The 85,582-nt window shown below is 27.7% G+C and carries 86 protein-coding genes and 7 tRNA genes; 30 read left to right on the forward strand and 63 right to left on the reverse strand.

Annotated features, from left to right (window positions below; translation table 11 throughout):
* Positions 1–91: 91 nt before the first annotated feature.
* On the reverse strand, positions 92–1,309 hold the full coding sequence (locus AVBRAN9331_RS03750; protein WP_214117412.1) for a GGDEF domain-containing protein: 1,218 nt from the start codon (positions 1,307–1,309) through the stop codon (positions 92–94).
* Entirely contained in the window at positions 1,302–2,327 is a 1,026-nt protein-coding gene (locus tag AVBRAN9331_RS03755) for a GGDEF domain-containing protein (protein WP_214120258.1), read from the reverse strand. Before AVBRAN9331_RS03755 ends, AVBRAN9331_RS03750 begins: the two co-directional genes overlap by 8 nt.
* 58 nt (positions 2,328–2,385) lie before the next feature.
* Here AVBRAN9331_RS03755 and AVBRAN9331_RS03760 point away from each other — a divergent pair, with 58 nt between their 5' ends.
* Positions 2,386–3,972, forward strand: coding sequence for an ABC-F family ATP-binding cassette domain-containing protein (locus AVBRAN9331_RS03760; protein WP_214117414.1), 1,587 nt, complete (start codon positions 2,386–2,388; stop codon positions 3,970–3,972).
* The gene (locus tag AVBRAN9331_RS03765; protein ID WP_214117415.1) at positions 3,969–4,295 is read left to right on the forward strand and encodes a hypothetical protein; all 327 of its coding nucleotides are present in this window, start codon (positions 3,969–3,971) and stop codon (positions 4,293–4,295) included. The genes AVBRAN9331_RS03760 and AVBRAN9331_RS03765 overlap by 4 nt, the downstream gene beginning before the upstream one ends.
* 325 nt (positions 4,296–4,620) lie before the next feature.
* Here the strand turns inward: AVBRAN9331_RS03765 and AVBRAN9331_RS03770 are convergent.
* From AVBRAN9331_RS03770 to AVBRAN9331_RS03780, 3 genes are all read right to left on the reverse strand, one after another.
* Positions 4,621–4,696: transfer RNA gene (locus tag AVBRAN9331_RS03770), tRNA-Arg, on the reverse strand.
* 31 nt (positions 4,697–4,727) lie between these two features.
* Positions 4,728–4,804: transfer RNA gene (locus AVBRAN9331_RS03775), tRNA-His, on the reverse strand.
* A 22-nt stretch (positions 4,805–4,826) separates the two neighbouring features.
* Positions 4,827–4,904, reverse strand: a tRNA-Pro gene (locus tag AVBRAN9331_RS03780).
* Positions 4,905–5,003: 99 nt separating this feature from the next.
* Here AVBRAN9331_RS03780 and AVBRAN9331_RS03785 point away from each other — a divergent pair.
* A tRNA-Val gene (locus AVBRAN9331_RS03785) sits at positions 5,004–5,078 on the forward strand.
* A 173-nt stretch (positions 5,079–5,251) separates the two neighbouring features.
* On the opposite strand, the gene AVBRAN9331_RS03790 is transcribed toward AVBRAN9331_RS03785, so the two are convergent.
* Positions 5,252–6,562 (reverse strand): Na+/H+ antiporter NhaC family protein, encoded by a 1,311-nt coding sequence (locus tag AVBRAN9331_RS03790; protein ID WP_214117416.1) that lies wholly within the window; start codon positions 6,560–6,562, stop codon positions 5,252–5,254.
* A 287-nt stretch (positions 6,563–6,849) separates the two neighbouring features.
* Between AVBRAN9331_RS03790 and AVBRAN9331_RS03795 the strand changes: the two genes are divergently transcribed.
* The 8 genes from AVBRAN9331_RS03795 (at position 6,850) to AVBRAN9331_RS03830 (ending at position 12,200) form a co-directional block, all read left to right on the forward strand.
* Positions 6,850–7,566 (forward strand): hypothetical protein, encoded by a 717-nt coding sequence (locus AVBRAN9331_RS03795; RefSeq protein ID WP_214120257.1) that lies wholly within the window; start codon positions 6,850–6,852, stop codon positions 7,564–7,566.
* Positions 7,567–7,596: 30 nt separating this feature from the next.
* Positions 7,597–8,409 (forward strand): prolipoprotein diacylglyceryl transferase, encoded by an 813-nt coding sequence (gene lgt / locus AVBRAN9331_RS03800; RefSeq protein WP_336612428.1) that lies wholly within the window; start codon positions 7,597–7,599, stop codon positions 8,407–8,409.
* 73 nt (positions 8,410–8,482) lie between these two features.
* Complete coding sequence (locus tag AVBRAN9331_RS03805) at positions 8,483–8,893, forward strand: PepSY-like domain-containing protein (RefSeq protein WP_214150449.1); 411 nt, start codon at positions 8,483–8,485, stop codon at positions 8,891–8,893.
* A gap of 45 nt (positions 8,894–8,938) precedes the next feature.
* Positions 8,939–10,354, forward strand: coding sequence for a PepSY-associated TM helix domain-containing protein (locus tag AVBRAN9331_RS03810; protein ID WP_336612429.1), 1,416 nt, complete (start codon positions 8,939–8,941; stop codon positions 10,352–10,354).
* Complete coding sequence (locus AVBRAN9331_RS03815; protein ID WP_214117421.1) at positions 10,335–10,559, forward strand: hypothetical protein; 225 nt, start codon at positions 10,335–10,337, stop codon at positions 10,557–10,559. Before AVBRAN9331_RS03810 ends, AVBRAN9331_RS03815 begins: the two co-directional genes overlap by 20 nt.
* A gap of 64 nt (positions 10,560–10,623) precedes the next feature.
* A complete protein-coding gene (locus tag AVBRAN9331_RS03820) occupies positions 10,624–10,839 on the forward strand; it encodes a type II toxin-antitoxin system Phd/YefM family antitoxin (protein ID WP_214117422.1) in 216 nt (71 codons plus the stop codon).
* Positions 10,826–11,554 carry an alpha/beta fold hydrolase gene (locus tag AVBRAN9331_RS03825; RefSeq protein WP_336609866.1) on the forward strand — a complete coding sequence of 243 codons (729 nt, stop codon included), beginning with the start codon at positions 10,826–10,828 and terminating at the stop codon, positions 11,552–11,554. The genes AVBRAN9331_RS03820 and AVBRAN9331_RS03825 overlap by 14 nt, the downstream gene beginning before the upstream one ends.
* Positions 11,532–12,200, forward strand: coding sequence for a hypothetical protein (locus AVBRAN9331_RS03830; RefSeq protein WP_336612430.1), 669 nt, complete (start codon positions 11,532–11,534; stop codon positions 12,198–12,200). Before AVBRAN9331_RS03825 ends, AVBRAN9331_RS03830 begins: the two co-directional genes overlap by 23 nt.
* A 31-nt stretch (positions 12,201–12,231) precedes the next feature.
* Here the strand turns inward: AVBRAN9331_RS03830 and AVBRAN9331_RS03835 are convergent, their stop codons facing one another.
* The 3 genes from AVBRAN9331_RS03835 to AVBRAN9331_RS03845 form a co-directional block, all read right to left on the reverse strand.
* A complete protein-coding gene (locus AVBRAN9331_RS03835) occupies positions 12,232–13,692 on the reverse strand; it encodes a hydrogenase small subunit (protein ID WP_214150488.1) in 1,461 nt (486 codons plus the stop codon).
* A 263-nt stretch (positions 13,693–13,955) separates the two neighbouring features.
* Positions 13,956–15,338 carry a sodium-dependent transporter gene (locus AVBRAN9331_RS03840; RefSeq protein WP_336612431.1) on the reverse strand — a complete coding sequence of 461 codons (1,383 nt, stop codon included), beginning with the start codon at positions 15,336–15,338 and terminating at the stop codon, positions 13,956–13,958.
* Positions 15,339–15,340: 2 nt separating this feature from the next.
* Entirely contained in the window at positions 15,341–16,696 is a 1,356-nt protein-coding gene (locus AVBRAN9331_RS03845; protein ID WP_336612432.1) for a sodium-dependent transporter, read from the reverse strand.
* A gap of 104 nt (positions 16,697–16,800) precedes the next feature.
* On the opposite strand from AVBRAN9331_RS03845, the gene truA reads away from it, so the two are divergent.
* Positions 16,801–17,532, forward strand: a complete 732-nt coding sequence (gene truA, locus AVBRAN9331_RS03850) for a tRNA pseudouridine(38-40) synthase TruA (RefSeq protein ID WP_336612433.1) — start codon at positions 16,801–16,803, stop codon at positions 17,530–17,532.
* Here the strand turns inward: truA and AVBRAN9331_RS03855 are convergent.
* Complete coding sequence (locus AVBRAN9331_RS03855) at positions 17,529–18,131, reverse strand: hypothetical protein (protein ID WP_214150484.1); 603 nt, start codon at positions 18,129–18,131, stop codon at positions 17,529–17,531. The two genes, truA and AVBRAN9331_RS03855, sit on opposite strands and share 4 nt — an antisense overlap.
* 196 nt (positions 18,132–18,327) lie before the next feature.
* On the opposite strand from AVBRAN9331_RS03855, the gene tpx reads away from it, so the two are divergent.
* Entirely contained in the window at positions 18,328–18,804 is a 477-nt protein-coding gene (tpx, locus tag AVBRAN9331_RS03860; protein ID WP_214117430.1) for a thiol peroxidase, read from the forward strand.
* Positions 18,805–18,935: 131 nt separating this feature from the next.
* On the opposite strand, the gene AVBRAN9331_RS03865 is transcribed toward tpx, so the two are convergent.
* The 3 genes from AVBRAN9331_RS03865 to AVBRAN9331_RS03875 all read right to left on the reverse strand — a co-directional run bounded on the left by AVBRAN9331_RS03865 (position 18,936) and on the right by AVBRAN9331_RS03875 (position 21,695).
* On the reverse strand, positions 18,936–19,739 hold the full coding sequence (locus tag AVBRAN9331_RS03865; protein WP_214150483.1) for a Fic family protein: 804 nt from the start codon (positions 19,737–19,739) through the stop codon (positions 18,936–18,938).
* 329 nt (positions 19,740–20,068) lie between these two features.
* On the reverse strand, positions 20,069–20,791 hold the full coding sequence (locus tag AVBRAN9331_RS03870) for a hypothetical protein (RefSeq protein WP_214117432.1): 723 nt from the start codon (positions 20,789–20,791) through the stop codon (positions 20,069–20,071).
* Between the two features lie 226 nt (positions 20,792–21,017).
* Positions 21,018–21,695, reverse strand: coding sequence for a hypothetical protein (locus AVBRAN9331_RS03875; RefSeq protein WP_239803333.1), 678 nt, complete (start codon positions 21,693–21,695; stop codon positions 21,018–21,020).
* 180 nt (positions 21,696–21,875) lie between these two features.
* On the opposite strand from AVBRAN9331_RS03875, the gene AVBRAN9331_RS03880 reads away from it, so the two are divergent.
* Positions 21,876–22,379, forward strand: a complete 504-nt coding sequence (locus tag AVBRAN9331_RS03880; protein ID WP_336612434.1) for a hypothetical protein — start codon at positions 21,876–21,878, stop codon at positions 22,377–22,379.
* Positions 22,380–22,431: 52 nt separating this feature from the next.
* Here the strand turns inward: AVBRAN9331_RS03880 and AVBRAN9331_RS03885 are convergent, their stop codons facing one another.
* From AVBRAN9331_RS03885 to AVBRAN9331_RS03895, 3 genes are read right to left on the reverse strand one after another with little or no spacing between them, the layout of a single operon-like run.
* The gene (locus tag AVBRAN9331_RS03885) at positions 22,432–22,827 is read right to left on the reverse strand and encodes a hypothetical protein (protein ID WP_336612435.1); all 396 of its coding nucleotides are present in this window, start codon (positions 22,825–22,827) and stop codon (positions 22,432–22,434) included.
* Positions 22,828–22,864: 37 nt separating this feature from the next.
* Positions 22,865–23,755 carry a hypothetical protein gene (locus AVBRAN9331_RS03890; protein ID WP_336612436.1) on the reverse strand — a complete coding sequence of 297 codons (891 nt, stop codon included), beginning with the start codon at positions 23,753–23,755 and terminating at the stop codon, positions 22,865–22,867.
* Between the two features lie 27 nt (positions 23,756–23,782).
* Complete coding sequence (locus AVBRAN9331_RS03895) at positions 23,783–24,670, reverse strand: hypothetical protein (RefSeq protein WP_214117439.1); 888 nt, start codon at positions 24,668–24,670, stop codon at positions 23,783–23,785.
* Between the two features lie 97 nt (positions 24,671–24,767).
* Between AVBRAN9331_RS03895 and AVBRAN9331_RS03900 the strand changes: the two genes are divergently transcribed.
* Positions 24,768–24,914: a hypothetical protein gene (locus AVBRAN9331_RS03900; protein WP_214149657.1), complete on the forward strand. Its 147-nt coding sequence runs from the start codon at positions 24,768–24,770 to the stop codon at positions 24,912–24,914.
* 95 nt (positions 24,915–25,009) lie between these two features.
* Here AVBRAN9331_RS03900 and AVBRAN9331_RS03905 read toward each other — a convergent pair whose 3' ends face one another.
* Genes AVBRAN9331_RS03905 through AVBRAN9331_RS03955 form a run of 11 tightly spaced genes read right to left on the reverse strand, consistent with a single transcriptional unit; the run spans position 25,010 to position 36,764 of the window.
* Positions 25,010–25,585, reverse strand: coding sequence for an NUDIX domain-containing protein (locus AVBRAN9331_RS03905; RefSeq protein WP_442862291.1), 576 nt, complete (start codon positions 25,583–25,585; stop codon positions 25,010–25,012).
* On the reverse strand, positions 25,582–26,241 hold the full coding sequence (locus tag AVBRAN9331_RS03910; RefSeq protein ID WP_214120481.1) for a hypothetical protein: 660 nt from the start codon (positions 26,239–26,241) through the stop codon (positions 25,582–25,584). The genes AVBRAN9331_RS03905 and AVBRAN9331_RS03910 overlap by 4 nt, the downstream gene beginning before the upstream one ends.
* Positions 26,234–26,974 carry a DUF815 domain-containing protein gene (locus AVBRAN9331_RS03915; RefSeq protein WP_214117442.1) on the reverse strand — a complete coding sequence of 247 codons (741 nt, stop codon included), beginning with the start codon at positions 26,972–26,974 and terminating at the stop codon, positions 26,234–26,236. The genes AVBRAN9331_RS03910 and AVBRAN9331_RS03915 overlap by 8 nt, the downstream gene beginning before the upstream one ends.
* Entirely contained in the window at positions 26,958–28,955 is a 1,998-nt protein-coding gene (gene glyS / locus AVBRAN9331_RS03920; protein ID WP_214117443.1) for a glycine--tRNA ligase subunit beta, read from the reverse strand. The genes AVBRAN9331_RS03915 and glyS overlap by 17 nt, the downstream gene beginning before the upstream one ends.
* The gene (gene ilvA, locus AVBRAN9331_RS03925) at positions 28,952–30,151 is read right to left on the reverse strand and encodes a threonine ammonia-lyase (protein ID WP_214117444.1); all 1,200 of its coding nucleotides are present in this window, start codon (positions 30,149–30,151) and stop codon (positions 28,952–28,954) included. Before ilvA ends, glyS begins: the two co-directional genes overlap by 4 nt.
* The gene (locus AVBRAN9331_RS03930) at positions 30,138–31,157 is read right to left on the reverse strand and encodes a tRNA (uridine(54)-C5)-methyltransferase TrmA (RefSeq protein WP_336607159.1); all 1,020 of its coding nucleotides are present in this window, start codon (positions 31,155–31,157) and stop codon (positions 30,138–30,140) included. Before AVBRAN9331_RS03930 ends, ilvA begins: the two co-directional genes overlap by 14 nt.
* Positions 31,150–32,907, reverse strand: coding sequence for a Na+/H+ antiporter NhaC family protein (locus AVBRAN9331_RS03935; RefSeq protein ID WP_336612437.1), 1,758 nt, complete (start codon positions 32,905–32,907; stop codon positions 31,150–31,152). Before AVBRAN9331_RS03935 ends, AVBRAN9331_RS03930 begins: the two co-directional genes overlap by 8 nt.
* Positions 32,908–32,928: 21 nt before the next feature.
* Positions 32,929–34,215, reverse strand: a complete 1,287-nt coding sequence (locus AVBRAN9331_RS03940) for an MFS transporter (protein WP_336612438.1) — start codon at positions 34,213–34,215, stop codon at positions 32,929–32,931.
* Positions 34,212–35,360 carry a GGDEF domain-containing protein gene (locus AVBRAN9331_RS03945; RefSeq protein WP_214117448.1) on the reverse strand — a complete coding sequence of 383 codons (1,149 nt, stop codon included), beginning with the start codon at positions 35,358–35,360 and terminating at the stop codon, positions 34,212–34,214. Before AVBRAN9331_RS03945 ends, AVBRAN9331_RS03940 begins: the two co-directional genes overlap by 4 nt.
* A 10-nt stretch (positions 35,361–35,370) precedes the next feature.
* A complete protein-coding gene (locus AVBRAN9331_RS03950) occupies positions 35,371–36,537 on the reverse strand; it encodes a hypothetical protein (protein WP_214117449.1) in 1,167 nt (388 codons plus the stop codon).
* Positions 36,537–36,764, reverse strand: coding sequence for a hypothetical protein (locus tag AVBRAN9331_RS03955; protein ID WP_214117450.1), 228 nt, complete (start codon positions 36,762–36,764; stop codon positions 36,537–36,539). The genes AVBRAN9331_RS03950 and AVBRAN9331_RS03955 overlap by 1 nt, the downstream gene beginning before the upstream one ends.
* A gap of 87 nt (positions 36,765–36,851) precedes the next feature.
* Between AVBRAN9331_RS03955 and moaC the strand changes: the two genes are divergently transcribed.
* The 3 genes from moaC to AVBRAN9331_RS03970 are packed head-to-tail and all read left to right on the forward strand — an operon-like array spanning position 36,852 to position 38,559.
* Positions 36,852–37,325: a cyclic pyranopterin monophosphate synthase MoaC gene (moaC, locus tag AVBRAN9331_RS03960; RefSeq protein ID WP_214117451.1), complete on the forward strand. Its 474-nt coding sequence runs from the start codon at positions 36,852–36,854 to the stop codon at positions 37,323–37,325.
* Positions 37,303–37,557, forward strand: a complete 255-nt coding sequence (locus AVBRAN9331_RS03965) for an HP0495 family protein (RefSeq protein ID WP_214117452.1) — start codon at positions 37,303–37,305, stop codon at positions 37,555–37,557. Before moaC ends, AVBRAN9331_RS03965 begins: the two co-directional genes overlap by 23 nt.
* Positions 37,558–37,566: 9 nt before the next feature.
* A complete protein-coding gene (locus AVBRAN9331_RS03970) occupies positions 37,567–38,559 on the forward strand; it encodes a hypothetical protein (protein WP_336608506.1) in 993 nt (330 codons plus the stop codon).
* A gap of 37 nt (positions 38,560–38,596) precedes the next feature.
* On the opposite strand, the gene AVBRAN9331_RS03975 is transcribed toward AVBRAN9331_RS03970, so the two are convergent.
* Genes AVBRAN9331_RS03975 through AVBRAN9331_RS03990 form a run of 4 tightly spaced genes read right to left on the reverse strand, consistent with a single transcriptional unit; the run spans position 38,597 to position 42,456 of the window.
* Positions 38,597–39,328 carry a thioredoxin fold domain-containing protein gene (locus AVBRAN9331_RS03975; RefSeq protein ID WP_336612439.1) on the reverse strand — a complete coding sequence of 244 codons (732 nt, stop codon included), beginning with the start codon at positions 39,326–39,328 and terminating at the stop codon, positions 38,597–38,599.
* A 26-nt stretch (positions 39,329–39,354) separates the two neighbouring features.
* Entirely contained in the window at positions 39,355–41,076 is a 1,722-nt protein-coding gene (gene selB, locus AVBRAN9331_RS03980; RefSeq protein WP_336612440.1) for a selenocysteine-specific translation elongation factor, read from the reverse strand.
* On the reverse strand, positions 41,070–42,176 hold the full coding sequence (locus AVBRAN9331_RS03985) for an AAA family ATPase (RefSeq protein WP_336612441.1): 1,107 nt from the start codon (positions 42,174–42,176) through the stop codon (positions 41,070–41,072). The genes selB and AVBRAN9331_RS03985 overlap by 7 nt, the downstream gene beginning before the upstream one ends.
* Positions 42,177–42,204: 28 nt before the next feature.
* The gene (locus AVBRAN9331_RS03990; RefSeq protein WP_336607162.1) at positions 42,205–42,456 is read right to left on the reverse strand and encodes a hypothetical protein; all 252 of its coding nucleotides are present in this window, start codon (positions 42,454–42,456) and stop codon (positions 42,205–42,207) included.
* 153 nt (positions 42,457–42,609) lie between these two features.
* Between AVBRAN9331_RS03990 and AVBRAN9331_RS03995 the strand changes: the two genes are divergently transcribed.
* On the forward strand, positions 42,610–43,590 hold the full coding sequence (locus AVBRAN9331_RS03995; protein WP_214149664.1) for a PLP-dependent cysteine synthase family protein: 981 nt from the start codon (positions 42,610–42,612) through the stop codon (positions 43,588–43,590).
* A gap of 9 nt (positions 43,591–43,599) precedes the next feature.
* Entirely contained in the window at positions 43,600–44,022 is a 423-nt protein-coding gene (locus AVBRAN9331_RS04000; protein WP_214117459.1) for a DUF1090 family protein, read from the forward strand.
* Between the two features lie 22 nt (positions 44,023–44,044).
* Here AVBRAN9331_RS04000 and AVBRAN9331_RS04005 read toward each other — a convergent pair whose 3' ends face one another.
* From AVBRAN9331_RS04005 to ccsA, 4 genes are read right to left on the reverse strand one after another with little or no spacing between them, the layout of a single operon-like run.
* On the reverse strand, positions 44,045–44,692 hold the full coding sequence (locus AVBRAN9331_RS04005) for a tRNA threonylcarbamoyladenosine dehydratase (RefSeq protein WP_214117460.1): 648 nt from the start codon (positions 44,690–44,692) through the stop codon (positions 44,045–44,047).
* Positions 44,685–45,446: a 5'/3'-nucleotidase SurE gene (surE, locus tag AVBRAN9331_RS04010; RefSeq protein WP_214117461.1), complete on the reverse strand. Its 762-nt coding sequence runs from the start codon at positions 45,444–45,446 to the stop codon at positions 44,685–44,687. Before surE ends, AVBRAN9331_RS04005 begins: the two co-directional genes overlap by 8 nt.
* A 2-nt stretch (positions 45,447–45,448) precedes the next feature.
* The gene (locus AVBRAN9331_RS04015) at positions 45,449–45,865 is read right to left on the reverse strand and encodes a hypothetical protein (RefSeq protein WP_214119757.1); all 417 of its coding nucleotides are present in this window, start codon (positions 45,863–45,865) and stop codon (positions 45,449–45,451) included.
* The gene (gene ccsA, locus AVBRAN9331_RS04020) at positions 45,862–48,615 is read right to left on the reverse strand and encodes a cytochrome c biogenesis protein (RefSeq protein WP_336612442.1); all 2,754 of its coding nucleotides are present in this window, start codon (positions 48,613–48,615) and stop codon (positions 45,862–45,864) included. Before ccsA ends, AVBRAN9331_RS04015 begins: the two co-directional genes overlap by 4 nt.
* Before the next feature lie 243 nt (positions 48,616–48,858).
* Here ccsA and AVBRAN9331_RS04025 point away from each other — a divergent pair, with 243 nt between their 5' ends.
* Genes AVBRAN9331_RS04025 through AVBRAN9331_RS04035 form a run of 3 tightly spaced genes read left to right on the forward strand, consistent with a single transcriptional unit; the run spans position 48,859 to position 53,312 of the window.
* Positions 48,859–50,787: a multiheme c-type cytochrome gene (locus AVBRAN9331_RS04025; RefSeq protein WP_442862275.1), complete on the forward strand. Its 1,929-nt coding sequence runs from the start codon at positions 48,859–48,861 to the stop codon at positions 50,785–50,787.
* Between the two features lie 43 nt (positions 50,788–50,830).
* Positions 50,831–52,867, forward strand: a complete 2,037-nt coding sequence (locus AVBRAN9331_RS04030) for a rhodanese-like domain-containing protein (RefSeq protein WP_336612443.1) — start codon at positions 50,831–50,833, stop codon at positions 52,865–52,867.
* A 4-nt stretch (positions 52,868–52,871) separates the two neighbouring features.
* Entirely contained in the window at positions 52,872–53,312 is a 441-nt protein-coding gene (locus tag AVBRAN9331_RS04035) for a DUF4878 domain-containing protein (protein ID WP_214119754.1), read from the forward strand.
* A 6-nt stretch (positions 53,313–53,318) separates the two neighbouring features.
* On the opposite strand, the gene AVBRAN9331_RS04040 is transcribed toward AVBRAN9331_RS04035, so the two are convergent.
* From AVBRAN9331_RS04040 to AVBRAN9331_RS04145, 22 genes are all read right to left on the reverse strand, one after another.
* A complete protein-coding gene (locus AVBRAN9331_RS04040; protein WP_239803324.1) occupies positions 53,319–53,855 on the reverse strand; it encodes a hypothetical protein in 537 nt (178 codons plus the stop codon).
* Positions 53,856–53,857: 2 nt separating this feature from the next.
* Positions 53,858–54,805, reverse strand: coding sequence for a sialidase family protein (locus AVBRAN9331_RS04045; protein ID WP_336609445.1), 948 nt, complete (start codon positions 54,803–54,805; stop codon positions 53,858–53,860).
* Positions 54,806–55,014: 209 nt separating this feature from the next.
* Positions 55,015–55,587 (reverse strand): zeta toxin family protein, encoded by a 573-nt coding sequence (locus AVBRAN9331_RS04050; protein WP_336612444.1) that lies wholly within the window; start codon positions 55,585–55,587, stop codon positions 55,015–55,017.
* A gap of 179 nt (positions 55,588–55,766) precedes the next feature.
* Positions 55,767–57,614 (reverse strand): Lnb N-terminal periplasmic domain-containing protein, encoded by a 1,848-nt coding sequence (locus AVBRAN9331_RS04055; protein WP_336612445.1) that lies wholly within the window; start codon positions 57,612–57,614, stop codon positions 55,767–55,769.
* Complete coding sequence (locus AVBRAN9331_RS04060) at positions 57,615–58,055, reverse strand: DUF3015 family protein (RefSeq protein ID WP_214117471.1); 441 nt, start codon at positions 58,053–58,055, stop codon at positions 57,615–57,617.
* A 62-nt stretch (positions 58,056–58,117) separates the two neighbouring features.
* Positions 58,118–58,194, reverse strand: a tRNA-Arg gene (locus AVBRAN9331_RS04065).
* A gap of 24 nt (positions 58,195–58,218) precedes the next feature.
* Positions 58,219–58,309, reverse strand: a tRNA-Ser gene (locus tag AVBRAN9331_RS04070).
* A gap of 49 nt (positions 58,310–58,358) precedes the next feature.
* On the reverse strand, positions 58,359–60,680 hold the full coding sequence (locus AVBRAN9331_RS04075; protein ID WP_336612446.1) for a tetratricopeptide repeat protein: 2,322 nt from the start codon (positions 60,678–60,680) through the stop codon (positions 58,359–58,361).
* The gene (locus tag AVBRAN9331_RS04080) at positions 60,680–61,996 is read right to left on the reverse strand and encodes an NADH-quinone oxidoreductase subunit N (protein ID WP_336612447.1); all 1,317 of its coding nucleotides are present in this window, start codon (positions 61,994–61,996) and stop codon (positions 60,680–60,682) included. The genes AVBRAN9331_RS04075 and AVBRAN9331_RS04080 overlap by 1 nt, the downstream gene beginning before the upstream one ends.
* A gap of 9 nt (positions 61,997–62,005) precedes the next feature.
* Positions 62,006–63,382 (reverse strand): complex I subunit 4 family protein, encoded by a 1,377-nt coding sequence (locus AVBRAN9331_RS04085; RefSeq protein WP_336612448.1) that lies wholly within the window; start codon positions 63,380–63,382, stop codon positions 62,006–62,008.
* The gene (gene nuoL, locus AVBRAN9331_RS04090) at positions 63,375–65,180 is read right to left on the reverse strand and encodes an NADH-quinone oxidoreductase subunit L (protein ID WP_442862292.1); all 1,806 of its coding nucleotides are present in this window, start codon (positions 65,178–65,180) and stop codon (positions 63,375–63,377) included. The genes AVBRAN9331_RS04085 and nuoL overlap by 8 nt, the downstream gene beginning before the upstream one ends.
* Positions 65,171–65,449 carry an NADH-quinone oxidoreductase subunit NuoK gene (nuoK, locus tag AVBRAN9331_RS04095; RefSeq protein ID WP_214117476.1) on the reverse strand — a complete coding sequence of 93 codons (279 nt, stop codon included), beginning with the start codon at positions 65,447–65,449 and terminating at the stop codon, positions 65,171–65,173. The genes nuoL and nuoK overlap by 10 nt, the downstream gene beginning before the upstream one ends.
* A complete protein-coding gene (locus AVBRAN9331_RS04100; RefSeq protein WP_214117477.1) occupies positions 65,446–65,955 on the reverse strand; it encodes an NADH-quinone oxidoreductase subunit J in 510 nt (169 codons plus the stop codon). The genes nuoK and AVBRAN9331_RS04100 overlap by 4 nt, the downstream gene beginning before the upstream one ends.
* A complete protein-coding gene (gene nuoI / locus AVBRAN9331_RS04105) occupies positions 65,948–66,619 on the reverse strand; it encodes an NADH-quinone oxidoreductase subunit NuoI (RefSeq protein WP_214117478.1) in 672 nt (223 codons plus the stop codon). Before nuoI ends, AVBRAN9331_RS04100 begins: the two co-directional genes overlap by 8 nt.
* Positions 66,620–66,628: 9 nt before the next feature.
* Entirely contained in the window at positions 66,629–67,624 is a 996-nt protein-coding gene (gene nuoH / locus AVBRAN9331_RS04110; protein WP_214117479.1) for an NADH-quinone oxidoreductase subunit NuoH, read from the reverse strand.
* The gene (locus tag AVBRAN9331_RS04115) at positions 67,617–70,022 is read right to left on the reverse strand and encodes an NADH-quinone oxidoreductase subunit G (RefSeq protein WP_214117480.1); all 2,406 of its coding nucleotides are present in this window, start codon (positions 70,020–70,022) and stop codon (positions 67,617–67,619) included. The genes nuoH and AVBRAN9331_RS04115 overlap by 8 nt, the downstream gene beginning before the upstream one ends.
* Complete coding sequence (locus tag AVBRAN9331_RS04120; RefSeq protein ID WP_336609449.1) at positions 70,012–70,659, reverse strand: hypothetical protein; 648 nt, start codon at positions 70,657–70,659, stop codon at positions 70,012–70,014. The genes AVBRAN9331_RS04115 and AVBRAN9331_RS04120 overlap by 11 nt, the downstream gene beginning before the upstream one ends.
* Positions 70,656–70,883, reverse strand: coding sequence for an NADH-ubiquinone oxidoreductase subunit E family protein (locus AVBRAN9331_RS04125; protein ID WP_214149679.1), 228 nt, complete (start codon positions 70,881–70,883; stop codon positions 70,656–70,658). Before AVBRAN9331_RS04125 ends, AVBRAN9331_RS04120 begins: the two co-directional genes overlap by 4 nt.
* Positions 70,880–72,106: an NADH dehydrogenase (quinone) subunit D gene (gene nuoD / locus AVBRAN9331_RS04130; RefSeq protein ID WP_336612450.1), complete on the reverse strand. Its 1,227-nt coding sequence runs from the start codon at positions 72,104–72,106 to the stop codon at positions 70,880–70,882. The genes AVBRAN9331_RS04125 and nuoD overlap by 4 nt, the downstream gene beginning before the upstream one ends.
* Positions 72,106–72,897 carry an NADH-quinone oxidoreductase subunit C gene (locus AVBRAN9331_RS04135; protein ID WP_214117484.1) on the reverse strand — a complete coding sequence of 264 codons (792 nt, stop codon included), beginning with the start codon at positions 72,895–72,897 and terminating at the stop codon, positions 72,106–72,108. The genes nuoD and AVBRAN9331_RS04135 overlap by 1 nt, the downstream gene beginning before the upstream one ends.
* Positions 72,897–73,397 (reverse strand): NuoB/complex I 20 kDa subunit family protein, encoded by a 501-nt coding sequence (locus tag AVBRAN9331_RS04140; RefSeq protein ID WP_214117485.1) that lies wholly within the window; start codon positions 73,395–73,397, stop codon positions 72,897–72,899. The genes AVBRAN9331_RS04135 and AVBRAN9331_RS04140 overlap by 1 nt, the downstream gene beginning before the upstream one ends.
* Complete coding sequence (locus tag AVBRAN9331_RS04145; RefSeq protein ID WP_214117486.1) at positions 73,379–73,768, reverse strand: NAD(P)H-quinone oxidoreductase subunit 3; 390 nt, start codon at positions 73,766–73,768, stop codon at positions 73,379–73,381. Before AVBRAN9331_RS04145 ends, AVBRAN9331_RS04140 begins: the two co-directional genes overlap by 19 nt.
* Positions 73,769–73,938: 170 nt before the next feature.
* Between AVBRAN9331_RS04145 and rpsL the strand changes: the two genes are divergently transcribed.
* From rpsL to AVBRAN9331_RS04170, 5 genes are all read left to right on the forward strand, one after another.
* Positions 73,939–74,346 carry a 30S ribosomal protein S12 gene (gene rpsL / locus AVBRAN9331_RS04150; protein ID WP_214117487.1) on the forward strand — a complete coding sequence of 136 codons (408 nt, stop codon included), beginning with the start codon at positions 73,939–73,941 and terminating at the stop codon, positions 74,344–74,346.
* A 78-nt stretch (positions 74,347–74,424) separates the two neighbouring features.
* Complete coding sequence (rpsG, locus tag AVBRAN9331_RS04155; RefSeq protein ID WP_214119742.1) at positions 74,425–74,895, forward strand: 30S ribosomal protein S7; 471 nt, start codon at positions 74,425–74,427, stop codon at positions 74,893–74,895.
* A 12-nt stretch (positions 74,896–74,907) separates the two neighbouring features.
* Positions 74,908–76,983, forward strand: coding sequence for an elongation factor G (gene fusA, locus AVBRAN9331_RS04160; RefSeq protein ID WP_214117489.1), 2,076 nt, complete (start codon positions 74,908–74,910; stop codon positions 76,981–76,983).
* A gap of 58 nt (positions 76,984–77,041) precedes the next feature.
* Positions 77,042–77,118, forward strand: a tRNA-Arg gene (locus AVBRAN9331_RS04165).
* A 952-nt stretch (positions 77,119–78,070) separates the two neighbouring features.
* Positions 78,071–78,604 (forward strand): YagU family protein, encoded by a 534-nt coding sequence (locus AVBRAN9331_RS04170; protein WP_336607175.1) that lies wholly within the window; start codon positions 78,071–78,073, stop codon positions 78,602–78,604.
* A 29-nt stretch (positions 78,605–78,633) separates the two neighbouring features.
* Here AVBRAN9331_RS04170 and AVBRAN9331_RS04175 read toward each other — a convergent pair whose 3' ends face one another.
* Positions 78,634–79,371 (reverse strand): pyrroline-5-carboxylate reductase, encoded by a 738-nt coding sequence (locus AVBRAN9331_RS04175; RefSeq protein WP_336612451.1) that lies wholly within the window; start codon positions 79,369–79,371, stop codon positions 78,634–78,636.
* Entirely contained in the window at positions 79,368–79,778 is a 411-nt protein-coding gene (fliW, locus tag AVBRAN9331_RS04180) for a flagellar assembly protein FliW (protein ID WP_214117492.1), read from the reverse strand. The genes AVBRAN9331_RS04175 and fliW overlap by 4 nt, the downstream gene beginning before the upstream one ends.
* An 83-nt stretch (positions 79,779–79,861) precedes the next feature.
* On the opposite strand from fliW, the gene bamD reads away from it, so the two are divergent.
* A complete protein-coding gene (gene bamD, locus AVBRAN9331_RS04185; RefSeq protein WP_214117493.1) occupies positions 79,862–80,524 on the forward strand; it encodes an outer membrane protein assembly factor BamD in 663 nt (220 codons plus the stop codon).
* Positions 80,525–80,551: 27 nt separating this feature from the next.
* Here bamD and AVBRAN9331_RS04190 read toward each other — a convergent pair whose 3' ends face one another.
* The 4 genes from AVBRAN9331_RS04190 to AVBRAN9331_RS04205 all read right to left on the reverse strand — a co-directional run bounded on the left by AVBRAN9331_RS04190 (position 80,552) and on the right by AVBRAN9331_RS04205 (position 84,002).
* Entirely contained in the window at positions 80,552–81,214 is a 663-nt protein-coding gene (locus tag AVBRAN9331_RS04190; protein ID WP_336612452.1) for an anaerobic ribonucleoside-triphosphate reductase activating protein, read from the reverse strand.
* Positions 81,211–81,342 carry an anaerobic ribonucleoside-triphosphate reductase gene (nrdD, locus tag AVBRAN9331_RS04195; RefSeq protein ID WP_214117495.1) on the reverse strand — a complete coding sequence of 44 codons (132 nt, stop codon included), beginning with the start codon at positions 81,340–81,342 and terminating at the stop codon, positions 81,211–81,213. The genes AVBRAN9331_RS04190 and nrdD overlap by 4 nt, the downstream gene beginning before the upstream one ends.
* Positions 81,339–83,408, reverse strand: coding sequence for a ribonucleoside triphosphate reductase (locus AVBRAN9331_RS04200; protein ID WP_442862293.1), 2,070 nt, complete (start codon positions 83,406–83,408; stop codon positions 81,339–81,341). Before AVBRAN9331_RS04200 ends, nrdD begins: the two co-directional genes overlap by 4 nt.
* Before the next feature lie 267 nt (positions 83,409–83,675).
* Positions 83,676–84,002: a rhodanese-like domain-containing protein gene (locus AVBRAN9331_RS04205; RefSeq protein WP_214117496.1), complete on the reverse strand. Its 327-nt coding sequence runs from the start codon at positions 84,000–84,002 to the stop codon at positions 83,676–83,678.
* A 114-nt stretch (positions 84,003–84,116) separates the two neighbouring features.
* On the opposite strand from AVBRAN9331_RS04205, the gene AVBRAN9331_RS04210 reads away from it, so the two are divergent.
* On the forward strand, positions 84,117–85,430 hold the full coding sequence (locus AVBRAN9331_RS04210; protein WP_214117497.1) for a cation:dicarboxylate symporter family transporter: 1,314 nt from the start codon (positions 84,117–84,119) through the stop codon (positions 85,428–85,430).
* Positions 85,431–85,582 lie beyond the last annotated feature (152 nt).

Here is an 85,582-nt window from a genome sequence, read left to right on the forward strand (position 1 = left end):
AAAATTTTTTTAAAAAAATTAAGAATTTAAAAAGCATTCTAAATTCTTAATTTCAAATTCTACTAGCGGTATTTAATTCATAAATACTCTGCTAGAAATACCCCCCCCCTATCTCGTGTAACATAGAGCGAACGCAATTTCTACCATCTTCTTTTGCTTTATATAAATAAGCATCAGCAGCTTTTAATACTGATTCAAAATCTCTATTATCAGCATTTCTACAAGCTACACCAATACTTGTGCTACCTTTCCAAATCACTTTTTTATGTTCGTCTAATACTTCTATACCATTTACTACTGCGTGTAAAGCATTTGCAATTGCCACTGCTTCATCTAAAGAATATTTTTGTAATATTACTAAAAATTCATCACCACCTAAACGGCAAAAGTGTATGCTATCTCTATCGTTATACTTATACTTATTACATAATTCATTAGTATCAAAAAAATATTTAACAGCATTTGAAAATTGTTTTAAAACCAAATCTCCTGCATGGTGTCCATAAGTATCATTAACTTCTTTAAACTTATCTAAATCTAATTGAATAATAGCACAGGTTGGGTCTTGATATTCATTCCATATATTATTTAATACAAACATAGCCTGTCGCCTATTAAATAATCCTGTTAATTCATCTGTAATTGATTTTTTCTTATTTTCTTGAATTTGTTCTTGCAGTTGTTTTTCTTTTTTGTTAAGACTTGATTTAATATCTGCTTCAATTTCTAATAATTTCTCGTTTCTAATCTCATAAATTTTTAAAAGATTTGATAAGGTAATAGTTAGAATTTCTATATTTTTATCCATCTTTTCATTTATCATCTCAAATGCTCTTTGAGGACTATTACCAGCTTCTATAAATTTAATTTGTTTAGCTATTTTATAATCTTCTCCAACTATATGAAAAATCAGCCAATTTTTAACAAAATAAGCCAAGTTAATTGCAAGTTCTTTTTGATATACCATATCATCTTCACTATTTTGCTTTAACACTGCATCTCTCATCTTACCTAATTGTGATATACACTGCGAGTGAATATCTCTGTGGGTTTCTACATATTTTGTATATATAGCCATACTTTTCATATAATCTTCTTCATTTTTAAAATGCCAAGCAATATGACTTAAAACCACTTGAAATACAGATTCAAATTCTTTATAACCACTATTAGCTGCTTCAAATACTTGCTCTATTAATTCAAAGAACATTTTATGTTCTTCATCAACCACATCAATACCTATTTCTAATTCAGGCCCCCAGCCTTTTATATATTCTTGAATTGTTGCTTTTTTACTTTCACTACTCATATATTACTCTATTTCTTCCTGAATTTTTTGCTTTATATAACTTAGCATCAGCGTTTTTAAAGGCTTTTATTTTATCATCTTCTACCATTTCAACTCCAATACTAATAGTAACTTTTATAATTTTTTCATTAAATTTAAATATTTCTTTTTCTATATTTTCTCTTATATTATCTAATTTTGTTACACAATTTTTAAAGTCTTGATTTTTATATACGATTACAAATTCTTCTCCGCCAAATCTATAAACTTTATCTACATTAGCTTTTAATATCTTAGCTACATTTTTTAATATAAAATCACCAGCATCATGACCATAAGTATCATTAACTTTTTTAAAAAAATCTATATCACATACCGCTATTACATCATTAGCAATAAGCCTAGTTCTATCATAAGCTCTTCTATTTAAAACTTGAGTTAAAGCATCAAAAAATGCTAATTTATACCCTTCAAGAAATATAGAGATTAAAAATATTAAAGAAGCAAATTCAAAAAACCCAACATCTGTTTTTTCAAGAGTTTTAAAAAACATAAATTCAAAATAAGCTCCAATATACGCAAAAATTAATGTTTTTTCAAAAAATATAAAAAATCTTAATATCAATAAATACACTAAAAATACTAGAAAAAATACTAAACCTAAATCAGTGATAAAAGAATTTGAAAATAAAAATTTATTAGTAGAATTTAATGCAAAGCTAGTATTTTGAGATAAAAATATACCTAATACTATGTATAAAATAAAAACAAAACTAATAGGTAATAAGCATTTTATAGTATCATACTCTTTTTTTAAAGATACTAAAAGCGCAAAAGCAAAAGGCATAAACAAACTTACATAAATATGGGTTTGATAATTTGCTGAAAATAAATAAATCATTTTAGAACTTATTAATAAAATACATACCGATATTATGTTGTATTTTTTAAAGTAAAGTGCAATAATAAGTGCTAATATCTCTAAAATAAAAGTAGCACTAGGCAAAGAAATTATTAATTCACTTAAAAATGAGTTCATTGATTGTAGAGCCTTTTGTAAATTTTAAAGAAACGATTATATAAAAAAAGGATAAAAAATGGTAGAAATCAAATCTCTTACTATGAGATACCCTACGGGATTATTATTTGAAAATGTAAATTTAAGCTTAAAAAGAGGCGAAAAATATGGACTTATCGGTGCAAACGGGGCTGGAAAATCAACATTTTTAAAAATTATAGCAGGAGAACTTGAAGCAACTAGCGGAGAAGTTAGTTTTGAAAATGGCGTAAGATACGGCGTGTTAGAGCAAAATCAATTTGCGTATGAAGAATTTAGTTTAAAAGATGCAGTTTTATATGGAAACAAAAGACTTTATAATGCAGTAAAAGAAAAAGAAAATATATATGCAACTTGCACGGATTATACCGATGAAATAAATAATCGCTTAAGCGAACTTGAAATGATTTGTGCAGAAGAAGACCCAAATTATGAATACGATACTAGATGTGAAAAAATATTAAGCTCTTTAAATCTTCATAATTATGATGAACTTATGAAAAATGTTCAAACAAGTGATAAATTTAAAGTTCTAATCGCACAGGTATTATTTGCTAAACCTGATGTGTTATTTTTAGATGAGCCTACGAATAACCTTGATTTAGACGCTATTAATTGGCTAGAAAATGAACTAAAACGCCACGATGGAACAATGGTTGTAATTTCTCACGATAGATTTTTCTTAAATAGTATTTGCACAAGAATGCTTGATGTAGATTTCAAACAAATTCGTGAATTTGCAGGAAATTACGATGATTGGTATATGCAAAGCACACTTATTAAAAGACAAAAAGAAGCAAGTCTTGCTAAGAATTTAAAAGAAAAAGAAGCTTTAGAAAAATTTATAGCTCGTTTTAGCGCAAACGCTTCTAAAGCAAGACAAGCAACAAGTCGTGCAAAAAACTTAGCAAAACTTGATGTAAGCGAAATAGAGATTTCAAGTAGGCGTGACCCATCAATTTTATTTAGATGTAATAGAGAAATTGGTAATGAAGTTTTAGAACTAAACAATATAAGTAAAGCTTATGATAAGCAACTATTTAAAAACTTAAATCTTAAAGTAAATAAAGGTGATAAAATAGCAATAATTGGAGCAAGTGGAGCCGGAAAAAGCACACTAGCAAAGATTATAATGAATGAAATTTCTCCTGATAATGGAGAGGTAAAAATGGGTGCTACAATTGAACCTAGTTACTTCCCACAAGATACCTCAAGTAAAATTTGTGAAAATTTGAAACTATATGACTATTTAATTAGCGAAAAACATAAAGATATTGATGAAATTCGCAAATGCTTAGGTAGAATGCTCTTTAGCGGAACCGATCAAGAAAAAATGGCAAAAGATTTAAGCGGTGGTGAAAAGCACAGATTGATGTTGAGTAAAATTATGCTTGAAAGGGGTAATTTTATCTTGCTTGATGAGCCAAATAACCATCTTGACCTTGAAGCTATTATTTCTCTTGGTGAAGCACTTTATGAATACGATGGAGTAGCAATTTGTATAAGCCACGATAGGGAATTAATCAATTCTTATGCAAATAGAATTTGGTATTTAAACAATGGTGAGCTTATTGATTTTGTTGGCACGTATGAAGAGTTTTTATTAAAATATGGGGAGAGCAAATGACATTTAAGGTGGAGTATTCGGCAGGTTTTGGTAATTTTAGTCAAAATCATATGGGTTTTGGGCCTACTATTTATATTGAAGAAATTATTAACTATGAGAGCAATAAGGATTATTTTGATTATGTTGACTTCTTTTTAAAGTATTCAAAAAAAGATGATACATTCTTTCAAATTAAATTACTTGAAGATAGAGAATTAAGTGAAAATGAAAAATTGTCTAAGAAAAAGTATTTAATGCTAAGAGATGCGATGTGTGAATGGGCTAAAAACAACACTCAAGATGAAGAGATAGAATTAGAAAAAAATTATCATCAAGGAGATTAAAAATCTCCTTTCGCTTAATTTAAATTCTAAAAAAATAATATTAAGTTTTATACACAAAATATCTAGTAATGATTACTATGCAATATTCTTATTATAAATAATTACAATAATTCAAACTTTAGCATTATAAAATCTAAGTTGATTGTAAAAGATTGCTATAAAATTATGTTGTTATATTTTAATTTTTATACTTATTTAATTGTCAATATCTAATTTTATTTGTGATTATTCCAAAAAATATACCATTGGCATTTAATAATAAAACTACAACATTTATGAATATGGTTAAAAAATAATACTTAAATAATTAGCGAAAAATACAAAGTGGTACGCTAGGTAGGAGTCGAACCCACAACCTACAGATCCGAAGTCTGTTGCTCTATCCATTGAGCTACTAACGCAACAAAACTAAAATATGATTTTTTAAAAAAGTGGGGTGAGTGATGGGAATCGAACCCACGACCCTCAGGACCACAATCTGATGCTCTAACCGACTGAGCTACACTCACCATAAATGAAATAATAAAGAAGTGGTCGGGGTGAAAGGATTCGAACCTTCGGCCCCTTGGTCCCAAACCAAGTGCGCTAACCAGACTGCGCTACACCCCGAAAATGTTTTATAAGAAAGGTCGCATTATATATTAACTTTTTTAAAATGTCAAGAAAAAAATAATTTATTCACAAAATATTGCTAAAATTATACACAATGACCCCGTAACTCAGTGGTAGAGTGTTACCTTGACATGGTAAAAGTCGTTGGTTCAAGTCCAATCGGGGTCACCATTTTAATTATTCTTTTTTGATTATTCTTTTTATAAAATATGTTTTAATGTTTTTTCTTGTGGAATTTAAATACTTTAAGAAATTATATAAATTTATAAGATTAATATATTTAAAAATAAACAACCGCAAAAGCAGTTGTTTAAAAAAAAATAACTTACTTAAAATAAGGCAAATTATAAATAATAAGCTATTAAAGCACCACCTACTACTAAAGGTATATTATAGAATATAAATGTAGGGATACATACATCTTTTATGTGATCACTTTGATTATCAGCATTAAGCCCAACGGTAATTCCTAAAGTTGCTTCACTAGCAGGACTGCCTGTATCTCCAACTGCACCAGCACAAGCAATGATGAAAATAATACTTTCAGCACTAAAACCTAAAGCCGTGCAAATTGGCACAAATAAAGTCGCAATAATAGGAACCGTTCCAAACGAACTTCCAATTCCAAGAGTAATTAATAATCCTATACACATCATTCCAAACGCTATTATTAATTTATTAGTAGTAATACTTAAAGTAAAATCAACTATTTCTTTAATAGCTCCTGTGCTTTGTAAAACAGCTCCAAAACCACAAGCAATTAACATAATAAATGCCACATAACCCATTAAAGAAAATCCACCCAAAAACACTTCATCAATTTTTTTATACTCAACTCCACCGCTTACACAAATAAATAAAAAGCCAAGTAAAGCCGAAAGCGGTAAAGAACCAACAAGTATTTGAGTAGTTAAAGTAATTAATAAACCTATCATTACCATTAGTTCTTTTTTACCAAAACTAATATTATCTAAGTTTTCATATTTTGTTTCAAGCTCTTGATATGCTTTAGGTTTTCTATAATAAATAAATGAAGCAAGAAGACCAAAAAACATTATAAAAAACATAAGCCAAACAACACCAGCAACATCACTTTGAGTAACTTTTACTCCATTATCATTTAGCGATTGAGTAATTATATCTTGGAATATAAGACCAAATCCCACAGGTAAAGTCATATAAGGCGTTGTAAGCCCAAATGTTACCGCACAAGCTACAGCACGCCTGTCAATTTTCAGCTTATTAAATAGACTTAGCATTGGTGGGATTAAAATCGGAATAAATGCTACGTGAATTGGAATTAAATTCTGAGAAAAGCTTGAAATTATAGCTAAAGAAAATAGCAATAAAATTCTTTTATCTGACATCTTTTTACTAATAAAATTAACTAAATAAGCAGTTAAATTAGTCCTAGATACAGCAACTGCTAAAGCACCTACTAAAACATAGCTAAGTGAGGTTTGCAAATTGCCACTCATACCACTTATGAATGTATTCATAATATTTTTTAATACTACTAAAATATTATCATCAAAACTAACACTCATAAGTCCTGCTATTAGTCCAGAAACTAAAATAGCTAAAAATACATTAAATCTTAATAGACATAGTCCAAGCATTATAAAAACGCTTATTAAAACAGGGTTTGTTAACATAAATTTTCCTTTAAATTAATTTTGTTTAAATGTTTAAAATATAAAAAATAATATGATAAAAAAGTATTATGAAGTCTCAATGCCCTAAGGCATGATGGAAGAAGAAGCTTGTAAATAAATTGTTTGTTAAGACAAATGATAAAACACTCATTTAAAAACTCCTTTTGTAAAATATTTGCGTTATTCAACCTAAAATATTCTGAAATTTTCCTTAAATATTTTATTTTTTTAGAAAAAATCATTAAAATTATCTAAAATTCAATACACTAAAACCTTAAGGAGTAAATATGAAAAAATTAATAATACTTATATTTTCAATATTTGTTTATGCAAATGAAGCACAAATCGCTCTTGATTTAGCAAAAGTTAATGAATATTTATCAAAAATTAGTGCTTGTAGTAATAATGATTTTAAAGGCTGTGATGAAGCAAATAATATAAATAAAATAACTTACATAAAAGAAGCAAAAGACTATATAAACGATGAATGCAAGGCAAAAAATATGGCAGCTTGTTATACAATTTCTACTTTTAGTGATGATGATTATACGATTTTTAATGCCTTAAGACTTGCTTGTCAAAATCATTTTGAATTAGCTTGCACCAAGCTTGTATTAAATTACGAACAAAACTCAACAAAAGCACTAAAAATCATAAAAGCTCAATGCGATAACGAAAATAATCAAAACTCTTGTTATGCAACTGCTAGATATTATAAAGGATTTTTAGATAAAGAAAACGCTATTAAATACGCTCACATTGCTTGCAACAAAAATTTCTTTAATGCTTGCATATTTGAAGCAAGTGTGCATTTAGAAAATAATGACACAAAAAAAGCATTCAATCTTTTAGAGCAAACTTGCAATAAAGGCTATGAAGAAGCTTGTTTTGCTGGAGCTAATGCTTATTTAAATATGGGTAAATTTAAATTAAGTAAAAAATTCTTAGAAAAATCTTGTAATTTAGGTAATCAAATATCTTGCAAAAAACTAAGTGGTTTTTAATATATTTTGAAATTCTAAAAAAGGATAATAATGCTTGAATTTTGGCAACATTTTTATGAAAATACCAATAGAGTTGCATTTAGCATAGGAATGTTTAAAATACATTATTACGCACTTTGCTACATACTAGCACTGCTTATTGCATTATTTATAGGACAAAAATTTGCTCCACGCTTTGGCTTTAGCAAAAAAGAAATAGAAAATTATTTCGTTTGGATAGAAATAGGCATAATCTTAGGAGCTAGGATAGGATATATTTTAGTTTATAGCGATGATAAATTATATTATTTAAGCAATCCTTGGCAGATGTTTAATCCATTTGTAAATGGCGAATTTGTAGGAATTGCTGGAATGAGCTATCACGGAGCATTAGTTGGTGCATTAATTACAACTTATCTTTATTCTAAAAAATATAAAAAAAATATGTTTAAAATACTTGATTTAGTAGCATTATCAGTGCCATTAGGGTATATATTTGGAAGAATTGGAAACTTTTTAAATCACGAACTATTTGGCAGAACAACTGATGTAGCTTGGGGCGTTTATGTAGGAGATACCTTAAGACACCCTAGCCAATTATATGAAGCATTCGCTGAAGGTTTAATAATTTTCATTATCATTTACATTTTTTCAAAGAGAATAAAGTTTAACGGGCAATTAATCTGTATTTATGCAATGTCGTATGGGGTAGCTAGATTTATTTGTGAATTCTTTAGAGAACCTGATTTTAATTTAGGCTTTATTGCATTAAGCCTATCTATGGGTCAAATTTTGAGTTTAATTATGTTTTGCTTTGCTCTTAGTTTGTATTTTTATTTAAATAAAATTAAAGCTAATCATTAACACGGGGGGGGGTATAATCAAAATTACGATATTTTGATAATATCAAATTTCAAATCATTTTAAGGAGTAAAGTATGAAAAAACTTTTATTTTTAGGTGCAATTAGTTGCTGTTTATTAGCTGATACAAATATTAACCCAAATGAGTTACCACAAAACATTCAAGACTTTGTAAAAACTCATTTTACAAATGAAAATATAGTTAAAGCTGAAAAAGATTGGGATTCTTATGAAATCAAACTTAGCAATGGAACTGAACTTGATTTTTCTAAATCTGGAGATATTAAAGAAATAGATGGAAAATACTCTCCAATTCCTGATAGCATTATGCAAGATGTTTTAAAACTTGCTAAAGAAAATCAAAAAAATGCGAAATTAATGGAAATTGAAAAAGAATGGAACGGATATAAACTAAAATTTAATAACAATTATAAAGTTTATATAGACAATAACGGAACTATCACAAAAACCGTGCTTGATGATTAAAAACAATAGGAATTTCAATTTGAAATTCCTAAGATTAGGAAAGATATGAAAACACTTAGAAAATTACATTCTTACATTGGAATTTATGCTTGTTGGTTACTTTTTATAATAACCTTTTTTGGAACCATTAGTTATTTTAGAAATGAAATTGATTTTTATATGCAGCCAAAATTGCACGAAAGCAAAACTATCTTAAATAATGATATAAATGGATTAAGTAGTGCTATTAATTACGCACAAGAAAAATATAAAGATTACGATTTTATATCTATCAAAACTCCTAGTTATTATAATAATTTATATGAGATTAATTATTATAATTCTAATTCAACAAAAGGCGAAAGAAAAAGTAATATAAGCTATTTTGATGGAGAAAATATACTAAATAAAACAAGCACTTTAGGAGCTAAATTTTTAACTAGCATTCATTATAAATTATTGCCTATTAATGGTAGTTTTAAAGATTTCTTAGAAGCAATTGTTAGTATTTTTGCAGCTGGGATAATATTTTTATATATAAGTGGGATTTTGATTTGGAATAAAAAGAATTTCAATAAAATTAATGTGAAAAATGATTTAGCAAGATTATTTGATTTTCACATAGTTGCTGGACTTTTTGTAGGTTCATTTTTATTCATCTTAGCACTTAGTGGAATAGGTATAAATTACATTAAAGATATAGAAAAATTATTTACCACAACTACCACTAAACAAGCAAAAACACCAAGTAACGCAAATACAAATAGTGATAAAAGTTTTATTTTTGATACAAATTTAATTAGCAAAGCTATTAATAATTTAGAAAATACAAAAAATATAACAATTGTTTTAAATAAAAGCACAAAAGAATTTGCAATTACTTTAAATGATGATAAAAATATAATGCCATCAATTAATACAAAAAGTAATAAAAGCTATGTTTTTGATAGTGAAGCTAATGTAAAACAAACTCCAAAAGAAAGCAAACTAAGTGCATTTTCATCAATTTATGAAATATTTTTTAATATTCATAGAGTTATGTTTGCTGATTTTCAACTTTATTTTATGTTATTTTTATGTGGAATATTTACTTGCTTATTTATATACAAAGCTTTATTGTTAGCTAGTAAAAAACATAAAGATAATCTACTTTATAAAGCAATTGCTTATGCAGCATTTTATCCATCTTTAAATGCTACTGCTATTTATTTTATCGCTAATAAACTTACTCAAAATATGCAAGTAGAACAATTTGCATTTTTAATAAGCTTTATATTAAGCATTATTCTTAGCTATATTTTTGTAAATAAAACTAAAAATCTAATGATAATTAGCTTAATTATTTTATTGGCATTATTAATATCTGATATTTGTATTAGCGGTTTTGTGTTTATAACAATGATGTTTGACTTTGTTATATTACTTATGATTTTAGGATTAATTATTAATTTAAGGAGAGCAAATGTTAATAATATTAATTAATTTAATAGGAGCAATCTGCCTTAGTATTGATTATAAAAAAGCAAGTTATATTTTATTTGCAATAGCATTTGTATGTGCCTTATATCTTGATGCAAAACTATATAATTTAATGATATTTTTTAGTTCAATTTTTGCATTTTGTATAATTACGATTTGGGCTAAACACCTATATGATTTAAATAATAAAAGCTCTAACATTCGCTAATTTTTAGCGAATGTGGTTTTGGATTAGTTTTTGCTTTATTATTTAAAATCACAAAAGGAAAAATATGAAATTTAGCCAAGATGAGATATTTTCAGCTACTGATGTAGTTCGTAATTTTTCTGCAATTTTAAAAAAAATTGAAGGAAATAAAAAAGTCTTCGTAGTAAAAAATAACAAATTCCAATGTGTTATGCTAAACCTTGCCGAATATGAAAAATTACAAAATGCTTTAGTAATTTTAGAAGCTATTTATAAGGACAAAAAAAATGGCAAGAATTAATATAAAAAATCTCGGGCTAAGTTATCTAATAAGACAAGGAAATGGAGAAAAAGTAGCTTTAATAATGCACGGCTGGGGTGCTAATAAAGAACTAATGGAGCAATTTTTCACAAAATCTTTAAGCAAACATTGTAAGCAAATGATATTTTTAGACTTTGCAGGATTTGGTGGAAGTGATGAGCCAAGTTATGCTTTTAACTCTATTGATTATCTTAATTTGACAAATGAATTTATAAAAGCATTAGATATAAAAGTTGATATTTTGCTAGGTCATTCTTATGGTGGCAAAATTGCTTGTCTTATGGCTAGTAAGAATGATTATGATGCGTTGATTTTATGTGCTAGTGCTGGGCTAAAATTACCAAAAAGCCCTAAAGTAAAGCTAAAAGTCTTTCTTGCAAAATGCTTAAATAAATTAGGATTTAAAAATATAAGAAGATTTTTAGCTAGTAAAGATGGTGCTACACTAAGCCCTATTATGTATGAGACTTTTAAAAATGTAGTTGATGAAGACTATCAAAACGAAATTAGCAAAATCAACACGAAAACCTTGCTATTATGGGGCGAAAGCGACACTGCAACACCACTTAGCATAGCAAATAAAATGCAAGGTTTAATCAAAAACTCAAAATTAATTACCTTTAATGGAAATCATTTTTTCTTTATGCAAAATGATTTAACGCCTTTTATTGATGAGTTTTTTCAAAAAGCTTGAAGAATTAGAAATAATTTATTTTAAAGATTGCTACAAATCTTGCAACGGGCATTGCTGTAATGCAGATAAGCATTTTGATACAATAATTCCTATGCTAAGAAGCGAGTATGAATACATTAAAGATAAAACCAATCTAAATCTAGTTGCAAGTATTGCTTACAAATTAAAATGCGAAAAAACAATCACTTTATGCTTTGTCAAATGCTCTTATAAAGGCTTATGCACTTTTCGTCCTTTAGCTTGTAAGCTATATCCGTTTTTTGCTTTAGTTAATGATGATGGGTTGGTTTTGGATATAAATGCAATTAGCTTATATGATTTATTTTATAAAGATTTTTCATCTCATCCTTGCCCTTTAATAAAGTATGATTTTGATAATTTAAAAACACAATTTTTATTAAATGTAAAGCAAATTTCAAATGAGCCAATAATAATTTTTATATTTAGAGCATTAGAGCTTTTAGTCAAATACCTTAAACTTTATTTAAAAGATTTATACCTTGATAATTGTGAAAACAAAAAAGAGATTTTGCATAAAAACAATTTCTTAAATGCTTATAAAAACGAAGAATTTAAAAATGAAATAAATGAACTTTATTTAAGATTAAGCCTAAAATATAAAGATAATTTAGATAAATATTTATAAGAATTAAGAAATAAATTCTTAATTCAAATTCTTAGAAATTTTTTAAGTGATAGTTTAATCTATCAATTAATATTTGATGTTTGAATAATTCTCCTTCAAACTTTACACTCTTACACTCTAGCATTTTTAAAGATTTCGCTATCATTGAAGCAATACTATCAACAACACCAAACAAAATCGCAATATCATCAAGTCCGCCTAAACGATATATCAAAATCAATCTAAAAGACTTACTAACATCCATTAAAATAGGTTTTTTAGCTAATTTAAAATCAAGCCCACTAGCAATTCCTATTTCATATTTATTAGCTAAATCAAGAAGTTCAGTTAAGCCTAATTTAAGTCCTAAAATATTTGCCGAGCTTATTAAAATACCACTAAAAGTATTTAAAATCTCGCTATCTCCTTCAAGGTTTAAGCCAAATTTTTCTTTATAATTTGCTAATAACTTAGCACCTAATTTGTTTTTATTTAATAATTCTGCGTGATTTTTACTTTCAAATTCTAAAAAAGCTGATAATTCATTATTAATATAAATCCCATCATCTTTTACAACAACCTCATCGCTCTTATTAAATCTAGCTAAATCATCATAACACCTTGCTCTTTTAGTTTGTGCGTAAGAACTAGCGAGTGATTGTTCATAAACGCCATAATTATCCCAAAAATCTCTTTCGCTACAGGCAATACAGCCATGCCCTGCTTGAACCGGCCAAGAAGTTTTAGCATTAAACTTTGTCTTAGGACAATTATTAAAAGTATATGGTCCTTTACACCCTACTTTAAACAAACAAGCACCCGATTTAGCTGCTTCATCTCCAAATTCTTCAACAAATTCCCCACTCTCAAAAGCTATTTTCCTTTCGCACATATCGTGTAAGCATTTTGAATAAGCAAAAGCAGGACGATTATTATCATCTAATGTAGGAGCTTTATCAAAAAACGCAAAATGTAAAATACTAGCAATGATATTGCTCTCACTTGGAGGACAACCAGGAATTAATACAGCATCTTTTAAAATATCTTCAATACTAATAGAATTAGTAGGATTTGGCTTAGCTGCTTGAATACCACCATAAGATGAGCATGAACCTACAGCATAAACACAACTTGCACGATTAGTTAATTCTTTTAATTTATGTAAAGCAGAGTGAGCTGGAGCCCCACTTGTATAAAACTCATTACTAGCAATAGCACCTTCAACTACTAATAAAAATGGCTCTTTAATTTCTAATAAATCTTCAGCCAAAAATCCACTAGCTGCCATGTAAGTTTCGTGATAGATTAAATCTATAAAATCAAAAATCAAATCATCAAGACCAATACTCTCACTTCTAATAAAGCTCTCACTACAGCCTGTGCATTCGCTAAAATGTAGCCATATTAATTTTAACTTTTTTGCATTGATTTTTTCGTAGATTTCTTTTTCATCAGCTTTCACGCCTAAAGTTTTTAATGTAGATTGAATTTGAGCTAATACATTTGCATTCATAATAATCCTTTATTTAAGCTTAAAATATTAAATTAAATAAATAATAGCGAAATAATTTTTAAAATTAGTAACTTTTCTACTCAAGTTACTAATTTAACTAGCGGTATATTTAAGATATATTTTATATTTACCCCGTTTTAACGGGGCTAAATGAGTTTAGTTTGAAATATAAATACTAACTAAACCAAACTTTAAATATTCTTAAAATTATACTTTTTTTCAAATTTTAATAAATTTTTATAAGTCTTAGTTAAAAATATATCTTAAAAAAACATAGACTTTAAATACTTAGTTAGACCTAAATTCTCTAACATTATTATAAGTATTACAATAGGACAAATAAATCTTATAAACAATAACCATATTTTAAATCCAAACTCACCCATATAAGGAATAAATAAAGTTTTAAGTTTATTCACTTCTACGAAAAATCCTACGAAAATACAAGTAATAATCGCTGATAATGGCATTAAAATATTAGAAGTTAAATAATCTAATATATCAAATATACTTTTATCAAAAAATGTAAAAATTGAAGAATATTCATTATTAAAACCTAATATGCAAAATATCCCCATAATATAAACAAAAATACCTATATAAATTAGAGCAAGTTTTCTTGAAATTCCAAATTTATTTATTAAATAAAAAGCAAAAGGTTCAATCATTGAAACAGCACTAGTAAGCCCAGCAAATAGTAATGCTATAAAAAATGCAATTGCAAGTATATTCCCAATAATTCCAAGATTTGAAAATAAACTCATAAGGCTTACAAATATAAGTCCTGGCCCTTGCTCGCTTGCATTTGCTCCGTATTCAAAAACAAAGGTAAATACAATAAGCCCCATCATAATACCAACTAAAATATTTATAAAAATAATTGATAAAGTTGATTTAATCACATTTATATTTTCTGGCAAACTAGCAGCGTAAGTTAAAACTACGCAAACACCCATAGAAAGACTAAAAAAGCTTAGCCCTAAAGCGTCTAAAATTAATTTTATATTAAGTTTATCTTCAACAAATAAAACAGAAAAATCAGGCTTAAACAAAAAGCTAAACGCCTTAACGAATCCATCAAAAGTAAAACTATATAAAAGCATTAAAATTAATAATATAAACAAACTTGGCATCATCCATACATTCATTTTTTCAATGCCACTTTTAATTCCTTTACTAACAACCCAAAAAATCATAAAAAACACTATGCTAAAGCAAATAATTTGAGATAATAAGTCTTTTGTCAATAAATTACCAAATAAATCTCCAGCTTCGCTAACAGAATTTGGTAAAGCAAAAAAACTAGAATAAATGTATTTTAAAATCCAGCCTATTACAACGCTATAAAAACAAACTATTAAAATAGCTCCCATCATAAAAAATCCTGCAAATCCCCAAGCTTTTTTATTAGATTTTGCTAAATCGCTAAAAGCATTCACAGCGTCTTTTTGAGTAATTTTACCAATACTAAGCTCTCCTAAAAAAACCATAAAAGCTACTAAAAATGTTAAAACCAAATAAAGAAATATAAAAATAGAACCACCATTAGTTCCTACCATTGTAGGGAATTTCCACGCATTTCCAAGTCCAACAGCAGAACCTGCCATCGCTAAAATAAAGCCAATTTTAGAAAATTGTTCTCTCATTTTTATCCTTTAAATTTAAAATACACAATAACAAGCACAGCAAGTGGTGCAACAAATCTTGCAAAAAATATCCATATTTTAAAACCAAGCTCACCCATATAAGGGATAAAGGTTTCTTTTAAATCTTGCTTGCTAATAAAAAACCCAACAAAAATTGCAGCCATAAATGAGCCAAAAGGCATAATGATATTTGAGCTAACATTATCTAAAATATCAAAGAAATTCATTCCAAAAAATGTTAAATTATTTTTATAAGCTTCAATGCCTGAAAATATACATAAAAGCCCTAAAATATAAACAACTATCCCAATTAAAACAATAGCTTTTATTCTTGAGAAATTGAATTTATTTATTAGATAAAATACAAAAGGCTCTATCATTGAAACCGCACTAGTAATCCCTGCAAAAAATAAAGCTATAAAAAATGTAACAGCTAATATTTTGCCTAAAAGTCCAAGTTTTGCAAAAAGCGAAATCAAAGAAATAAAAATAAGCCCAGGACCTTGTGCGCTAGGGTCAGCATTAAACTCAAAAATAAAACTAAATACAATAAGCCCCATCATAAGACCTATTAAAAGATTTATAAAAATTATATAAAAAGTTGAACTTACAAAATTAGTTCTTTCAGGTAAGCTAGCTGAATAAGTAATAATGCTACCCGCTCCAATACTTAAAGAAAAACAAGCAAGTCCTAAAGCGTCTAAGAAAGAATCTTGATTAATCTTGCTAAAATCAGGCATAAATAAGAAATTAAAAGCGTCTTTAAAACCATCTTGAGTAAAGCTATAGCAAAGCATTAATAAAAGCATTATAAATAATGTTGGCATCATAAATACATTTAGCTTTTCAATACCATTTTTAACACCTTTTGCCACCGTGTAAAAGGCTATAAAAAACACTATACTAAAACATATTATCAAAGCACTTAAATTAGTTTCCACTAAATTAATAAAAAGCTCTTTATTATCAGCAATTTGAGTGCTAAGTGTATTTATATTAAAAATAGTAGATAGTGAATAATAAATATAATAAATTATCCAGCCAATAATCACACTATAAAAACTAACGATTAATAAAGCCCCAATCATTGTAAAGCCTACTAAAGACCAAGATTTTTTATACTTAGGTGCTAAAAAATAATAAGCACTAGCAGGGTCTAGCCTTGATGCTTTACCGATATATAACTCGCACAAAAATATAACAAATCCAACGCCTAAAGTAAGCAAAATAAACAGCATTACAAAGGCTGAACCACCATTAGTTCCTACCATTGTAGGGAATTTCCACGCATTTCCAAGTCCAACAGCAGAACCAGCAACTGCTAAAATAAATCCAATTTTAGAAAATGTATTATTCAAAATAAGCCCTTTTTTTGGTTTTTTAAGGTTAAAACTTTCATTCTATAATAATTTTTAAAAATTTGTATAAATAAAAATTAAAAATATATAAAAAAGGCAAAAATTTGTGTAAAAATACTAAAGAATTTACATACAAAATAATCTTAAGCTATGATGGTTCAAGATTTTTTGGTTCAGCAAAGCAACCAAATTTAACTTGCGTTCAAAATACACTTGATAATGCTTTAAAATGTGTTGGGATATTTAAGCCTAGTATATTTGCTAGTAGGACTGATAAAGGAGTGCATGCAAATTGTAATGTGGCAAGAATTAGTTCAAGTTATAAATTAAATAAAGATTTTGTATTAAAAAAACTCAACAATACTCTAAATGGTATTTATATAAAACATATAAAAGAATGCGAATTTGAACCTAGATTTGATGCAAAACTTAGAAGCTATAGATATATAATCTCGCCTTATTTTAACGCCTTTAATAAAGCATATTGCTGTGATTACTCAAAAGAAATTGATATTCAATTATTAAAAAACGCTTTAAAAGTATATGAAGGAGAGCATGATTTTGCTAATTTTTGTTTAAGCCTTGATGATGATAAAAATAGCATTAGAACTATTTATAAAACTAGAATTTATAAGTATAAAGATTTGGTTGTTTTGAACTTTTTTGCTAATGGATTTTTAAGGGGTCAGATTAGATTGATGGTTGATTTTTTACTTAAAATAAATGAAAAAAAATTAAGCATAGAAGAGCTAAAAGAACAATTAGCTTGCAAGGAAATTCACTCAAGAACCCTTGCAAAACCAAGTGGGCTTTATCTTAAAAGCATAATGTATTAGAAGTTATATCCTATACCAACTAATAGATTTGAGTTAGAAAAATTACTTCTACCTTGATAGCCTAATTTAGCATTTACATATAAGCTCTCATTAATATCATAAATTCCCTCAACACCAGCACTAATATATGTGCTATTTAAATCTTTAAAATCATGATGCAAAAATATTTCTCCACCTGCTGTTACATTATCAATAATTTTTACAGAATAATGCACTCCAGCTTGAATACCAAATCCATTTAAAGTAGAGCTTGAAATACCATCATATTTTGGCTTTATTGAGTAATAATAAGCTCCGGCTAATATATTTAACGCATCATCTAATTCTTGATAAGGTAAGCCAATCGCATAACCACCTAAAGCACCAAATGAATAAATGTTATATTTATACTTACCATAATAAGTTTTATTCTCTTGCTTTGATACGCTTATATTTGCACTATATACTAAATCATCTATATTGTTATAATTTTTATAATAAATATTAGAATTTAATACATTATCACTTCCCACGCCAAACTCAATTCCCGTATGATTGTAAGCGTTAGCATAAGAACTTAAAAACCCTAAAGTTAAAACAGAATATAAAATCTTTTTCATAATCTTCTCCTAAAATAAAAAAACGATGAATACTAAATATTTTTAGACAATAAACAGCTATATTTTTTAAAAAACTAGTAAAAATATATTATTTTTTGTATTATTAAATCACATTTTAAATTCCTTATATTTTGAGTTATCATTTTGTAACCAAAAATAGGAATAATTTTGTCTTATTTTTAAAAAAGGAGATTTTATGAAAGTTAATTTTAAAGGTAGCCCTGTTGCAATTAGTGAAGCAATTAAGCTAGGAGATAGTATTAAAGATACTAAAGTAGTAGGTAAAGACTTAAGCGTAATTAATCTAAATGAAGACGCTATCATAGTAAGCGTTCCTAGTATTGATACAGGTGTATGTGCTAAAGAAGCTAGAGAATTTAATGTAAAAGCTAACAAACTTGGAATGAAAGTTTATGTTGTAAGTATGGATTTACCTTTTGCTTTTGCAAGATTTTGCACTGCTGAAGGCTTAGAAAATATAATTCCAGTTAGTGATTTTAGATACGGCGAATTTGTTAAAAACTACGGCTGTAGAATACAAGAAGGTGCTTTAGAAGGACTTACAACTAGAGCTGTTTTTGTTCAAAAAGGTGGAAAAATAGTTTATAGCGAAGTTTGTGCTGAAATTACAGAACTACCTAATTTTGACGCTTTAGAAAAAGCTCTAGCGTAATTAATAAATATCTAAATCTTAGGATTTAGATATTTAAATTCCTATTTTAAATTCCTTAGAATTTCAAGCAAATTAATTTGAATTTTATCTTATTGTTATTTTATAAAGATACTTTATCTACTATTAAATGATTATTTTTTATCGTAAGGTAGTTTTTTTAATTCTACTTGTTTATTCAATATAAATTTATTAAAAAAACTTTCTAAATACGAAAAATCGCTTTTTATATTATTTTTAATATTCTCATAGTTAGCTAAAACTAATGCGTCCCTAAAATACTTTGAGTTGTTTTTAAAAATATCATTATTAGCTTCAAAACCTTTGCTTTGTAGATATTTGATTGCAAAAACAGCGATTGTTCTAGTATTACCTTCACGAAATGGATGAATTTGCCAAATATCACTTATAAATTTTGCTATATTTAAAACTTGCTCTTCTTTACTCATTAGAAGATAATTTTTCTTTTTTTCCTTATCAAAATCATATTCAAGAGTATCGCTAATCTCATTAAAATCAACATATTCTACGCTTTTATCTCCCCCTAAAATATCTTCATTTTTAGCAATATTTACATCTCTAAAAACACCAACATATTTTTCAAGCCCTTGAACAAAAGCATCTTGAAATATATTTTTATGAATAATTTTTAAAGCAATCGGAGAAAATCTAAAGCTATTATTGTCTAAAAACTTAGCAATATTGATAGATACCAAATCGCATTCTTTTTCACATATTTGTTGAATATCAAGTTTTTTATTTTGATAATATGTTTTAATACTAATTTCTAATTCTTGATATGTTTTTGCTGTTGTTAAAGTTTGTTTAAAATATTCAGATGGTTTAAGATTATCAACCAAACTAAGCCCAATGCCTATTTCAATATAATCTTTATTTATATTTTCTTTATTTTGTATTTCCGTATATTGAGCTACCATTTTTTATCCTTTTTTCTTATTTTACAATAGTTTTTTATATTGTTAATTTTATAAAGCGATATATAACTTCTTAAATGACCTTTACAATTTAAGCCCTTTTTCTCTAAAGTAATTTATAAAATATACAAATTCAAAATTAATCACTAAAAAAGATAATTTGACTAAGAATTTCATTTGTCTTAAAAAGGTTTTTTTAATTTTTTATATTTTTATAATTCATATTTTAAATTCCTTTAAAATTAAAGCGAATAATAAAGGAATTTAAAAAAACGAAATTTAGATTTAAATTCCGTGCCAAAGAGCACGAAATTTATAAATTATTAGTTAAATTAAAAATGAAAACCTAAACCAAGATTTATATAAAGGTTATTATTCTTTTGTGAAAATAAATTATCTTTAACACCCACTTTAGTGCTAACATAAGGGCTATAACGAGATGGTGTAGTATTAAACAACATACCTAAAGATATATCATAAGCATTTCTATTCTTTTTCACACCAAATTCATTTTGAACATCTCTAAAATAATTATTACTTAAATAAAAATTATAATAAGCATCAAGAGTTACCATATATTTTTTTGTATCAAATGGTTTTGATAAGGCACTTAAACCAAATTTTAATCCCTTAATATCATAAATAGCACCGCCTCTAATACCCATATTATGATACGCAAGACCACCCATTAAGTTCAAACTAAGCTCATCTTCATATTCATCATTAACATACATTCCATAACCAATCAAAACACTAAAATCAAATTGATTATTTCTTATAATTGGAATTAAGTCATCAAATCTATCTTTGTAATTATTCCAAAAATAATTAGCTTCAAAACTCCAAACAAATTCAGAATCTCTTTCGTGCTCTTTATAAGTTCTAATATAGCCATTAATATCCCAATTATTATTGCCTAAATATTCTTTATTATTGATAATAAACATTGTTTTTGAAGTAGATAAAAAGCCAAAATTAATACCAGAATAAGTTCCCGCATTAGCAGCTACACCTAAAGCACCTAAACAAAGTGTTGAAAACAATAATTTCTTCATTCATTCTCCTTTTTTGATAAAAAAGAAAATAATACCCCCCCCCATTCTTAAAAAATACTTAATATTGTAAAAATTTATATGATTTGTTTAAGTATCTATAATTATTAAAAAAATATTTTAGATTTAACATAATCAATTAGCTTACATTAAAAAATTTGAGAATATTTTTAAATCAACAAATAAACTTAATAAGCATTAAGCCTAAACAAATAAAGCTAATTAGGAATTAGCTAATTCCTAATCTTGCCTTAGAGTTATCACTAATTTTCATTAATTCATCTAATAATTTATCTTTTTCTTTATCAAAATCAAATTTAAAGCTTTGTTGCATTAATTTTTCTTTATCTACAAATTCATCCATTGAAATTCCATGTTTTTTAAAAATAGCTTGTAATTTAGGGTGGTCAAGCCCTACGCTACCTGATGGTAAATCAAATTTATTCATAAATTCTTTTGATGATTTTTTAGCAAATTCAATTATTTTTAACTCCAAATCAGGTGTGATTTGATAGTTCTCTATGATTTCTTCTGCTACTTTTAAACCTTCATAATCTAAATTATTTTTAACTGATTCTAGTTTTTTAGTCTCAACTATCCCACAAGCTTCTAAAAACATCATTACCCCTACATCTTCTTTAGGAATTCTATTTAAATACTCGCTATCTAATTCTTTATCTTTTCTAGGAGTATGCCATTCTGTGGGAAAAAATAAACAATTTCCATAGTGCATCCAAGCAAAATCATCTTCAGCATTTGATATACACTTATTAATTAATTCATCATTTATATTACTTGCTGCTTTACTTTGAGCTTGTAAGGCTTCTTCAAATGAAGCTTTTTTATTATCATTTAAGTTATTTGTCTTAGTAAAAGAACTAAGAACTATCCTATCATTTATTAACATTTGCTCTCCTTTAATTTATAATAATTAAACAAGAGCAAAATGTGTTCCTTATTTAAATAAACAAATAATAAGTATTAAGTAGCTTTAAATATTTAATATTTTAATTCATTCAATAGTAATTATTTAATTAGAAATTAATTCATAAATCAATATAATTCAAATTATTTTTAAGGAGAGTTTATGAAAAAGATATTATTAAGTTTAGCTTTAATTTCAGGCTTATTTGCTGTTGATATTAGTAATATTGATAAAGCTTGTAAAAATCAAGACCAATCAAATTGTGCTTTTGAGCTTGATGAATACTGCAAAGAAGATTTGAAAGCTTGTTATCAATACTCAAAAGATTTATGTGCTAAAGATAATTTTAGTGGTTGTTTAATGACAGCTATTGCTAATGTAAAATTAGTGAAAGAACAATTAATTGATATTAAAGAAGCCTATATTGATGCTCAAAAAGCTATAAGTAAATTATGCGAATTACCAAATATAATAGTAAAAAACGAATCATCTCATAACAAATTTTGCGTTGTAGCAGGAGATGGATTGGTTTTAAAAGATGGTAAAGATTATGGTTTAGAAACAAATCCACAAAAAGCCTTGAGTTATTACAAAAGAGCTTGTGATGCTCAATCTAGTGTGGGTTGTGAAAGATATAATAGTTTAAAAACTTTTTTAAATAAATAATTCTAAAATTATCAAGGAAATGGCTTAAAAAGTCCTTTCCTTTTAAATCTTATTAATATTTACACTTATAAAATGCTTTTTGTTTTATTGCTTGATTATTGTTATTATATCCTTGATAATACTCATCTTTAGAATACTCAAAAAACTCAAGATAAAAATCTATATGCTTATTTTGTGTTTTTATGTTTTTCATCATACTACAAATTTCATTGCTTGTAGTTCTATCTACATTGTTATAAATATTTAAATAAATATTATTAAAAGACGAATCGTATAAAATATAAGTTCTACTAATACAATCTTCTTTAGAATTGCAGTAATTATTTTTAATAAATTTTTCTTCTATTTTATCAATTAATAAACTAACAATACTTATGATATTACTATCAGCTTTGCCGTAACTTAAAAAAACTAAAAAACCAATAATAAAAAATATTAAAAAAATCATTATATAAAATATTGTTTTTAGCATTTTAAAGACATTTCTAAGCTTTTAAATCTAGTAATTTATAAGCTTTTAGCTCATCAATTAGCTTTATGCTAAACTCGCAAAATTCTTCTAAATTATTTTTGTCTTTTAATTCTTTTTCTTTATCTTCATTTATCTTTAAAGAATTTGAGTTTTTAAATAATTTTATATCTTGCTTTAGTTTTCTTATGTGATTGTTTTCTTCATTTATTGCGTATTCTTTTAGCTTTAAATCTATTTTAGGCTTTTTATCAATCTGATTTTTTTCAGTGTATTTATATAGATTTTCTAATTCTTCTAAATATTTTTCTTTACTCTCATTTAACATAAGTTCATCTAGCGTTAATGAACCATCTTTATTTTTATCCTTTAAAATAGTATCACTTAAATCCTTTGAAATAGTATTATGAGCTTCATACATTTCATCGCTAATATCATCTCCTTTAGCATTAAGTTCTACGCTAGTAATTTGCAATAAATTATATTCATTTATCTCGCCATCAAGCCTTACTCCTAGCCTTGAGTTTAACATCTCTTCTTTACTAAGCACTGCATTTTGGCTAACTTCTAAAAATTTATTAGCAATCTCACTAAACCAACCTGCTACATAATTAGCAGCGTCACCTTTTAAAATAGTTTTTCCATTTTCTTCTAAAAAATCATTTTTATTAAAAAAGCTTTTTAAATCTTTTAAAGTATCTTTATCTAAGCTAATCCCTACGCTTTTATTATCAAGGCTAAAAAATACATTTAATTCTTTATCACTTGTTTTATATTCAAAATTATTTGTTTTTATATCTTGTCTTATTTGGCTTAGATTAATAGTGCTATTTACATCAGCTTTTTTACTAATACTTGTATTTATAAAAGAGCTTAAATCTACATAAAATCCATCTATTTTTAGCATTATTTCTCCTTTAACTTAAAGAATTAATTAAGCTTTTAAATCTAGTAATTTATAAGCTTTTAGCTCATCAATTAGCTTTATACTAAACTCGCAAAATTCTTCTAAATTATTTTTGTCTTTTAATTCTTTTTCTTTATCTTCATTTATCTTTAAAGAATTTGAGTTTTTAAATAATTTTATATCTTGCTTTAGTTTTCTTATGTGATTGTTTTCTTCATTAATAGCGTATTCTTTTAGCTTTGGATTGGCTTCTATTTTTTCTTTTTTATTTTTTAATTCTTCTTTTGCTTGATTTAAGTTTTTAAAATACTCGCTTTCATCTTCAATATATTGCTCTTTTACTAAAATTTCTCCATCTTTATCTTTATCAAAAAATATTCTATTATTAATCATTTTTGAAATAGTGTTTATATTTTTTTCGCCAACTTGACTTAAATATTCTTCATTTGCTTTTTCATTTAAAACTATTTTATCTAAAACATATATTCCATTTTTTTGTTGATTAAAATAAAGCCCATTAGTAAATGTATTCATTAATTCATCACTATTTAGCACCCCATTATTATCGCTATCACTTTCAAGATATTTTAAATCAAAAGCAATCTCACTAAACCAACCTGCTACATAATTAGCAGCGTCGCCTTTTAAAATAGTTTTTCCATTTTCTTCTAAAAAATCATTTTTATTAAAAAAGCTTTTTAAATCTTTTAAAGTATCTTTATCTAAGCTAATCCCTACGCTTTTATTATCAAGGCTAAAAAATACATTTAATTCTTTATCACTTGTTTTATATTCAAAATTATTTGTTTTTATATCTTGTCTTATTTGGCTTAGATTAATAGTGCTATTTACATTTTTTATTTTATGTAGGCTAGAGTTTAAAAACCCACCCATATCACAAATATTTAAATCCATTTTTAACTCTCCTTTAACTAAACTTATATCGGTTAATTTTATTTTTCTTTAAGAGTTTTTAGTAATAATTTACTAAATTTTAAAAAAAGGAGAGATTATGAAGAAATTATTTTCATCTGTTATTTTATTGTTAGCTTTAAGCTCAGTTGTATATGCTGCAGGACACGAATATAAAAAACCAGTAAATCACTGCACGATTACTTGGTATGGCAAATTATATTGCAGCCCACATATCAATGATTAATCAAAAGAATTACGAATTTATTCGTAATTCATATATAAGTTTTACTGCATTTATAAAATACAAAATTATTAAAAATTAAAAGAATTTAAATCTACTTATTTTTTATAAATATACCTAAACCACAAATTAGCATAATCAATCAAAGCACTTCTTTTATTTTTTGCAAAAAACTCATCATATTCATTGATTTTTACATATACGCTTTTAATGAATTCTCCATTATCAACGCCGCCACCAACTCCTACAATATCATCATCGCTAACCCTAGCAAAAAATAAATGTTGAATATTTACCCCACTACCAAATCCTGTATAAAATTTATTAATATAAACTAATTTTTTAGGCTTAAATCCTAATTCTTCTATACATTCATCTAAGGCTATTTCTTCTAAGCTTTTGTTTTTATCAATTATCCCACTACATAATTCAACCGAAAATCCACTCTCATAATCTTTACAATTTTCGTAATAATATAAAGGTGCTCTAAATTGTTTTACAAATATAAAACTATCCTTGCTCTCGTGATATAACATAATACTAACAGAATCAAAAGACTTTATAAAATCCCAATCTACCTTATGCTCGTTTATAACAAAACTAGCTCTTAAAGGTTTTATAAAATCTGATTTTTTAAACTCAACTATTTTAAAATCACTTATATCAATTTTCATTCAAGCTCCTTTAAAACTTTAAGCCCTATTTCATCAAATTGTTTATTTTTATAATGATTTTGCATTAGATTATCAATACTTGCAGCAAAAATCATATAAATATATGACAAATCTTGAGTATTTAATGCTTTATAAAAATACTCATCATCAAGCCCACTAGCTATAATATCTATAGCTTCTTCGTAATTATTAAACTCATAGCCTAATAGTTCTAAAAATCTTTTAGCATTTGAATTAACCACAAAAATAGGCTTTTTTAAAAGAAAATTACTAAGCATTAAAGCCGTATCAAAACCAATGCCTTTAATATCCATAATCCAATCAAAACTAGCATTATTAATAAAATCATCAAAACTGCTAAAATCATTCACAATTGCCCTTGCTAAATCGCTAATTTTTTTTGCTTTTGTATTATAAAATCCACTTGCTTTTATTAACTCGGCTAGTTCTTTTACATCAATTAAAGCAAGTTTGTTTATAGAATTTGAAATAGGAATTTCAACATTTTTTAATGCTTTTTGAGTGTTTTGCCACTTGGTATTTTGACCTATTAAAAGAGCTAAAAATTTTGAAAAATCATCATAATTTTGCCATTCATAAGAACCTTGTAAATTATGTTTTAATAACGCTTTAAAAATACTAGCTCCATTAATCATTCAAATCCTTTTTTAGTTCATAAAATTGTTTAGCGATACGACCATTTTTTGTGCCTTTTAAATTTGCAAATTCTAAAGCCTTAGCCTTTATCTCATCACTAAATTCATCTTTAAATAATGATTTTACAATGCTTAAATACTGCTCTTGGCTCATTGAATAAAAATTAAGCCATATTCCAAATCTTTCTTTTAAAGCAAATCTATCATCGCTTTCATCTTTAAAATCAGCGTCTTGATAATTTGTATTACTTGATTTTAAAAGATTTTTATAATTTGAGCTTAAAATAAACATTATATTATCACTTAATTTCTCACATCCACCATCTAAAATCGGCTTTAATGCCTTAAAACTATCATCATTTATACTAAAGCTTATATCATCTAAAAATATTACGAATTTGTATTCTAATTCGCTTAAATCATCAATAATATATCTTAAATGCGATAAATCTTCTTTAAAAACCTCAACTATTCTTAAATCACTTTTAATAAATTCATTAAAAATAGCCTTGATTAAACTAGATTTGCCACAACCTTTTGCACCGGCTAATAAACAATGCTGATAGGCTTTGTTTTGTAAAAAATTATTCATATTATTTTTTAAGATATTAAATTCTTTATCCAAAAACAAAAGGTCTTTAAAATCAACCAAATCAAGGTTTTTAATAGGCTTAAAGCTACTAGTTCTTGCTCTATAACTAGCAGCTTTAAATTCTTTAAACAATGCTATCAAAACTAACTTCTTTTAAATCAGCCACACAAGCAATGTGCTTATAAATGCTATAAACTAATGCTAAGCGATTATTTTTAATCTCTAAATCATCAACATTTATCATAACATTATCAAAAAACTCATCAATGATAGGTTTAAGTGCAAAAATCTTACCTAAATTATCACTCACATCATCACTAAAACTAATATCTTTATAAGCTTTATATAATTTAATCTCATATTCATTACTTAATTTGCTTTCATCACAATATAAATCTTTACTATCTTTTATGATATTTGCAAGTCTTTTAAATGTTGAGATTTTGCTCTCATAATCTTTATCTTTTGCTAGATTTATAAGTGCTTTTATATTCTCATCAATTACTACTAAATCATTATTATTCACATTTAAAACTGCTTTTATAAAAGATGAATTTACGCTATATAAAGCATTAAATCTATCTGTAATAAAATTAAGCAATTTAACTTTATCATAATCTTTATAAAGACCTTTAAACTCGTTTAATAAATCTAATAAATTAAATTTAACGCCTAAATCAATTAGAATTTTAATAATACTTAAAGCTGCTCTTCTTAATGCGTAAGGGTCTTTATTACCACTTGGAAGCTTGTTTATACTAAATAAAGCCATTAAAGTATCAAGTCTAGTTGCTAAGATTACGATTTTACTTAATTTTGTGCTTGGGATAACATCATATAAATATTGCTCTTTAATAGCAGTGCAAACTTCACTAGAATACCCCATATTAGCAGCATAATATGAGCCTACAATTCCTTGTAATTCAGGGAATTCGCCTACCATTTGTGTCCTTAAATCAGCCTTGCTAAGTGTGATTGCATCTTTTATATTTTTTGTATTTTCATAAGCAAATAATTTTGCTAATCTTAAGGCAATTTCTTCTTCTCTTTGCTCTTTTTGTGCTATTGTGCCTAATTCTTGCATATAAATTGTATTGTTTAATAATTCAGGTTGTAAGCCAAGTTTTAAGTCATTTTCCCAGAAAAACAACGCATCACTAAGCCTTGCTCTTAACACCTTTTCATTACCTTTTTTTATAGTTTCTAAATCAGGATTGAATGAATTTGTAATTGTTATAAAATTATTACTTAAAGAATTATCCTTATATACTGCAAAATAGCGTTGATTTTCTTTCATTGAAGTAATTATTACTTCAGGTGCAACTTGTAAAAATTCTTTATCAAAACTACCTAAAAGCGCTGATGGATATTCAGTAATTGCTACAACTTCTGCTAATAATTCTTCATCAATTTCAGCTTTTAAATTCCATAATTTTTCAATATTTCTTATCTCACTTAAAATGATTTCTAATCTATCTTTAGGATTTAAGATAACTTTGCCTTCTTTTAAAGTCTTAAAATACTCATCTTGGGTATTAAAAGAGATTTTATCCATACTAATATTTCTATGAACGAAAGTGCTTTTACTTGAGTTTATATTAAATAAACTCGCATTAATTAATTCATCATCCATCATAACGCATAGTCCAGTAATTGGGCGAATAAAACTAAAAGTATTTGCACCCCAACGCATACTTTTACCAAAATTAAGACTTGTAATAAAGCTTTCTAAAATATCATTTATTAATTCGCTAAATAATTTACCTTTTTCTATTTTTTCTACATATAAACAAACTTTTCCTTTAATTTCTTTAAAGCTAAGTTCGTTTTCACTAATATCTGCTTTTGCTAAAAAGCTCTCACCAGCTTTACTTAATTTCCCATCTTTATAGGCTACTTCTTTAGGAGCTCCGATTAATTCTATAACGCTATCGTTTGCTCTTTCGTTTGCTTTAAATGTAAAAACAAATCTTCTAGGAGTATATAAAAACTCTAAATTACTAAATTCAATATTATTTGCTTTTAAAACTACTTCTAATTTATCTTTTATATTTGGTTCTTCTTTTAAAAAAGGAATTGCAGGTAATTCTTCTGTAGTTATTTCTATTAAAAACTTTCTCATTTTATCTCCTTAAATGTAAAACCTTGCTCTTTAAGAATTTTTCCAACTTCTTCTTGATGAGCTTTGCCTTTAGTCTCAAGTGTGATTGTAATATTTGCATCACCAAAATCAGTGCCTAATCTATCATAATCAACTTTTATTATGTTTGCTTGTGCGTCTTTTAAAGCCTTAGTTAAATCAAGTAATGCCCCTGCTTTATCAATTAAAGTTACGCATATTTGCATTTTTCTATAACTTTTAATAAGACCTTTTTCAATAATATTATTTAGCATTGTAATATCTATATTTCCACCACTTAAAATACAAACTACATTGCCGCTTAGATTAGGAATTTTGCCGTGCATTACAGCAGCTACACTTGCTGCTCCTGCACCTTCAACTACTTGTTTATGTTGCTCTAATAAAAATAAAACCGCATTAGCTATTTCTTCATCGCTAACCATAACCATATCATCTACATTATTTTTAATTATATTAAAGCTATCTTCATTAACATCTCTTACAGCTATACCATCAGCTATTGTTTTTACCTTGTTTGAGTTTATGATTTTACCTTCATTAAAGCTATTTAGCATAGCACTAGCGCCCTTGCTTTGCACTCCTATTACTTTAATATTTGGATTAATTTGTTTTGCTGCACTAACAATACCGCTAATTAAACCGCCACCGCCTACTGGAACGATGATATAAGAAATATTGTTTAATTCTTCAATTAGTTCTAAAAATATAGTCCCTTGTCCTGCCATTACAAACGGGTCAGCAAATGGGTGAATAAAGGTTAGATTTTTAGTCTTTTCTAACTCTTTTGCGTAAGCGTAAGCTTCATCAAAATTATCGCCTTTAAGTATTACATTAGCACCTAAATTAGCTGTGCTGCTTACTTTATTTACTGGTGTTGATTCTGGCATTACGATATGAGCTGCTATACCAAACTTTGAAGCAGAAAATGCTACCCCTTGAGCGTGATTTCCTGCACTTGCTGCAACTACTCCTAGTTTTTTTTGCTCTTCATTTAAACTTGCAATCTTATTATAAGCGCCCCTTATTTTATAAGCTCCAATTGTTTGAAGATTTTCACATTTTAAATATATATTATATTTATCATTTGATAAAAATCTTGAATAATTAAAAGGCGTTTTAATTGCCACATCATATACTTTTTCTTTAGCCGCATATATTTTGCTAAGCTCTATCATCTTTCTTCCTTTCTAGGTAAAATCCACACTCTAAATGCTCTGAATTTATAAATTGGTCAAACAAAACAAATCTTTTTAACTCGTGAGTTTTGCATAATTTTTCTAAATCTATTTTAGCCGTTAATGGATTGCACGAAATATAAATTATATTATCATAGTTTTTTACTAAATTAACACATTCGCCTAAGCCACATCTTGGCGGGTCTATTAAAATATGTGAAAAACAAAAATCATCTAAATTTAAATCTTTTAGCCTATTAAAAGCTCTTACCTTATTAAAAGCGTCTTTTACTTCACTATCTTTTAGCCTTGCTGTAAAAATATTATTTACATTATTTAATTTGCAATTTTTATTTAAAAATGCCACATTTTTTTTACTAAGTTCTGTTGCAAAAACTTTTTTAAAAAATGGTGCAAGTGCTAAGGTAAAATTACCATATCCACAATAAAGCTCTAATAAATCATCGCATTTTTTATCTTTAAGACAAGATTTTGCAAACTCAAGCATATTTTCATTCATACTTAAGCTAGGTTGGATAAAACACTCATCATTAAACTCATACTTAATACCATTGCTAAAATGCTCTAAAATATCGCTTGGATATGATATTCTTTGTTTTCTTGATTGCATTATTAAATTAAGCTTTAAATTAGTTAATTTGCTTAATTTTTCGTAATAATTTTCTATTTTAAATTCTTTTATGTCTTTATGATATAAAAGCAAAACATTTAAAGTATAAAAGCTCTTAAAAAATCTAATCTCAAATAATTTATCTTTTAAAACTTCATCTAAAGCCTTAAGTAATTTAGGCATAAATTCTCTTATCTCATCACATATAAAAGAAGTATCAAAATCAGTTATTTTTACCTTATCTTTAAACATAGCATAAGATATTTCGCCGTTATTTTTGTATAAAGCAAAATTAACCCTAGTTCTTAAGCCATCTTTATAAATCTTCTCGCAAGGAATTTGAAATTCCTTGCAAACTAAGTCAAATTTATTCAACTTTTTTTCCTATTAAGCGAAGTGCTAAGCTCATCATAACAACACCTAAAATAATTGTTAAATACACATTTAAGCCAAGACTTACAGGAATATATCCAAAAATTACGCTAATAGCACATACTAAAAGAGCATAAGGCATTTGAGTTTTAACATGCGCACTTAATTCACATTTTGCACTCATTGCACTTAAAATTACGGTATCAGCTATCGGAGAACAATGGTTTCCAAAAATAGCACCTGTTAAAACACAAGAAATATTTATAACCATATATTCATGAAGCTCATTTCCACTCATACCTGCTTCAAGACCAACTGCGTGTGCGAGTGGGATTGCTAAAGGCATTAAAATACCCATAGTTCCATAACTTGTGCCTATTGCAAAACTCATAGCCGAGCCGATTAAGAAAATTAAACTAGGAAGTAATACATGCGGAGTTGAGCCTGATAGTAATTGAACTATGTATTTATGAGTGCCTAATTCTTTTACAATTGCAGCTAAGCTCCAAGCAAAAAGTAGCATTGCAATTGTAAATATCATACTCTTCCAGCCATGTAGCCAAGTCTCTACTGCTTCTTTGTGATTGATTTTTTTGCGAACTAGACCTAAAATAACTGCTACAACACTAGCAAATAATGCAGCTTGAAATAATGCTAAGCTTGAGTTTGCTTCACCTAAAGTAGTTCTTATCGCATAAAAACTTAAATAATTTTCTTCAATCTTGCTTAAAACATCTGCTTTATCAGGGTCATCTATAATTGCATTTAAACCACTAAAATAAAAACTTGCTAAAGCTGTAATAATAAGAGTTAAAATAGGAATTAAAGCATCACTAATTTTATGCTCTACTCCATCATTTGGTTTTAATTCACGCTCAAGTTCAGCTCCAACATCAAGTGCAGCTTCACTTACTATTCCTGCACGAGCATTTTTTTCAGCTATATACATTGAGCCAAATTCTCTTTGCTGAATAGCTGTTAAAACAACGAAAATTAGCATAAAGATATTATAAAATCTATAAGGAATTGTTTGCATAAATACTCCAAAAGCATTTACATCGCTAATTCCTACTAAAGAATAAGCAGTTTTAATAAGTCCAACTTCAATACCTATCCAAGTAGAAATTATCGCAATTCCTGCAACAGGTGCAGCGGTGCTATCAAGTATGAAGCTTAATTTTTCACGAGAGATTTTAAACTTATCAGCAATTGGTCTCATAATAGGACCAACGGTTAAACTATTTGCATAATCATCAAAGAAAATACAAAGCCCTATAAGCCAAGTGCTAACTTGAGCTGAAACAGGACCTTTTACAAAGCGAGTAAGCGCAAGTGCAACTGCGTTTATTCCACCCATTTTAGTAATTAATGCAACCACACCACCTATACAAAATACTTGCAAGATTACTCCTGCATCATCGCTATCTATCATAGCATCTAGCAAATGTTTTACTATATTTGAAAATGACGCTAAAAATAGATTTACCCAATCCATAAAAGATGGATTATTATAAGTAAATGTATAAGTATCATTTACAATATTTGCTGTGTAAAAATTAGCAAAAGCTAGAAGAAAAGTCCCCGTAAAAACACCTATAAATAAAGATAAAATTACTTCACGAGTAATAAAAGCTAAAATAATAGCCATTAAAGGCGGTAAAAGTGTTAAAACGCCATATAATTGCATATTGCTAACGCTTGTATCAGCTGCGTTTGCAAATATACTAAAAAACATTAAAAACAAAAATCTCATTTTAAATTCCTATTTTAAATTCTACATTCTTTTTGATACTAAACAAGCCGTAATAAAGGCAACAAATGCTACTAAAACTATATAAGCTCCACCACCGATTTGATATAAAAATGGTGGATTTTCACCAATTGCAACTTTGTTTAAAAACGGCAATAATATAGGAGTTATAAATCCTGCTATTGCGTAAGCTAGGTTGTAGCTAAAGCTAATTCCACTATAACGAATTTTTGCAGGGAAAATCTCAACCATAATTAAAGGCGTAAAGTTCATAAGTCCTGCACTAAGAGTTGCTAATAAATAAAAACTCACAAGTAAATTAATATCCTTGCCTATATACAACTCATAAAAATACATCGCACCAAAAACACCCCAAAGAATGGCAAAAATCTTATAAATCCTACTAATTCCAAATTTATCACTTAAAAATCCTGTTAAAACACAACCAATCATCATAGCAAGTATTCCATACATTTGAAGAAGGGTATTATCAACAGGGTCTAATTTCATAACAGCTTTTACGAAATTTGGAGCAATCAATAAAAATACAACCACACAAGCAGTTAAAACCCAAGTAACTAAAATAGAAATAAATATCCCAAATCTATGATTTTCTATAACATCTTTTATAGGAAGTTTTACTAAAGAATCGCTTTCTTTCATCTTTTTAAATACAGGAGTTTCATTTAAATATCGTCTAAGATATAAAGAGATTATTCCAAAAACACCACCTAAAGCAAATGGAATTCTCCAACCCCAATCCTTTAGCTCTTCAGTCGTAAAATTAAGCTGCATAATAAGCGCAACCAAACAACCAAGTAAAATTCCACCAACAACGCTTGAAGTTAATAAGCCTATAAATAGACCTTTTTTGTTATCTTCACTATGTTCTCTTACAAATACCCAAGCACCAGGTAGCTCTCCACCTATTGCCATACCTTGAAAAATACGAACAAATAAAAGTGCAATAGGGGCTGCATATCCAATTGTCTCATAAGTTGGAATAATAGCAAGTGCAAAAGTAGGAATTACCATAAGTAAAATACTTAGCATAAACATATTTTTTCTACCAAATTTATCTCCAAAATGTGCCATCACAACGCCGCCTAAAGGACGAGCTAGATAAGCTGCTGCAAATGCTCCATAAGTATTTAGCTCTTGCCAAAACGGGCTAAGCATATTTGGGAAAAAATGATGTGCAAAATAAGATGAAAAAAATACAAATATAATAAAGTCATAAAACTCAAGAGTGCCACCAAGTGAGCTTAAGGCTAGAGTTTTTACTTCTTCTTTGTTTAATTTTTTTGTCATATATCTCCTTTTTCGTAATTTAATTTATCTCTATTAATAGCCAATTCTTCATAAGCTTCGCTAATAAATTTATTTATTTGATAATCAAATGATGAAGTATGAGATAAACCTACAATTACTTGAACTTTAGCACCTTTTACTCCAAAACGATTTTTCATAGCTTCTTGCCTAACTTCATCTATATAACTCTTAACTACAACCTCATCTTCATTAATAATAAAAACTAAAAACTCATTTCCACTCCAACGAGATATGTATTTTTCATAGTTTTCACTATTTTTTCTTAATATATATGCAAATTCTTTTAAGACTTCGTTGCCTAATTCTGTTGTGTATTCTTCGTTAATTTTTCTTAAGTTATTAATCTCTATTACTATTACACTAGCTTGAGTAATTACATCTTCATCAGCATTATGCTCAAGTTTTGCATTCATAATTTCTAAGAAAGAATATTTATGATAAGTTTCAGTTAAGGTGTCAAAACTAGTAAGTCTTTTTAAATGGCTCTTTCTGTTTTCATCATTAACAAATCTAATAACCTGACCTAATTCCATAATAATTTGGGTAAAAAATATAGCACTAACTACGCAAATTATATTGATAATATATATAAATACTTGTCCTGGCTCTTGATACGCCTTGTCGCAATAGAAAAATAAAAATAAATATAACAAGAAATAAACAAAAGGAAATATAAAAATTAAAGCAGAATATTTTCTTAAATTAAGATAATAATAAGATGTAAGCATAATTAAATATAAATCAAATCCATATCCCCAACCAATACTTAAAGAAAAATAAGTAGCTGTAAAAATTGATTCTAATTGAAATAAATACCAAGCATAATGCCTAACGCTTATAAAATTTACTCTTATAATTTTTTTAAACAATGATGATTTAAAAGATTTTTTACCATTTAAAATCTTTCTATATCTATTATAAAAATAATTTTTTTCTCCAAAACTCTTATAAAGTTTTCTACCAACAAACAATAAGAATAAAAAAGCTAAATAATATAAAGATGTTGCAAAAATTTCATAAGAAGTAATTATAAAACCATTGTAATAAAAAATCAAACCAGTAAAAAATCTAGCAAAAAATAAAAATAGACTATTTACTAATATCAAAACTTCATATTTAACCACTTTAAACCTTTTAATTTATATCGTCATATCCACTTTTATACAATATATACTCACGACCCATTGTTTTTGTTTCATATTTTAATTTTACGGTTTCATTTATTTTTTCTAATAAAACTTTAGGTCTTTTTTGAGTATCTATATGCTTGTGGTATTTTGCAACAATTTTTAAATAAATATCAAAATTATCTTTTTTCTTTCTAATCATCTTATCAAAATCTTTGCTTATTGATTCAAGTAAGAAATAAAACTTAGAGCTTTCTTCTTCTAAAATTAATACAAAAGTATTTAAATCCCATTTAATTATAATTTCATCATTAGGATAATAAACTCTTAAAAGACTTAAGAATTCATTCATTACTTTATTTTGGTAGTAGTAATCTATCTTAAAATATGAATCTTGGTCTTTTTGAACAAAAGCTATCTCAAATATACAAACATTAAGATTATTGTATTGATTTTGTTGTCTTTGTAAAAGCAATTGTGTGAAATCTTTTTTATCAATTAGATTGAATTTAGTATGTATTTTTTTAGTTATTTTTATATGACTTTTATTTACAGATAATTTTTCTATATCTTCTATTGATTTTAGACCTACTACATGGTTGCTAAATACTATGCTAGAAAAAACTACAAAAACAGAAATTATAAATAATAAATTAGAAAAAAAACTCTCCTTATAATAAGGATGCCAAAAATAATAATCAATTAAAAATAAAGATATAAATATAGTTAATAGCACTAAATAAGTAATATTTGCTATCAATAATCTTTTTTTAGAATCATTTATAAACATTATATAAATCAAAGTAGCTAGCAAAATAATATATAAATGAGCCCCGCCTGCCATAGAATATAAATATATATTACAACAAATAGCAATGATTATACATGCCCCACCACCCATAAAGCTAAACCAGTCAAGATACCTTGCTACTGATTTTTTCTTTCTATTTAAAAGTAAGGCATAAAATAAACAAGCACAAACAATATATAAACTTGATATAAAAAATTCTTTAGCAAAAAGCATAGTAATACCTAAAAAACCAAATGTAATAATTATGGTTAATATTAAAATTACATAAATTCTTTTTAAGGTAATATTATGATTTCTTATATCTTCATAGGTATCATAAAGCTCTTGTATAAATTCTACTCTTTGACTATCGTATTCTCGCATTATGCCTCGTCATAACTATAATCATCGTCATCATACATATCTTCATCATATATATTATATTCATCAAGACTGCTTAATTCATCATCAAAATCTTGCTCAAATTCGTCATCAAACTCATCTAACTCATCGTCAAATTCGTCTAATTCATCATCAAAGTCATCATATTCACTAAAGCCATCTAACTCATCGTCTTCGTAATCTAAAAACTCATCATCATCGTAAGCCATATAATTTTCCTTAATAAAATTAAAAATGCTAATATACCATTTTATTTATATTATTTGTTAAAATCTAAGCAAAAATAAAGGAAAAAAATGCAACTTACACACATAAACGAGCAAAATAATCCTACTATGGTTGATGTTAGTGATAAACAAATTACTAAAAGAAGAGCTTTAGCAAGTGGCAAAATCACAATGAACGAAGAAGCTTTTAAAGCAGTTTTAAACGGAAATGCTAAAAAAGGAGCGGTAATAAATACAGCTATTGTTGCAGCTGTTATGGGAGCTAAGCAAACATCAAATTTAATTCCAATGTGCCATCCACTACCAATTAGTAAAGTTGAAGTAGATATTGAGCCAATTGAGAATGAATTTGCTTTTAGACTAAATGCAGTGGTAATCACCGAAGGAAAAACAGGTGTAGAAATGGAAGCATTAAATGCTGTTAGTGTAGGCTTATTAACGATTTATGATATGGTTAAAGCAATTGATAAAACAATGGTTATTGATGATATAAAATTATTAGAAAAAGACGGAGGCAAAAGTGGTCAATTTAGAAGAAATTAAAGCTGATTTAAAGATAGAATATCCTTGCAACTGGAGCTATAAAGTAATACTTGATAAAGATGATGATATAAATGAATTAGTAAAAAAGCTAGATATTAAAAATGCAAAAATTGAAAGTTCAAAATCTACAAGTAATTATAAAAGCTATAACCTAAGCCTAGAAGTGCCAAATGAAGCTTATAGATTAGAATTATTTTCTACTCTTAAAAAACATTCTAAATTTGTTTTATAAGGAAAAACTATGAAAAATATATTATTTAATGAAATACAAGAAAAAGCAAAAAAAGAATTTATTAATTCAAACGATGAAGGATTAATCGCTAGATTATATACCAAGTATTGTGAAGAGCTAGAGAATTTAGAAGCACTTACAAATGAGAATAAAAATATAGTTTTAAAAGCCCTTTTAAGAGCAAAAATGTCTATAAAAGAGCAAGAGATTTATACTCTTACAAATGAGCTTGAGATGATTAGAAAAGAGATAAAGTCAAAAGAATTAGAGCTTTATAATATTACAAAATCAAGTTTTAATGAGCTAAGTAAGGTAGTTCAAAATGATATTCAAAAAGAATACCTTGAAGAACTTATGTTAAATGAAGCAAACTCATTGCAAATCCTTTATGAAACTTCTCAAAATGCTTTTATAAATGTTCTTGAAACAAATGCGATGATAGAAGAAAGATGCTTTTTAATAAGTAATTTTATGCTAATTAACGCACTTGAATATGCTAAGTTTAATAAGGATAAAATAATTAATGCAGCTGAACTTATCTTAAAAGCAGCACTTGAACTAGCAAATGAATGGCAAAGCTATGCCGAAGAGCTTTTGACTGGAGTATTAAATGGACTTTTAGAAGGTATATTTGCTATCTTAGAAAGGCTTAAAAAGGATTTAGAAGTTAGCTTAAGTGATAATGAACTTGATAATATGAAACTATCTCTTCTAAGTCTTGAGCGTGATTTTATAGCTATGATTAAGACAAATCTAAATAACGATGCTTCAGGTAAGGCACTTGAAAATATTTTAAATAATAAACTTGATAATAATTTTGCTAAATTTGCAAGATTAGTAAGAGAAAACAAGCAACTACTAAATATAAAATTAATCAAATTTCAAAATAGCGAGCTAAACGAAAAAATCAAAAAAGAATTAAATACTTTAGAAAAAGCTTATAATGAATTTGATGTAAAAAAATTAGCTTCAAATATTTTCACAAAATTTAAGAAGAACTAAAAAAAGAATTTGAAACTCTCGTTTCAAATTCTAAAAATTATTTAACTTTTATATTACTAAAAATTGCTGGAGTATAATTTACACCCATATTAAATACTTTTTCATCAACCTTTTTAGCATATTCATTTTTTCTATCTTGGTCAATTTTTTTGTGTTCAACACCATCTTGATAATATTTTCTTAATATTGCGATTTTTTCTTCATCAGTTTTAGCTGTTTTGATTTCATCAAAAATATTAAGCGATTTATCTAAAGCATTCTCGTGCATTGGAAGTGGAGTTAAAACAAATTTAATATTAGTTTTTTTCAAATCTTCTTCTATATTTTTTAAATGTTCTCTACAATAAGGACAATCAGGGTCGCTAAATACTACCATTGCAGTATTGCTATTTTGCTTTCCTAGATTAATAATCATATCAGGATTTTCTTTAACAAAATCTGTTAATAATAAGCTTAATTTCTCTTGTTTTTCTTTTTCTTTTTTAGCCATAAAACTAGCTTTTAAATCTATACTTTCTTTCATATTAAGCATAGTTGGTGTTCCATAAACTCCATCACTAAAGAAAACATCAGAGCCAACTACAACTCCATCTTTTAATAAATTAAACTCTACCATTTCAAATTTTGAATCAGGAACTTTATCAACTTTTACTAATTCTACTTGAATATTTTCTGGTGTAATTGTTTTTACAAATTCTATAACTTTATCACTAATTTTACTAGCACTTAAAGCGCTTACAACCGACATTGCTAATATTATTTTTTTCATACTAATCTCCTTAAAAAAATAAAAGTTTAATTTTGCATTAAATAGCGTTTATTGTCAATATTTTTTATACCCTTTAAAGTGTCTAAATACTCAAGTAAAGCAATGGCATATTTTCTACTTAAGTCATATTCATTTTTAAGTTCTTGCACTCCTACACCTATTTTTAAAATAGGGCTTATGTTTTTTACAAATTCTTCAAGTGCTTGTGTGCTAATAAAATAATTATGAGCTAGTCTTTTTACCTTATTTTGAGAACATAATTTCTTCATAATATCATCACCACTTTTTCTATCTAAATTAAGCTCATCATAGATATTATAAGGAGCTTTTGGGGTTAGGCAATTTAATTCATCATATATTTTTTCTTCATTATTTTCTAATAATTTTTCTAATTTTTCGCCTTTTTTATAAAAAAGACCATTATTAAATTCTAAAAAATCTAAATCTTTTAAAGCCAAATCACACAAAAACTCATCAATTCCTAATGATTTTTCTAAGCTTTTTGCACTTTGTAATGAATAAGGGTTTTTAGTAAAAAGCTCTTTTATATTGTTTTTTGTATCTTCTAGGGCTTTTTTTGCATATACACAAGCACCATTTAAATCTACTATCTCGCCTACTTCTTGAGCGTATTCTAAGGCTTTTTGCGTGCTTAGATTAAATCTTTGCGGCGCACAAAAAAGCCCAAAACCTGAACTATGATTTTGATTTAATAAAGCAAAAGCACTTTTAAAATCTTTTTGTTCTAAAGCATTTAATAATTCAATCATTTTTGATTTTTTAAGTGGCTCTGTAAGTGGATTTAACACCACTCCACCAGCAACAGCACGAGCATTTTTTAAGATTATAAAAGGCTCATTAAAACTTAGAGCAATTGGTTTTTTTAATACAAATTTTGCAAATCTATCGTATTGTAAAAATTTCGCTTCAATTTGCTTATTGGCAGCACAAAACAATACATTTTCATCGTGCTTTAATTCACCTTCTAAAGTAGTATAAATCTCATTTGCACTTCTTAAATAACCCTTAGAATAAATGATATTTCCTACTTTTAAATTCCCTTTAAAGACAAAAGCAACCCTAGCAGGTGCTACTACACTTTCTACATTTTTATGCTGAACTTCAATTGATTTTATTTGAATATTTTCTAATTCATCGCTTAAATAAGTTTTGCATTCTAATTTGCCACTTTTTAAAATACCCGTTGCTACAAGACCAATGCCTTTTACATTAAATACTCTATCAACATTGATTTTTAAAGCAAAATCTTCATAATTTGGAACTTTTAAACTCAATAAATATTTTTTAAGCTCATCTATGCCTAATTTGTTTTTAGCACTTACTAAAAATACTCTAATAGGCGTAAAATCAAGTTGCTTTAAAATCTCTTGCTTTTTAGCATCAATATCTTGGCATAAATCAATTTTATTTAAAACTAAAATTATATTTTTTACACCCATAATTTTTAAGATAAAAATATGCTCTAAAGTCTGTGCTTTTAGCCCTTCGTTAATATCTACAACAAGCATTGCGTATTCACTTTGAATACCACCTATCATTGTCTTAACCAAGCTTTCATGACCTGGCACATCAACAAATGAGATATGCTCTAAGTGTGAAAAGCTCAAATCAATAGTAATCCCACGCTTTTGCTCTTCAGGTGTATTATCTCCATCAAAATCATTTAAAGCTTTAATTAATGAAGTTTTGCCGTGGTCAATATGACCTGCGGTTGAAATTATTAACATTTATAAAGTCCTTCCTTTCTCCATAGTGCGAAATTTTTTTCATATCCTATGCCGTAATCTTCGTAAAATTTAGGGCAATTAATAGCCATTTCTTGAGTTTTGTTTGGCTCATCGTGTGGATAAATATAGTATTTTTCTTTATCAGGATGATTATTGTCTAAATATGTCGGTATTTGTAAGGCTTCATTGTTATTTACAAATTCTAAGGCTTTATTGATTGCCTTATAAGATGAATTTGATTTTTTAGAATTAGCTAGAAAAACTACACATTGAGAAAGTGTAATCCTTGCTTCAGGTAAGCCAATGTCTTTACATATTTGCAAACACGAATTAGCCATTACTAAAGCATTTGGATTTGCATTGCCTACATCTTCACTAGCAAATATACAAAGCCTTCTAGCAATATATAAAATATCAATACCTGCATTTATCATTCTAGCAAGATATAAAATTGCTGCATTTACTTCACTTGCTCTTAAGCTTTTAATAAGGGCTGAAGTTAGTAAAAACTCATCTTCTTTATTACTAATATAATTTGGTCTTAGTGCTTTTAGCTTTTCTAGGCTGATATTTTTAAAAACATTTGCGTATCTTAAAAGATTTAGCATCGCTCTTGCATCGTTTGAGCTTGATTTGATTAAATAATCTTTTATTTCTGTGCTTAAATTAGGTTGAGCTTTTTCTAAAATCTCTTGTAATTCATCATAACTTAATGGCATAAACTCAAAAAACAATAACCTAGAGCATAAAGCCTTATTTAGTGAATACAAAGGATTATGAGTGCTTGCAGCTAAAAAATAAAAATTATTTTCTTCTAAAGGTTTTAATAACACATCTTGAACGCCTTTATTTAAACGATGAATTTCATCAATAAATACAACAGGCTTAAAAAGGCTATCTTTTTTAATAACTTTTCTAAGTTCTTCAACGCTAAAGCTAGCACCATCAAACTCATAAAAATTAGTTTTTAATTCTTTTGCTATAAATCTTGCAAAAGTGGTCTTGCCAACTCCGCTTGGACCATAGAAAACACTATGCGGAATTTCTTTTGCTTTTATAAACTCATCAAAAATTTCTCTTACTTTATCCTGCCCTACCATTACTATCCTTTAAGGGCATTGTAATGATTTATTTTAAAAACTTAGCAAAGCTTAAAGCAAAATTAATATATTTTCCAAATCCAAATTCTTTTAAAATAAACAATGATATTTCTTTTAAAATATCAGGTTTTACTTCTTTAACTTCTACTTCTTTTTTAGGCATAAATTTATTCACTAATTCACTTGCCTTGCTTACAATTACTTGAGTTTTTGTAGCTTTTCTAGGTTTTTTAAAAAGTGCAAAAATTGATTTTGCAATTCTTTTAATAAACGAAAACATTTTCCAACCTTTATTGATAATAATTTTACAAATTATAATTATTTTTGATTAATAAAGTGATATTATTTTTCATAATCTTTATTGAAATTATTTTTAAATTCATTTTTAACTTTAATTTACTAAAATAAGCGTTTTTTTAATTAAGGAAAGTATATGCAAAATAAACTAAAAGAATATGCAAAATTAGTTGGCAACACGCCTTTAGTTGAAGTTGAATATTTATATAAAAATAAAAAATCAAAAAGCTATTTTAAACTAGAATATTTTAATCCAAGTGGCTCTATTAAAGATAGAATGGCATTAGAAATTATGCAAAATGCTGTTAATAATAATGAATTTAAAGCTGGTATGAGTATAGCCGAAGCAACTAGTGGAAATACAGGTATAGCTTTTTCTGCTTTAGGTGCTTTTATAGGTGCTAGTGTTGAGATTTTTATGCCTTGCTGGATGAGTGAAGAGCGTAAGAAAATAATTAGAAGTTACGGAGCAAAATTAAGAGAAGTTAGTGCTTGCGAAGGTGGATTTAGTGGTAGCGTAAGACTTGCTGATGAGAGTGCAAAAAATGGCAATGTATTTTTACCTCATCAATTTGAAAACGAAAGCAATGTAAAAGCCCATGAAAAAACTGCAAATGAAATTCTAAACACTCTAAAAAAACACAATCTAAAACCAGATTGCTTTGTAGCAGGAGTTGGAACAGGTGGGACTATAATGGGGATTGGCAAGGTATTAAGACCACTTGGAGTAAAAATATGCCCATTAGAGCCTGAAGGCTGTGCTAGTATGAGTAATCCTGGAGAAAATTCAGAGCATAGAATTCAAGGCATAGGAGATGGTTTTGTGCCTGATATTGTAAAGCTAAATGAATTAGATGATATCATCATAGTAAATGATATAGATAGCGTTATAATGGCACAAAAACTAGCTAAAATCGGACTTGGAGTTGGAATTTCTAGTGGGGCTAATTTCTTAGGTTGTATTAAGGCTAAGGAGCTTTTTGGAGATTGCGTAAGCGTTAGCGTGTTTGCTGATGATAATAAAAAATATCTAAGCACTGATTTAATGCTAAATATGCAAGATGAAGAAAGATTTTTAAGCAATAAAATTGAATTAATCGGATTTAAAGTATTATAAGGAGAAGATATGAAAAAATTAATTTTACTAAGCATAATTTCAAGTATTGCAATGGCAGATTGCTCTTATAAAATCAACAAATTAGAGCGTGAATTAAGCTATGCAAAACAATATGGCAATTTTAATAGAGTTAGAGGTTTAGAAAACGCTTTAGCAAATGTAAGAGCACATTGTGGTGGCGGTAGTGTTTATAATAATGATTATTACACTAGAAAAAATGAGATTAAAGACACTATTGAAAGATTAGAAGATGAAGCTGAGCGTAAGATTGATAGGATTGAAGACAAGCTTGATGAATTAAATGATATGAAAAATAGTATGAGTAAAGACGAATACAAAAGAAGAAAAGCAGAATTAAAAGCTGAAAAAAATCGTATAAAAGACGAATATAAAAGACAAAAACAAGCTTTAAAAAACTCTTATAAATATTAAAAAAAGCCTAATTTTTTAGGCTTTAATTCTTCAATAATTGTTTAATCGCTAAAGATGACAATAAAAGCCCCATAGAAGCAGTCATTCCCATAAAAGACCCTAGCCCAACACACATTGGCTCTTCTTCGCTATAAGCCATTTTAAATTTACCCTTAAATCTGCGTTTTTTAAGCTCAAGTCTAACGGCTTTTGCTAAAGCACACATTTTAGTCTTATCCCAATTTGCAACCTTTAATTTTAAAGGGTCAATTCTTTTTGCAGCTCCACCACTGCTAATAAAACTAATGCCTTTTTCATAAGCAATTTCAGCTATATCGCATTTAGCTTTAACATCATCAATACAATCAATTATTAAATCAAATTCTTTATCTTTTAAAAACTCTAAAAAGCTTTCTTTAGTGATTAATAACTCATAGCAATTTGCCTTATAAAATTCAGCAAAAACGCTAGCCTTGCTAAGTCCAATATTTTCAGAATGTAATTGTCTATTTTGATTACTAGCTTCAAAATAATCCTTATCAATCCCACTTACATTAATACCAACTCTAGCAAGTGAGCTAAAGCACATACCACCAACTCCGCCAAGCCCACAAATTAGCACTTTTTTTGAACTCAATTTATCATAATTATCTTGAAATAATAATCTAGCTCTTGCAAATCTCTCACTCATTTTCTAACCATTTCTTTACTTTTTTTAATTCTTTTTTAGCCGTTAGATTTAGCTTAATTGGAGTAATACTTGCATAACCTTGTCTTACATAATCAATATCATCATCTTTTGCTTTTACCTTGCTTAAATCATACAAGCTATCTAGCCAATAATACTCTAATCCTCTAGGGTTTTTACATATTTTACTTGAGAATTCATATCTCATTTTACCCATTTTACAAACTTTATAACCTTTATAATCACTCTCACAACTTGGATAATTTACATTTAAAAATCTTCTTTTTTTAAGTGGATTAAGCTTAAGTAATTTTAAGATTAATTTAACAGCAAGTTTACTTGAACGCTTAAAATCTATATCTTTTTCATAAAGTTGAGAAAAAGCAATCGCATTCACTCCACAAAGCACACTCTCCATACAAGCAGCCGCCGTGCCTGAATAGGTTATATCTTCAGCTAAGTTTGCTCCATTATTAATCCCACTTACTACCAAATCAGGTAATTTATCCTTAAAAATAGTGCAAAATGCAAGATTTACGCAATCACTTGGAGTGCCGTCTTTTAAGGCATAATAATTTTTCTTAATTTTTACAAAACTTAGTGGATGATTTAGTGTAAGCGAATGCGCACAAGCACTCTTATTGCTCCAAGGAGCAACTACAAAAACCTCTAAATCTTTAATCTTTTTAAGCCTTTTTCTAAGCGCTAGAAGACCTGGCGCATCATACCCATCATCATTGGTTAATAATATTCTCATTTTTACCTTTTCATATCAAAATCTATAAATAATTTTATTTTTTTATCATTATTAAATAATTCTAATCTATATCTCATAGTGCTTAATAAACAAGTGCTTACCACAAACTCACTTACATAATCTCCGTTATCAAGTCTAATAAGCTCGGCATTTATAACACCCATATCCATATTAAGCCCATATAATTTAAGATTTAGATTATCGTATTTAGGTAAGCCTTTAATTATTAATTTAGTTTCTTCCATAAATCTTATCGGACGATTAATAATTTCAAAACTAATTTTTCTACCTTTGAAATCTTTTTCGCATATATCTTTATTAATAGAGCATTTAAGTGGAGTGTTTAAATAATTTTCATCAATTTTTTCATCATCACAAGCTATGAAAAATAAAGCTAAAAATATTAACACAACTCTCATTTTAAATTCCTTCTAATAGCAACCAAACTAAAGATTATTAGGATAATTACGCTAATTATTAGCCATAATGGGCTTTCAAAATTGCTCTTTTCTCCTGCGTAAGAATGCTTACCTACTAAATAATAATTCACTCCAAAATAAGTCATTAAAATAACGCCAAATCCCCACATACTAAGCAGTGCGTATAATAATTTTGATTTTAATTTTAAATGCACTAAAATTGCATATATTAATATGCTTATTAAAGACCAAGTCTCTTTGCTATCCCAGCCCCAGTATCTTCCCCAAGACTCATTAGCCCAAATTCCGCCTAAGAAATTCCCACAAATTAATAATAATAAGCCTAAATGATTTGCTAAATATATTTGAATATTTGCCTTATCGTAAGGTTTTTTAAATATTACGCACGATAAATAAGAAAAGCTAATTAAAGCACTTAAGCCAAAAAATCCATAAGAAGCAGCAATTAAGCTTACATGAATACTAAGATAAGGAGAATTTAAAACAGGCATTAGATTTGTAATTTGTGGATTAATATCATTAAGATGTGCTGTAAATAATGTAGCAACGCTAAATAATAAGCATAAGCTAAGTAATAGATTTTTTCTAAAAACAAGTCCAGCAAAAACGGAGCTTAAAGCAATATAAATTAAACTCTCATAAGTATTAGTAAGCGGAGTAAATCCTGCTACAAAACCCCTTAATCCAATAAGAATTAAATGGATTAAAAATAGTATTAAAGTAAGATAAAAAATAATTTTAGTATTTTTATTTATTACAAATAAAGAAAGTATAAAAAGCACTAAATAAGCAAAACACAAACTATAAAAAGCATCATATTTGCTTAAAAATATTTGAGTTTTAATCTGTGCTTGGCTAGGTAAAAAATCAAACTGATTTTGCAAGTTTTTAATCTTAGATAAAATCTCATTAGCCTTGCTATAATCATTAGTTTTTTTAGCAATTACTAAAGAGCTTAAATATTCATTAATTAGCTTTTGATTATCCAAGCTTATATTATTTGCAAATGGGCTTTGCAAGTGGTTTTCATCAGGAATTATCTTAAATAATTCTGCTGTAAAAATTAAATATAAAATATTCACACTCTCATCAACTCTAATCAAATCCTTATCATAATCATTAAAATTCGCTTCTCCTTTAGCATAGGTTTTTTTAATTTCATCTTTTAATTTATAGCTTGAACCATCGTAAAAATCACTAAATTTTGCTTGTTTTTCACAATTTAAAAATTCTCTTAATTTAGGATTTTTGACCCTAATTAATCTAGCTTCATTTACATAAGTAACATCAGTAATTAATCTAAATATTTCTTCACTTGCAGCGTTTTTATTAGGACAACCAATTTTATTGCATAGCTCTAGTGAAAAAGTATAAAATGGCAAAAATCTATCATTTAAATCTTGAATAATTAAAGAATTTAATTCATTTATATGAGAGTTAAAATCATTTGCTTTTAAATTTGGACTAAGAATTACTATAAAAACAACACTTAAAGCCTTAAAATATTTTCTAGTTTTTAGACTAAATAAATTTAAAAAACACCCAATAAACAATAAAGCATAGCCAATATAAGTAGGAGTTTTGCCTAAATCTTTATTAGCACTTAAAATCGTGCCTTTTAAATCTTCATCGTAAGAATGCTGAAAATACCTAATACCTTTATAATCAAGCACTTTATTCATAGCTATTTTTACATCTATTTTTTGATTATTATCTAAGATTAATAACTCACTTTCATAATCTTTTGCACTCTTGCTACCTGCATAAGTTATTAAATTAAATCGTTTTAGATAAATATCAAAATCAAGCTTTAAGCTCTCTTGCTTCCAAGAAATATCATAATCATTTATCTTAATATTATCGTTTAATGCAAGGATTAGTTGTTCTTTTGAAATTCCTGATTTAAATTCTACTCTAATCGCTTGTAAATTACCCCCACTCATACTAAGTGCGTCTTTTGAATGAACTAAATAATTTAAAGCCGAAAAAGAAAACTCATCTAGCAAATATATACCATCTTTTAATTTAAAATCACTACTTAAAATTTGATTTAAGAATTTCATTTCTTGATTAGTGTTTATATAAAACTCATTATCTTTTATATAAAAATTAACATAATTAGTACTTGTTTTATTAAAGCAAAAATCAATATTAGCAACACTAAGACATTCATTATAATTAATCTCAACATCACTATATCCACTATCAAAATTAAATCTTAATTTTAAATAACTAGGGTCGTTTAAATCATCACTTTTTACCTTAGTAATCCCTGCTTCATTGCTAAAATCAACAAACCTTAAACTTGCATTATCAAGTTTTATAATCTCATTTAAATTACTAGTTTTACTGATTTTATCATTATGTTTTAAGACTAATTCAGTTTTTGTGCTTTTTATCTCATTTGCTTTATTATCAACCCTTAAATGAATAATGCCTTCAAAACCAAAAAAATGAGTTAAAACAGCACCAATAAATATAAAAATAAAAGAAATGTGAATTAAAAATAATGAAATATTTTTATAAAGTTTGTATTTAAAAATCGCATAAATCACACTTAAAAACAATAAAACCATAATCAAGTGAAAATACCAAGCATTATAAACTAAACTCATAGCATAACTTGTGCCTTTTGCACTCTCAATAAATGTAGCAACCCCACAAAAAATAGCAAAAATTAGCATATAAGCTAAAGAAATCTTTAAATTTAAAAATTTATTTAAAAACATTATTATTAAAACTACTTTCTTTTAAAATCATTCTTAATTGATAAAATTTATTATCTAAACTTAAAGCTATATTTTATAATAAAAGCCTTAAAAAATAAGAAAATTAATTAAAATTATTTAATACATTTTTTCTCCTTTTTGAATTATTTAAATTATATTTTATTTTTTATATTTTTTTAAGAAATCTTTAAATGAAATTGGATTACACTTCATTGTTGTAATTTTAATTTTAAGGAGAAAGCTATGAAACGCTTGTTAGCACTAGGTAGTGCCTGTATTATGTTATATGCTAATAATATAACACCTCAAGCTGATGGTATCGAGCCTAGAACTCTTCACGATTATGTAAATCAAGAAACTGATTTTATAGAGTTCTTAAAAGACCGCCATCCTATGTTTAAATACGAAAAGGAAGGAAGATTAGTAGGAAAATATTCTATTTCTAATCGCCAAGAAGAATTCGTAGAATTCGGTGGGCATGGAAATTATGAAAAAGACACAGGTCGTTCTGCATCAATTACATATCGTCTAGGTATGGAAAGTATTTTAGATTATCCAAATAAATTCGTAGGGCCTAAAAAATGTGGTGAATGTCACCCTGCTCAATATGAAGCTTGGAATCGCTCACGCCACTCAAAAGTTATTCGTTTTCCTGATGAATTAGAAGAAGCTGGAGGAGACCCTAAAAAGCCTATGTATGGAAGCAGCGAAGCTACAATTTTACCAAAAGGTGTTGAAGCTGATGATGTATTTGTAATCGTAGGAACTCCTAGAACAAAATATGGTTTTATTGATAAATGGTTAGTTCGTGGAACTTATCACATTGAAGATGGAAAATTAGCTGATGGAACAGGTAAAATGGTTGCTGGAGGTAATCAATTCTCACGCCTTTGGGTTGAATCACTTACACCTGAAGTTGCGAAAAAAATCGCTGAATTCTCACCTGGCTTTCCTACAAAATTAGAAGATTTTGGCAAACAAACTTCAAGCGTTTGGGGAATAAACTCTTATGGTTCTACTTATAAAGAAAAAATGATGTTTCAACCTGCATCTGCATATTGTGAAGTATGCCATAGCTTTAAATTTGACTTTAAATCTAAAGAAGAATTCTTAGCAGCAATTGGAAATAAAGACGAGCTTAGAAAACACGCAATTTCTAAAGGAATTAGCTGTGAAGAATGTCACGGAGCTGGAGCTCACCTTTATGGAGCAAGGGGTGCTGGTATGCCAAGTAATTGCGAAAGATGTCATCAAAGATTTGCTTATGATAGCGAAGATGCGAAGATTGACCCAAGAAAGCCATTTAATAGCTACTTTAAATCAGCGTGTCCATCTTGTGGAACTGAAGGCTCACAAATGTATAATACTATGCATTATGATAAAGGTATGAGATGTTCAACTTGCCACGACCCACACGAAGTTACTGCAAATGATTGGAAAGACCCTTATACAAAAGTAGGACTTAAAAAAACTTGTAGTGATTGTCACGAAACTCAAGCTGAAATGTTTAAATACGGCGGAGCACACGCTAAAGATAATTGCACAGGCTGTCATATGCCAAATATGATGAGTTGTGAAAACTTTGCAAGCGTTCAAAACCCTGATAAAGGTGGATTTGACAATGTTCGTGCAAGTCATATATGGAAAATCTATGTAGATAAAGACGCAAAAACTCTAAACCCACCAGAAGGAAAACCAAGAGACCCGCAAACAACTAAAGGTTGGACAATTGCTAGAAAAGATGGAAAATTCTTTGTGGATTTAATGTGGAGTTGCGGAAGAACTAGCTGGAGTGATGTAAATCTAGTAGGACCTGGGGCAAGTGGATGCCATAGTGCTGTGCAATCAACTTTACCAAAAGAATTACACTTCACAGACCAAGAGCAAATCTATGATAAAGTTATGGAATGGCAATTACCTGTTAAAGAAGGCTTTAAAAAACTAGAACTTGCAATTCGCAAAATTGATAGAGAACAAGCAAAAATGGATAATCTAAGCACAAAAACTAAATCAGAAATTATCCTACTTACAAAAGAAGCAAGAGCAATTTATGAAAAAATTGAAAAAGATGGAAGCTGGGGCGTTCATGGTCCAAAATATGCTCTAAAACTAATAAATGAAGCATTAGTTTATGTAGCACAAGCTCAAGATTTATTAGATGGTAAGAAATAATAAAAGGTTAGGAAAAATCCTAACCTTAGTGAAAGGATAAAATATGTTGCTAAGACTTATTTTTGCCATCTTTTTAAGCTTTAACCTTTTTGCATCGGAAGGCGATTTTGCAGTAGTTGAAGGAGTAATTCCTATATCTATGGCTGATGTAGAAAAAGAATTAGGTAAAAAAGATGTATATATATTTGACGCAAATACAAAAGAAGAAAGAATAAAATACGGCTATTTAAAAGGCTCTATTTTTATTAATACACCTGAATGGGTAAGTTTATTACCTAGCAATAAAGACGCTAAGATTATTTTTTATTGCTTAAATAGAATGTGCTATGCAAGTAGCGATGCTGCATTAAAAGCACAAAGACTAGGATATACAAATGTTCGTGTAATGCTAGATGGAATTGAAAGCTGGATTCTTAGTGCAAGACCTATTGAAAAAGGCGGCATAAAACCACTTGTAAAAAGTCATGATATTAATAGTTGGCACGAAGGAAATGAAGTAAGTAGTTTTAAAGATGAATTACATAAGAATTTAAGATTTGGTAACCTTCCTGCTTGTAGAGATTGTCATGGTGCTAGTGGAATTATCAATGATTTAGCAAACGATAAAGACAATGTAAATGCAAACTGCACTAGTTGTCATAAAGAAGTTAAGGCTGAATTTAGCGGAAGTGTGCATGATAAATTCACAAATCCAAGAGAAAAATCTCCATCATGCTCAGATTGCCATAATGTGCATGATAAACAACAATTAACCTCTTTAGCTGTTAAAAAATTAAGCGATGTAAAATGTGGAAGTTGCCATGAAAAAGAGCAAAAACACTATCACGAAACTTTCCACGGAAAGGCTATGGTTTTAGCAAAAGATGGTGAAAGCAAAAAAATAGCTGCTTGTTTTGATTGTCACGGAGCTCATAATATTCATAAACCAAAAGACGAAAAATCAACTTTATATGGTGAAACTAGAATAAAAACTTGTGAAAAATGCCACGAAGGAGCTAATGATAACTTTAGTGATTTTATAGCTCATGCTGACCATACTGATAAAGAGAATTTCCCTTTACTTTATTGGGCTTATGTGTTTATGACAGGGCTTGTAATATCAGTATTTGCATTCTTTGGCTTACACACATTCTTGTGGAGTATGAAACTAATTTATATGAGTATTAAATATAAAGATGAGTGGCGTGCAGCAAAAGAAAAAATGCATAATGACAAGATAAATATTAAACGCTTTAGCACCTTGCATAGAATTCAGCATTTCTTTGTAGCTTCAAGCTTTTTAGGATTAAGTTTTTCTGGCTTACCGCAAAAATTCTATACCGCTCCTTGGGCTCAAACTATGATTGATTTAATGGGCGGAATTGTAATGGCTACTAAAATACACCATTTTAGTGCGTTTATTATGATTGCAGTATTCTTAAGCCACATTGCTGAAGTAGTTTATAATTCTTGGACTAAGCGTAATGCTATTCGTGATAATAATGGAAAGCTAAGCTTTAAATTATTCTTAGCAAAATTATTTGGACCTGATAGTTTAATGCCTAGAATGCAAGATTTAAGAGATGTTGTGGCTCATTTTAAATGGTTTATTGGAAAAGGCGAAAGACCTAAGTTTGATAGATTTACTTACTGGGAAAAATTTGATTATATAGCAGTATTTTGGGGTATGTTTATCATTGGCTTTAGTGGTTTAGTATTGTGGTTTCCGGTTGAATTTACGAAGATTTTACCTGGCTTTATGCTAAATCTTGCAACGCTTGTGCATTCTGATGAAGCACTTTTAGCTACAGGATTTATTTTTGCGGTGCATTTTTTCAATACTCACTTTAGAGCTGATAGGTTCCCTATGGATATGGTTATCTTTAGTGGAGAACTAACTGAAGAAGAGTTAAAGCACGATAGACCTGAATGGTATGCAAGGCTTAAAGCTAGTGGAAAATTAGACGAACTTAAAAATGAGAGCAATTCTTTTGCTAAGTATTTTTATTTTGCAAGAGTTGTTGGATTTTTAATGTTATTTACTGGACTAATTTTTCTGTTCTTAATAATTTATGCCTTTGCTGATATGTTGATAGGATAAGAGTATGAAAAATAAAGATGCTAATATGATTTTAAGTTTTACGGCATCAAGTTTAATTGCTGCAGCACTAATTCTTAGTGCTTGCGGCAATGAAGCTAAAGAGCCTGAAGCTGTGGTTAAAGACTTTGTGCTTTTATGTGAAGCTGGGAAAATGAATGATGCTGCTAAATTACTTGCTAGTAAAAATAATGTGGATTATTTTAAGAAGTTTCAAGATAAAGGTAAGGATATGATTTTTATAGATTATGATTATAAAGGTAATGATGATACTATAGAAATGAACTTTACTAAAAAGAACAAAAGTAGCGAAATAGCAATAGTTCAAGTAGATACAAACTACAAAATCCAGCAACATAAATTCAGTAAAGATGTGATTTTGCACAACGAAAATGGCGAGTGGAAAATCTATGAATACCCAAGCTTATATCCTGTAAAGGTCAAATAAGTCTAGTTAACTAGACTTATTTAAATTCTTTTTAATTGCTTTTAAAATTACTTGAAAAAATGAAAATATCAAAATAAAAATATCAAAAAAACAATCATTTATATTATCAATGCCTAAGATAAAAGATATTGCTAAAGATAGCAAAAATAAAATTGATAGAATTTGATTTAGCAAATACGAAATTATAAAAATTACAAAAATTATTAAATAATTTAAAAAACCATTTTCATAATAAATATCAAAAGCAATAATATTTAAAAATGATAGAAAAAATAAAAGATTGATAACAAAAATATAAACATAAGCCCTAAAATCAAGCAATTTGCCTTGATTAAAAATTATTAATAGCAAAATTAAAACACTAAAAATACTAAGATTAGAAAATATACTATAAGTATAATCATTCAAACTCAAACCATTAAATATAGATATATTTGTCAAAAAAATTATCGCTAAATATATAAAAATTTTCTTCTTAATTGTAAGTTTTTGAAAAATACTTGCAAAAATTGATAAATAAAGTAAAGTATAAATAAAGTGCATTTTTAATCCTTTTTGTTAAATAAAAATTGTTTGTATTGAATAAAATCACGATTATGTGTGTATGTAATATGAGCTTTATTATCGCTAATGAATACACTTGCGTAGCTCATTTCTTTACCTTTATCAATATCTAAAATCCTATGAAAATCATTATAATCTTTCATAATAGCAAGGCTTAAAGTATTTCTTGAACCATCTTTATCGCTATTAAAAAGCAAGAAAATATCATTATTTACTTTGAATAAATTAATAGAATTATCATAATTTTTTAGATTTGTTTTTGTTAAATCATTGCAGTTTAAAAGATTATCACAAGTCATAGTATAAAAATCATAATTAGCACTTTTACTAGACCTAAAAGCAAATAAAGCTAGTTTATCATTAATAGCAACAACACTTGGCTGAAATAAATCTTTAGCATTAGTGAGTTTTTTGATTTTTAAAAGTTCGCCTGAATTATTAAATACTAAAGCTAAGGGATATTTATTGGCTAATTCGTGATAAATTGGGAGTAAAAAGCCAAATTCTTTACCTAAATTAACATAAATAGCATTGGCTCTTACAAGATTACTAATATTTGCAAAAGGGCTTAAATGAAGGACTTTTTGGAATTTAAAATCAATAGTATCAATACTGCTAATATAATGATATATTTTGCTATTTGCCCAGCCGCCAAAACTAACTCCTACAACAAATAAATGGATTTTATTATCTGTTTTGACTAAGGTTGGATTTCCGATTTTTTTAATATATTCTTTGCTATCTTTCATAAGCTTTTCTCTAGTAATTAATGCAAAAGGCTCTAAATAATTTGTGCCTTGATAAATACTCGCATAAATTGCTACATCTTTTGCACCTTCTTTAGAGCCTGCAAAAAATACGCTAAGCAAATAATCATTATTAAGAGATATTGTGCTTGAAGAATGTGCTGATAATACACCTTGTTTCATTGGTATAGAAATGCTTTTTAGTTCTTGGATTGTTTGGGTTTTGTGGTTGGTTGGTTTGGTTAAATAAGTAAAATTTATATCTTTGTTATTTAATAAATACCCCCCCCCATAAAAATAAACTAAATAAAAATAATGTGAGTTTTTTCATCTTTGTCCTTTGTGGTTTTTTAAATCATAACTAATATTCATAAATTAATAATTTTGAAGTTTTATTTTTCTGAAATTAAATCATTGAACCATTCAATATTTTTTTGTATATCTACTTTTCCATTTGTTATTTTTGCAATTAATTCATAATTTTTAGTGTTATCATAAACCAAAATCTCATCACACAACGGCATAATTTTTAAAAGATTTTGCATACTTTCGTAATATCTTTTATCTATTAAATGTGGTTCTATATCATGTCCACCTTTACTAACTCGTATTTTTACACGCTCTTTTGCTGTTTGTGGGCTATCAAGCCCTACAAAGCGTAAATTTATTTTGTAATTATTCTCTTTTAATTCATCAAATAGATTTAATATAGATTTTCCACAAAGTGTAGTTTCTTGATTGAAATTAAGTTTATCATCTATATAAACTTTACGCATTGTTATAGCTATTCTTGAAGCACGAACTTGAGTTTGTCTATCTCTATAGTCTCCAATACTTTGAGCTATTTCATCTACATTTATACGATAGCCTAAATTTATTCCTTTTTCTAGTGTTAAAAAATATAAAGTGGTTTTTCCTGCACCATTTACACCAGCAAAAATAGTAACTATAGGTTGATTTATCATAAATTTTCCTTATATAGATTTTAAGTAATTATAATAAAAATTAAATAATTTTATTAATATAAAAAACTAAAAATATTTTATATTTATTTATATCTTTTTATAAATTTTTAAAAACAATTGCTAACCCAAATACTTAGAATTTAAAAAAAATCAAATTAAATTCCAAATCCAAAAAAATATCAAAAATAATAATTTATACCTATTTTAAATGTTTCGTTTTTGTGAAAATATTTTTGAAATTCAACAAAAATCGCAGTGTTTTTATAAATCTTAAAATAAGTTTTGATACTTAAAATATCTTCTAATAAGCCGTGCTTATAAAAATTCTTATGATAACTTAAACTAAGCTTATTTGCTTTATAAGATAGGCTTGTAATTATTTGATTATTAAAGCTCAAACCATCTTTATAAGCTCTAAAACCACTTAAAAATGATAATAAAAAATACTCATTAACAAAACTAATCCCGCCTAAAAGCTCCATATTTGCTAATTTATCATCTAATACATCATCATAAGCTAATTTAAACAAAAAACTTGGCTTATGATTTATATAGTTAAAATCACTTAAACTTGCAAGCCTTAGCAAGATTAGCTCATCTAATTTAGGCTTTTTATCATAATTAATAGTAGTGCTTAAAAATTCTATTCCAATACCTTTATCAAAACCCAAATCATCTTCATAAATATCGTGCAAGGCTGGTCTAATTGATAATAAAGCTTTCTTTTTTGTATCATAAGCAAATGATATTTTGCTAGGATAATTAGCATTAATTATGCTTTCTTTTGGAGTTTTTAAAGGAAGCTTTGCTATTTTGCTTTGAGATAAATTACTAGATATTTTATGAGTTATTTTTTTGTATTCATCTACACTAAGCTCATTTTTACTAGCATAATACTGACTAAGCTCGTTCGCTAAGGCTAAAATAGAATAATCATAATTTGGCTCAATTTTACCTAAAGCTATATTTTTTGCTAGATTTATCTCATCAAAACTCAAATCTTTTGCTTGATTTAAAATGGTATTTAACTTTGATGCTCTATAGTGATAATCACTAATTAGATTAATGTCGTTGATTTTTTGTATAGTATTGCTTGGGATTACGCTATAAATAAATTTATTTCTTAATTTAATATCAGGATTTGCATTCTCAAGTAACCACAAAATATTATAAGAACAATTTTTATCAAAAAACAAATAAACCGAACTACTATCCTTAATCTCCCATAAATGCAAAATCAGTCTATTTACTTCTTCTTCATTTAATTTTAAATCATACTCGTAAAGGTCTCTATTTTCGCTATCTTTGTATGTTTTTAACATATCATAATAAGGCTTTAAAGAGTACTTGCCAATGTATCCGCCAAACAAACCTTTAAAGGCAAACATTAAGCCATTTTCATCTTTTTCATCAACATCGGCAGCATAATTAATAGCGTAAGATAAAAGCCTTGAATTGTAATTAGAATTAATTAGCAAAAATGTATGCCCAAACATTGACGCTGGGGAATTTAAATAAGCAGCTGGAAAAACTATGCTAATTGATTTAGGGCTAATATATTCTAAGAAATTATTCAAATCAGAACAATTTAAATCCTGATTTTTAGTAAGTTTTAGAGATTTTTCTATGTATTTTGCCCTTAAAGGAAACTTGCAAATAAAGTGCAAATTATCATTATCGTTGCTAAAAGTTATAGCAGAATCTTTTTGATTTAACTCTTCTTTTTTGCCTAAATATATTTCTTTTTTTAAAAAATACATATATAAATTAAGCTCAAATTCTGATTTTAAATTCCTTTGATTTGAATAAAAAAATTCTTTATTAATTATCTCGCTTTTATTGTTTGTAAAGTGAAGGAGATTTTTCCATTCTATTGTGTTAAAAACTTGTTTTTGATTAGCTTGTTGAATAATTTCTAAAAACTCATCTTTAGAAATACTTAATTTAGAAAAATCAAGATTTAATAATTCATTATCTTGTGCCTTTGCAAAAATACAAAAGCACAATAAAAATAAAAACTTTTTCAATTATAAAGCAGAAGCTCTATCTAAAACTTGAGCACCTACAACATCGCTTGAATTGTAAATAGCTAAGTAATTTGCTCTTAAATTAGCTTTAAATAAATCAGCGTCTTTTACTTCTAAAAGTTCAGCTAAAGTATCTAAATGTTCGCCCATTCCTAAAGCAGCTTCATTTGATAAAGCGTCAAGATTTGCATTTACGAAATTAATTGCTTTTTCATTATGAACTAATCTTGTTTCTTGGCAATTTAGTGTTCCTGTAGTAATACCAAAAGTTTGATTACCTGAAGTTCCGTTTGTAGTAGCTTGTAAAGCATACATAATTGCTGAATCAGGGTTTTTAATAATTATAGTTCCAAGTCCGCAACCTGTTTGAGTATTTGCACCTGCAAATAAAGAAGTGCTAATCGCACCAACAACTACCAATGAAGAAAGTAATTTTCTCATTATAACTCCTTTTAAAGTATTAAAAACAAATTATAAAACTATATATTAACAATGAGTATGAATGGTGCGCCCGAAGGAATTCGAATCCCTGACCTTTTGAACCGCAATCAAATGCTCTATCCAGCTGAGCTACGAGCGCATAAAATAAGTTTTTGAAATAAAGTGGCGGACAGAGAGGGATTTGAACCCTCGAGCCCCGATTAAGAGCTGCACCCTTAGCAGGGGTGTGGTTTCAGCCACTCACCCATCTGTCCAATAAGTAAAACGCATATTATATATTTTAAAAATTAGATTTAGCTTAAATTATTCCAAAAGTTGTAATTTTTCATCACATAAATTTTTCCAATCACCACTTTTGCATTCTTTTAAAGTTTCTTTTGCTTTTTCAAATTCTTTATTTTTAATTAGCATACTAGCTTCTAAATATTTTGCATTGCTGTATTCTTCTTCGCTTAATTTTAATTTATATAAATCTATAAATATTTCTTTAGCTTCTTTTATATTATTTTTATTAATTAAAGCATTTAAAGTAATTAACTCTATCTTAGGACTATATAAATTAATACCTAAATAATTTTGTATATTAATTGCTTTTTTACCATAAGTAATAGCTGAAATATCAAGATTATTGTTTTTAAAGTAATTTAAAAATTCGTCATAAACCTCAACTAATCTTAATCCATTGCCGTATTTTTCAAGCTGTTTTAATGAAAAAATAGCATCATTGTATTTGTTTTGCTTAATTAATGATAATGATAAATAATAATATATCTCAAAATATTCTGGTTTTTTAATATTAAATCGTTTATTTAAAATAGATTTGATTATATTTTCCACATCTTTATACTGATTATTTAAATATAAAAGTTTTGCTTGTTTGATTTTATAAAACACCAAATCTTCATTTTCAAACTTAATTGCAAAATCTAAAGCTAATTTATTTTCTTTTTTTCTTTCTAAACACTCTAAATATTTCATTTTATTAATGACTTTTTCATCACTTATAAAATTATTATTTTTTATGTATCCTAAAACTTCATCGCAATCATCATCATCTAATGCAATATTTAATAAATTAATCAAACTACTATCATATAAAGAAATTAGCTCTTCATTTTCACTATCTTTTATTTTCTTTTCTAGTTTTAAAATCTTTTCATAATCTTGCTCTTTAAATAATAATTTTACTTCTTCATAAAGAGCTCTTTTTGATATGTTATTATCATATTTAGCCATTAAAAAATTATAATATTCGTGCAATTTAAAGCTATCTTGTTCATCTTTTTCAAAATATAAACTATCAATAGTTTCATCAATGATATTCATATATTCGCCATTTGGAAATAGCTTTTTATATTCATTTAAATATTCATCAGCCTTTTTATAATCATTATTTTTAGCTAAAGAAACACCTAAATTTTTTAACACTCTTTCATAATAAGGGTCTAATTTATTTGAATTTTTAAATAAAAACTCATAAATAGGAGCACTAATATCATACATTTTTTCCTTGAAAAAATCATCAGCTAAACCTAAGGTTTTATCCTTATCTTCTAATAAATATTGCTCATTTGCATTAAAGACTTTTAATACAAATTCCTTAGCTTCCTTTGCTTTATTATGACTAATATTGATTTTTGCTAAAGATATTGCAGCTTTACTAGCCAAAATCGCATCATCTGAACTAAATAAAATATTATTATAAATAATAGTAGCAGCATCTCTTTTGCCGTGAGATAGTAAAAAATCAGCATAGTTTAAACTTGCCAATTTTGTGTAATAAGAATTTGGATGCTCGTTATTTAAAATATCTATAAAATATTCAGCATCACTTCTTTGTTCTAATTTTAAATAAGTTTTTACCATCATTTGCAATATTTCAGTGTAATTCTCATCACTTGGAAAAACCCTTACATAATCTTTTGCACTTGAAATAATTTCTTCGCTTAAAGTGGTATTTTCATTTAGCAAATTAAACATAGCTCTAATTCTATACAAGTAAAACTCGCTTATAAAAATACTATTTTTATATTTTTCTAAAGACATATTGCATAAATCTAATAGCTCTTTATATTGCTTATTATCGTAATATTTTTTAATACTCAAATAAGAATTAATATCACTATTATCGCTAATATTTACAGGATTTTGGTCTAAATCAAGTCCTTCTATAAAAGGAGTTTGTAAATCAGGAAAAATCACATCAAAATCAAGTCCATTAGGACTTAACACTCCTTGAGTATATGGAAAAAATATAAAAGTAAAATTTTTAGAAACTTTTTTGCTAGATGCAAAAACCACATTAGTATCATATAATTTTTGCTCACTATCAACAATACTAACATTTGTTTTAGGGTAAATATATATATCTAAAGTATCTTTTGAATTTTTAAATTCTAATTTAAATAAGGTTAAATCTTGATTTGATAATAACCTTGATTTACCCTTCACACTACATTTAAAATAAGATTTTAAATTCTCATCTTGTAATTTATCACAAGTTATATCGGTATTGTTTTTAATATGTAAAACTGATATATTTTTATTTATTTCCTTGCCAGAGTTTATATATAGTTCAAAAGAATATAAATAAACGCAAAAGCAAAGAAATAATATTTTTTTCATTATTTAATATAATCTAATCCAACGCTTGCAACAAAAGAAGCAATAATTGCTAAAATTAAAACTATTTTTTGAGCGTTATTAAAATATAAAAATCCTATTTCTTTATCTGCAAAAATTGCTTTTATAAATCTTAAATAAGCAAATAGCATAATAATTGAGCTAAATGCCATACAAATTGCTGCATAAATATTAACATTTAAAGCTATATTAATTACACCAACCTTAGCAAAAAATACGCCAAATGGTGGCAATGCCGCAAGATTTAACAATAATACAACAATACAAATTCCTAATAAAGGATATTTCTTAAACACCCCTTTTAAATTCTCATAATTTGTGTCTTTAAACGCACCTAAAAACATAAATAATGCGATATTTACAAATGCAAATGTTAAAAAATAATATAAAAACATTTGGCTTGATAAATGAAAAAATGCAAGGGTTGAATAAGCAAACGATGAATGTGAAACAGAGCTATATACTAACATTGATTTTGCATTATCTTGCTTTAATGACATAACACTAGCAAAAAGCATAGAAGCACAAGCAATAATTAAAATAATCTCACTTACATTGAAGAAATTTTCAAATGAAATCATAAATCTATATGCAAATACCATCATAGCTATTTTTGGAACTATTGAAATAAATCCAGCTAAACTTGAATCAGCCTTTAAATACACATCTTTAAGCCACATATGAAGCGGTGCTACTGATAATTTAAATAATATTGTAATTCCTATCATAACAAAGGCTAAAATACTAGCCGTGCTAATTGTAGCTAATGAGTTTAGTTCTAAACTTGCACTATCAAAATAATACATTGCAGAACCCATAGCAAAAAATGCTGAGCCTAGCATTCCGTAATTAAAGTATTTAATAGCACCTTCAATTGCTTTTTTCTTAAACGCTATTAAGCTATAAAGTGCTAAAGAAGAGCCTTCAAGAGTTATAAAAGCTACTATTAAATTATTAGTGCTTACCATAAAATTTAAACAAGCTATCATCATTAAAAATAATGCAAAAAACTCACCTTCATCAGCTCTTTTATTAGCAAGTAGAAAATAAATAGCTGATAGATTGATTAATATACTTGAATATTTTGCTAAATTATCAAATATAAATAAATCAAAAAAACTCTCATCATAAGGGCAATTAAATTGGCAAATAATAGCAATTATTAAAGCCACAATACTAAGCCCTTTTAAAGCTTTTAAATCAAATTTATAAAATAAATTAGCAACCAATATAAAACAAGCAAAAACTATCAAAGCAAGTTCAGGTAAAATAAGTAATACATTTAAATCAAGTTGCATTCTATCTCCTTATACCGCAAAGTTGATATAATCTAAAATTATATTAGGATTTACTCCAAATACAATTATAATCAAAGCTATGAAAGATAAAATTATTATCTTAGATAAACTAACCTTTATGTCTTTAGCTTCATTTTTTTTACTTAAAAAGCTATTTCTAAACATATTTAACATATAAACAGCTCCAAGTATCACAACTAAAGTAGCAAAAACTCCAGCCATCTTACTAGCTGCAAATACTCCATAAAGAACCAAAAACTCACCTGCAAAGCTTATAGTAAGTGGTAAAGAAATTGATGAAAATAATAAAACTCCAAAAATAAATGTCAAATAAGGCATATGTTTAGCTAAGCCCTTTAACTCACTTAGATTATAAGTTTTGTAATTATCTTTTAAAATTTCAGCGTAAAAAAACATTGCCCCACTTACAATAGCATGAGCTACCATATAAACAACAGCTCCACTTAAAGCAATTGGATGCATAGAAAAAATACCTAAACAAATAATTCCTAAGTGTGATATTGAACTCATTGCACTTAATTCTTTATAATTTTTCGCATTACTTGCTAGAAGTGCTGCATAAATTGCTGAAATTATACATAATGTATAAATTATCCCACTAAATTCATTAATACTAACAGCAAATAAAGGAAGGCAAAACTTAATCATTCCAAAAGGCGCCATTTTAAAACTTGCAAGCATTACAGAAACAAAATTAGGTGCTTTTGAATAAGTTTTAATAGCCCAACTATGAAATGGAAAAATAGGAGCTTTTATAGCAAATGCTAAGAAAAATCCTATAAATAATAAAGTATTTTCAATAGGACTTAAATTTGTAGTTGAGAAATAACTAATATCAAAATTTAAAATCGCATCATTAACTCTTGCATTATAAGCTAGATAAATCATAGCAAGTAGCATAAAAATTGAGCCTAAAAATGCAAATACAAAAAATGACCTAGCTAGTTTTGCTTCATTGTTTTTAACCATTAAATATAAAAGTGGAAATAATGAAACTTCCCAAAAAATATAAAATAATAAAGCATCATTTGCTAAAAATAAACCATTCATACAAGCACTTAAAATCATAGCACTTATTAAAAAGTCTTTTGTTTGTTTAGAAAAAAAGCACATTGACAAAAATAGCATTAAATTTGCAACAAAAGCTAAAGTAAATGCTATCTCATCAGCTTTTAAATTAATCCCAAAATTAAAAGCTTTTATTAAAGTATAGTTAAATGTATGAATTTCATCAATTATCACATAATAATTAAGGCATAAAATTATAAAAGAAAATAAAATTCCGCTAATTTTAGAAGCCTTATCATTTATAAAATATGCACTAACCCCAAAAATTAAAGGTAAAAATATCAATAAACTAAGCATATATCACCACCATTGTTAAAAGTAAAAACACACAAAATGCACAAATAAACACAATGTGAAGAGTTAAGTTATTGTTTTTGTTCTCACAAGAAACAAGATTTAAAAGCTTTTTAGGACATTCAAAAATAAATGAATATAGACCTTCTTCAAATCCTGTTAATACTTTAGCTAAACATTTATAAGGTTGTATGAAAATAATCTCATATAATTTAGGTATGTAATATTCATTTTCTAAAAGCTTTTTATATTTACAATTGCAAGTTTCTTTTGCACCATTTTTATAAACTACTATAGCTAAAACTATTCCTACTATAGCAACCACTAAAGAAATAGCAATTAATACATAATTATGGTGTAATTCTTGCATAGGAATTCTAATAAATTCAAAGAATTGACTATCCCAAAAACCTGCAATAATTGCTAATATTGCTAAAGGTAGCATTGCAATTAATGCTATAGGTTTTGCTTCGTGTGGATGGATTGTGTGATTTTTTGGAGCAAAAAATACCATCATTAATAGTCTAAAACTATAAAACGCTGTTAAAAACGCTGTAAATAATAAAACAGAATATAAGCCAAAATGCTCTGTTACAAATGCAAAATCTAAAATCTTATCTTTTGAGAAAAATCCTGCGAATGGATAAATACCACTTAAAGCTAAACTTGCAATTATCATTAAAACTGCTGTAACTTTCATAGGTTTATACAATTTACCCATTTTGTAAATGTTTAATTCATCGTGCATTGCGTGCATAATATTTCCAGCACCTAAGAATAATAATGCTTTAAAAAATGCGTGAGTTACTAAATGAAATAATGCTATTTTATAAGCTCCTAAACCACAAGCTACGAACATATATCCAAGTTGAGAAAGTGTAGAAAATGCCACAATTCTTTTTAAATCTTTTGCAGCAATTGCCATTGAAGCAGCAAATAAAGCTACAAAAGCACCTAAACAAGCTATAAAATAACTTACATTTGGAACTTGCGAAAATAAATCGTGAGAGCGAATTACCAAATAAACACCAGCAGTTACCATCGTAGCAGCGTGGATTAATGCTGAAACTGGTGTTGGACCTGCCATCGCATTTGCTAGCCAAGTATGGAATGGAAATTGAGCTGATTTACCCATAGCACCAACAAATAATAAAGCAGCAATTAAAGTTAATAAATTAGGATTTAACATTTCGTGAAAGCTTAATATAGCAAATACTTCTTTATAGCTTAAAGTTCCGAAATTAAAATATATTAAAAATATTCCTAAAAGCATTGCAAAATCGCTTATTCTATTCATAATAAAAGCTTCATTTGCTGCTAATGAGAATTTTTCATTTTGATACCAAAAGCCGATTAATAACCAAGAGCATAGACCAACGCCTTCCCATCCAACAAATAATAATAAGAAATTATCGCTCATTACTAAAATTAGCATACAAAATACGAACAAGCCTAAAAATGCAAAGAATTTATTAAAGCCTTCATCGTGTTCCATATAATAAATACTATAAAAATGCACACAAGTAGCAACTAATGTTACAACGCACATCATAGTAAGGCTAACAGAATCTATTAAAAAGCCGAAATTAACATTTAAAATTCCTATCCAATGACCCAAACTAATATACAAATTCTTATCTGCTAAATAATATAAAGATATAAAAGCAAAAATACAAGCTAAAAGCATTAAATAAGAACAAAAATAACCTATTACTTTATTTTTTGGAGAAAAAGAATAAATTCCTGCAAAAATTGCACTTAATAATGGTAAAAATAAAACACATAATAAACTCATTTGCACTCTCCAAAATCTAGACTTTTATCGCGTCTATATTTAATCACACAAAAGCTAAGCCCAATAGCTACTTCGCAAGCTGCTATTGCCATAATAAAAATAGCAAAAACTTGCCCATCTAAAGCATTGTGCATTTTTGAAATTGCTACAAAAGCTAAATTTGCAGCATTTAACATAATTTCAGTAGATATAAAAAACATTATTAAATTCTGTCTTTTTAATACTCCTACTAAACCAATCAAAAACAATACAATTGATAATAATAAATAATTCATTGTTCTTCCTTTATCTTCTTTGCTACTAGCACAATAGCTGCTATTATTACCATTAGTAAAACTACTGCAACTATCTCAAAAGCTAAAAGGTATTTTGTAAATAAAATAATCCCTAAACTACGAGTATTTTCAAGCTCTTCGCTAACCAATAAACTTGATTGAGATAAATTTAACTTAAATCCTAAAGTCATAATTATCATAAGAACACTCGCTAAAATACTTAAACTAAAAAAAGTTTTTTTATGTTTTAGCTTTTCTTTTAATTCTTTGCTTAAATCAAAAAACATCATAGCAAAACTATAAAGCCCTAAAACAGCCCCACTATATACTATAATTTGAGCAGCACCCAAAAACTCTGCTCCTAATAAAAAATAATGAGCGCTTAAAAATACCATTCCGCAAGCAAGAGAGCTAAGAGAATATAAAATATTTTTAGAACTTACCGCAATTATAAAAAATCCCGCAACTAAAGCAGCGAAAATATAAAATATAATTAACTCAAACATCTTTTGCCTCTTTATTCGTTTTATCTTCTTTTGTATCGCTAGAATTTGAAATTGAAGCTTCACTTTCTCTTGCCTTCATTACATCATAATAATTTGGTGTAACTTTTACAAAATCATCAGCATCAGCTCTTAAACTTCCAGCACCTTCAAATTCAACTTGATTAATTAGATTATCAATTGGAGTTAATATATCTTTTTTATGTGCAAAATATGACCTTTGCTCTGCTGCATTTTCATATTCAACACCATGCACAATAGCAAGTTCAGGACAAACCTCAGCACAAAATCCACAATAAATACAACGACCAAGATTAATAGAATAATTACTTACTAATTTTCTACCATCATCGCCTAATTTTGTCTCCATTCTAATACAATTTGAAATACAAATTTTTTCACACAACCCACAACCAATACAGCGTTCATTTTCGCTTTCAATAAATCTTTGCAATCTATGCACAGCACGATAACGATTATCTAATTTGATTTTTTCCATTGGATATTTAATAGTTGCTGAATTACCCCTTTTTAAGGTTTCATTAATTATAAATGCTAAACCGCTGATTAAATCAGTATTTAAACACCTTTTAACACTTCTTATAAATTTTTCATAAGGAGTAAGAATTAATTTTCTTTTTTCATCTACTACATAATATTTTTTCATATATTCTCCTTATAAAGCCAATAACGCAGTTATTATTAAATTAGCACCCGCAACAGGTAATAATATTAAATAACTCATTCTCATAACTTGATCAGCCCTTAAATGTGGGAAAGTCCCCCTAGCCCAAAAATACCAAGAAAATACAAAGCATATTTTTAAAATCATAGCAATAGCGCCTGGTATGAAATAAAAATCGTTATATCCACCTAAAAATAATAAAGTAATCAAAATTGAGCCTAAAATCATACTAGCATATTCGCCTATAAAAAACATTCCCCAGCGAAGACCACTATATTCAGTGCCATAACCTGCAACTAATTCAGGGTCGTTTTCTGCTAGACATAAAGGAGTTCTGTTTGTTTCAATAAAAATTGCTATTGTAAATAAAACAAATGCAATTGGTTGTTTAAATACTAACCAAGATAAAATTCCACCTTCTTGATAAGCGTTAATATCAACTAAGCTCATAGAACCAGTTAATAAAACAACAGCTAATAAGCAAAGACCACTAACGCCTTCATAAGATATGATAGTAACAAGCCCCCTAGCACCACCTATTAAAGGATATTTACTAGAACTTGACATACCACCTAAAAATATAGCATAAGCACAAAGTGATGAGCATCCAGCAATGTATAAAACTGCTATATTTACATCAGCAATAATTGGTTTTATCGTATGCCCAAATAATGTAAATTCAGGAAAAATCGGCACAGCAGCAAAAGCCATAAAAGCACAAATTGCTGATACTAAAGGAGCTACTTTAAATACTTTACTATTTGTCATATATGGAATTAAATCTTCTTTTGTAAATAATTTAATCATATCAGGAACAATTTGCAAAACACCAGCAGGTCCTACCATATCAGGCCCAAGTCTTCTATGAACATAACCTAAAACCTTTCTTTCTAAATAAGTTGCAAATCCAGCTAATGAAGCAAAAATTGCAATTACTAAAAGACATTTAATCAGCGTAACGATTATAAAAAACATAGTCTCACTCATAGCTAATTTCCTTTATATTTAACGCATAGTAGCGTCTTGTTTTAAAGAATTTATAAGGATTAATCTTATCATCAAAAGTAGGTAAATAAGCACCATTTTCAATATTCTTATCTAAAACTACTTTTATAATAATTTCATCTTTATCATCATAAATCTTAACCATAGAATTTTCTTTTAAATTATGTTTAGCTAGATAATCTTTACTTGCGTAAAGTGAAGCACATTCGTTAAAAAAGCTTGATTTATTAGTATATTTTGATAGATTTCCAATTGGATTTGCAAGTATTACAATATCATCTTTTTTACATTCACAAGTTGATTTTATATTTTGTGGAATTTGATTATCTTGTTTTAAATTCTTTACAAACTCACAAGTATCAATTAAATACCCACGATGATTATTTCCTGCATTATCATAATGATTTGTCAAATCATCAAAAGCAATATTTAAAAAGCCTTTATCTTTAGGTAATTGCTCTGTATATTCAATCGTATAAAGTGCATCTAATCCAAGAGCATTTGCTAAATCATTTAAATAATATCCTTTAAATTTAAGTGCAGCATTCGTAGGAACAAGCCTTTTATCATAATTTACAAATGTTCCTTCTTGCTCAAGTAGATTTGAACTAGCAAGATTATTATGCTCATCATTTGAGAATGAGAAATCTCCACGCTCATTATATCCTAGCGTAAAACCATCACTAGCTTTACTTAATTTACATAATAAACTTACACCTAAAGTATTAGTGCGTGGTGGGATTAACATAACTTTAAAATCAGTTAATTTTTGAATATTTGCAAGTAAATACGCTAAATATTTTGCATTTTCATGGTAAAAATAATCATTTCCGATAATTAAAGTAAAATTAGCTTTTTTAAGTAATAAATCTTTTAATTTATCTTCATCAAATCCTAATTCTTTAGCTAGGCTTGATTTTTTGATTGTTTCTTGCTTTTTCTCTTTAATCTCATTGCCTTCAGCATCTTTACTTTTAACTTCTACTTCAATTTGTTCTTCATAAAAAGCGTCTTTGATATATGCTAAATCCTGCGGCAAGTCTTTTGCAAAATATTGTAAAATAAATTCTAAAACTTGAGCTTCTTTACCATAATCACAATTTACACTTACGAAATTCTTAGCAATTTTTGAAAATTTTGTATCTTTAATAGGATGAAAATAAAGCCCAGCACCCTTATTCATAACAATTGCATTATTTACTTTATAAGATAAAGTAGGATTATCGTGTCTTAAAAAACTTCCTGCAATTACGATAAAATCAGATTTTTTAACATCATCACTACTTGCATTATAAAAACTACCTGAATGAGCGCAAAAAGTCTTTAAGAAATCTTGAAAACATAAAGCTTCATTATTTACTAAATTAAAGCCATATTTTTGTCTAAGTAATTCTAAAATATATGCTTCTTCATTTGTTATATAGCTATTAAATTTCACATTTTTAATTTTATTATCTTTAAACAACGATACTAAGCGATTAAACTCTACTTCATCTTTACCTTTACAATCGCTTGCTATATCATAAGCAAATCTTGCAGCCTTATTTAAAGTAGTAAAATGAAAATCATTTGAAACTCTATAAACCATCTTAGTATTATCTTTAATACTTTTTTGTTTAACATCATAATACATAAGCTCACAATCACTACTATGTGGATTACTAGCAGGTATGCGAGTAAGTTCCCAAGCATTTGAGCGATATTGAAAATTCTTATTAATAATTGCACCAGTCGGACAAACGCTAACACACTCAGCACATTCTTGACAATCTAAAGTCGTTCCATTTTGTGGAGCTATTAGTGATTTTTGAAATTTTGTCCAAACTGCATAAGCATCTTTACTCATAGTATCTTTAAAATCTTTATCAGGTGCATCTCCACCACGAGCTATAGTTTTTAACTCACTATCTCCGATTTTGTCCTTACATACGGTAATACATCTTTCACAAACTATACAAAGACTTGGGTCATATTGTAAAGCACCCCAATCTTGATGTCTTCTATCTATTTCTTTTATCCAATGATTTTGAGTATCTACTTGTGCTTTATGCGTGAAATTCTGTAATTCACATTCTCCACTTTTATCACAAACTCCACATTGTAATGGGTGATTTATGCAATAAGTTTGCATAATAGCATTTCTTTCGTCCCATAATTCTTTAGTATTGCTTAATACCTGCATTCCATCTTTTACTTTAGTATTACAAGCGTATGAGCGTTTGCCATCAATTTCAACCATACACATTCTACAAGCTAAAGTTGGGCTGCAATCATTTAAATAGCAAATTGCAGGTATGAAAATATCATTAGCACGAGCAACTTGTAAAACATAATCGCCATCATTAGCTAAGCATTCTTTACCATTAATGTTAATTTTCATTGCTTACTCCTTTAACCACGCAAGGACTAAACGCATAAGCATTATCTTTTTTACTTAATGCAAATAATCCTTTTAAACTATTATCAATTTTTACTTTCTTTTTTAATATTTTAGTTTTTGTTTTAATTTCTACTAAATCAAATTCTTTAATTTTTGCAAGATTTGCAAAAGCTGGACTTACTATAAAATCATCATTATCTAAACATTCATATAAAATAAGCCCATTATTATCATCTAATTCAACTAACTCAACATCTTTTAATTCATAATCAAACATAAGTTTTAAATCAAAATGTTTAGCCAATTTACTTGCAAAATAATATATATTTTTGTCTTTATGATAAAGCAAATTACTATCTAATAAAATTAAATCAGCACTCTTTAAAAATTCTAAAATCTCACTAGCTTCTTCTTCTCCAAAACAACTCTCAGCACTAAGTTCGCCTATATCAAATTCGCTTAAATTAAGCATAGTGCAAAACAATGCTAAAACATAGCTTTCGGTTCCTAGTTCGCATTTATAAAATTTTTGTTTTAATCTCTCATCGTAAAAACTACCGATATTTACTATTTCATCTTGGCTAAAATGACTTAAGACTTCTTTACTTGCATAATTTAAGAAGCTTAATATTTTCATTTTGCTTCCTTTTTAATAACTATAGTCCAATCACTTTGATTAAACTTAAGTGAGTTCATCATCTTACAATTATTATTAGCTACAAATTCATAAGATTTATCAATATTAGAAAAATCTCCAATTTCAAATAAAACAACCAAAACTTCATTAACTTTAGCATTATCAATATGAGTCTTTAAATCAGCAAATAAATCTTTACTTTTTCTAAGGTCAATTCTTCTCATCTATCAATCTCCCCTAAAACAATATTTGTTGAACCCATAATAGCCACAACATCAGCCACATAAGTTCCAACCAAAAGCTCTTCATAAAACGAACAATGCCAAAAACTAGGAGTTCTAGCTTTAAGACGATAAGGTCTAGTTGAACCATCACTTTTAATAAAATATCCAAGCTCTCCTTTAGGACTTTCTGTTGGCACATATACATCTCCAACAGGTGGGCGAAGACCTTGAGTAACTAATACGAAATGCTGCATTAAAGAATAATTTTGAGTCATAATTTGTTCTTTACTTGCACTTACAAATTCTTTATTGTTGCAAATTAATTCAGGAGAACTCTCTCTATACATAGGCACTAATTGTCTAAGTATTTTTACACTCTCACGAAACTCTTGCATATAGCATTTATATCTTGCGTAAGTATCTCCTTGGTTTGCAAAAGGAACACCAAATTGAACTTCATTATAAAGTAAATATGGCTCTTCTTTTCTAATATCCCATTCAATTCCACTTCCACGAAGCATTACGCCACTACAACCCCAGCTTAATGCTTGTTCTTTTGTAACAACCCCAACGCCTTCTGTTCTAAGACGCCAAATTCTATTATCATCAAGTAAGGTTTCATAATCTTTTACATCGTTTAAGAATTTATCACAAAATACTAATAATTCTTGAGTGAAATTAGCTGGTAAATCAAGCATTGCACCACCTATTCTCATAGATGAATGTGTAAGTCTTGCACCACAATATTTTTCTATTAAATCCATAACATATTCACGCTCTCTAAAGCAATATAAAAATACAGTCATTGCTCCAATATCAAGTGCGTGAGTTGCAAGCCATAATAAATGACTAGCAAGTCTATTTAATTCTAATAACATCATTCTAATGATTTGAGCTCTTCTAGGAATTTCTAAACCACAAAGCTTCTCAACAGCTGCTACATAAGCATAGTTATTTGCACTTGCTGCTACATAATCCATTCTATCAGTAGTTGGAATAAATTCTTGATAAATCATATTTTCAGCCATTTTTTCCATACCACGATGCATATAACCAATCATTGGAGTGCATTTAACTACTTTTTCCCCATCAAGCTCTAACACTAATCTTAAGTTTCCGTGTGAGCTTGGGTGCTGAGGACCAAGATTTATAATCATTCTGCCATCTTCTTTACTAAAGGCTACATTTTCATAATAAGGTTTTAACTTTGATGGTATTTGCATTATCTTCTTCCTTCTATGAATTTTGAATCAGCACGCTTAACTTTCTTAACAAACATTACGCCTTCATCTTCTTGATATTCTTGTTTATAAGCAATACTAATAGGCTCAGCTCCTTTTGGAACTTCGTGATAAATTCTAGAAAAATTATTTGTATCATTACAATCAACTCTTCCTGAATCACGATTTTCAGGCCCTACAACTTCACGATATTCCTTACCAAAAATTCTATCTATTTCATACCATTTGGCAAATTCATCTCCTTCTAAAGGATAAGATTTTTTAAGCGGATAATCAAACCAATCATCAGGCATTAATAGTCTTTTTAAATTAGGGTGATTAATAAAATTTACACCTAACATATCATAAGCTTCTCTTTCAGACCAATTTAAACCCTTAAATACACAAACTCCACTTTCAATAGTTTCATCTGCCTTACAGGTTGTAACTATTCTAAGTCTTTGTTTTTTATTTATATTTAATAAAAGATATTGAACTTCATAAGAATTATCTTTAGCTAAATAATCAGAACAAATCAATTCAGTAAAAGTTGTAAAACCTAAATCTTTAGCCTTTCTTAAAGCCTTTAAATTATCTTCTTTATTGATTATAAAAACTGCAATATCAAGCTCAATAAAAGAATTTAAAACAGAAAAATTATTATTAAACTCATCAAATAAATATTCAAATTCACTACCTTTTATATCAATTTTAGTAGTTTGTGGTGCGTGATAAAATCTATCTTTGTAGTAGTCTTGCTTTTGCGCATTAATCTTGTCTTTATATTCTCTCATTACACCAACCTTTTTGCTGCTATTTTTTTAGATATTTTTTCTTTTCTAATTTTCTTTTGAAGTATCATTAAAGCAAACTGAAAACTTTCAGGGCGTGGAGCACAACCAGGAACATAAATATCAACAGGAACTATCCTATCAACACCTTGAACCGTTGAATAAGTATTAAACATACCACCAGTGTTTGCACAACTACCAACAGATATAACCCACTTTGGATCAGGCATCATATCGTATAATCTTCTTGTAAATTCTGCATGTTTTTTACTAAGAGTTCCAGCTACAAGCATTACATCGCTATGTCTTGGACTTGCTCTAAAAATAGTTCCAAATCTATCAAAATCATACCTTGAACCACCGCCAGCCATCATTTCAATAGCACAACAAGCAAGACCATAAGAAAATGCCCATAAAGAGTTACTTTGACCCCAACCAACTAACTTATCTACCGAAGTTAAAGCTATTGGCATTCCATTTGTGTTTAATTGATGCTCTGCCATTGTAACGCTCCTTTTTTATACGCATAGATAAAACCAACTAAAAGTAAAACAAAAAAACAAACCATTTCAATCAATGCAAAAAGTCCTAATTGCTTATACATTAAAGCCCAAGGATACATAAAAACAACTTCTATATCAAACAAGATAAAAATTAAAGCAAAAATAAAAAATTGTGAATTTATTTTAACTGCTTGTTTTTGCGGTAAAGGTCCGCACTCATAAGGTCCTAAGCCTAATTTTTTTCTATTTTTTCTAGCTAAAGAATTTCCTATTGTTTTTGCTAAAAAAACTAGTCCAAAAAATAAGCCTGTAGCAATAACTAACATTGCTAAAATGCCGAAATACTGAATATCCACATCTGAACTAGACATTTTAATTCCTTTCAAAATTTTTTTGGATTTACTAAAAAATAATTCGTAAATGATAGTGAAAAAAACTTAATTATTTCTTGTTCTCAATTAAGGTTAAAAGTATTAAAACTTTTTTAAGAAAAATATTATATAATCACGACTTTTTAATAAATTTTTTGAAAGGATGAAACGTGCCTACCATAAATCAATTGGTTAGAAAAGAACGCAAAAAAGTGATTGTTAAATCAAAATCACCAGCGTTAAAAGATTGCCCACAAAGACGTGGCGTTTGTACAAGAGTTTATACTACAACTCCTAAAAAACCTAACTCAGCGTTAAGAAAAGTTGCAAAAGTTAGATTAACAACAGGATTTGAAGTTATTAGTTATATTGGTGGTGAAGGACACAACCTACAAGAACACAGCATCGTTTTAGTGCGTGGCGGAAGGGTTAAAGACTTACCAGGTGTTAAGTATCACATCGTTCGTGGTGCTTTAGATACTGCAGGTGTTGCAAAGAGAACAGTTTCAAGATCAAAATATGGAACAAAAAGACCAAAGCCAGGTCAAGCAGCAGCTCCTACAAAAGGCAAAAAATAAAAACGAGTTTCACAGATTTGCAGCTTAGATATGCGGCATAATTTGAGTAAATTATAATTTAAAGTTGAAGAGGAAAAAATGAGAAGAAGAAGAGCACAAGTTAGAGAAGTTCTAGCTGATCCTATTTATGGTAGTAAAGTAATTACAAAATTTATTAATTCATTAATGTATGATGGTAAAAAATCTGTTGCTACTGAAATTTTATATGGTGCGATTGATTTAATATCGTCTAAAAATAGCGAAGTTAAAGGTATAGATGTATTTAATGATGCTATTGAAAATGTAAAACCTGTTTTAGAAATTAAAGCACGCCGTGTTGGTGGTGCAACTTATCAAGTTCCTGTTGAAGTTCGCCCTGTTCGCCAACAAGCACTAGCAATTCGCTGGATTATTCTAAACGCTAGAAAAAGAAGCGAAAGAACAATGATTGAAAAATTAGCAGGTGAGTTAATGGATGCAGCAAATAGCAAAGGTGCAGCATTCAAGAAAAAAGAAGATACTTACAAAATGGCAGAAGCGAACAAAGCATTTGCACATTATAGATGGTAAAAAGGAGTTAAAATGGCAAGACAAACTCCTTTATCTCGTGTTAGAAATATTGGTATTGCTGCGCACATTGACGCAGGTAAAACTACAACATCAGAAAGAATTTTATTCTTTACTGGTATGAGTCATAAAATTGGTGAAACTCACGAAGGTACAGCTACAATGGACTGGATGGAGCAAGAAAAAGAGCGTGGTATTACAATTACTTCAGCTGCTACAACTTGCTTTTGGAAAGACCACCAAATCAACCTAATTGACACCCCAGGCCACGTTGACTTTACTATTGAAGTTGAGCGTTCAATGAGGGTTTTAGATGGTGCTGTATCAGTATTTTGCTCTGTTGGTGGAGTTCAACCACAAAGTGAAACCGTATGGAGACAAGCAAATAAATATCATGTTCCGAGAATAGTATTCGTAAATAAAATGGATAGAGTTGGAGCAAATTTTTATAATGTTGAAGCACAAATTAAAAATCGTTTAAAAGCTAATCCAGTTCCAATTCAAATTCCAATTGGTGCTGAAGACACATTCCGTGGTGTAGTTGATTTAGTAAAAATGGTTGCTTATGTTTGGGATGATGATAAAAAACCAACAGATTATACAGAAATTGAAATTCCAGCTGACTTAAAAGAAAAAGCTGAAGAATATAGAACAAAATTAGTAGAGGCAGTTGCTGAAACTAGTGAAGAACTAATGGATAAATACCTAGGTGGAGAAGAATTAACAAACGATGAAATCTACAAAGGTATCAAAAAAGGTTGCCTTGATTTATCAATTATTCCTATGTGCTGCGGAACTGCATTCAAAAATAAAGGTGTTCAACCACTACTAGATGCTGTTGTAAAATACTTACCAGCTCCTGATGAAGTTGCAGATATTCGTGGTCAATATGAAGACGGCACAGAAACAAGTGTTAAATCAACTGATGATGGCGAATTTGCAGGATTAGCATTCAAAATTATGACTGACCCATTCGTTGGACAACTTACTTTCGTTCGTGTTTATCGTGGAAAACTTGAAAGTGGTAGTTATGCTTACAATGCAACAAAAGATAAAAAAGAAAGAATTGGTCGTTTATTAAAAATGCACTCAAACAAGCGTGAGGAAATTAAAGAACTTTATGCTGGAGAAATTGGTGCTATCGTAGGTCTAAAAGATACACTAACAGGTGATACTTTAGCAAGTGAAAAAGATAAAGTAATTTTAGAAAAAATGGATTTCCCTGATCCTGTTATTAGTGTTGCAGTTGAACCAAAAACTAAAGCTGACCAAGAAAAAATGGGTATCGCACTTAATAAACTTGCACAAGAAGACCCAAGCTTTAGAGTTTCAACTGATGAAGAAAGCGGACAAACTATTATTTCAGGTATGGGTGAATTACACCTTGAAATTATCGTAGATAGAATGCTTAGAGAATTTAAAGTTGATGCTGAAGTAGGTAAGCCACAAGTTGCTTATCGTGAAACAATCCGCCAAAGCGTTGAGCAAGAATACAAATATGCAAAACAATCTGGTGGTCGTGGTCAATATGGACATGTATTCTTACGCCTTGAGCCACTTGAGCCAGGTAAAGGATACGAATTCGTTAATGATATTAAAGGTGGGGTTGTTCCAAAAGAATATATTCCTGCAGTTGATAAAGGTATTCAAGAAGCATTACAAAATGGTGTTTTAGCTGGATATCCTGTAGAAGACGTAAAAGTTACACTATTTGATGGAAGTTATCACGAAGTTGACTCAAGCGAAATGGCATTTAAATTAGCTGCTTCAATGGGCTTTAAAGAAGGTGCTAGAAAAGCTGGTGCTGTAATACTTGAACCTATTATGAAAGTTGAAGTTGAAACACCTGAAGATTATATGGGTGATGTAATTGGAGATTTAAATAAACGCCGTGGTCAAGTAAATAGTATGGATGAGCGTGGTGGAAATAAAATCATCGCAGCATTCTGCCCACTTGCTGAAATGTTTGGATATTCAACTGACTTAAGAAGCCAAACACAAGGTCGTGCTACATATTCAATGGAATTTGACCACTATAGTGAAGTTCCAAGAAATGTTTCTGAAGAAATCATCAAAAAAAGAAATATGTAATATCTAAACTAGGGATTTTAATCCCTAGTTCTTCAAAAAATAATAATCAAATCTTTTAGTCCTCATAGCTCAGCTGGATAGAGCGTAGAATTCCTAATTCTAAGGCCACAGGTTCAAATCCTGTTGGGGACACCACTTAATATTTATTTGAAAATATATTTAAGCTTCTAAAGTATTTTTTATAATTATTATATATTTTTATCTTTACTTATAAAAATATATAATAAGACTTAAAATATTAAAAAAATTACTAAGAAACAATCATAAACAAAAAGCTAGCGATAAAGCATAAAACCTAAAAGGCATAAAGAAAGCGTTTCTACTATATTTATGTGAGATATAACCAATCTAATAATTTAACTAAATGTATAAGTGATTTTGCATTCTCTTTATTAATTACTATTAAAAAATACTCTTAATATTTTAAAATATTAATTCTAATATATTTAATCGTATTTAAGCACTAATTTTAAGCTTAATATATTGATTTGTATACTAAAATTGCAAATGCTAATGCAGTATAATTTATGTATTTTAATTCTAAAATGTTTAAATATATCATTTCCAATTAACTAAACTTGCAATTATCAACAATCTTAAATATTCACGGATAATATATGATTATTAAATGTAAACAAGATAGAGAAAATAATATTGTAATTATTAGCATATAGATTAAAGCTTTATACCATAAGTTTAAATAAATATAAGAGCAATTGTAACACTTGAAATAAAAAAGCTTTTATTACAAATAAAAAACAATATTATAAATTAAATACTACAAACCCTATCATTGTTTTATAATACTATCACTATACTTTTCTAATTTATAACACATACTTAAAATAATTATCTATATATTATTTATAAATAATTTAAAATAATACTTTTAAAAATTTTATAAAATAATATATAAAAAATATATATTTGTTTAAATTAATATTATGAAAAAATATATTAATTTATTTAAATAAAATTAATAATTTAGGTAATTAATTAATAAATATTATTAAAAGATAATATATTTTATTTAATTATTAATATTAGTTAGTATAATTCAGTTTTAATTTATTTTTAAGGAGATTTTATGACTTTTACAAAACCTAGCGATAGGCGTTTGACTTTATCTTTTTGGATTGGAATTCTAGCTGGAATATTCGGTGCTATTGTTAAATGGGGCTGGGAAGTGCCATTTCCACCAAGAAATCCTAATTTTGTTTGGCCTCTTGACGCATTAGAAAGAACCACTCCACCTAAAATATTTTTAGAACAAATTGGTATGCCTACTGATTTTACTTATATGTTTTCAGGTATGGATATGCCTTTATCAATTTTCATTGTTCATGTTGGATTTTCAATCGTATTTGGTGTTATGTATTGTATGATTGCAGAAATTTGGCCTCGTATTAAAATGTGGCAAGGTGCTGTATTTGGATTCTTCGTATATTTATTCGCGCATGTAATTGTAATGCCTTTAATAGCACAAGTTCCACCTTTATCACAAATTCCATTTGATGAACATTTATCAGAAATATTTGGACATATTGTATGGCTATGGGGAATGGAAATAGTAAGAAGAGATATAAGAAATAGAATTACAAAATCACCTGATATTGAATAAGCTTTACACACCTTTTTTAGGTGTGTAAATTAATTTTTATTTGCACTAGCTTTTATAGCTTTTATAAAAGCACTTCTAACAGCTTCATCTTCTAAAACATTAACACCTTTTATACTAACTCCAGCTGGAGAGCATACACCTTCTTTAATTAATGCTGGATGATTATTAGCAATTAAACTCTCAAAACTAGCAAATAATAATTTTACCAACTCATAAGATTTATCGTTTTTAAGCCCTATACTAACTCCACCATTAGCTAAAGCTTCAGCAACTAACGCTAAAAACGCAGGGGCACAACCATTAATGGCCATAGCTAAATTAAGCTCATTTTCATTCTCACATTCTATTGCTACCCCAAAACCTTTAATAATATTTAAAGCTAAATCAAAATATTTATGAGTTTTATCTCCTACATAAGTAGTGCAAGATTTATTGTATTCAGCAGCAATATTTGGCATAATTTTTAAATAATATTCAGATGCAATTACTTTTAAACTATCAATACTAATTCCTGCTAAAGGACTAATGATAATTTTTGCAGTTTTACCTAAAAATTTTTTACTAACTTCATCTAAATTATATGGCTTAAAGCATAAAATACAAATCTTATTAGCAATATCAAATTCTTCATAAGAAATACAATTTTTAACACCTACATTTAATTTATTTCTTACTACAAAAACCACATTAAAATTTGAATTTTCTAATCCTTTAGCAATAGCTTTCGCCATTTTGCCATTGCCAAGGATATAAATATTTTCATTCATTGCTTTAGTTCATTCATATTTTGTTGTAAGAAATTTTTAATCTTTTCTGTTGGATGATAGAATGGATATTGAGTTGGGTCTAAAATAATTTGTGCCATAGTGTTATTATCGTGGTTTAAAATCACCGGAGCTAACATATTTATAGTAGATTCTTCAACGCTTTTATTTAAAATCAAAATATTATAAATTTCAATATTTGAACTAGCTGTAACTTCAAGTAAAGCTTTGTAAGAAAGTGGCATATCAAATTCGTATTCTTTACAAATAGCATAAGGATTTAGCATAGTAAATGTAAAACCTCTACCATCAACACTCTTTAATCTCGCGAAACAATCATACATTTTTTCTAACTCTACTTTTGTAGTATCTTCAAAACCTAATATAGGAAACTTAACTTCAAATATCATTATTTCTCCTTTAAAAAAATATCCTAAGTATATAATAAATATTTAACATTAGAACTTATAATCGCCTTTTTAAAGGAAAATAAATGAAAAAACTTAATATTTTTTTACTAATTTTAACGATATTTTTTAGCGCTTGTGCTAGCAATAAAAAAGATATGTTTGATGATTATAATTTAAGCGATAGTGCTTGGTTAGAAAAAATCATTGAAAGTGTAAAAAAGAATGATTTAGAAAAAGCAGATAGTGATTATATATCTTTGTATAGCGAGCATATAAATAGCCCACTTTTAGCAAGTGCTATGTTAATTTTATCACAAGCACACGCAAATGAGCACGAGTATTTGTTAGCAAATTATTACATAGATGAATATATAAAGTTATATGGTAATAGCCAAAATTACGAATGGCTAAATTATCTTAAAATTAGAAATAATTTTTATGCTTTTTCATTGCCTAATAGAAATCAATATTTGCTTTTAGATTCAATTAAAGATGCTGATATTTTCTTGTCTACTTATAAGAATTCAAAATATACGCCTTTAGTAAATAGCATTAAGACTAAATTAAATCTTACTCAAATTATGCTAGATACTGATATTAGGAATTTATATAGAAGAATGGGGCATGATATAAGCGAAGAAATCTATGATAAAAAGATTAAAGATAGTGATTTAAACGATATTAAATATATAAAACCAAGACTTCCTTGGTATAGAAGATTATTTGAAAGCAGCTACGCACTTTGATTTAGGAATTTAATTCCTAAATTTTATTTAATTAAAATTCCTTAACACAAAATCATCATCAAGTTTATTAAAATCAATCGTTTTAATGCTTTGCTTTAGATTAGCAATATTTGGTACTTCTAGGAATTTTTGCAAATAATATTTATTTTTATAACCCTTTTTTCTTAAATACTCATTCATCTTAAGCACTTCATCAACGCTAAGTAAGTCAAAATGCCAAGTAGTTCTTATTTCAAATTCTGCTTTAAAATCTAGCAAAATATCTAAAGTCTTATCAAACTCATCAAAATAATCAAGCCCCGTAAGAGCTTTTAGTTTCTCTTTAGGGGCTTTAAAATCAATAGCAAAATAATTTGCTAAATCATTTTCTAAAATATTTTTAATTACATTAGGATTTGAGCCATTGCTATCAATTTTGATTAAATAGCCTAAGCTTTTTGCTAATTTTATATAATCTAATAAATTAGCAGAATTAGTGCATTCTCCACCACTAAAAACAACCCCATCAACTAAACCTACCCTACTTTCTAAAAAGCTTTTTAATTGATTTTTACTTACATTAGAAAAACCATTTATAATATGCTCGTTATAGCAATATTTACACCTTAAATTACAACCTGCAATCCACACTATGCAAGAGATATAATTAGGATAATCAATCACACTAAAAGGGGTAATATCATAAATCATTTGATAACAAACATTTTCCTTTCTTTATGTTCTCCTTTTTTGCCTAGATTAAAGCTTTCTACGGGTCTGTGATAACCCATTACTCTAGTATAAACCATACATTTTGTTCTTTTTTCGTTATTTTTCATTCTTTCTCCTTTAATAATTCATCACATTTAGGGCAATACTCATGCTCTCCTGCAATATATCCATGTATTGGACATACACTAAAAACAGGCGTTATCGTAAAATATGGCAAACGATAATTATTCGCTATTTTTTTAACCAATCTTTTACAAATTTCTTTGTTTTCTAATCTTTCTTTCATATAAAGATGAAGAACGGTTCCACCCGTATAAGCACACTGCAAATCATCTTGCATATTGAGTGCAAAAAATGGATCATCAGTGTAATTTACAGGTAGTTGAGTGCTATTTGTATAATAAATCTCATCACCATTTCCTGCTTGGATAATATCTTTAAATCTTTTTTTATCTTCTTTAGCAAAACGATAGGTCGTCCCTTCTGCTGGAGTGGCTTCAAGATTATATAAATTACCTGTTTCTTCTTGAAATTGCTTAATTTTTTCTCTAATATAATTTACTAATTTAATGCAAAAATCTTTTCCTATTTCTGAACTTATATCATAAGAATCATTACTAAAATTTCTAAGCATTTCATTAGCCCCATTTATCCCTATAGTTGAAAAATGATTATTAAAACTTGGCAAATACCTTTTAGTATAAGGATAAAGCCCCCTATCATACATTTTTTGAATGAAAGCCCTTTTTAATTCAAGACTATCACGGGCTAAAACTAATAACTCATCTAAGCGTTTATAAAGACCCTTTTCATCTGCTTTATACAAATACCCCAAACGAGCTAGATTAATAGTAACTACGCCAATACTTCCTGTCATTTCAGCACTTCCAAAAAGCCCACCACCACGCTTTAACAATTCTCTTAAATCAAGCTGAAGCCTACAACACATAGAGCGAACCGCATTTGGTTTATAAGCATTTTCATCTTCTACTTTATTGCCAAACTCATCTAATTTATATTGTGAACCTAAGAAATTTTGAAAATATGATGAGCCCATTTTTGCTGTATTTTCAAAAATCGCATCGGCTACTTCGCTATTCCAATCAAATTCTTCAGTAAGATTTATAGTAGGTATTGGAAAGGTAAAGGGCTGATGGTTTTTATCGCCTTCGCTTAAAACTTCATAAAATATCCTAACAATTCTTTGCATTTCTTCTTCAAAATCACCATAAGTTAGCTCTTCTAGTGAGTTTTTGCCACGCATTTTTGCCTTTTGTTCTAACTCATCATCTTTTATGCCCTTAAAAAAATGAATATCATTAGTGGTTGGAAATTGATTTTTTAAATCTTGAGGACAAACTATGTCTAAAGTAATATTAGTAAATGGACTTTGCCCCCAACGAGCAGGGACATTTAGGTTATAAACAAAACTTATTAAAGCCTTTTTAATCTCTAAATCACTCAATTTATCTTTAAAAACATAAGGAGCAAGATAAGTATCAAAGCTTGAAAACGCTTGAGCTCCAGCCCATTCACTTTGTAAAATACCCAAAAAATTAGCCATTTGCCCTAAAGCTTCTTTAAAATGCCTAGGAGCTTTGCTTTCAACCCTACTTCTTACCCCATTAAATCCTTCATTTAATAATACTCTTAAACTCCAACCTGCACAATATCCACTAAGACAATCTAAATCGTGTATATGAAAATCAGCATTCCTATGTGCTAAGCCCATTTCATCACTATAGACATTATCTAGCCAATAATTTGCAATAACTTTTCCTGCAGTATTATTTATAAGTCCTGCGTGAGAATAGCCTGTGTTTGAATTAGCATTAATTCTCCAATCGCTTTTGTTTATATATTCGCTTATTGTATTTGAGCAGTTAATATAAGTGCCATATTCTAGGTCTTTTTCACGACGAAGTTTTCTAGTGTGTCTATAAAGCATAAAGCTTTTCAATACTTCAAATTCTTTTTCATTAAATAGTGTTTTTTCAATTTTGTCTTGTATTTCTTCAACGCTTACTAAGTCTTTGTTTTCACACTCTTTAATAACTAAAGATATTAAAGAATTTGAAGCTTCTTTATTGCAACTTGCATAAGCTTTTTTGATAGCATTTTCTATTTTATAAGGTTTAAAAACTTCTTTTAATCCATTTCTTTTAAGTATCATTTTGATTGTCCTTTTTATAATGAATATTTTCATTTTATTTTTAAAAGTTAAAGAAAAGTTGCTACTAAGTTAAGCCAAAATCAAACTGAAACTTTAAAGTAATTAATAATAATTTTAAAATATTTAAAACATTTATCGTATCGGACTTTGTTTGATTTTGATAAAAAGAATTTAAAATAAGAATTTTTTAAAAATTTTAATTATTTGACTATTTTAATAATAATTATTATAAATAGTCAAATATGTTACATATTGTAATGATTTTAATTAATTTTTTACTTTATCTGGGTAATTTTGACACATTGCAATAATACCACCTGATAAATTAAGAGCGATTTTTTCTTTTTGATTTAAAAACTCACATAAAAATGCACTTCTTGCTCCGCTTCTACACATAATTACTAATGTTTTAGAATTATTTTTAATAATCTCATCAAAGTCTTTTTTGATAATTTCTTCATCAGCTGAATTAAAATCTATAGGATAAAGTAAAGTATCTTCTAAACTAAATTCATCTATTTCTTCTTGAGTTCTAATATCTACTATTAAATGTTTGTCAAAATCTATATCTTTTGCATTGATATTTATATTCATATTTTATCCTTTGTGTAAATTCGTAACATTTTTTATCTAATTTATCATTAAAAATTATCAAAAAAATATTTTTTTGGTTATTATGAGTGAATATTATCTAAAAAAGGAAAAAAAATGAGCAGGTATTTTAAAAGCCTTATTTTTTGGGTTATTGTAGGATTAATCCTAGGAATTGTTGTTGGAGCCATGCCTCCTATTAAAATAGAAGCACTTGGAATAGAAAATCTAGCTATTTGGTCTAAAGTGTTTATTGATATGTTTATTAAAGCATTAAAGCTTTTAATTGGACCTATCATTTTTGTAATGATTATTCTAGGAATAGTTGGACTAGGAGATATTAAAAAAATCGGCGGAATTGGTGTTAAGGCTGTAATTTACTTTGAAGTAGTAAGCACACTTGCTCTAATAGTGGGTATATTTATGGCAAGAATTATGCAACCTGGAGTTGGTATGAATCTTGATATCAATGCTTTAGATGCGTCAAGTGTTGATAAATATGTAAAAGCTTCTCAAGGTAGTGAAAGTAGTTTTTGGGGAGTTTTAAAAGGAGCAATTCCACAAGATTTAGTAAGCCCATTTACAGATGGAAAAACATTGCAAGTTTTATTTATAGCATTATTTACAGCATTTATTGTAATAACTTTAAAAGAACAAGATAGAGAATATATCAAAAAAGCTTTAGAAGTGTTCCAATCATTTGTATTTAAAATTCTTACTTTAATTATGTATTTTAGCCCACTTGCTACATTTGGTGCTATGGCTTATCTAATATCAAAATTTGGCTTAAGCTCACTTGTAAATATGGGATATTTATTATTTGTTATGCTTGCTGCTTGTTGTGTATTTATATTTGGAGTTTTAGGAATAATTTGTTATGTAGCTAAAGTAAATATATTTAAATTCATTAGATTTATAGCTAAAGAATTATTAATCGTATTTACAACAAGCTCAAGTGAAAGTGCATTATTACCACTTATGAAAAAATTAGAAAAAGCAGGAATTGATAAAAGCTGTGTTGGTTTAGTTTTACCTACTGGATATAGCTTTAACTTAGATTGCACAAATATTTATCTAGCTATGGCTGTAATATTTTTAGCACAAGCATTTAATATAGATATTAGCTTATGGCAAGAAATTACAATTTTACTTATATTAATGGTTACTAGTAAAGGTGCTGTTGGAGTAACAGGAAGCGGCTTTATCGTTTTAGCAGGAACTCTTAGCTCATTAGGAGATAATTTAATCCCTGTTGCAACAATCACCGTTTTATTAGGAGTTGATAAGTTTATGAGTGAGATGAGAGCGTGTGGAAACTTATGCGGTAACTCTGTTGCTTGCTTAATAGTTGCTATATGGAATAAACAAATAGATATGGAAAAATTCCGCTACGCACTAGACCACCCTAATGATTTTAAAATACAAGATTAGGAATACTTTTTGCTTTTGATATCCTGCAATATGAAAGGATATCAAATGCAAGTGTTAGAACAAGCTTTTTCTTTATTTGCTGTGCTAGTTTGCATAGCAACAATTTTTATTAAAAAAAATAATGAAAACCAAGAAAAATAAGGTTTTACCTG

Origin of the sequence: Campylobacter sp. RM9331, assembly GCF_020137685.1 — a bacterium.
Classification (GTDB): domain Bacteria; phylum Campylobacterota; class Campylobacteria; order Campylobacterales; family Campylobacteraceae; genus Campylobacter_E.

Excerpts from the sequence above, each read along its gene's own strand:
- AVBRAN9331_RS03750 (WP_214117412.1), bottom strand. The coding sequence starts at position 1,309 with ATGAGTAGTGAAAGTAAAAAAGCAACAATTCAAGAATATATAAAAGGC.
- AVBRAN9331_RS03755 (WP_214120258.1), bottom strand. The coding sequence starts at position 2,327 with ATGAACTCATTTTTAAGTGAATTAATAATTTCTTTGCCTAGTGCTACT.
- AVBRAN9331_RS03760 (WP_214117414.1), top strand. The coding sequence starts at position 2,386 with ATGGTAGAAATCAAATCTCTTACTATGAGATACCCTACGGGATTATTA.
- AVBRAN9331_RS03765 (WP_214117415.1), top strand. The coding sequence starts at position 3,969 with ATGACATTTAAGGTGGAGTATTCGGCAGGTTTTGGTAATTTTAGTCAA.
- AVBRAN9331_RS03790 (WP_214117416.1), bottom strand. The coding sequence starts at position 6,562 with ATGTTAACAAACCCTGTTTTAATAAGCGTTTTTATAATGCTTGGACTA.
- AVBRAN9331_RS03795 (WP_214120257.1), top strand. The coding sequence starts at position 6,850 with ATGAAAAAATTAATAATACTTATATTTTCAATATTTGTTTATGCAAAT.
- lgt (WP_336612428.1), top strand. The coding sequence starts at position 7,597 with ATGCTTGAATTTTGGCAACATTTTTATGAAAATACCAATAGAGTTGCA.
- AVBRAN9331_RS03805 (WP_214150449.1), top strand. The coding sequence starts at position 8,483 with ATGAAAAAACTTTTATTTTTAGGTGCAATTAGTTGCTGTTTATTAGCT.
- AVBRAN9331_RS03810 (WP_336612429.1), top strand. The coding sequence starts at position 8,939 with ATGAAAACACTTAGAAAATTACATTCTTACATTGGAATTTATGCTTGT.
- AVBRAN9331_RS03815 (WP_214117421.1), top strand. The coding sequence starts at position 10,335 with ATGTTAATAATATTAATTAATTTAATAGGAGCAATCTGCCTTAGTATT.
- AVBRAN9331_RS03820 (WP_214117422.1), top strand. The coding sequence starts at position 10,624 with ATGAAATTTAGCCAAGATGAGATATTTTCAGCTACTGATGTAGTTCGT.
- AVBRAN9331_RS03825 (WP_336609866.1), top strand. The coding sequence starts at position 10,826 with ATGGCAAGAATTAATATAAAAAATCTCGGGCTAAGTTATCTAATAAGA.
- AVBRAN9331_RS03830 (WP_336612430.1), top strand. The coding sequence starts at position 11,532 with ATGAGTTTTTTCAAAAAGCTTGAAGAATTAGAAATAATTTATTTTAAA.
- AVBRAN9331_RS03835 (WP_214150488.1), bottom strand. The coding sequence starts at position 13,692 with ATGAATGCAAATGTATTAGCTCAAATTCAATCTACATTAAAAACTTTA.
- AVBRAN9331_RS03840 (WP_336612431.1), bottom strand. The coding sequence starts at position 15,338 with ATGAGAGAACAATTTTCTAAAATTGGCTTTATTTTAGCGATGGCAGGT.
- AVBRAN9331_RS03855 (WP_214150484.1), bottom strand. The coding sequence starts at position 18,131 with ATGAAAAAGATTTTATATTCTGTTTTAACTTTAGGGTTTTTAAGTTCT.
- tpx (WP_214117430.1), top strand. The coding sequence starts at position 18,328 with ATGAAAGTTAATTTTAAAGGTAGCCCTGTTGCAATTAGTGAAGCAATT.
- AVBRAN9331_RS03865 (WP_214150483.1), bottom strand. The coding sequence starts at position 19,739 with ATGGTAGCTCAATATACGGAAATACAAAATAAAGAAAATATAAATAAA.
- AVBRAN9331_RS03870 (WP_214117432.1), bottom strand. The coding sequence starts at position 20,791 with ATGAAGAAATTATTGTTTTCAACACTTTGTTTAGGTGCTTTAGGTGTA.
- AVBRAN9331_RS03875 (WP_239803333.1), bottom strand. The coding sequence starts at position 21,695 with ATGTTAATAAATGATAGGATAGTTCTTAGTTCTTTTACTAAGACAAAT.
- AVBRAN9331_RS03880 (WP_336612434.1), top strand. The coding sequence starts at position 21,876 with ATGAAAAAGATATTATTAAGTTTAGCTTTAATTTCAGGCTTATTTGCT.
- AVBRAN9331_RS03885 (WP_336612435.1), bottom strand. The coding sequence starts at position 22,827 with ATGATTTTTTTAATATTTTTTATTATTGGTTTTTTAGTTTTTTTAAGT.
- AVBRAN9331_RS03890 (WP_336612436.1), bottom strand. The coding sequence starts at position 23,755 with ATGCTAAAAATAGATGGATTTTATGTAGATTTAAGCTCTTTTATAAAT.
- AVBRAN9331_RS03895 (WP_214117439.1), bottom strand. The coding sequence starts at position 24,670 with ATGGATTTAAATATTTGTGATATGGGTGGGTTTTTAAACTCTAGCCTA.
- AVBRAN9331_RS03900 (WP_214149657.1), top strand. The coding sequence starts at position 24,768 with ATGAAGAAATTATTTTCATCTGTTATTTTATTGTTAGCTTTAAGCTCA.
- AVBRAN9331_RS03905 (WP_442862291.1), bottom strand. The coding sequence starts at position 25,585 with ATGAAAATTGATATAAGTGATTTTAAAATAGTTGAGTTTAAAAAATCA.
- AVBRAN9331_RS03910 (WP_214120481.1), bottom strand. The coding sequence starts at position 26,241 with ATGATTAATGGAGCTAGTATTTTTAAAGCGTTATTAAAACATAATTTA.
- glyS (WP_214117443.1), bottom strand. The coding sequence starts at position 28,955 with ATGAGAAAGTTTTTAATAGAAATAACTACAGAAGAATTACCTGCAATT.
- ilvA (WP_214117444.1), bottom strand. The coding sequence starts at position 30,151 with ATGATAGAGCTTAGCAAAATATATGCGGCTAAAGAAAAAGTATATGAT.
- AVBRAN9331_RS03935 (WP_336612437.1), bottom strand. The coding sequence starts at position 32,907 with ATGAGATTTTTGTTTTTAATGTTTTTTAGTATATTTGCAAACGCAGCT.
- AVBRAN9331_RS03940 (WP_336612438.1), bottom strand. The coding sequence starts at position 34,215 with ATGACAAAAAAATTAAACAAAGAAGAAGTAAAAACTCTAGCCTTAAGC.
- AVBRAN9331_RS03950 (WP_214117449.1), bottom strand. The coding sequence starts at position 36,537 with ATGCGAGAATACGATAGTCAAAGAGTAGAATTTATACAAGAGCTTTAT.
- AVBRAN9331_RS03955 (WP_214117450.1), bottom strand. The coding sequence starts at position 36,764 with ATGGCTTACGATGATGATGAGTTTTTAGATTACGAAGACGATGAGTTA.
- moaC (WP_214117451.1), top strand. The coding sequence starts at position 36,852 with ATGCAACTTACACACATAAACGAGCAAAATAATCCTACTATGGTTGAT.
- AVBRAN9331_RS03970 (WP_336608506.1), top strand. The coding sequence starts at position 37,567 with ATGAAAAATATATTATTTAATGAAATACAAGAAAAAGCAAAAAAAGAA.
- AVBRAN9331_RS03975 (WP_336612439.1), bottom strand. The coding sequence starts at position 39,328 with ATGAAAAAAATAATATTAGCAATGTCGGTTGTAAGCGCTTTAAGTGCT.
- selB (WP_336612440.1), bottom strand. The coding sequence starts at position 41,076 with ATGTTAATAATTTCAACCGCAGGTCATATTGACCACGGCAAAACTTCA.
- AVBRAN9331_RS03985 (WP_336612441.1), bottom strand. The coding sequence starts at position 42,176 with ATGGTAGGGCAGGATAAAGTAAGAGAAATTTTTGATGAGTTTATAAAA.
- AVBRAN9331_RS03990 (WP_336607162.1), bottom strand. The coding sequence starts at position 42,456 with ATGTTTTCGTTTATTAAAAGAATTGCAAAATCAATTTTTGCACTTTTT.
- AVBRAN9331_RS03995 (WP_214149664.1), top strand. The coding sequence starts at position 42,610 with ATGCAAAATAAACTAAAAGAATATGCAAAATTAGTTGGCAACACGCCT.
- AVBRAN9331_RS04000 (WP_214117459.1), top strand. The coding sequence starts at position 43,600 with ATGAAAAAATTAATTTTACTAAGCATAATTTCAAGTATTGCAATGGCA.
- AVBRAN9331_RS04005 (WP_214117460.1), bottom strand. The coding sequence starts at position 44,692 with ATGAGTGAGAGATTTGCAAGAGCTAGATTATTATTTCAAGATAATTAT.
- surE (WP_214117461.1), bottom strand. The coding sequence starts at position 45,446 with ATGAGAATATTATTAACCAATGATGATGGGTATGATGCGCCAGGTCTT.
- AVBRAN9331_RS04015 (WP_214119757.1), bottom strand. The coding sequence starts at position 45,865 with ATGAGAGTTGTGTTAATATTTTTAGCTTTATTTTTCATAGCTTGTGAT.
- ccsA (WP_336612442.1), bottom strand. The coding sequence starts at position 48,615 with ATGTTTTTAAATAAATTTTTAAATTTAAAGATTTCTTTAGCTTATATG.
- AVBRAN9331_RS04025 (WP_442862275.1), top strand. The coding sequence starts at position 48,859 with ATGAAACGCTTGTTAGCACTAGGTAGTGCCTGTATTATGTTATATGCT.
- AVBRAN9331_RS04030 (WP_336612443.1), top strand. The coding sequence starts at position 50,831 with ATGTTGCTAAGACTTATTTTTGCCATCTTTTTAAGCTTTAACCTTTTT.
- AVBRAN9331_RS04035 (WP_214119754.1), top strand. The coding sequence starts at position 52,872 with ATGAAAAATAAAGATGCTAATATGATTTTAAGTTTTACGGCATCAAGT.
- AVBRAN9331_RS04040 (WP_239803324.1), bottom strand. The coding sequence starts at position 53,855 with ATGCACTTTATTTATACTTTACTTTATTTATCAATTTTTGCAAGTATT.
- AVBRAN9331_RS04045 (WP_336609445.1), bottom strand. The coding sequence starts at position 54,805 with ATGAAACAAGGTGTATTATCAGCACATTCTTCAAGCACAATATCTCTT.
- AVBRAN9331_RS04050 (WP_336612444.1), bottom strand. The coding sequence starts at position 55,587 with ATGATAAATCAACCTATAGTTACTATTTTTGCTGGTGTAAATGGTGCA.
- AVBRAN9331_RS04060 (WP_214117471.1), bottom strand. The coding sequence starts at position 58,055 with ATGAGAAAATTACTTTCTTCATTGGTAGTTGTTGGTGCGATTAGCACT.
- AVBRAN9331_RS04075 (WP_336612446.1), bottom strand. The coding sequence starts at position 60,680 with ATGAAAAAAATATTATTTCTTTGCTTTTGCGTTTATTTATATTCTTTT.
- AVBRAN9331_RS04080 (WP_336612447.1), bottom strand. The coding sequence starts at position 61,996 with ATGCAACTTGATTTAAATGTATTACTTATTTTACCTGAACTTGCTTTG.
- AVBRAN9331_RS04085 (WP_336612448.1), bottom strand. The coding sequence starts at position 63,382 with ATGCTTAGTTTATTGATATTTTTACCTTTAATTTTTGGGGTTAGTGCA.
- nuoK (WP_214117476.1), bottom strand. The coding sequence starts at position 65,449 with ATGAATTATTTATTATTATCAATTGTATTGTTTTTGATTGGTTTAGTA.
- AVBRAN9331_RS04100 (WP_214117477.1), bottom strand. The coding sequence starts at position 65,955 with ATGTTTGAGTTAATTATATTTTATATTTTCGCTGCTTTAGTTGCGGGA.
- nuoI (WP_214117478.1), bottom strand. The coding sequence starts at position 66,619 with ATGAAAAAATATTATGTAGTAGATGAAAAAAGAAAATTAATTCTTACT.
- nuoH (WP_214117479.1), bottom strand. The coding sequence starts at position 67,624 with ATGAGTGAGACTATGTTTTTTATAATCGTTACGCTGATTAAATGTCTT.
- AVBRAN9331_RS04115 (WP_214117480.1), bottom strand. The coding sequence starts at position 70,022 with ATGAAAATTAACATTAATGGTAAAGAATGCTTAGCTAATGATGGCGAT.
- AVBRAN9331_RS04120 (WP_336609449.1), bottom strand. The coding sequence starts at position 70,659 with ATGAAAATATTAAGCTTCTTAAATTATGCAAGTAAAGAAGTCTTAAGT.
- AVBRAN9331_RS04125 (WP_214149679.1), bottom strand. The coding sequence starts at position 70,883 with ATGAGAAGAATTGACCTTAGAAAAAGTAAAGATTTATTTGCTGATTTA.
- nuoD (WP_336612450.1), bottom strand. The coding sequence starts at position 72,106 with ATGCAAATACCATCAAAGTTAAAACCTTATTATGAAAATGTAGCCTTT.
- AVBRAN9331_RS04135 (WP_214117484.1), bottom strand. The coding sequence starts at position 72,897 with ATGAGAGAATATAAAGACAAGATTAATGCGCAAAAGCAAGACTACTAC.
- AVBRAN9331_RS04140 (WP_214117485.1), bottom strand. The coding sequence starts at position 73,397 with ATGGCAGAGCATCAATTAAACACAAATGGAATGCCAATAGCTTTAACT.
- AVBRAN9331_RS04145 (WP_214117486.1), bottom strand. The coding sequence starts at position 73,768 with ATGTCTAGTTCAGATGTGGATATTCAGTATTTCGGCATTTTAGCAATG.
- rpsG (WP_214119742.1), top strand. The coding sequence starts at position 74,425 with ATGAGAAGAAGAAGAGCACAAGTTAGAGAAGTTCTAGCTGATCCTATT.
- fusA (WP_214117489.1), top strand. The coding sequence starts at position 74,908 with ATGGCAAGACAAACTCCTTTATCTCGTGTTAGAAATATTGGTATTGCT.
- AVBRAN9331_RS04170 (WP_336607175.1), top strand. The coding sequence starts at position 78,071 with ATGACTTTTACAAAACCTAGCGATAGGCGTTTGACTTTATCTTTTTGG.
- AVBRAN9331_RS04175 (WP_336612451.1), bottom strand. The coding sequence starts at position 79,371 with ATGAATGAAAATATTTATATCCTTGGCAATGGCAAAATGGCGAAAGCT.
- fliW (WP_214117492.1), bottom strand. The coding sequence starts at position 79,778 with ATGATATTTGAAGTTAAGTTTCCTATATTAGGTTTTGAAGATACTACA.
- bamD (WP_214117493.1), top strand. The coding sequence starts at position 79,862 with ATGAAAAAACTTAATATTTTTTTACTAATTTTAACGATATTTTTTAGC.
- AVBRAN9331_RS04190 (WP_336612452.1), bottom strand. The coding sequence starts at position 81,214 with ATGATTTATGATATTACCCCTTTTAGTGTGATTGATTATCCTAATTAT.
- nrdD (WP_214117495.1), bottom strand. The coding sequence starts at position 81,342 with ATGAAAAATAACGAAAAAAGAACAAAATGTATGGTTTATACTAGAGTA.
- AVBRAN9331_RS04200 (WP_442862293.1), bottom strand. The coding sequence starts at position 83,408 with ATGATACTTAAAAGAAATGGATTAAAAGAAGTTTTTAAACCTTATAAA.
- AVBRAN9331_RS04205 (WP_214117496.1), bottom strand. The coding sequence starts at position 84,002 with ATGAATATAAATATCAATGCAAAAGATATAGATTTTGACAAACATTTA.
- AVBRAN9331_RS04210 (WP_214117497.1), top strand. The coding sequence starts at position 84,117 with ATGAGCAGGTATTTTAAAAGCCTTATTTTTTGGGTTATTGTAGGATTA.